Genomic DNA, 115343 nt, shown 5'->3' on the forward strand with positions numbered 1-115343 from the left:
GGGCACCAGGCTCTGACCGGGTCCGACCTCGACCACGACGAGTTCGGGAACCGACCAGAGGGTGCCGATGCCGTCGGCGAACCGCACCGGCTGGCGCATGTGCTCGGCCCAGTACTCCGGACTTGTGGCTTCCTCCGCCGTGATCCACGTGCCGGAGATGTTGGAGACGAAGGGCGTGGCCGGCGGGTTCAGCCGGACGGTGCGCACCAGCTCCGTGTACGGCGCGACGACCGGGTCCATCATGGGCGAGTGGAAGGCGAACCCGGTGGTGAGGCGCCGCGAGGCGATGCCGTCCACCAGGAGGGCCCGGCCCACGGCCTCGATCCCCTCGACCGTGCCCGAGAGCACGCACGTCTGCGGTCCGTTCACGGCCGCGAGGCAGACGTCCTCGTCCGTGTAGCGGTCGGCCGCGGCCTCCGACAGCGGCACCGCGAGCATCGCGCCCTCGCCCTGGCCCTCGATGAGCCGCGCGCGCTCCACCACCAGGCGCAGCGCGTCCGGCAGCGAGAAGACGCCGGCCACGCAGGCCGCCACGTACTCTCCGAGGCTGTGCCCGATCATGGCCTCCGGCTCGATGCCCCAGGAGCGCCAGAGCCTGGCCAGGGAGTACTCCAGGGCGAAGACGGCGGCGTAGCCGAGGCGGGGGCTGTCGAGCGGGTGTTCACTGCGCTTCGGCTGGAGCAGCATGCTGCGCAGGTCCATGCCTCCCGCGCCGTCCCGCCCGCTGGTCGCGGAGTCGGTGTCCGCGGTGAGCACGACGGGGCGGATGTCCTGGCCGAGCAGGGGCAGCAGGAGCTCCGCGCACTCGTCCAGCGCCTCCCGGAACACCTCCTCCTGCTCGTAGAGGCCTGCGCCCATGCCGGGGTACTGGGCGCCGAACCCCGTGAAGACGAAGGCGACGGGCCTGTTCGAGGACTGCGGGCCGGGCGCGGTGAGGAGCCTGCCGTCGTCCGGTGAACCGAGGACGTCCAGTGCGTCGTCGACGCTGCCGCACAGCAGCGCCCGCCGGTACGGGAACTCCCTGCGGCCCTGCTGGAGGGTGAACGCGACGTCCTCCAGCGGCACGCCGGGGTGTGCGCGCAGGTGGTCGAGGAGCTCGCCCGTGGCCGTGTCGAGGGCCTCGGGCGACTTGGCCGAAAGCACCAGCAGCTGTTCCGTGTCCGGGCCGGGCGCGTCGGTCCGGGGAATCTCGGGGGGCTGCTCGACGATCAGATGGGCATTGGTGCCGCCGAGGCCGAACGAGCTGACCGCGGCGCGGCGCGGTCCCGGCTCCTGGGGCCAGGGCAGGAGCCCGGTGTTGACGTAGAACGGGCCGTCTTCCAGACCGAGCCGCGGGTTGGGCTGCTCGAAGTGCAGGGTCGGCGGGATCTCACCGTGTTCCACGACCAGGGCGGTCTTGATCAGCCCGGCCACTCCCGCGGCGGAGTCGAGGTGCCCGATGTTGGTCTTGACGGACCCGAGGGCGGTTCGCGCACGGGGGACGTCACCGTAGGCCGACGTGAGTGCCGACACCTCGATCGGGTCGCCGAGGAGGGTGGCGGTCCCGTGCGCCTCGACGTAGCGGACGCTCTCCGGTTCCACGTCCGCGTTGGCGAGCGCCGTGGCGATGACGTCGGCCTGGGAGGCGGCGCTGGGAGCGCTGAAGCCCGCTCGGGCGGCGCCGTCGTTGTTCACGGCACTGCCCTTGATCACCGCGTGGATGTGGTCGTTGTCGTTGACGGCGTCCTGGAGGCGCTTGAGGACCACCATGCCCACGCCGTCGCCTCCGACGGTCCCCTGGGCCCGGGCGTCGAAGGTGCGGCAGTACCCGTCCGGCGAGTAGATCCCGTCCTCGCGGTAGACGTATCCGTTGCGCCTCATGACGTCGACGGCCACACCTCCGGCGAGGGCGGTGTCGCACTGGTAGGCGAGCAGTGCCTGGCACGCCTGGACGACCGCCACCAGGGAGGTCGAACAGGCCGACTGCACGTTGATGCTGGGGCCCCGCAGGTCGAGTTTGTAGGAGACCCTGCTGCTGAGGAAGTCCGACCGGTTCCCGATGACCAGCTGGTTCCCGCCCATGACCTCGACCGCGTCCGGGTGGGAGGCGATGTTGAAGAGGAGGTAGGTGTTGTTCCCCGCGCCCGCGTAGACGCCGGTCAGCCCCTCGTGGCGGTCGGGGTCGTACCCCGCGCTCTCCAGGGCCGACCAGGCGCACTCGAGGAGGACCCGGTGCTGGGGGTCCATCAGTTCGGCTTCGCGGGGCGAGTAGCCGAAGAACGCCGCGTCGAACTTGTCGCTGTCCTCCAGCAGGTAGCCGGCGGGCACGAAGTCCGGGTCGTCCAGGGCTCCGGCGTCCTCGCCGAGCCCGGCGAGGTGCTGCTCGTCGAACCGGGTGACGGCGCAGTGGCCGGCCTTCAGGTTGCTCCAGAACTCCTCGATCGTCCGGGCCTTGGGAAACCGGCCGGCCATGCCCACGATGGCGATGTCGAGCCCGTCCTCGAACGCGCCGGGCTCATCCGGAAGGTGCTCAGTCATGACGGCCTCGCTTTGCTCGCAACTGCTGCTGACGGCGCTTCATGAGCGCGCTCTGCTGGGCTCCCCTGGCTTTGGGGGGCGTGTCGGGCGGAGGGGACTGCCCTCCTGCGGAGAGGAAGGCCGCCTGCGTCCGGACGGAGGTGTGCTGGAACAGGTCGAGGAGCTCGATGTCGCGTCCCACGAGGGCTTGCAGGCGGTGCTGGAGCTCGACCAGGAGCAGGGAATGCCCGCCGGCGTCGAAGAAGTTCTGGTCGACGCCCACGGAATCGGTCCGCAGCACCTCCCGCCAGGCCTGTGCGACCTGGCGCTCGACCACCCCTTGGGGCGGGAGGTCGGCCGGTCCGGCCCCTCCGGCGGCCGGGGGGACGGGAAGCGCGGAACGGTCGACCTTGCCGTGCGGGGTCAGCGGCAGGGCGTCCAGCAGCACGGTCGTCTGCGGGACCATGTGCGGCGACACCCGCTCCCGTACGTGCCCCTCGAGGTCCGCGGCGGAGACCGCCCGCGGTCCGGACAGCTCCGCGTAAGCGACGACGCGCCGGTCGCCCGGAGTGTCCTCCCGCACGACGACCACGGCTCCGCGGACCGCTTCGTGACAGGTCAGCGCGGCTTCGATCTCCCCGAGGGCCACACGGAAGCCCCGGATCTTGATCTGGTCGTCGCGCCGGCCCAGGAAGGCGAGGGAGCCGTCGGCCAGACGCCGCACGATGTCACCGGTGCGGTAGAGACGCGCTCCCCGCGGACCGCCGAGGGTGTCCGGCACGAAGGCCGCCGAGGTCAGCTCGTCCCTGCGGTGGTAGCCGCGGGCGAGGTTCGTGCCACCGACGACCAGCTCGCCGGCCACCCCGAAGGGCACGGGACCGCCTTCCGCGTCGACCACGTGCGCCTGGGAGTTGGGGAGCGGGACCCCGATCGGTGCGGTGTCCCACGGCGCGTCCAGGTGCTCGGCCACGGCGAGGGTGAGGACGCCCACGGTCGTCTCGGTCGGACCGTAGTGGTTGAACACCCGGCAGTGCGGTACCGAGCGCTGGAGCGCGGTCATCCACTGCCAGTCCGAGGCCTCGCCCCCGATCACGAGCAGGCGGCGGGGCAGCAGCTCCTCGAAGCGGGCCGATGCCTGCAGCGCCCGCAGGTGCGAGGGCGCGATCTTCAGGCAGTCCACTTCGTGGGCCCGCATCCAGTCGGCCATCCTGCCCGCGTCCAGTGCGTGCTCGCGGGACAGCAGATGGACCTCGCCGCCCGTGGACAACGGCGGTGTCAAGGCCGTGACGCTGGAATCCACGGTGAGGGGCTGGACCATCGCCCAGCTCAGCGGCCCGTGGATGCCGAAGCGCTCGATGACCGCCTGCGTGTAGCTGACCAGCTGGCGGTTCTCCACGACCACGCCCTTGGGTCTGCCCGTGGAGCCCGAGGTGTAGAGGAGGTAGGCGGCGTGCCCCGGCGCCGAGGCCGGTGCCGGGCGGTCGTGTGCCGGACGGCCCTTCAGCGCGGTCCAGTCCGAGTCCAGTACGACCGTCTCGTACCCGGCTGCCGTCGTGGGATCCGTGCAGACCACGACGGCGACCTGGGCGTCCGTGAGGATCGTGTTCCTGCGCTCCGCCGGATCCCGGGGGTCCAGGGGTACGTAGGCGCCTCCCGCCTTGAGCACGCCCAGGAGCGCCACGACCATCCGCCGGCCGCGCTCCATGCAGATGCCGACGGTGGTCTCCGGGCCGACGCCCAGCTGTCGCAGCAGGTCGGCCTGCTGGTTCGCCAGGGCGTTCAGTTCCCGGTAGGTGAGAGTCCCGTCCTGCGACCGGACCGCGACCGCGTCGGGCGTCCGGGCCGCCTGCCTCTCGAACAGCTGGTGGAACGTCATGTCCGGGAGGTCGGACCGGACGCCGTTCAGCCCGGCGATCGTGCGCCGCTCCTCCTCGGTGAGGAGGGGCAGCGCGGAGACGGCACCGCGGGGGTCCTCAACAGCCGCGTCCAGCAGCGTCAGGTAGTGCTGTACCGCTCGCCGGGCGGTGGCGGGGTCGAACACGTCCTCCGCGAACAGCAGGCGGCCCGTCACCCCGTCCTCGTCCTCGGCGAGGTCCAGGGCGAGATCGCCGAGCACGTGTGCGACCGGGCCCTGCGGAAACCAGGTCCGCATACCGGGCAGTTCACCGATCCGGGGCGCCGCCCGGTAGGCGAAGCCCGGCCTGGTGAGGAGCTCCGCGGTGGACGGGCGGGTCGAGGGAGCGTTCTCCGCGTCGACCCGTACCCGGGCGATCAGGTCGTCCACGTTCGTGCCCGGCAGGACCTCGGACCGGACGGCGATCGTGGTCTCGGAGGCCTCGCCCGCGGCCCCCGCCACGGGAACGGCCACGGCGAGTTCGGTCTGGCCGCTGTATCGGTACAGGAGGACGAGGTACACGGCGAGCAGCACGTGGTGCAGCTCGGCGCCCTGCCGCGCGCCGAGCGTGCGCAGCGCGGCGGCGGTCTCCTCCGGGACGGCGAACGCCACGCAGCCGGCGTCGAGGGTGCGCCGCGCGGGACGGGGCCGGTCCAGGGGGAGTTCGGGGACCGGCGGCAGTCCGGCCGACCGGTCCCCCGCCCGGCCGGACGGCGCGGCCGGGACCTGGTCCGCCGGGTGGCCGTCGATGCCGGGTGCCCCGCGGTCCGCGGGTGCGGGGGCCTGCGCCCCGGTCCCGTCCCCGGTCAGGGGCGCGTAGGCGGCCGCCGTGTCGCGCAGGACCTGCCCGAGGAGGGCGTGGTCCGCGACCAGCCGGTGCGAAACGAGGACGAGCAGGTGTTCGTCGGCGCCGGTGCGCATGAGCAGGGCGCGGGAGAGCGGGCCGTTCTCCGTGTCGAAGGGCGTGCGGAGCGCCTCGGCCGGCTCCTCCCGCATCCGGCGGCCCCGTTCGTCCTCGGCGAGGCCGCTCACGTCGGAGTACCGGACCGGCAGTTCCACCGGGTCCGCCGAGACGCGCACGGGCGTGCCGTCGGACACGGTGAAGCGCGCGCCGGGTGACAGGCGGGCGGCCGCGGCCCCCCGCAGGGCCTCGAGGAGCGCCGGCACGTCCGTCTCTCCGGCCAGCCCGAGGCCGGCCGTCACGTGGGTCGCGGTGCAGCCCGGTGCGAGCGTGCCGAGCAGCCACGTCTGCTGCTGGGCGGGGGTCAGGGGTGCGGGCGGCGCAGCGGGCCCGGTCGGCTCGCCGGGCGTCCGCGGGCGTTCGTGCCCGGGGCCGGTCGGCCCGGTCGGGCCATGGGGGTTGGACGTCATCAGGACTGCCTCGTGGATCGTGAGGTGGACGCGCTGGCTTCGAAACGTGGCCGTACGCCCCGGGGGCCGGGGGCCGGCGCGCGGCTCAGGAGGTGCGCGCACCGCCGGCGGCCGGGTGCTGGATCTGGGCGCTCCAGCGGCCGAGCATCGACTGGTGGAGCTGGCTCGTCCCTTCGATGATCTCCATGACCTTGGCGTCCCGGAACAGCCGCCCGACGGGCGCGTCCGGCCCGATGCCGTAGGCCCCGAGGATCTGGACGGCGTCGGCCGCGACGCGGTTGGCGGTGGTCGAGGCGAAGTACTTGGCCATGAGGGTCTGGTTCACGGCGTCGAAGGCGCCCTGCTCCTTCGACGCCCCGGCCTCCCAGCACAGCAGCCGGGCCGCCCGGGAGCCGGCCACCATGTCGGCGAGCATGCGCTGCACGAGTTGGTGGTCGATGATCGGGGTGTCGTACTGGATCCGGTCCTGCGCGTAGCGGGTGGCGGCGTCGAGGCAGGCCTGGGCCAGTCCGACACAGCCCCATGCCGTGCTGTACCGGCCGATGTCCAGGGCGGTCGAGGCCACGAACGCGAGCCCGGAACCGGGGTGGCCCACCATCGAACCCGCCGGCAGACGGCAGTCGTCGAAGACGACCTCGGCCAGCGCGGACCCCCGCAGCCCGAGCAGGCCCCGGATCGGCTCGACGGTCAGGCCGGGGGTGTCGCGCTCGACGAGGAACGCGGTGTGCCGTCCCTCGTACTGGGCGAAGACCAGGTAGACGTCGGCGATTTCGCCGAAGCTGATCCACTTCTTCCGGCCCTTGACGACGTAGCCGTCGCCGTCCGCCGTCACCACCGTCTCGACGCCCTTGGCGTCGCTTCCGACGTTCGGTTCGGTCAGCGCGAAGGCGGCGATGGCCTCGCCCGCAGCGATGGGCCCCAGCCACTTCTCGCGCTGTGCGGCGGTGCCCCACTTCCAGAGGGAGTGCGACACCATGTCGGCGCACGCCACGAAGTTGCGCACGTTCTGGCAGGTCCGGCCCATCTCCTCGGCCATCAGGCCGTAGCCGAGCAGGTCCAGCGACGAGCCTCCCCACTCCGCGGGAAGGAGCGAGGATATCCAGCCCTCCCGGGCCAGGCTCTTGACGAGCGTCCGCGGCATGGTCTGCCCGGTGTCCGCGGCCGCGGCCTCGGGCGCGACCACCGCGTCGGCGAATGCGCGGAAGGAGGCCCACTTCTCGCGCTGTTCCTTTGTGAGCTGACTGATCATCAGTGCTTCCTCGTGCTTGTAACCGGAGCCCTCGCGGGCTGTTGCGTCACCTGGGGCGGGCGGAGCGGAGGTGCGGAGCGAGCTTCTCCAGGAGCTCGTCCTCGGAGTCCCGGAGGAAGAAGTGGTCTCCCGTGACTTCCTCGATGTCGACGGCGCCATCGCCGTACGCGGCCCAGTGAGCCATCTCCTCCCTCCCGGCCTCCTGGTCGTCGGCGCCGCAGAACGCCGTGATGGGGCAGCCGAGGGGGGCGGTGCGGGGCGCCCGGTAGGCGTCCAGGATCGTGTAGTCCGCCCGGATCGTCGGAATGTAGAGCTCCATGAGCTCTTCGTTCTCAAGCAGTTCCTCCGGCGTCCCGCGCAGCTTTCGCAGCCGCTCGGTGAACTCCGCGTCCGAGAGGTCGTGCGTGCTCTCGGACGGGGTCGCCGAGTGCGGGGCCGGACATGCCGAGACGAGCAGGCGGACGGGCGGCGGGAAGCCCTGCCCCGTCACGTACCGCACGAGCTCGTAGGCGAGGATCCCGCCGAAGCTGTGGCCGAACACGGCGTAGGGGGTACCGCGCGCTTCGTCCATCGCACCGGCGAGGTCCTCCAGGAGCCCGGACAGCTGGGACTTGGGGCGCTGGGACCACCGGGAGCCCCGGCCGGGGAGCTCCAGCGGTACGACGTTCACCGTGTCGGGCAGCTTGGTCCGCCAGGGCTCGTAGATGCGCGCCGATGCTCCCGCGTAGGGAAGGCAGTAGAGCGTCAGGGCCTGCGGACCGGACTGCGCGGGGGTCCCGGCCTCGGCCGGAGCGCCGAGCCCGACGACACCGACGAGTCCGGCGACGGTGGGGTGTTCGTGCAGCTGCCTGAGCGGCACGCGGTGGCCGAGCTCCGCGGAGAGCCGGCGCTGGAGCTCCACCACCAGGATCGAGTTCCCCCCGGCCTCGAAGAAGTTCTGGTCGTCGGAGGCGGGATCGGCTTCCAGCGTGGCGCGCCAGGCCCTGAGGACCGCAGCGCGGCGCTCGCTCACATCGGTGTTCATATCGTGCGGCTTTCCTGGAAGTCGGGGTCGGCCAGGGCGTTCCGGTCGACCTTCCCGGAGGTGGTCCTGGGGAGCGACCGCACCACGTGGACCTTGCCGGGGCAGTAGGCGGCGGGGAGCCGGGCACGCGTCCACGCGCTCACCTCGGCTGCCGTCAGTTCGCCGGCGGACACCACGTAGGCGGCGATCAGGGCGCGCTCCGCGCGGTCGGGGTCGCGCACGAGGGCCACGGCTTCCGTGATCTCCGCGTGCTCCTCCAGTACGGATTCCACCTCACCGAGTTCGATGCGGTGGCCGCGGAGCTTGATCTGTCCGTCGGCCCGCCCCAGGTACTGGAACGAACCGTCCGGCGCCGGGCGCGCCCGGTCCCCGGTGCGGTAGGTGCGCCGCGGGCCTTCGGGCGTGTCCCGGACGGAGAAGCACTCGGCGGTCAGATCGTCCCGATTGCGGTATCCGGTCGCCAGGTGATCACCGTAAAGGATGATCTCCCCCTGATCCAGGTACCAGCCCACACCCTTCAGGGGCCGTCCCAGGGAGATGGCGTCGGGGCGCTCGATCCGCGCGGCGGTGGACCAGATGGTCCCCTCGGTCGGCCCGTACAGATTCCACAGCTCCGTGCTCCGGCCGAGCAGCGACTCGGCGAGGGGCGTGGTGAGCGCCTCACCGCCGCACCAGATGCGGAAGCGGTGGGCGGCCGGCGTCTCGCCGGCCGCCAGGAGCAGCCGCCAGAAGCTCGGCGTCGCCTGGACCACATCGGGCTTGTGGAGGCTGACGAACTCCTCGAAGAGCTCGGGGTCGGCCCTCACCTCTGCCGGTACGACGACGAACCTGGCCCCGACGATCAGCGGCACCAACATTTCGGCCAGCGAGATGTCGAAGGACAGGGCCGCCATCGCCAGGATGGTCTCGCCCGCCCGCAGGCCCGGCACTTCCGCGAGCGCCTGGAGACGCGAGGCCAACGCGGAATGGGAGACGACGACGCCCTTGGGGCGGCCGGTGGAGCCCGACGTGTACATCACATAGGCCGCATCGCCCGGGCCGCCGTCGTCCGGGTCGTCCGCGCCCTCGTGGTTGAGGTGCTCGACCGTGAACACGCCCTCCTGCGCCGACCGGAGGACCGCGGCGGGACGGGCGTCCTCCTGTACGCGCTCCTGGTGGGCCGCCGGGCTGTCGGGGTTCAGGGGGACGAGCGCGCAGCCGACTCGCGCGCCGGCGAGCAGGGCCACCGCACCGCTCACCGGGCTGGTGGTCTCCACGGCCAGCCGGGACCCCGCCGGCACCGCCTCCCGGATGGCGGCGGCGAGGACGCCGACGCTCCGCACGAGGTCCCGGTAGGTGTGCACGCGCTCGCCGACGGCGGCCTGCGCGTCGGGAGTGCGCCGGGCCTGCTCACTGACCAGATCCCACACCGTGGTCATCGCTCAGCCCTCCTTGACGCGGAGCTGCTCGGCCACGCACGCGACGAAGTCCGAGAAGACCGAACGGGTGAACATCACCTCTAGCGGCAGGGGAATCTCGAACTCCTTGCGGGTCATGGCCAGGACCCGGGCGGCCTTGAGGGAATGGCCGCCGATCAGGAAGAAGTCGTCACCGGCCGCGGGAGTGCGGCCCAGCACCTCGGACCAGATTCCGGCGACCCGCTCCTCCGTGCTCGGGCCGTCTCCGTCCCCTCCTCCGCCCGGCCGGTCCGCGGTCCCGGACGCGGGGCAGGCCGGCGCGGCGGACTCCACCAGCGCCAGGAGACGGGCGCGGTCGATCTTCCCGTTGGCGTTGAGGGGGATCCCGTCCAGTCTCCGCAGTTCGACGGGGACCATGTAGCCGGGCAGGGCCCGGACGACCTCGGCACGAACCGTCTCCGCCTCGGCCGTTCCGCAGTAGCAGCCGACCAGCTCGCTCCCGTCGTCGGCCTCCCTCGCGACGACCGCGGCCATGGCGACACCCGTGACCCCGAGGACCGCCTGCTCGACCTCGGCGATCTCGACACGGTGGCCGCGGATGCTGACCTGGAGGTCACGGCGCCCCACGAACTCCAGTTCGCCGTCCGGCGTCCAGCGGCAGAGGTCGCCGGAGGAGTACCAGCGGCTCCCGTCCGGGCGGTGGGTGAACAGCTTCCCCGTCATCGGCTCGTCGCGCAGGTAGCCGATGGCGAGGACGTCTCCGCCGATGAGTAGCTCGCCGGGGACGGAGGGCTCGTCGACGGTGCTGCCGTCAGCGGAGACCAGCAGCACCTCGGCGCCGCGGATGGGACGCCCGATCACCGGCGATCCGTGCCGCACCGAACGGCGCAGGTCGCCGCTGACCGTCGTCACGACGGTGGCCTCGGTCGGGCCGTAGTGGTTGAAGACCGCCGCCGGGAAGTCTGGTTCCGGGTGGACGCGCAGCTTGTCCCCGCCGGTGGTCAGGACCTTCAGGGAACGGGGCGGCGTCGGCAGCTGGAGGAGCTGCTCCGCCAGCGGAGTGCTGAGGAAGCACTGGTCGACCGCCCAGCGGTCCAGGAACTCGCACACGTCGTGGATGTCCGCGGTCGCCACCCCTTCGGGAAGCAGCAGCGTCGCCCCGCTCGCGAGCGCCGACCACGTCTCCCACACGGTGGCGTCGAAGCCCAGGCCCGCGAAGGCGCCGACGCGGTGCCCCGGTCCCGTCCCGTAGGTCTCCTGGTGCCATGCGGTCAGGTTCGCGAGACTCGCGTGTCCGACCTCGATCCCCTTGGGCGTGCCCGTCGAGCCCGACGTGTAGATCACGTAAGCCGCGGCCGGATCGATCGTCTCCGGCTCCCGCGGGCCGGGGGCCGACGGTTCCACCGCGATGCCCCCGGGCGCGCTCCCTCCGGGTGACAGGACGGCGAAGGGGCGGGCGTCGCCCAGGATCACCCGGCGACGAGCCTCGGGCAGGGCCGGGTCCAGGGGCAGGTAGGCCGCTCCCGCGCGCCAGGCACCGAGCTGTGCCACCAGGCCGCCCGCTCCGCGGGGGAACCGGGTCGCGACCAGGGCTCCGGCACGGAATCCCGGCAGGGCGGACAGCCGTCCGGCCACTTCCCCGGCCGCCTCCCACAGCTGCCGGTACGTCAGCTGCGCCGACACGGCACCCGCGTCGGCGACCATGACGGCCACGTGGTCGGGAGCGAGCTCCGCTCTCTGCTGTAGCCACTGCGGCACGGTGGCCGGGGCGGATGTCGCAATCACAGTTTCTCCTGTTCGGGGGCTTGCGGGGACGTTCGTCCGGGTCCGGGTCCGGTACCGGGTCAGCGGCGCCCGCGCAGCCAGAGGTGCTCCAGCACGGTCACGCCGTAGTGAGGACGCAGTACGGGGGGTTCGGCCAGCTCGGCCTCACCGAACCGCTCGACGAGGCCGGTCAGCGCCGCGGCGGCTTCGAGCTTGGCCAGGGACGAGCCCAGGCAGTAGTGCGCGCCGTAGCCGAAAGCCAGGTGCCGGGCGGTACGCCGCTCCGTGTCCAGGGTGTCCGGCGCCGGGAACACCTCGTCGTGGCGATTGGCCACGCCCAGCATGAGCAGGACCAGCTCGCCGGGCTCGATCCGGTGCCCCGCGCATTCCACGGGTGCGACCGCGACCCGCGCGACCTGCTGAACCGAGGTGTCGAAGCGCAGGAGTTCGTCGATCACCGGGGCGAGGTCCTCCGTGCGCGCGTCGTTCCACCGGCCGGTGTGCACGAGCGTGCGTACGGCCTTGCCGATGAAGGTCGACGTGGTGTCGAAACCGGCGAAGACCAGCAGGCTCGCCGTCGCGGCGATGTCCGGTTCCTCGATCCGGCCTTCCCGGTGCGCGCGCTCCAGGACGTCCAGGGCGCTCCCGGCCGGCACCCGGGCGGAACGGAGGGTCTCCGCCACGACGCCCTCGATCTCCTGGAGGGCCCTCATGCCGCGTTCGACGACCCGGGGCAGGTAGTCGGCCACCAGCAGGGCCGCGATGTCCAGGGCCCAGGCGGCCATCCGGGGGGCCACCTCCTGCGGGATCCCGAGCACCCGGCACACGACCCGGGCGGCCAGCGGCTCCGACAGCCCGCCGATCACGTCGATGGGGTCCGGCGCGCCGTCGAGGAGCTCCCCGACGGTCCGCTCGACGAAGGGCCGGAGTTCGGCCACCCGTCCTGCCGAGAACAGGGGGGCCATCAGGCCCCGCAGGAGCTGGTGGCGCGGCGCGTCGTTGAACATGAACCAGCGCCGGACGATGTCGGCGGTGCGCATGGCGCCTTCCGTCTCCGACTGGTCTGCGTGCAGCAGCGTCCTGCCGCGTTCCGGCCACGCCGAGGACAGCGCCGGGTTGCGCAACAGCTCGGACACCTCGTGGAAGCCCGTCACGATCCAGACGCCCAGATCGTCGTCCCGCCTGATCGTCCCGGTGCCTCGGAGGGCTATGTAGTCCATGCACGGGTCCACCGGCATGGCTCCCTGTTCTCGCCCGTAGGGACAGGTGGGGTCCATGGTTTGCCGCCTCTGCGTGATAGGTGGTGGGGGCTGGGGACTAGGCGCCGGAGCCCGTCGGCGGGAGTCTCCCGTCGAGCACGTCGGCGATCACCGACATGGCCTCCGCGGAGCTGAACAGGTCCACTTCGCCGACGGGGAACCGGTGCGGCCGGGCGCTGCCGGTGTGCTCCCAGCGCGCGGCCTCGCTGAGGAGGACGTGGTCGGGTTCGTCCCGCAGGGCGCCCCCGTGCGCGCCCGCGGCCAGGGTGTAGCTCAGCCAGGCGCGCTGGTGCTCGGTGAGCGAGTCGGCGATGTCGGACGGCAGGTCCGGAGCGCACCGTTCGACGACCGAGCGCAGGAAGCCGCTGATCACGGCCAGCGCCTCGGCCGGGCCGCGGCCCAGGATGTCCGGCACGTCACCGGGCGGGAGGCCCTCGTCCATCCCCGTGGCGAGTTCGACCAGCAGTTCCTGGGCCTCTCCCGCCGTGGGGGCGGCCGGGTCGATCAGGACCAGGGTGGTGTCCGCCCCCATCCTCGCCGCCAGCTCGGACGCGACCCCGGCTCCGGAGCAATAGCCCAGCACCACGGACGGTCCAGGCTCCGGGCCCAGTCGGCGTGCCCAGTACTCGGCCTGCTCCTCGATGGTGGGCACCGTCCGGCGGATGTCCGGGTGGGTGAGCAGGTCGATGCGGTGGTAGCCGTCCCGCCAGGGCGGCGGGAGCAGCGTCGCGAAGGAGCGGGGCGGGGTCTCCTTCCCGAACTCGACCCCTACGACCCGGTACTGGTGTGCAGGCAACGCATTACCTTTCTGGTGCTCCGGCGGACCGGGACGTCGGTGGGTCAGGCCCTCGGTACGACCGGCAGGACCAGCCGGGACGGGTGGCGCGCACCGCGGTGGACCGTGATGACGGGGGCGGGGGTGTGCTGCTCGACGTGCGCGTTGTCCCGGTCGCAGCAGGTGATGCTGACCCGCAGGCGCCGGCCCGCCGAGAAGGCGTAGGACGTCGGGTGGAGGTCGATGACCAGTTCGACGGGCTCACCCGGCGGCAGCGGCATGAGCGCGTCCCGCGTCCCCGCCTGATAGGGCAGCCCCATCCTGTCGAACGGTGCGGGGCCGCTCCCGCGGTGCGAAGCCCGCAGCACGCCCTCGGTCACGTAGTGGGACGCCCCGTGGTCGTCCACCTCGCTGAGGTACACGAAGAAGGCGCCGTCCGGATGGGTCGACGTCACCCACAGGTGCAAGAGGGGGTGGCCCGTCACCTCCAGGTCTTCGGACAGCACCGCCGACGTGTAGGTCAGGGCCTTGCGGTCGTTCGGCGTGAGGTCGTAGTGGAACCCGCCCGCGTACCCGTCCGACCACCGGGTCGTGCGGCCGGAGGTCGTGGAGTAGTCGACCGTGTAGGCGTCACCGTCGCCGTCGGCCCCCACCCCGCCGGCCGGTGTCCCGGCCCGCTCCAGCTCTCCGTCGTTGACGGACCGGATCGTGCCGCTGGATCCGCCGCCGAGGAGCAGCTCCTGGGGGCTCGCCGCGGCCGGCGGCCAGGTGTCGGCCGTCTTCCATCCGGTCGCCGTCCCCGCGCCCATGGTGAAGTACCGGACCGGCGGCTCGACCATGACCCCGTTGTCGATGCCCTTCAGCCAGTGGTCGTACCAGCGGAGGTGTTCGCGTGCCAGGTCCTCGTTCTTCCAGTTGTTGTGGCTCCACGGGCCGATCACCATGCGCTGCGGGTTGTCCAGATTGCGGAACCACAGTGTGGTGTCGCGTGCCCAGATGTCGTGCCAGCCTCCCAGGTGGCACACCGGGATGCCCGACGCGCTCACCGCGTCGCGAGCGGTCGCCGGACTGACGTCCCGGTAGGGAGCCAGGCCGGTGGCCGGCTCGATGCTGTCGCGGAACTCGAGCGCCGCCGCCTGGCCGAAGACGTCCGCGTTCCCCTGGTGCCCCGCCAGGTAGCCGGCCGGATCCTCCGGGCCCTCGCCGGCACCGGCGCCGGCAGCCCCGGCCAGCGTGTCCAGCCCGCGCACCAGTTCGCTCCAGTTGCGCGCGAAGTCGTCGCGGAAGACACCGCCCGGCCGCAGGAACTCGTACAGGTCGAACATCGCCATCTGCGGCAGGATCGCCGTGAGGTGGGGCGGTGCCGTCGCCGCGGTCAACAGCTGGTTGATCCCCGAGTAGGAGAGGCCGTACATGCCGACGCGGCCGCTCGACCAGGGTTGGGCCGCGATCCACTCGGTCACCTCGAAGGCGTCCTGCGCCTCCTCGTCACTGAACTCGATCCGCCGGGTCCCCTCCGAGGCGCCGCTGCCGCGCGAGTCGACGACGACGACCACGTACTCGTTCCGCAGCATCTCCTTCAGCCAGGGCTGGGAGTCGAGTTTGGTGAGCACACCGCCCTCCACCGTCTCGGCCCGCCGGTACCGCTCGTGGCACCAGAGCACGGGGAGGGCCTCCTCGACGACGGCGCCGCGCCGCCGGGGCCGGAACACGTCGGCGGCCAGGCGGGTACCGTCGCGCATCGTGATCCGGACGGTGGATCGCTCCGCGACGTCGGTGTCCTCCAGGAAGGCCACGATCTCGCCCTTGCGGCCGGTCAGTTCGGCGCGGACCGCGTCCGTCATCGCCCCGGCCGGCGCGTCGAAGCGCAGTTTCCCCTCCTCCGCCCACAGGACGATGTTCAGCGAGCGCATCTCCAGCAGGAGATCGACCACGCCCCGGGCCGGCGCCGGCGGCTGTTGCACGGCGGGGTGCTCCGCGGTTCCCGTCACAGCTCGCCCACCTCGCGCTCACCGCTGGTGTCGACGGCCGACACCTGGGAACGGAGCGCCCAGCGCAGGGATTCGAGGTACCCGGCGAGGCCGGCGACCGTCGGGCTGTCGACGACGGCGCGCACCGGGATGTCGAGGCCGAGCTCCTCGCGGAGGGCGTTGACGACGGAGAGCAGGGAGAACGAGTCGCCGCCGATCTCGAAGAAGTCGGCTTCGACGCTGAGGACGTCCTGCCGCAGGACCTCCGTCCACGTCGCGGCGACCAGGTGCTCCATCGGGGTGGACGGCGGCACGACCGCGGGTTCCGCGGGCGCCGGTGCCGCCGTGGGCCGCGGCAGCCGGGACCGGTCGACCTTGCCGGTCGCGGAAGAGGGGATCGACGCCATCCAGACGAAGACCGAGGGCTGCATGACGATGGGCAGCTTCGGAGCCAGGTGGGCTCGTACCGAGCCCTCGTCGGGGTGTGTTCCGGGAGCGGACTCCAGATACGCGACGAGACGCTGGTCGGGCTCCAGCACCACGACCGCGTTCGCGACGTCGGGATGGCCTCGCAGCACGGACTCGATCTCCTCGAGTTCCACGCGCACACCGCGGATCTTCACCTGGCTGTCGACGCGTCCGAGGAACTCCATCTCACCGTTCGGCAGCCACCTCACGAGGTCGCCGGTTCGGTACAGCCGGCGCCCCGGGTTCGAAGGGTCGGCGGTGAAGCGCTCCGCGGTCAGGCCCGGCAGGTTGCGGTACCCCCGCGCCACTCCGTCGCCGCCGATCCACAGCTCACCCGGCACGCCGATCGGCTGGGGGTTCTCCCAGCGGTCCACGACCGCGCAGGTGGCGTTGGCGATCAGCTCACCCAGGGGCATGGAGGTGCGTTCGAGGGGTTCGTCCCCCATCCGGCCGACCAGCGCGGCGCCGGCCGTCTCCGTCGGTCCGTACTCGTTCCAGATCTCGCAGTCCCCGGCCACCACCTTGCGGGTCCGTGCGACCAGCTCGGCGTCCAGGTTCTCGCCACCCATGGACACGTGGCGCAGGGAGGGCATGGACGTGCCCGTGTCCGCCAGCCCGCGCATCTGGGTGGGGGTCAGGTAGAGCATGTTGATCGCGCGCTCGTTGATGAACCGCGCCGTGGCCGCCGGGTCGGCCCGCACCTCGCCGGGCATCATCACGAGGCACGCGCCGCTGGTCAGGGCGTGGAACATCTGCTCGACGGACCAGTCGAAGTGGTAGAAGAGGTTGTGCACCACGCGGACGCCCGGGCCGATCGGCCGGATGTCCTGGGCCCACTGGATCCACGGCGTGATCGCCCGGTGCGGAAGGCCGACGCCCTTGGGCCGACCGGTCGTCCCGGAGGTGTACATGAGGTAGACGAGCTGGGAGGAGTCGACCTCGACGGGGGGCCGCCGACGCGTGTCCGGCACGGCCCCCTGCTGCCCGGGCGCCTTCGCGTCCACGGTGGTCGACTCCACGGCGCCGACGACCTCCGCCGGCAGCCCGTCACGGAGCGCCGGAGTGGTGACGAGGACCTTCATACCGCTGTCGGCCACGACGTACGCCATGCGGTCGGCCGGCGCGATGGGGTCGAGCGGCACGTAGCCGGCACCCGCCTTGATGATGCCGAGGATGCCGACCATCAGTTCCAGGGAGGGCTCCGCGCACAGGCCGACGAGGTCGTCGGTGCCGATGCCACGGCCCGCGAGGTCGGCCGCCTGCCGGTCGGCGAGGGCGTCCAGCTCGCGGTAGGTCAGTACGTCCGTGCCGCTCTCCAGGGCCGGTGCGTCGGGCGTCCGGCGCACCTGTTCCTCGAAGAGGCGGTGCAGGAACAGGTCCGTGGCGTAGGGGCCGTGGGCCGAGGCCGACCACTTCGCGATCCGGCGCCGCTCCTCCTCCGGCAGGACGGTGAGCTGCGAGATCCTCTTCCCGGGGTCGGCCACGGCGTCGGCGACCAGGACGCCCAGGTGGTCCAGGATGCGCCAGGCCGTGTCCTCGACGAAGAGGTCGCTGTTGTACTCCAGGGACACCCGGTAGGTGAACTCGGTCTCCGTCACGGCGAACACCAGGTCGAACTTCACCGCCTCGAGGCCGAGGTCCACGTCGCCGACCGTGAGGCCCGGCAGTTCGGGCACCGGGATCTCGTGCTGGAAGGCCAGCATGACGCGGAACAGTCCCTGGCGGGCGGACCGGTCCACCGTGACGGCGTTGACCACGCGCTCGTACGGCACGTCCTGGTGGGCGTACGCGGCCAGTGCCGTCTCGCGGACCCGGTGGAGGAGCTCCGTCAGGCTCGGGTCCCCGGACAGGTCACTGCGGATCGCGAGCGTGTTCAGGAAGCATCCGAGCATCCCCTCCAGCTCTGGCAGGTCGCGGTTGGCGCTCGGGGTGCCGATCACGATGTCGCTCTGGCCGCTGTACCTGTGCATCAGGACGTTGAGCAGCGCGAGCAGCGTCATGAACGGCGTGCTGTCGTGTTCCTTGGACAGCTCCCGCAGGCGGCGCGAGACCGCCCGGGGCAGCTCGACTGTCACCGAGGCGCCCCGTCCCGAGGAGGTGTCCCGGTAGGGCATGTCGGTGGGCAGGTCGAGGACCGGCAAGGGTGCCCGCAGCTGCTCCTTCCAGTACTCCAGCTGGTCGTCCACCGCGGCGTCGCCGATGGTGCGGCGCTGCCACGCGGCGTAGTCCGCGTACTGCACCGGCGGCCGCTGTGCCCCGGCGGCCGGTGCGCCCTTGCGCGAGTACAGCCCGAGCAGCTCGGACACGACGAGTTCGAAGGAGCGGACGTCCGTGATGATGTGGTGCAGGTTGATCAGGAGGACGTGCCAGTCCTCGTCCAGCCGATAGAGCTCCACCCTCAGCAGTGGACCGCGCTCGATGTCGAAGGGACGGCGGGCGGACGAGGCCAGCCGGTCCATCAGGATCTGCTCGCGCTGGTCCGCCGGCTCCGGGCGCAGGTCGACGGTGCGCAGGGCCACGTCCGAGTCCGGCGCCACGACCTGCTGGGGAACCCCGTCGACGGCGCGGATGGTGGTGCGGAAGACCTCGTGCCGCTCCACCAGCGACCGGACGGCCTCTTCCAGGGCCTCGACGTCGAGCGGTCCCTCGATCTCGATGGCCGAGGGGATGCTGTACCGGGAGCTGGGCCCCTGGATGTGCTCCTCCACCCACATGCGCTGCTGCACGAAGGACGTCGGGGCGTGGAACACCCCGCCGGCCCGCCGCTCCAGGTGCTCGATGGTCGGCGCGGCGGCCGAGGCCGGCGTCCCCAGGGCCTCGATGGCCGCGGCGAGTTCACCCACCGTCTGGTTCTCGAAGAGGACGGTGAGGGGGATCTGGATGCCGAGCTCCTCGCGCAGCCGGCTGATCACCCGGGCTCCCTGGAGCGAGTTCCCGCCCAGGGCGAAGAAGTTGGCGTCCGGCTCCGGGGTTCCGGTCCGCAGGACGGCGGCCCACGTCGTCGAGACGACATCCACCACGGAGGCGACTGGCCGGCCGTCGTTCGGTTCGGCCCCGGTCTGCAGAGTCATGTCGTTCCACCAAGTTCCATCGGTCAAGAAGGCACGGAAGGCCGCATTGCGAGGGCTGGCCAGGGCAATGCGTGTGAGAGAGAGGGGGGGGCGGCCCACGAAGGATCCGCGGGCCCGGGGGGGGTCAGCCGACGCGCGTGGCGGCCGCCCGGCCGAGCCCGGCCGCCACCGCCGCGACCACGGCCTCGCGAGCCGAGTTCACGAAGAAGTGGCCGCCCGGGAACATGCGCAGGTCGAACCGGTTGTCCGTCAGTTCGCCCCAGCGCTCCAGAACCGAGGGGGCGGCGTTGTCCTCGGTACCGCCGAACGCAGTGATCGGGCAGCCGAGCGGCGCACCGCCGGTGAACGTGTGGGTCTCGATGACGGAGAGGTCCGCACGGACCACGGGAAGGAACAACCGCATCAGCTCGCGGTCCGCCAGGACGGCCTCGGGGGTGGCCCGCCAGCTGCGAAGGAGCTCGACGAGATCCTCGTCGGACCGCTGGTGCAGCGGCGGATCCGCCACTTCCATCGCCTGGGGAGGCACCCGGCCCGATACGAAGAGCACCTCCGGCGATCCCGATTCCAGGCGGCCCAGGGTGCGCGCGAGCTCCAGCGCGACGACCGCTCCCATGCTGTGTCCGAAGAAGGCGAACGGCCTGTCGAGCCGGGGGATGACCGCCGGCACCAGCGCGTTGAGGACGTCGCTCATGCTCTGGAACGGCGGCGTGCCGAGCCGGTCCTCACGCCCGGGCAGCTGGATCGCCCACGGCTCAACCTCCTCGGGCAGACCGGCGGCCCACCCGCGGAACACCGAGACGCCCCCGCCGGCATAGGGGAAGCAGAACAGCCTCTGGGTCGCCCGGGGGCGGCTGACGAGCGGCCTGACCAGCTCGCTCACGAGGTCACCCCGTCGGTCATCCGCCGGCGCAGGCTCAGGGGTCGCAAATCGGTCCAGGTCTCGTCCACGTACGCGAGGCATTCGGCCTTCCCGCCCCGTCTGCCGGCCTCCCGCCACCCCTCGGGCAGTTCCCGGCCCGTCCGCCAGATCGAGTACTGCTCCTCGGCGTTCACCAGCACGGTGTACTCGCCGCCTTCGTGCTCGTCCATCTGTCACTTCCTTCTGGACCGACCCGGACGTCACCGGGCACCGGACTCGTGGCTGTCAAACGCGATGTGCCGCACGGGGCCCTCGCGGGGTGGCGCAGGGCGCCGGAGCCGCACCTCTCAGCGGCGCAGCCGCGAGGACCGCAGCCCGCCCGGCCCGCGGCCCCCCGCGGACGTCGTCCGCGTCGCCTTCCGTGCTTCCCGCAGCGGCTCGCCGAGGGACTCCAGACTCAGCTGCGCATCGCCCACGGACTGGCCCAGGACTGCGAGGAAGGTCACCTGGATGTCGACGATCTCGCCCTTCGACAGGCGGTTGGAGTTGTAGTTGAAGCGCAGGCTGAGGGCGTCCCCGTCCGGCTTCCCGTACAGGCAGACGTCGAGCTGCGAGGTCTGGTAGGCGGGCGGCAGGAAGTCGGTGAACTGGAACGCGCTGGAGAACACCGGGTTCTGCCCCGGCCGCGCCGGGATGGCGAGCCGTTCGAAGAGGCGGGTGAAGGGGTACCGGCTGTTGGCGTACGAAGCCACGCTCTTGCGCTGGGCGCGCCGGACCACGTCGCCGAAGGAGTCGGAGGCGGTCAGGCGGATGCGGACGGACAGCGGGTTCACGAACGCGCCGACCATCCCCTCCATCTCCTTGGTGTCCCTGCCCGAGAACGGAACGCACATCACGATGTCCTCGTCGGAACCGATGTCGTGCAGCGCGACCACGAAGGCGCTGAGGAGCACCACGTGGACCGTCGCGTCGAGCCGCCTGGCCAGCTCGGCCACACCGGTCGCCAGGTCCGGCCCGATCGCGAAGTCCAGGGTGTCGTTGACGACCTCCACCGAGGTCGCGTCGTGGTCTCCGATCCTCAACCGCGGCAGGGGCGCCCTGAGCTCGTCCGTCCAGTAGGCCTCCATCGCGGCGCTCTCCGGGCCCGCGAGCCACTCCTGACGGTCCCGGACGAAGCCGCTGAACGACATGGGCAGCGGTTCCAGTTCGGGCGTTCGCCGGTCCGCTCGCGCGCGGTAGGCCACCAGCAGCTCACGGAGCAGGTTCCCCATGCTGGTCCCGTCGGCCACGATGTGGTGCACGTTCAGGTAGGCGCAGTAGTGGTCCTCCGCCAGCCTGTACAGCTTCGCCCGCACGGGCGGCACCGAGAGGTCGTCGAAGGGGACCGCGTTGTCGGCCTGGATGAGGAGGGCGCTCTCGCCCTCCGGGTCGCCCTCTGCGGTCAGGTCCACCAGGGGGACCTCGAGGTCGTGCCGGGGCAGCACGCGCTGGCGCGGACCGTGCTCGGTGTCCTGGAAGGACAGGCGCAGTGCGTCGTGGCGCTCGACGAGGAATCCGACGGCCTCACGGAAGGCGGTGACGTCGATCGCCTCGTGGACGTGGTGCCACACGGGCAGGTTCAGCTCGGCCCGCCCGTCCCCGAGCTGGTGCTGCAGCCACATTCCCCGCTGGCCGTTCCACAGTTCGAGCCAGGTCTCGTCAGCGGTGTCCTGCCCGGTCGGGGCCGCGGCCGCGGGGTTCGCCCGCGGCTCTTCCACGACGCCCGCCTCTTCCGGAGCCAGGTACGCGGCGAGGTCCGCGACGGTCAGGTGGGCGAACAGGTCGGCGATCGTCAGTTTGACGCCGAGGGCCTTCTGGAGGCTGTTGGCCAGCCGCAGGGCGAGCAGCGAGTCCCCGCCCAGGTCGAACAGACTGGCGAACACGTTGATGTCGGAGATGCCGAACTCGGCCGCCCACAGGCCTGCGAGGGTGCGCTCGAGCTCGCTGTACGCGCCGTCCGCGCGTCCCGTGAGGCGTACGGCGTCCGTGCTCGGCGCCGCGGGCAGGGCGGGGCCGGCAGCCGCGGAGCGGGCGGACACCTTCCGCTGGATGGATTCGGCGAGCCGCAGGGGCGCCGTCGCCATCCGGGCCCGGAGGGCCGCAGGATCCAGGGAGCCCAGCATGCCGTAGTTGATCTCGCCGACGATCACCTGCGTGGACGATCCCCTGAGGATCGCCTCGTAGCTGGCGATGCCCTCCTCGATCCCGACGGACCGGAAGAACCCCTGGTCCTGGCGGACGCCGTGGTCCGCAGCCATGCCCGTGCCGATCCAGTCGGTCCAGTTCACCGTGAGGGTCCGCAGGCCCGCCTTGCTCCGCCACGCGGCGAATCCGTCGAGGTACTGGTTGGCCGCGGTGTAGTCGCTCTGTCCGGCGGAACCGAACAGCGCCGTGGTGGAGCTGAACAGCACCATGACGGGTCGATCGGCGAGGGTGGCCTCGTGGAGCGCCATCGCGCCGTCCGCCTTGGGGGCGAGCGTGGCGCGGAAGGTCTCCGCGGGCTTGCGCATGAGGAAGCCGTCGCCGGCGGTCCCCGCGGCGTGGACCACGTGGGTGATGGCGCCGAGCTCGGACCTCACGGCCGAGACGACCCGGGCCACGTCCTGGGCGTCCGCGACGTCGCCCCGGAGGCACACGACGCGGGTGCCCCGCGCTTCCATCTCCAGGATCAGCGCGATCCGGTCGGCGCTCCGGCCCCCCTCGGCCAGGACCTCGTCCCAGTCGGCCCGCGCGGGCATCGCGCTCCTGCCGACCAGTGCGATCCCAGCCCCGGGCTGCCGCAGGCTGATCGACCGGGCGACTTCCAGGCCGAGACCGCCCAGGCCTCCCGTGATCAGGTGAACTTCGCCGTCGGGCGTCCCCTGCGTCGGGGCGGCCTCGGGCAGATCCACCACCGACAGCTCCGCGGCGTACCGGGCCGCTCCCCGCAGGGCGGTCTGGCCGATGGGGTCGGAACAGAGGATCTCCTCGACCCACGCCGCGGGCGCCAGGTCGTCACCCACGTCCACGCACCGGCAGCTGATCTCCTGGTGCTCCTGGCCGATGACCTTGGCGAGTCCGAAGAGCGCGGAATGGGCGGGAACGAGGCGGGTCTCGTCCCCAGTGACGTGGTGCACGTGCTGTGCGACGACCGTGATCCGATGGGGACCGGTGCCCGCCCCGGCCAGGGCACGTGCCAGCTCGAGCAGCCCCATGACGCCCTCGTCGAGCAGCCTGTCCTGGCCCTGCGCACCGTCGCCGTCGGCCCCGCCGCCGGCCACGTAGACGATCTCCGACGGCAGGGGATCCGGCCGGGAGGCCCAGTCCGTGTCCGCGAGCTCCGTCTCGACGGTGACGCCGGCCGCGCGCAGTCCTTCGGCCGTCGCCTCGAGCAGTGCCGACCCGGCACCCACAACCAGGGCCGTGCGGACGTCGCGGCGTCCCTCCTGGCCACGGTCCGCACGCACCCAGTTCAGCGTGTGGTGCATGACCGAACCCCGGGCACTGTCGATGGTCCGTCGCGGACTGTTGACGCGCTTCGCGGTGAACCCCTTGACCTCCAGGACGACGGCACCGGCCGGGTCGTGGACCGTCACGTCGACCTTGCGGACCTCGCCGCTCTGCTGGAAGCGCGGGTCCGGTTCGATCACGCTGGTGCACGAGGCCGGCATCGGGCCGTGCACCACCAGCCGGTCGTAGGCGAGCGGCAGGTAGAAGTCCTCGTTAGCCTCCCGCTGCGCGTCCTCCCCGTCGAACATGGCCCACCGGTGGAATCCGGTGGCGAGGTCCAGCAGCGCGGGATGCAGTACGTAGTCGGCCGTCTCCTCCTGGAAGCGGCCGGGCAGGACCATCGTCCCCAGGGCGCAGCGGACGCCCACGTCCACCGTGCGCAGGCTCTCCTGCCAGCGGCTGCCGAACTCCATCACGCGGTGTCCGGCCTGGAGGGAGCCGCCGTCCATGGTGGCGAGCCCGCAGCGGGCGGAGGACTCCGCGGGATCCGTAGCCGCGGCCGGCGGCTGCGGCTCCGCGGCCACGCGGCCCCGCACGTGGAGGGTCCACTGCCGGCCCGTGGCCGCCGCGTCCGGGTCGTGGCTCACGACCCGGAACTCCGCGCCGCCCTCCTCGTCGGCCCGCACGATCGTGTGCGCCTCGCGCGGCCGGTCCGCCGTCACCAGGAGCGGTACCTGGAACTCGACGTCGCTGATCACGGTCACCGGCGTGCCGAAGAGCGCCGATCCCGCCGCGCGGGCCATCTCCAGGTAGGTCGTACCCGGGACGATCGCCTCCGAGAGCATCCGGTGCTCGCTGAGCACCCAGTGCCGTTCGAGGTCGAAGTCGGTGCGGAACACGACCTCGTCGGCCGTGTGGACCAGCAGTTCGTCCAGCAGGACGTGGGGTGCGGGAGCGGCTGGGGAGGCCGGCGCGGAGGGGGCCGGGTCGAGCCAGTACCGCCGGCGCTCGAAGGGGTAGGTGGGCAGGGCCACGCGCCCGGGGTTCTCCCCGCCGTGGTACGCGGACCAGTCCGGGGCCGCGCCCGCCTGCCACAGCAGTCCGAGGGCCCGCTGGACGGAGGCCAGTTGCCCGCGGACGTCACGGGCGTGCGGCAGGGATCCCACCACCACGCGGTCCGCCCCGCCTTCGGCGAGCTGGCGCGTGACGAGGCTCCGCAGCGTCTGGCCCGGGCCGACCTCGAGGAACACCAGTCGGTCGTCCGCCGCCAGGGTCTCGATCCCCTTGGCGAATTCGACGGTGGACAGTACGTGGGCCCCCCAGTAGGCGGGGTCGGTCGCCTCTTCGGCGGTGATCCACTCCCCGGTGACGTTGGAGACGAAGGGCAGGTGCGGAGCGGTCAGGGTGACCTCGGAGACCGCCTTGACGAACTCGTCGACCATCGGGGCCATCAGCGGGGTGTGGAAGGCGTGCGAGGTCGCCACGGGCCTGGCGCCGATCCCGTCGGCCGCCAGGTCGGCGGCGAATGCCGCCACCGGGACGGCGTCTCCCGCGACCACGCAGTCGGCCGGTCCGTTGTGTGCGGCCAGGGTCAGTCCGCCGGGCATCCGTGCCTCGACGGTGCTCCGCCCGGCCGAGACGCTCAGCATGGCTCCCGGGGCCTGTTCCTGCATCAGCCTGCCCCGCAGGGCCACCAGTCGGAGGGCGTCGCCGAGTTTGAAGACTCCGGCCAGGCAGGCCGCGACGTACTCCCCGAGGCTGTGCCCGGCCATCGCGGCGGGGGTCACGCCCCACGACGCCCACAGCGCGGCCAGCGCGTACTCGACGGTGAAGAGGGCGGGCTGGGCGAACTCGGTCCTGCTCAGGAGCTCGGCTGCGCGCGCGTCGTCCGGCGGGCACAGCAGCAGGTCCCGGACGTCCGTTCCGAGGACGTCGCGCAGTCCTTCCGCGCAGCGGTCCACGGCCTCCCGGAACTCCACTTCCCGCTCGTAGAGTTCACGGGCCATGCCGGGATGCTGGGCACCCTGACCGGTGAACAGCATCGCCACCTCCGCGGAGGTGCCGAGAGCCGTCCCGGTCGCCAGCGCGGCGGGGTCACGGTCCTCCAGTGCCCGGGCCGCCTCCTGCGGCGAGGAGGCGACGACGGTCCGGCGGTGCCTGAACTCCTCGCGCCCCTGCGCCAGGGTGAAGGCCACGTCGACGAGCGCCTGCGGCTCCTGGCGCAGGTGCTCGGCCAGGCGGTCGGTCATCCGTTCCAGCGCCTCGGGTGTGCGGGCCGAGAGCACCAGGAGCTGCGAGGGGCGCGCGGGCTCGGTGACCGGTCGCTCGGGTGCCTCCTCCAGTACGACGTGGGCGTTGGTGCCGCCGAACCCGAACGCGCTCACGCCCGCCCTGCGCGGCCCGTCGAGGGACTCCCAGAAGGTCAGGTCGCGCTGGACGCGAAACGGTGACCGGTCGAAGTCGATCTGCGGGTTGGGCTGGTTGAAGTGCAGGGTGGGGGGCAGCATGCCGTGCCGCAGCGACAGCGTGGTCTTCAAGAGGCCCGCCATGCCCGAGGCCGCGTCCAGGTGCCCGACGTTGGACTTGACGGAGCCGAGGGCGCAGTAGCCCGTGCGGTCCGTGCTCTGGAAGAACGCCCTGGTCAGGGCCTCGACCTCGATGGAGTCGCCGATCTGCGTACCGCTGCCGTGCGCTTCCACGTAGCTGATGGTGTCGGCCTCGACGCCCGCGACGTCCAGTGCCTCCAGAACGACGGAGGACTGCCCCGCGATGGCCGGAGCGGAGAAGCTCGCCTTCGTGGCGCCGTCGTTGTTGACCGCCGTGCCCTTGATCACGGCGTAGACGGTGTCGTTGTCGGCCAGCGCGTCGGCGAGCCGCTTCAGGAGAACCACGCCCACGCCGTTGTTGAAGACCGTACCCCGGCTGTCGGCGTCGAAGGGGCGGCAGTGCCCGTCCGGCGACATGATGCCGCTCTCCTGGAACCGGTACCCCTTCTGCGGGCTGACCTTGAACGCCACTCCTCCCGCGAGCGCCATGCCCGATTCGTGGTTGAGCAGGCTCTGGCATGCGAGGTGGACCGCGACCAGCGAGCTGGAACAAGCGGTGTGCACGGGGATGCTCGGACCCTGGAGGTCGAGCTTGTAGGAGACACGGGTGGTCAGGAAGCCCAGTTCGTTGCCCAGTCCCACGTTGGAGGCGCCGATCGCGGCGCCGTCCTTGAGGTTGGCGAAGACATGGGGCAGGTAGGCGCTGGTGCCGGCCCCGCCAAACACACCGACGGGGGTGTCGATCCGGCTCGGACCGTACCCGGCGTTCTCCAGGGCCTCCCAGGCCGTCTCGAGGAAGACCCGGTGCTGCGGGTCCATGATCGTGGCCTCTCGCGGCGTGTAGCCGAAGAACTCCGCGTCGAAGAGGTCGATCCCATCGGTGCGGGCGCCGGCCTTCACGTAGTCCGGCTGGGAGAACTCCTCCACGGGGACGCCCGCGGAGACCAGTTCGTCATCGTCGAAGAAGCCGATGGACTCCACGCCGTTGCGCAGGTTGTGCCAGAACCGGTCCAGGTCAGGGGCGCCCGGGAAGCGTCCGGCGATGCCGATGATGGCCACTTCGCAGCCGAAGTCCTGCATCGCGCTAGCGTCTTCCACCGGGTTGCCCAATCTGTCGCAGGACCGCACCGGTTCCCGGCGCCGCACCTCACCGGGAGGGCGCGAGCGGGAACTCCTGCTCGGCGGGCGGCCGCTCGAAGCGGTCGGCCGAGTACGGAGTGAAGGCGGTCGGAATCAGGAAATGAGAGAAAAAGGGGGGGTATACGCCGACAGGAGGTCCGGCTCACTGCGGACTTGCGTCGTCCCCGGGCCGAAGCGCACAGCTCAGCCACTATGAGGTACATATTCTTAGTCGATCCCCACCCTGTCAAGAGGGATCCTCGTGCGCTCTCCACGGGCCGGAGGAGCCTGCCGCAGGCCGGGAGGGGGATGGCCTGCGGCAGGTGTCCCAGGTCAGGACCCGGTGACGTCTTCCAGGAGTGCCTGGAAGCGTGCGCCCAACTCGCGGGCGAAGGAGGCGGGGACCTGATGGGGCCGGTAGCTGACGGTCAGCTGCGGTCCACCGCGTTCGTGCGGGCGCACCTCGGCGACGAGTTCCGTCGGCAGCCCGAAGGCCGCCGGACGGAAGAACTCGGTCGTCGCCCCGACGAGCTCCATTTCCGCCGGGGCGTTGTTCTGCAGGGCGAACATGTTCTGGAACAGCGGTGCGCGCGGCCCCCGGGGCGGGTTGACCAACCGGACGACCTCGCTGAAGGGGACGTCCTGCGCGGCGAAAGCACGGCGCACCGTGTCCGCGACGCGTGACACGTCCCGCTGCCCCGCCCCCTTCCCGGAGAACCGCATCCGGATGCACAGCACGTCGACGAGGCAGGACACCGCACGGTCCAGCCGCTCGTCCCCGCGCAGGGCGAACGGGGTGCCGACGGCGATGTCCTCGTCTCCCGAAACCTCCGCCAGCGCTGCGCCGTAGGCCGTCAGGAGTACGACGAAGGGCGTCACTCCCAGTTCCCCCGCGCGTTCTTCCACGCGCTTCAGCGTCTCCTCCGAGAGGGAGAACACCTGGCATTCCGGTGCGCCGCCCGGCTCGGGGGCGGGGGCCTCCGGGATCGTCAGGGCGGGCACACCGGTCAGCTCGCCGCGCCAGTACGCGCGCTGCTGCTCGAGGACCTCGGATGCGGGGCGGGCTCGTTGGGCCGCCGCCACCTCCCGCAGCGTCGGCGCCGGCTCCCCCTGCGGCAGGCGGCCGAGCCGCAACGCGTTGTAGGCGTCGGCGAGCTCCCCCGCCAGAACGGACTCGGACCAGCCGTCGAACGCCACGTGGTGCACGACGACACCGACGAGGTGTGACGCGCCGGGTCCGATCGTCACCACGACCACGCGCCAGACCTCGGCCTCCTCGAGCCGGAAGGGCCGGGCCAGAGCCTGGCGCAGGAGGGCGTGGGCCTCCTCGGGAGCCGGTGCCCACAGCACTGCCGGCCGGGGGGGTACGAGGGCGAGCGGGACCGCGGCGGGACCGGGGTCCGCGTCGAAGCGGTAGGAGGAGCGCAGGGCCTCGTGCCGACGCTGGACGTGTTCGACGGCTCGGCCCAGCACCTCCGGATCCACCTCGCCCTCCACCCGCCATCCCATCGTGCAGTGGTGCACGGGGTCGTCCGGGGCGAAGACGTGGCGCATCAGCATGTCGCCCTGCTGCGGGTTCAGCGGCACGGGGCCGCCGTCGGGCCGGACGCCCCCGGCGGGGAGTTCCCGGCCCGCTCGTTCGAGCCATTGCGCGAGCCCCTTCGGAGTGGGACTCCGGTAGACCTGGGAGAGCGGCAGGGGCTCTCCCCTGCTCTGGAAGGACGCCCGCACCCGGTTCTGGAGGCGTATGGCCAGCAGGGAGTGTCCGCCCAGCTCGAAGAAGTCGTCGTGCGGGCCCACTTCCTCCAGTTCGAGGAGTTCGGCGAAGAGCCCGCAGAGCTCCGCCTCCGCGGCCGAGCGCGGCGCCTGCGCGGGCCGGCCGGAGGTCACGGCCACGTCCGGCAGGGCGGCTCGGTCCAGTTTGCCGTTGCCCGTGAGGGGCATGGCCTCCAGCAGTCCGATCGCGGAAGGGATCATGTAGTGCGGGAGCACCCGGGCGAGGTGCGCGCGGATCTCCGCGAGGTCCGGCGCGGCGCCCGGTACAGGCACAACGTGGCCCACCAGGGTGGGCCCCCCGGCGGCTTCCCGTACGGAGGCCGCCGCGTGGCGCACCGCCGGATGGCGGGCGAGGGCCGCTTCGACCTCGCCCAGTTCGATCCGGAAGCCCCGGATCTTCACCTGGCTGTCGGCGCGGCCCAGGTACACCAGAAGCCCGTCGGGGCGCAGACGGGCGAGATCGCCCGAACGGTAGCCCCTGACCGGCCGGCCCGCGGGGTCCTCGAGGGTGACGAAGCGCGCCTCCGTGAGATCGGGCCGTCCCAGGTATCCCAGGGCCACTCCGGGACCCACGACCACCATCTCGCCGGTCTCGCCCGGCTCGACGCAGCGGAGGTCCTCGTCGACCAGGAGGAGGTCGAGGTCGGGCAGCGGCCGGCCGATGACGCTGTCGCCGTCGTCCAAGTCCGACTGCCGCACCTCGTGGTACGAGGTGTGCACGGTCGTTTCGGTGATCCCGTACATGTTGACGAGAACGGGCCGCCCGACACCGTACTTGGCTGCCCAGGGCTTCAGATCGGAGAAGCGCAGCGCCTCCCCGCCGAAGACGACGAACCTGAGCGGAAGGCGTTCCCGGTGTCGGCCGTCCTCGACCACCAGCTGCTGGAACGCCGAAGGCGTCTGGTTCAGCACCGTCACCCGCTCCTGTTCCAGCAGCCGGCGGAAGGCGGCGGGGTCCTTGGCCACGTCGGCCGGCACGAAGACCGCGCAGCCGCCGTGGAGCAGGGCGCCCCACATCTCCCAGACCGAGAAGTCGAAGGCGAACGAGTGGAAGACCGTCCAGACGTCCTCGGACGTGAAGCCGAAGAGGGGAGCGCTCTCCGAGAACAGACGGAGCACGTTCCGGTGGGTGACCTCGACGCCCTTGGGCCTCCCGGTCGTTCCCGAGGTGAAGATCACGTAGGCCCGCGACTCGGGCGCCGTCCGCTCCGGAAGGAGTACGGAGTCCGGCGGAGCCGCCGCCGGGGCATCGACCAGGCAGCGGTCGATGCCCGCCGGTACGCGATCCGCCAGGCTCCGGGACGTCACCACGGCCACGGGCGCGGCGTCTTCGAGGATGATGCCGTTCCGCGCCGCAGGGGCCTCGGGGTCCAGCGGGAGGTAGAACGAGCCGGCCTTCAACACGGCGAGTGCCGCCACTGCCATCTCGGCCGACCGGTCGAGCAGAATGCCCACGGGACGCGCCGAGGTCCGGGTGAGGGGCAGCAGTTCCCTCGCGAGGTGGGTGGACCGCAGGTCGAGCTCTGCGTAGGTGAGGCCCTGCGTGCCGCACTTGACCGCGATGCGGTCCGGGTACGCGGCCGCGGCACTCTGGAACGCCTCGACGAGGGAGGCCGGAGCAGTCGGTTCTGGTGGTTCGTGCATGTCTCACTCGCTCATCCGGAGGGAGCCCGGCCGTACGGGCCCGGGCCTGCGGTTTCGGTGCATCGCTGCGGTCGCGCTCTCAGCCGACGGACGCCAGCACGTCCGCCTTGGCGTAGTAGACGCGGCGCCCGTTCGTCCGCCGCCGCCAGCTGTTCTCCGAAGCGAGCCGGTAGACGTTGCTCATGGAGATGCGGCACAGCTCCGCCACGTCCTTGGCGGTGAGCCACGGCAGTCCGGCCTGGTGCTGGTGGCTCACGCGCCGGTCCAGCTCTCGCCACTCGTACGCCGACCAGGCGTGCCCGGGGTCGTTGTCGCAGCGGACTTCGCTGGGCAGCTGGCCGTCCGCCTGGATCGCCGCGATCAGCGATCCCCCGCACTCGTGCTCGATGCAGGCCCCCACCCGGAAGCGCCGCACCCGCTCCGGGCTGACGACGCGCCGCGCCATGGTGGCGGTCTCGGCCATCTCGCTGATGGCGTCACCCGCTGCCGGGTGGTGGCACAGCCAGCGTGCGTGCTGGTAGAGGAACTCGGCGAGCACCTCCATGGACTGCCCGGCGGGAACGCACCCGTGTTCCGCGTTCACCAGGTCGCACCATGCCCGGAGTCTCACCCGCAGGGTGTCGCGCGCTTCGACGGCGACGGCGTTCAGCTTGATTCCGAACGACCGGGTACCGGAGACCCGCTGCCCGTCCCAGGGGGTGGTCGCGAGCATGTTCTCGCATTCCGTGTAGAGGTCCGGAATGGATCTCAGGTCCCGCTGGAAGCGTTCGAAACATCCCGTGCAGACACGCATTCCGCCGGGCGCGGCATGGAACCCGTCAGCCGCTCGGTCGCGACTGTAGGGACAATCTCCGTTTTGACAGCCGTTCACTTGGAACAATACCTCGCAGTACATGTCCGGCAGGAGCCGGAGAAGATCAGTGATTTGTTGACGGGCCGGCGTCGGGCCCGTCGAGGCCGTGCGAAACGGGCAGGCACTACGCGCGGTCGTCCCGGAGGAATTCGCCGCCGGTCGCGGGCGAAGTGGCGTACGCGGACCGGTCACCCGTCGCGGGAACGGTGATCGCGGTCACGAGAAGCCCCTGCCGGGCGGCCCAGCGCCCCCGGAGCACCGTCAGCCTGACGTCGTTCACGACGGGGCCGGGTGCCAGCAGACGGGCGGTGAAGGTCCGCGTTCCAGGCTCCAGGACCACCGCGGCGTGCTCGAAGCCCAGCCACCGGCGGGCGAGCGGATACCAGGCCTTGTACACGCATTCCTTGGCGCTGAACAACAGCCGGTCCCAGGCGATGTCCGGCCGGCGCTCGGCCAGCTCGTCCAGCATGGCCAGTTCCCCCGGCCCCGCGATCAGCTCTCGGATACCTCGTTCCGGGCACGCCTCGTTGGGTTCCGCGTCAACGCCGACCATGGCGAATTCCTCGGCTCTGGCCAGGGTCGCCACACGATATCCCGCACAGTGGGACATGCTCCCGACCAGGCCCGCGGGCCACAACGGCTCACCCTGAGGACCGTGCAGGATCGGCGCGGGCGGGAAGCCCAGCCGGCCCATGGCCTCTCGGGCACACGCCCGCACCGTGCGGAACTCCGCGCGGCGTGAGATCAGCGCGCGCTCGACGAGAGCGGCCTCCTGGGTGAACACGGGGGGCGTGGCGTCCGGATCCCCGAAGGACTGGACCGCCGCCACCCCGTCGGGAACCAGCTCCGCTATCACGACGGGGTGCCCGCGGATGGCCGGCCCGAGAGGACCGGAACGAGCCGCCCGGGCCGCGCGGCCCGGGCCCTCCACTCACGCGGATATCCCAGGGATACCTCGTAGTGCGGTATTCCGTCCTTGCGCACGAGTCCGGGTATGTGGAGGTGCCCGTAGACGACGGCGGCGGCTCGGAACCTCCGCGGCCAGTCCTCCGTCTCCGAGGTGCCGCACCACAACGCGAACTGCGGATGGCGCAGCACCCGCGTCGGTTCGCGAACCAGCGGGAAATGATTGACGAGCACGGTCGACATGCCCTCCGGAATGGCGGTGAGGCGTGCTTCGGATACGGCGAGCCGCGCACTGCACCACGCCTCCCGGCTCGGATGGGGATCGGGGTGCAGCATGAATTCGTCCATGCACACCACGCCCGATTCCTCTGCCAGCGCGAGCGCCCGGGCCTTGTCGTGAATGCCGGGGGCCCTGAACGAGTAGTCGTAGAGAACGAAGAGCGGGGCTATGGCGACCGGACCCTCCGGCGTCTCCCAGACGGGGAACGGGTCCTCGGGCGTGAGAACCCCCATGCCCCTGCAGAGCTCCACGAGGTACCGGTACCGCTCCTCGCCGCGCAGTGCGAGTGGATCGTCCGGACGCGTCCACAGCTCGTGGTTCCCCGGCGCCCAGACCACTCGCGCGAAATTCCGGCTCAGGACATCGAGCCCCCATCGCACGTCGTCGCTGTGGTCGCCGATGTCACCGGCCACCACGAGCCAGTCGCCGTCCGACGTCGGCCGCAGCCTTCTGACCAGCTCCTTGTTCTCTTCGTGCTGCACGTGCAGATCGCTGATGGCCAAAAGATCGCCCATTTGTACACACCCAAGAACTCTCAGAACCGGCGGATCGGCTGGGCGAGAGCACCTCGCCGGTCAGCCGGGTGATGGGTGTCCGAGACGACGCCGCGTCGGCCGCGGCGCCGATGGCCGCCTGCCCGCTCCGAGTCCCCCAGGTCTGCCGGAGGCCCTTCGAGCGCCTTCCCGGCTGTAAATCCATACGCCTGTACACACACAGGCACCCCCATGCCAAGATCGATGCGAGTCGCGAAGTATGTGGTCGACGACTCTCTCGGTAGGGATCTTCAAGCAGATCCCGAGCGGGCCGCAATGGATCATATTGTGAGATGAGTCACCGACCCACCTCGCCGCCAACTGGACGATGCTGCGTACCTCACCCGCATTGCACCAGGTAGATGGCAGCGTGACGGTCACCAGCGGCACGCACCCCCGCTCGGCACGATGCACGAATATGGACCCTCTTGCATCGATATTCGGACGCCATGAGAAGCTTGACCGGCCCGACAGCCGCATATCGGGCGTTGCTGTTCGCGAACTGAGGGCTGCCCCACGGTTCGCCTTCGAATCCATCACCACGACGGGAGTTGGTGATGGATCGCAAACCGTCGATGGCCTCGGCCGACTTGACACACGAACGGACGCGCGGGAACCGGGGCAGGGGCGTGGCGATAGGCTCGCGCTGGACAGCCGGTTCCGTGCCCGCCCTCGGCCAACGGTCGGGAAGAGGTGCCGCGCGCAGCCGATGTGACCCCTGGGGAGGGATCGTGACCGACCGCAAGCCGCCCGGTGTGGACTTCGAGTCCTGGGTGGACCGCCAGATCAGGGAGGCCGGTGACCGCGGCGACTTCCAGAACCTACCGGGTCTGGGCAAGCCGCTGGCCTCGCTGGACGCCCCCTATGACGAGATGTGGTGGGTCAGGGCCAAGATGCACCAGGAGGGTTTCGCCGGCCTGCCACCCGCGCTCGCGCTGCGCAAGGAGGCGGAGGACGCGATGGAGGCGGTCCACGCCGCGCGCACCGAGCGCCAGGTGCGCGGCATCCTCACCGAGATCAACGAGAAGATCAGCGCCGCACTGCGGATGCCCCCGCCGGGCCCGGCCCTGCAACTCACCGAATTCGACGTCGAAGACGTGGTCGCGGCCTGGCACGAGGCCCGTCGCGCGTAGGGCCCCGAAGGCCCGGCCGCCGTGCGTCACCGACGGAGCGGAAGTGCTGACGGTCCTTCACCGGGCCTCACCGGAGCAGCCGTAAGGTTGTGGCATCCTGCAGGGACTCCGGCGGGCCGGCCGCCGGCGGCGGAGAGGACCCCGATGACCCGCAGCGCGCTCCTGGTCGGAGCCACCGGACTGGTCGGCGGACAGTTGCTGGCGCGGCTGCTGCGCGACCCGCGCTACGACCGCGTGACCGTGCTGGCTCGCCGCCCGCTCGGTCTCGAACACCCGCGGCTGGACGCCCGGGTGGTGGACTTCGCACCAAGCTCGGGGCCGACGACGTGCCGCCCGGGCCGGGCGAGACGGACGTGTACGGTGCGCTGGGCACCACCATCCGGCAAGCCGGCTCGCAGGAGGCCTTCCGCGAGGTGGACCAGCACCACACCGTGCGGGTGGCAGAGCTGGCCCGGAACTCGGGTGCCGAGCGGATCGCCGTCGTCTCCTCGGTCGGTGCCGGTTCCGGCAGCCGGGCCTTCTACCTGCGGGTCAAGGGGGACATGGAGGCGGAGGTGACTGCCCTGGGCTACCGCCAGGCCGAGTTCTTCCGGCCCTCCTTCATCCTCGGCCGCCGTCTCTCCCGCCGCCGGGGCGAGGGACTCGGCAGCTCCGCCGCAACCGTGCTGGCCCCGCTGCTGGCCGGGCCCGCGCGGCCCTACCGGCCCGTGCCCGCGGGCCGGCTCGCCGCTGCCATGATCGCCGCACTGGCCGAGGACCGGCCCGGGGTCCGGATCCGCACCTACGACGACTTCCTGGCCCTCGCCCCGGAGCCGGCCGCCGTCGGCCGGGCGTGACCGCGCGGCGCTACGGCTGCTCTACGTGTACGGCTCCCCAGCCGGGCCCGGCCGGACCGGGCCTGCGCCTGCGCGCCACGAGGGCGCGATCCCCAGGCCGATGCCCACGGGCAGGAGGCACACCCCGGTGAACATCGCCAGGCCGATGCTGACCGACAACGGGCCCTCCTGGTCCAGTTCGACACCGGGACGGTGCCCTGGTCGCTGTCCAGGTGGAGACCCGGCCACGTGGCACCTCGACGTCGAAGGGCATCCCGCCATCCCCCGGGGTGTGAAATCGCGACGCCGAAGATGATGTCGGCCAGTCGCCTACCTTCCGAGTGATCGAAGGCATGCGGTCGCCAATCAGCGCGAATGACCGATGCTACGCGGCGTTTGGGGGCGCGGTTGGGGTAGTGCTCAGCCATAGATACGGTGGGTGCCTTCCTGCAGGCTGACTTGGACGGACCCCTGGTGCACCGCCCTCCCACGCGCAGCCGTCTGTTTACAGAAGGCCCAGGCGGACAGCGGAGACTTCGAGGACCTCACCGGCCCCGAGTTCACCGCAGAGGGCCGCGGCGAATACGCGCTGGAGGAGATCCCGCTGACCACGGCGGGGCTCGACCGCATCGACCTCAAGCCCGAGGAGATCGCCCACATCCTGCGGGGCGCAATCAGCGCCGGGACTCTCGCCCTGCTCAGTCACTGAACGACCCGGGTGTGCTTCCGGGCGCGCCTGCTTTGCTCCCGGAGGATCATGGCCGCCGCCAGTGATGGCGGCGGCATTCGGGCCGTTCTCCGCTTCGGCAAGCGCTTGCGCCGGGGTCTGACTTCTTCGGCTGCGATCCGCCCTCGGTCGCCGCTTAGTGAACCAGTGCCCCCTGGCTCCGGTCCGCTCCCGCCCCCCAGGGGCGATCGGCTAAGACGTCGATTCTTATGGCGTGATCGTTCGTTGTTCCGTGCATGACGGATCTGGTTGAGCGGTTGGCACCGGAGGAGTTATGGGTGTTGTTTCGGCGGGTGGTGCCACCGACTGAGGTGATACGTCCGCAGGGTGGCGGCCGGCGCCGGGCTGGTGACCGCGAGGTCCTGGCCGCGATCATCTTCGTGGCGACGTCGGGCTGTACCTGGCGGCAGTTGCCGCCGATGTTCGGTCCGGCCTGGCAGACGGTCTACAGGCGGTTCGCCCAGTGGAGCCGGGAGCGGGTCTGGGCCCGGTTGTATCGGGTCGTGCTCGATGAACTCGGTGCCCGGGGTGAGCTGGACTGGTCGAGGTGTGCGATCGACTCGGTCAGTCTGCGGGCAGCAAAAGGGGGCCTTTGACGGGACCGAATCCGACCGGCCGCGGCAAGCTGGGATCGAAGATCCACCTGATCTGCGACCGGAAGACTGCCACTGTCCCTGGGCATCTCCGGGGCGAACATGTACGACAGCCAGGGCCTGGAGCCGCTCGCCCGCGGCATTCCGCCCATCCGCTCCCGCCGCGGGCCCCGGCGCCGAAGCCGGCGAAACTGCATGCCGACAAGGGCTACGACTACGACCACCTGCGCCGATGGCTCCGCGAGCGCGGCATCCGCCACCGCATCGTCCGCAAGGGCATCGAGTCCTCACAGCGGCTAGGCCGACATCGCAGGGTGGTCGAGCGAACTGTGTCCTGGCTGGCCGGCTGCCGACGGCTCCACCGACGCTACGAACGCAAGGCCGAACACTTCCTCGCCTTCGTCGGCATCGGTTCTTATCTCCCACCGCCACCTCCAGACAGTGAGCCCGAGCGGCACGAAGTTGATCAGGCAGGCAGGGCGGTCTTGCGCGATGGTGGACGCCAGATGAAGGCATTGGCGATCTCGTCCGCGAACGAACGGTGCTGCCATGTGTCGGTGACGTCGGTCCAGTTGCGAAGGACAGCCCTGTCCTCCGCCTTCGGCGTCTCTCGGTCGTAGACAAGATCGAACGAGTAGACACGGCCGTCCTCATCTATGCACTGGCCGAACTCATGGTCACCCCCGTCCGGGAAGAGGTTGACCAGCATGGTCGTCGCCGGGTCGAGTCCCTGCTCTTCGAGGAGGCTCCTGAGCCGCCTCCAGAGATCGAACGCGCTCGTGCGCAGGAGGTTCGTGTTCTGAACATATGCTGCCTGGGACATAGAACCCGATCTTGTGTCACCAGCATCGAAACCGCCAGTCCTTGCAGATGGACATCCCAAAAGAATCGACGTCTTAAGGTGGTGGGCCACTCCATCGGGTACTGGATGGGCGCGCCGTCGATGGGGCTATCCACACGTAGGCGAGGGGCACGGGGTCCCGGACAGGTAGACCGTGTCGACCTTGGGGCTATCCCCACGTAGGCGGGAGGCACCCTTCATGACCTGTGGTTTCGCCTTTGCCTGAGGGTGGATTCACCCACTTTCACCAACTTACATGTTTCGACCCGTCGGTGGAAGTGCGGTCAGTTTAACAACGGGATTCATAACCGGGGGATCCGTCAGAGGCGAGGCCTCGTACTTGTGGTGCGCAGGAACGTACCCAGAGCAGGGCCGGGCTGGACTCGACAACGTGAAGGGCTCCAAGAGGCGTCTGCGCTTCCTGGGGCGCCAAGGGATGCGCCTCTCGATTTCGCATGGTTGGTCGGTCAGCTGTCTGTCAGGTTCTCTTCCTCGGACATGGTTCGGGGCCAGCGGACAGCGATTAGTGCGCCGCCTCCTGCGGCGAGTAGGACTCTGGTTCCGGGCCAGCAGCCAGCCCGTCACGCGCCGCGGACGACCAGGGGACCGTCGACAGCGGTGAACCGAACAAGCCTGCCCGGGCTTTCCGCCTCTCAGCAGGCGTACAGGTCAACGGCCTCGCCGAACTCACCACTGCTGGCGCCGAGATCGCTAAGCCGCTGCCGTCGCCACGTCGCCGCCCGGTGCTCGTATCACCCGTTCCCGTCGCACCACCCCAGCAGCGCACTCGGGTTCACTGAACAGAGCGACGCCAACCCCCCCCAACGGGCTGAAGCCATCCCCCCTCCTTTCATGCTGGTTACGGCACCCAACACCTGCTCTCCTGCTAGCGAGGAAAGCAAATCTGAGGCAGCAGACCGTGCCTGGATGGCCATCTCCGTCATCCTGCCCGAACGACGGCACGCTCGCTCGACATTGGCGCACAGCACGAGCCCGGACAGGCGCCCCGACCGGGTGTCGAGAACCTCGGCGAACTCGATGAGTACCTGCTCGGCGAGCGCTGGCACGGCCAGGGACGCAGACCACAGGCAGGCTGCGTCGTAGCCGACCGGTGCCGCCCCCCCAGCTCTCCCAGTCCAGCAGGGTGAATTCCGGGGCTGTGACGTTGGCCCAGCCGAGGTCGCCGTGCGAGCACGCCCAGTCCGTGACCGTGGTGTCCAGATTGTCACCAAACGCCTCCCGGATGCGAACGGTGAGGTGTTCCTGTCGCAGGCACACCCGGTCCGTGGTGTGACCGGCCAGCCCGTCCAGGGCATGGCTGAGCTCCACCCACCACCCTGCTGGGAGGTCGGGCTCTTGGTCGACGCGGCCGGTTGCAGAGATGGCGGAGGCGGAGGAGCGGCTCATCTCGTCGACTCGCCACACCACCCCTCGGTCGGCGTCGTGCCACTGGGAGCCGGCGTACCACTGCGGACGGGGTACTCCCTTGATGGCGACGGACGCCTCGATCCCGGTCCACGTGGCGGAGCTGAGCTGTTCGGGCTGGCACCAGGCGAGGCGGACCCAGGTTCCCGTGGCGGTGGGGAATCCGGCGGTGCCGTTGAAGCGGCTGTAGTGCGCTGCACCCACGAGAGAAGTGGGGGACGACGCCGAGCAGCTTCCGACGGCCGTGCCGGCGGCTGGCACCGTTTGTCGATCACCCACAAACCACGGCCAGCCACCATCCTCGGGCCCGCGGCGGAGGAGCATGCCCTCCGTCAGGGCAAGACCGCGTGGCCAATGGCGCTGCCGCACGGCACACATCAGCCACCGCCCTCAGCCCTACGCATCGAGAGGGCTCCACGACCGCCATAGATGATGACCCATCAGTAGAGTCAGCATCGGGTCAGCATTCGAAGACACACGCCCTCCCACCGATGCGCACAGAGTGGAAAGGCATCGCGCGTCCCAGTCGACAGAATGAGACCCGCACGACAGGCACGCAGCACCACCAATCGGAATCATGATCTCCGGCCGTCCAAAACTTCACACCTGAGGGAACCCGCAGGTCATCGCATCCGACCTCGCGGCTTCAGGTGAGTCGGAGGCAGTTCCGGGGACGGGATCGGGGGGCCGTCGTAGCCCTTTACCTCACCGAAACGGGTCCCGGTCATCCAGTCCTCGCGGGCCTGGACGATCTCCTCGTGGGACCGGCCAATCCAGTTCCAGAACATCACGATCTCCTCCTCGAACGGCTCCCCGCCCAGCAGCATCAGGCCCGCGTCCGAGGCCGCGCGCAGGGGTAGTTCGGTGCGGCCGCAGCCCAGGTAGAGCATCGAGCCGGGCAGGACCGGGACGCCGTCCACGTGGGCCTCGCCGGACATGGAGAGGACCGCGTACTCGAAGTCCGGGTTGAGGGGGAGGCGGGATTCGGTGCCGGCGGTCAGGGCGAGGTCCGCTCCGACGATGGGGGTGTACGCGGTGCCCGGGGAGGTCGCCGTGTCCAGGGTGCCCAGGATGACCGTCGCGTCCAGGCCGGGGGCCGTGACCCGCGGGAGTTCCGCGTGGTGCTGGAAGTGCGGGGCGACGTCGCGGTGGGCGTCCGGGAGGGCCACCCACAGCTGGGCGCCGTGCAGGAAGCGGGCGTGCGGTCGGGGGCTCTCCTCGGAGTGGCTGATGCCCCGGCCGGAGGTCATCAGGCCCAGCTCGCGGGGGCGGATCGTGGCGAGGCTGCCCGTGCTGTCGCGGTGCAGCACCTCGCCGTCGTGCAGCCAGCTCACGGTCTGCAGCCCGGCGTGGGGGTGGGGCGGGACCTGCATACCGGGTTCGTCGGCGATGTCGTCCGGGCCGTAGTGGTCGACGAAGCACCAGGCGCCCACCATGCGGCGGCCCAGGTTCGGCAGGAGTCGGCGGACCTCGGTGGATTCCCCCAGCTTGACCGTACGCGGGCTGAGGAGCTCGCGCACCGGCTCGGCCACGACGAAGCCGCGGCCGCCGCAGGCGGAGAGAGCGGGCTGGCGATCGAGATTGCTCATGCCGCACAACTTAGTGGCGCGGGGTCTGTCCGGCACCGCTCCTTTGCGTGGAATGTCAGGGCGCGGGGTGCGGCCGGACACGGGTCCGGGGCCGTCTCGGCTAGCCTGGGTGCCAATATGAACCGCCTGACCACGCCTTTCGGCTCCTACGAACTCACCCGCTTCCCCGCCGACCCCCGCGACCGGCTCCGCGCCTGGGACGCCGCAGACGAGTACCTGCTGCACCACCTCGACGCCGGTACCGGCGAGCGCGGCCCGGTGGACCTGGCCGGCGCCGGGCAGATCACGGTCGTCGGCGACCGCTGGGGGGCGCTGACCACGGCCCTGGCCGCCTACCGCCCGACACAGATCACCGACTCCGCGCTGGCCCGGGCGGCCACCGAGGGGAACCTGGACCGGGCCGGGATCGGCACCTCCAAGTCCACGGTGACCCTGCTGACCACGCAGGACGCGCCGCCCGCGCGGATCGACGTACTCATCGTCCGGGTCCCCAAGAGCCTGGCGCTGCTGGAGGACCAGCTGTACCGGCTGGCCCCGCACGTGCACGAGGGCACCGTGGTCGTGGGCACCGGCATGGTCAAGGAGATCCACACCTCCACGCTGAACCTCTTCGAGAAGATCCTCGGGCCGACGCGCACCTCGCTGGCCGAGAAGAAGGCCCGCCTGATCTTCTGCACCCCCGACCCCGCGGTGCTGGCCGCCGCCGGCGCCTCCCCGTGGCCGGTGACGTACGCGGTCGACGAGGACGGGGGCTCCGGGGCCGGGCTGACCACGGTCAACCACGCCGGGATCTTCTGCGCGGACCGCCTGGACGTCGGCACGCGCTTCTTCCTCCAGAGCATCCCGACCAACACCGACGGCGCCCGCGTCGTGGACCTGGGCTGCGGCAACGGCGTCGTCGGCACGGCCGTGCAGGTGGCCGACCCGGACGCCGAGGTGGTCTTCACCGACGAGTCGTACCAGGCCGTCGCCTCGGCCCGGGCCACGTACGAGGCCAACGTCCCGCCCGGCCGGCGGACGGCGGAGTTCCTCGTCGGCGACGGGGTGGCCATGCTGGCGCCCTCCTCGGTGGACCTGATCCTCAACAACCCGCCCTTCCACTCCCACCAGGCGACGACGGACGCGACGGCGCTGCGCATGTTCGCGCAGTCGCGCAAGGCGCTGCGCACGGGCGGGGAGCTGTGGGTGGTCGCCAACCGGCACATGGGCTACCACACGCATCTGAAGCGCCTCTTCGGCAACTGTGAAGTCGCCGCGAGCGAGCCGAAGTTCGTGGTGCTGCGGGCGGTCAAGCGCGAGTCGCGGCCCCGCCCCATGTGACCTGCCGGTACACCCGCCGGTAGGTCCTACACTCGGCCGCGTGAGCACCGAGGCGCAGGCGGACGGCAGGGTTGACGGCGAGGCGGAGGAGATCGGCGGGGAGCGGCGCTACCGCCGGGAGGACGTGGCCCGCGCGGCCGGGGTCAAGGTGCGCAACCTGCGCTACTACCAGGAGCGCGGGCTGCTGCCGCCGCCCCGCCGCGAGGGTCGGATCGCCTGGTACTCCGACGACCACCTGACCCGGCTGCGGCTGATCAGCGACCTGCTGGGGCGCGGGTACACCGTCAACGGCATCGGCGAGCTGCTGGCCGCCTGGGAGCACGGCGGCGGGCTGTCCCAACTGCTGGGCCTGGAGCGGGAGATGACCCGGGACTGGGTGCAGGAGGAGCCGGTTACCATGACCCGGGCCGAGCTGCGCGAGCTGTTCGGCCCGGGGGCGACGGCCGAGCACACCCGGCGGGCGGCCGAGCTGGGCTACGTACGCCTGGACGGGGATCGGGTCACGTACCCGAGCCGGCGGCTGCTGGAGGCGACGGTGGCGCTGGTGCGGCAGGGGGTGCCGCTCGGGGAGATCCTGGACGCGGGCGACTTCGTACAGGCCCAGGCGGCGGCGCTGGCGGACCGGTTCGTGGCGCTGTTCCGGCGGCACGTGATCGGCACGGAGGGGCTGGGGCGACTTTCGGCCAGTCAGCTGGATCATGTCCGGGAGGCGGTGGCGGCGCTGCGGCCGGTGGCCGGCGAGGTGGTGGCCACGGAGTTCGCCCGGGCGATGGGGCGACGGGTGGAGGCTGAGGTCGCCGAACTGCTGCGTACGGAGCAGTAGGAGTCGGCCTAAAGGGTGCGCTCGCACAACCTTGCCAACCACCATTGGCACTCTTACATTCAACTCGTCGGTAACAAAGGTGCACAGCCGAGATAGGGACCATCTCATGGCAGACTCACCGAACTTATCCGAATCCGGGCCCGGCTCCCCTCCCGGGGCCGAGCCGCCCGGCGAAGAGCTCGTCAGAGACGGCGGCCGGGTCCGCTGGCGCAGGTTCGTGCTCCTGACCGCCCCCGCCGTCGCGGTCACCGCGGGCCTCGGCATCGCCCTCGCGCAGGGCGCGCTCGCCGCCTCCTTCGCGGTCTCGGGCCAGCAGTTCAAGGTGTCGGCTAAGAGCCTGGAGGGCGAGGGCTTCGCCCAGTACGGCAGCGTCGACGTCAACGCCCGGCAGGAGCTGATCCCGGTGGCGGTCACCGCCATCAAGGAAGCCAAGCTGCACGAACTCTGCCAGTCGGTGGTCACCACCCTCCCGGTCATCGGGGACATCTCGCTCAACCTGACCGCCGGCAAGAAGGCACCCGTCGAGGCCTCCAACCTGTTCGTGGACGCCACCCAGCTCGCCGGCGACGCCGAGTTCACGAACATCGAGATCGGGCGCGACGCCTCCACCCTCGACAAGGGCCCGGCCGAGGCACAGGGCATGCAGGACCTGTTCGCCCAGCAGGCCGACAAGGTCAGCATCAGCAGTCTCCAGCAGACGGCCTGGGCGACCAACGCCGGCACCTTCAAGCTCTCCGGGCTGAGCATGGACATCAGCAAGGGCAAGAAGGAATGCTTCTGAGCCGATGGCGGCGGTGGCGGCGCGGCCGGCCCTTCTGGGGCGGCCTCTTCGCCGTCCTGGCCGGGGTGTGGATCAGCGTGCTGCCGCTCGCCCCGCTGAAGATCATGCTCCAGCAGGGGGTGGCCGGGATCCCGTCCGTCCTGATGGGCGCCGTCATGATCGTCCTCGGTCTCACCGGCTGGTTCTCCCCCGCACAGCGCACCCTCGCCGGGATCCTCACGACGCTCGTCGCCACGGCCGCGCTGGTCATGTCGAACCTCGGCGGGTTCCTGATCGGCACCCTGCTCGGCATCCTCGGCGGCGGGCTGATGTTCGCCTGGCAGCCGTACGCCGCCCCGCGCGCCGGGGGCTCCGCCGCCCCCGCCCGGCCCTCCCCCGCCGGGAACTCCCCCACTCCGCACCCCGATCCCCAAGGAGCACAGCCATGAGCCGTACGCGCACCGCGCTCGCCCTCGGCATGGCCGCCGCGGCCGCACTGACGGCGGCCTCCGCCACCGCCACCGCCGCCCCGTTACCGGCGGCCGGGTCGACCACCGTCACCCCGGCCGGGCACGCCTTCAAGGCCACCCTCAGCGGGAAGGCCACCCTCAAGGCCGGTTCGGTCACGGTGACCTGCACGGTCTCCGTCTCCACCGGCGCGGTGCCGGCCGCCCCCGGCAACCAGAACCCGTCGGGTCCGGTCTCCTCTCCCATCTCGCCGCCGACCTACAGCTCCTGTACGTCCAGCATGCCGGGGGTGACCCCGACGGTGACGACCAGCGGCTCCTGGGCGGTGTCCATGCAGAACGGCTCCCCGGTCACCGCGACCATGACGGTGCCGGCCGGCGGGCTCGTCGTGCAGACCTCGGGCCTGGCCAACTGCACCGTCACCGCCGCGCCGGGCGGGGCCGCGAGCGTCCCGGGCACCTGGGCCAACGGCGCCCCGTCGAGCCTGACCTTCACCAACGCGACCGTCCCGGTGACCGTCACCGGCGGCTTCGGCTGCCCGACGAGCGCGACCACGTCCACCTTCAACGCCGTCTACAAGGTCACCGACACCACCGACCCGGCCCAGCAGATCACCGTCACCCCCTGACGGCTCCGGCTCCGCGTCCCCGCTCCCCCGGGCCTTCCCGGGGGAGCGGGGAAAACGCGTTGCACGGCCCCGCGGGCGCGGGCGAAGCTCAGGGCATGTCACAGATCACGGAACAGCACACCACCGGTCAAGACAACACCGACCAGCGGGAATCCGCGGACCGCCAGAGCCGGCGCGGGGTCGCCGATCTGTTCTCCGGAGGGCGGCTCGTCGCCATCCCGCGCAAGGTCGCCCGGCGCGAACAGCTGCTGGAGCACCTGAGCGAGACCCTGTTCGCCGCGGACCGGGAGTACTCGGAGCCCGAGGTGAACGACGCGCTGCGGACCGTCCACGAGGACTGCTCCGCCCTGCGCCGCTACCTGATCACCTCGGGCCGGCTCACCCGGACCCGCGACGGCAGCAGCTACCGCCGGGCCACGACCACCCGGTAGTGGGTCGTCAGCCGCCCGTCCTCGCCCAGCACGTGGAAGGCGACGGCCGGCGGCTCGTCCAGGTGGACGTGGTGGTCGGGGTCCGTCTGCGCCTCCCACGGGAGCCGCAGGGTGGACACCACCCCGGGCGCCACCAGCAGCGGGCGGCCCGCGAAGGTGGTCGCCGCCGCCGTGTGGGCGTGCCCGCACAGGAAGGCCCGCAGGTGGGGGTGGCGCAGGGCCAGCGCCTCCAGGCGCTCCTCGCCGAACTGCCTGATCCCGTCCACGTACGGGGTGTGCAGCGGCACCGGCGGGTGGTGGAAGGCGACGAGGACCGGCACCTCGTGCGGGGTCCCGGTCAGGACGCCGTCGAGCCACTCCAGGGTGGAGTCCTCCAGGTACCCGTGGTGCTCCCCCGGGACCGAGGAGTCGCACACCGCCAGGACGAAGCCCTCGCCCCGCAGCACCTGGTCGACGGGGGCGGCGGAGGGCTCCTCCTCGCCCAGCAGCCCGCGCCGGAAGGCGAGGCGCTCGTCGTGGTTGCCGGGGCAGATCACCAGCGGGTGCCGCGAGGTGAGCAGCTTGCGGGCCTCCTCGTACTCGCCGGGGGTCCCGTTGTCGGCGATGTCCCCGCTGACCAGGACCGCGGCGAGGTCGTACGGGAGACCGTCCAGGTACTCCAGCACGGCGCGGGTGCGCTCGGCGGCCCGGGGCCCGCCGTCGAGGTGGACATCACTGAGCTGCGCTATCACGATCACGGGCGGTGGCTCCTTCGTCGCGGGTCCGGACCTCGGCGCGACGGGTGACGATCGGTCACCGGGACGCCGGGCGAGGTGCGTTCAACCTATCCGACGTGATCACCGGCGGGTGGGGCCCGCACGCCCCGCCGGTCCCCGGGCCGGCTCCGGTTGCGGAACGCCCCGGGATGGGGTTCGTTCGAAGGGGGCGCCCGGAACGGGGTGAGCCGCTGTGATCTTCACCGACCGCGCGGACGCGGGACGGCGTCTCGCGGAAGCGCTGCTCCACCTGCGGGGCGAGGACCCCGTCGTACTCGGGCTGCCGCGCGGCGGCGTGCCCGTGGCCTTCGAGGTGGCGCGGGCGCTGGACGCCGCCCTCGACGTGATCGTGGTCCGCAAGCTCGGCGTGCCGCACCACCGCGAGCTGGGGTTCGGCGCCATCGGCGAGGGCGGCGTGCGGATCATCAACGAGGACGTCGCCCGGCACAGCCGCGCCTCGGAGCGGGAGCTCGCCGAGGTGGAGCGCGACGAGGAGGAGGAGCTGGAGCGCCGGGCGCACCGGTTCCGCGAGGGACGGGCGCGCGTGCCGCTCGCCGGGCGGACGGCGATCGTGGTCGACGACGGGATCGCCACGGGCGCGACGGCCGCGGCCGCCTGCGAGATCGCCCGCGCGTCGGGCGCGGCGCGGGTGGTGCTGGCCGTCCCGGTGGCGCCGCCGGAGGCGGTCGCCCGGCTGCGCGGGGCGGCGGACGAGGTGGTGTGCCTGTCGTCGCCGCCCGCGTTCCGCGCGGTCGGCGAGTGGTACCGGGACTTCTCGCAGACCCCGGACGAGGAGGTCGTGGCCGTACTCGCCGAGGCGGCGGCCGGGCGGGGGGACGGAGGCGGTCAGCCCCGGTAGTTCTCCAGGAGGCGGAGCCAGACCTCGCTGATGGTGGGGAAGGCGGGGACGGCGTGCCACAGCCGGTCGATCGGGACCTCCCCGGCCACGGCGACGGTCGCCGCGTGCAGCAGCTCGGCGGCGCCCGGGCCGACGAAGGTGGCGCCCAGCAGCACCTGCCGGTCGAGGTCGACGACCATGCGGGCCCGGCCCCGGTAGCCGTCGGCGTACAGGCCCGCTCCGGAGACCTTGCCGAGGTCGTGGTCGACGGCGCGGACCCGGTGGCCGGCCCGCTCCGCCTCGGCGAGGGTGAGGCCGACCGCCGCCGCCTCCGGGTCGGTGAAGACGGCCTGCGGGAGGGCCTCCCTGTCGGCGGTCGCCGCGTGCGCGCCCCAGCGGCCGGTGTCCGGGGCCGGGGCACCCGGTCCGGCCGCGCGGGCGACGATGGCGGCGCCCGCGATACGGGCCTGGTACTTGCCCTGGTGGGTCAGGAGCGCCCGGTGGTTCACGTCCCCGACCGCGTACAGCCAGTCGTGGCCGCCCACGCGGCAGCTCTCGTCGACCGCGATCCAGTCCCCCGGAGTCAGCCCCACCGTGTCCAGCCCGATGTCCTCGGTACGGGGCGCGCGGCCGGTCGCCATCAGCAGCTCGTCGCCCTCCAGCAGCTCCCCGCCCTCCAGCACCACCGTGACCGGGCCGGTCGGGCCGTCCCGTACGACCGCCTCCACCGCCACCCCGGTACGGACCACCGCGCCGGCCTCCGTCAGCGCCTCGGCGACCAGCTCCCCGGCGAAGGGCTCCATCCGGGGCAGCAGCCCGGAGCCTCGTACCAGGACGGTGACCTGCGAGCCGAGGGCCTGCCAGGCGGTGGCCATCTCGGCGGCCACCACCGAACCGCCGACGATCAGCAGCCGCCCGGGCACCTCCCGGGCGGAAGTGGCCTCGCGGCTGGTCCACGCCCCGGCTCCGGCGAGGCCGGGCAGGTCCGGGAGCACGGCCCGGCTGCCGGTGGCGACGACGACGGCGTAGCGGGCCGAGAGCACGTGGTGCACGCCCTCGGGGCTGGTGACGGCGACCTTGCGGATGCCGTAGAGGCGGCCGTGGCCCCGGTAGAGGTGGGCTCCGATGGAGTCGAGCCAGTCGACCTGACCGTCGTCCTTCCAGTTTCCCGTCCAGTAGTCGCGGTGCGCGAAGACCGCCTCGGCGTCGAGCGGCCCCCGGACGGCGTCCGCGAGCCCCGGCACTCGGCGGGCGTCGGCGCGGGCGAGGGCCGGGCGCAGCAGGGCCTTGCTGGGGATGCAGGCCCAGTACGAGCACTCCCCGCCGACGAGCTCGCCCTCCACCAGCGCCGTGCTCAGCCCTGCGGCCCGGATCCGGTCGACGATGTTCTCGCCGGCCGGTCCCCCGCCCAGCACCACGACGTCGTACTCCACGGCTTCGGTCATGCGGTCCAGTGTCACCGCACCGCCCGGGCCGCGTCCGGCAATCTCAGGCCTCCGGCGTGCCGGGGGCGCCCCCCTCGTCCTGGGAGGCGGCGATCTTCGCCCGGACCTCGTCCATGTCGAGGGCGCGGGCCTGCCCGATGAGGTCCGTCAGGGCCGTCTCCGGCAGCGCTCCGGGCTGCGCGAAGATGGCCACCTGGTCCCGGACGATCATCAGGGTCGGGATCGAGGTGATCTGGAAGGCCGCGGCCAGCTCCTGCTGGGCCTCGGTGTCCACCTTGGCGAAGACCAGGTCGGGGTTGGCCTCCGCGGCCTTCTCGTAGACCGGCGCGAACTGGAGGCAGGGGCGGCACCAGCCGGCCCAGAAGTCGATCAGCACGAACGGGTTCTCGCTGACCGTCTCGTCGAAGTTCTCCTTGGTGAGCTCGACAGTAGCCACGGTTTCCAGACCTCCTGTATTGCGGGTGTCCTGAAGGAACGAACGGCCGCCCCGCCGCATTCCGCGCCGGCCGGGGATGCCCTAGAACGGGTGGCCGGGCGCGGTGGTGCGGGCCGTGGTCCAGCGCAGTTCGGTGAAGGCGTCGAGGTTGGCCTCCCCGCCGAAGCGGGCGCCCGTCCCCGAGGCGCCGACCCCGCCGAAGGGGGCCACCGCCTCGTCGTTCACGGTCTGGTCGTTGACGTGCGCGATCCCGGTCGGGATGCGCCGCGCCAGCTCCAGGCCGTGTCCCGCGTCGGCGGTCACGATGCCCAGGGAGAGTCCGTACGGGCCCGCCGAGGCGAGCTCCACCGCCTCGTCCTCGGTCGCGAAGGAGCGTACGGGCGCGACGGGGCCGAAAACCTCCTCGGCGTAGGCGGGGGTGTCGTCGGCCACGCCCGCCAGCACCGTCGGCCGGTAGAAGAGGTCCCGGTGGGTGCCGCCCGCGAGGAGCTTGGCGCCCTGCTCGACGCTGGCCTCGACCAGGCCGTGTACCCGCTCCAGCTGCGTCCGGTCGAGCAGCGGGCCCAGGTGGACGCGCTCGCGGAAGGGGTCGCCGACGGCGAGGGCCTCGGCGCGGGCGGCGAGCCGCTCGACGTACTCGTCGTAGAGGGAGGTGTGCACGAGGTGGCGCCCGGCGGTCATGCAGATCTGGCCCTGGTGGAAGAACGAGCCCCAGGAGGCCTGCGCCACGGCCGCCTCGACATCGGCGTCGGCGAGGACGACGAGGGCCGAGTTCCCGCCCAACTCCAGGTGTGCGCGCTTGAGGTGACGGCCCGCCAGTTCGCCGACGGCCCGGCCGGCAGCGGTGGAGCCGGTGAAGGAGACCACGCGCACGAGCGGGTCCGTGACCACCGCGGCGCCCGTCTCGGCCCCGCCGGGCAGTACGTGCAGCAGCCCGGCCGGGAGTCCGGCCGCGGCGAACACGGCGGCCAGGGAAAGGCCGCCGCTGACGGCGGTCCGGCGGTCCGGCTTGAGGAGGACGGCGTTGCCGAGCGCGAGGGCGGGGGCGACGGAGCGGATGGAGAGGATCAGCGGGGCGTTGAACGGCGCGACCACCCCGACCACCCCGGCCGGGACGCGGCGGGTGAAGGAGAGCCGGGGCGCCTCGCTCTGCAGTACCTGCCCGGCCGGCCGGGAGGCGAGCGCGGCGGCCTCGTAGCACTCCTGGGCGGCGACGTGGAGTTCGAAGTCGGCCTTGCCGGGTATGGAGCCCGACTCCCGGACCAGCCACTCCCGCAGCTCGTCGGCGTGGGCCGCGAACAGGTCACCGGCGCGGCGCAGTACGGCCGCCCGCTCCAGGTGGGTGGCGCGCGCCCAGTCGAGCTGCGCGGCCCGGGCCCGTACGGCCGCCTCCGCGACGTCTGCGGGGGCGGCGAGGTCTACCGTGGCGAGGGTACGGCCGGTCGCGGGTTCGACGACCGGGGCGGAACCGCCGGTGAGCGTGGGTCCGTCCTGCCAGAGTGTCGGATCGAGCAGCGGCATGACGCGGGGCCTCCGGGTGGGGGTGGGCGGGCGGGGCGGGGGGCGGCAGCAGGCGCCATCGTGCCAGACCGGGGACGTCATCTCTGTTCAGTTATTGGGCAGTTGGCGGGACCCCGTGACCGGAAACGATCGACGGGGTCCTGTGGGGTGGGCTGTGGCTGCTACCGCTCCAGGACCAGGGCGATGCCCTGGCCGACGCCGATGCAGAGCGCCGCCATGCCGGTGCCGGAGCCGGCCGCCGCCAGCTGGTGCGCCACCGAGCCGGCCAGCCGGGCGCCCGAGGCGCCGAGCGGGTGGCCGATGGCGATGGCGCCGCCGCGCGGGTTGACCACGGCCGGGTCCAGCTCCGGCCAGGCGGCGAGACAGCCCAGCGCCTGCGCGGCGAAGGCCTCGTTGAGCTCGAAGGCGGTCAGGTCGGAGAGGTCGCGGCCCGCCTTGGCGAGCGCCCGCTGGACGGCGTCGACCGGGCCGAGGCCGAACAGCTGCGGCTCGATGCCGGTGACGGCGGAGGCGCTGATCCGGGCGAGCGGCTCGCGGCCCGTCGCGGCGAGGCCCTCCTCGTCCGTGAGCAGCAGGGCGGCGGCTCCGTCGTTGAGGGGGGAGGCGTTGGCGGCCGTGACGGTGCCCGAACCGTCCGTCCGGAACGCCGGCTTGAGGCGGGCGAGAGCCTCGGGGGTGGAGCCCTCGCGGATGCACTCGTCGCGGGCCAGGTCCGCTCCGGGGTAGGGGACGACCTCGTCGCCGTACAGCCCGGCGGCCCAGGCGGCCGCGGCCTTGCGGTGGCTCTCCAGGGCGAAGGCGTCCTGCGCCTCACGGGTGATGCCGTGCTTCTCGGCGACGAGCTCGGCGCCCTCGCCGAGGGAGGCCGTCCACTCCGCGGGCATCCGGGGGTTGGTCATCCGCCAGCCGAGGGTGGTGGACCACATCTGCTGGTGCCCTGCGGGGAAGGCGCGCTCGGGCTTCTGGACCACCCAGGGGGCGCGGGACATCGACTCGACGCCGCCGGCGATGGCGACGGAGGCGTCCCCGAGCGCGATGGCACGCGCCGCCTGGATCACGGCCTCCAGGCCCGACCCGCAGAGCCGGTTGACGGTCACGCCGGGGACGCTGACCGGGAGGCCGGCGAGCAGCACCGCCATGCGGGCGACGTCGCGGTTGTCCTCGCCGGCGCCGTTGGCGTCGCCGAAGACGACGTCGTCGATGCGGGCGGGGTCGAGGTCGGGCGTACGGTCCACGAGCGCGCGCACGACGTGCGCGGCGAGGTCGTCGGGGCGCACCCCGGCGAGGGCTCCGCCGAACTTGCCGATCGGGGTGCGGACGGCGTCGACGACGTAGACGTCGCGGACGGTGCGGATGCTCATGGGGGCTCTCCTGGGCGGCTCCGTACGGTCGGCGGCGGACCGGGTGCCGGCGTGGGCACCGGGACCCACCCCCGGGCACGCCCGGTGGGGCGCGCCCGCAGTCTCCGCCGAGGTGTCGGGGCGTGTCAACGGTTGCCCTTGCCCTGGCCGGGCGGTTGCCCTGGCCGGGCCCTTGCCCTGGCCGGGCCCTTGCCCTGGCCGGGCGGTTGTCGGCCAGGGGGTCAACCTGCCGGGCGGAGTGCGGGCCGGGTGGCTGCGGGTGAATGCGGTGCCCTGCCGGGTGGGGCCGGGGTGGGGCCGGGGGTGCGTACTGCGGCGGGCGGGGCCGGGGGTGCGTAGTGCGGCGGGCGGGGCCGGGGGTGCGTGCTGCGGGGGCCGGGGGCGGGGCCGGGGGCGGGGCCGGGGTGGGGTGCCGTCCGGGACGGGCTTCGATGTTCGGCGCCCGATCCGGATCCGGATGTACGAGGTACCGCGCGCCGAATTCATCTCGTTTTAGTCCCGGACGACACCCCACCCCGTCCCCACCCCCGACCGGCACCTCCCAGCCCGGCCCGATACCTTCCAGCCTCCCCGGCCCTTCCAGTCCGGATGGGAAAGCCAGCCCCGTCGACCTCTTACAGTCCGGATGGGAAAGCCAGCCCCGTCGACCTCTTACAGTCCGGACGGGAAAGCCAGCCCCGCCGGCGCATCCCGCCCCGCCCAACATCCCGCCCCGCCGGCGCATCCCGCCCCGCCCAACATCCCGCCCCGCCGGCGCATCCCGCCCCGCCCAACATCCCGCCCCGCCCAACATCCAGCCTCGCCGTACCTCCAGCCCCGCCGGCGTTTGAGGCGCGGGTCCGGGCGGCGCCCGGGGAACGGGGGAAGGGCGGGTGGGGGACCCCGGCCCCGCGCAGCGGCACACCACCCGCCCCCGGGTCAGACGGCCGGAGGCCGGCACAGCGGCGCGGAGCCGGTGAGGCCGGCCGCGGCCGGGCGGCGCGTCAGGAAGGGGTGGATTCGCGGGGTACCGCAACGGCCGCCATCAGGTCGTGCCGCTCGGTGATCTCCGAAGGATCCCGCACCGCCGCGTCCACCAGCCCCGCCAACCGCTCCCCCGTCGGCATCTCGATCCGCACCGTGCTCAGCCTCGGCCGCAGCAGCCGCCCGATGAGCAGGTCGTCGGCGCCGATCACGGCCACGTCCCCGGGGATCCGCAGCCCCGCGTCCTGAAGGGCCCGCATCAGCAGCATCGCGTACTCGTCGTTGTACGCGAACACCCCGTCCAGCCCCAGCGCCCCCCACCGCGCGGCCAGCGCCGCCGCCGACTCCTCCGTGTAGGCCATCGGCAGCGCCCGTACCAGTTCGGCGCCCGCCACCGACCGGGCGCCCGCCAGCCTGGGGCCGGAGAACGGTTCCAGGCCGTCCTCCTGCGGCACGACCACCCCGATGCGGCGGCGGCCGCGTTCCACGAGGTGGGCGGCGGCGCGGGCGCCCACCTCCGCCTGGTCCATCACGAGCGCGTGCGCGCCGGGGACCGTGTCGGGGCCCATGGTGATCACCGCGCGCGCACCGGCCCGTTTGAGGGTGGCGACGTTCCCCGGGGACAGGGCGGTCTCCCCGAGGGAGATCACCGCCACGGGCCGCAGTTCGGCCCAGGCGCGGGCGGCCTCGTCGCCGCCGAGGCCGAGGCTGCCGTACTGGACGACGGTGTAGTCCAGGCGGCGCAGGGCCCATTGGAGTTCGTTGAGGAAGTTGCTGTAGAGCGGCCCGGCCGGGACGTGCGAGGTGGGCAGCAGCACGATGCGGGTGTGCCCGGCGCGCAGGCTGCGGGCGGCGGCGTGCGGTACGTAGCCCAGCTCCTCGGCGGCCTCGCGCACCCTGCGCCGCGTCGGCTCGCTGATCCGTACCGCTTCCGCGTTGTTCAGGACGTACGAGACCGTCGCGCGCGAGACCCCCGCCAGACGGGCGACGTCGGCGCTGGTCGGCACGGGTGGGGCGGGCGGCGTGCGCCGGCCCGGCGGGTTCGGTGAGTCTGCCATGGCCCGGGCATCTTTCCAGACCGATTGCGTACGGGGGCTAGCGGTTGGCCGGAAACGGGTGCTACACAGTGCTTACACGTTTCAGTGACACGTGTAACCCCCTCTTCGCCGGCCCCCTCCCCGACGTGCCGCCGCCCCCTCGCACCCCGTCGCACCCCGCCACCCGCGACGGGGCGGCGCGCACCCCTCCACCCCTGCCCAGGAGGGCACCATGGCTCTTTCCTCCCAAGGCGCCGACACCGCCGCCGCCACCTCCGACAGACCCTCCCCCGAGCGCCGGCTGCTGCCGCTGCTGCTCCTCGGCAACACCGCGATGTACGCCCTCTACGTCGGCGTCGCCGGCATCCTGCTCGCGCTCCAGGTGGAGCGCGTGGACCCGGCCGACAAGGTCGCCAACTTCGGCCTGATCGCGGGGGTTTCCGCGGTCTTCGCGACGGTGTTCAACCCCGTCGCGGGTGCGCTGTCCGACCGCAGCGGACGGCGCAACCCGTGGATCCTGGGCGGCGGGCTCGCCGCGGTGCCGGCGATGCTGCTGCTCGGGCTCGCCGACACGATCCTGCTCATCACCATCGCCTGGTGCCTCGGCCAGGCCGTGATGAACGTCTACCAGGCCGCCATCACCTCCGTCGTCCCCGACCGGGTGCCGGTGGGCGCCCGCGGCAAGGCCTCGGCGGCGGTCGGGCTCGGCCTGCCCTTCGGCTCGGTGCTGGGCGCGCTGGCGGGGGCGGCCTTCTCCGACGACTTCCGCACCGGATACCTGGTTTTCGGCGCGATCGTGGCGGGCGCGGCGGTCGTGTTCACCGCCTGCACCCGTGAGCAGCGGCTCCCGGCCCGTGCTCCGCTGCCCGTCCGGGCCCAGCTCGCCGCCTTCGCCGGCGCCCTGCGCGACCACGACTTCCGCTGGGCGTTCGTCGGGCGGGCGCTGCTCGTGCTCGGCTACTTCGCGGTGAGCGGCTACCAGCTGTACATCCTCCAGGACCACACCGTGCTGCCCGGGGGGATGGAGCCGGAGGCGGCGGTGGCGGTGCTGATGCCGCTGACGAGCGTCGCGATGGTCGTCTCCACGGTGGCGGGCGGCTGGCTGTCGGACCGGCTCGACCGGCGCAAGCTGTTCGTGGGGGCCTCGGCGCTGCTGTCGGCGGTCGCGCTCGTCATCCCGGCCGTATCGGCGAGCTGGACCGCGATGCTGGCGTTCTCCGTGGTCAACGGGCTGGCGTTCGGCTGCTACATGGCCGTGGACACGGCGCTGGTGACGATGGTCCTGCCGACGGCGGAGGACGCGGCCCGGGACATGGGCGTGCTCAACGTCGCGAACGCCGGTCCGCAGATCGTCGCCCCCTTCGTCGCCTCCGTCGTCGTCTCGGTGAGCGGCGGCTACACCGCGCTGTTCGTCGTCGCCGCCGTACTGGCGGTGGCGGGCGCGCTGGCGGTCCGTCCGATCCGCGGCGTGCGCTGACCGCCCGGTACGGCCCCCGGCTCCTCGCCGCCGCTCAGAAGGGCGGGCAGTCGCTGTAGCCCCAGGGCGCGGGCGGCGGGACTTCGGGGAGCGGGGTGCGCAGGAGGGTGACGGCCTCCTCGGCACGGCCCAGTTCGACCATGAGCGGGCCCAGGGTCCGGCGGTGTTGCGGGCGGTCGGTCTCCAGGAGGGCCAGGGCTTCCTCCGGGCGGCCGTGGTCGGCCAGGAGGCGGGCCAGTTCCTCCACCGCGTACCAGCTCGCACCCTCGGGGTGCGCGCGGGCCTGCTCGGCCGCCTCGTCCAGCCGTCCGCAGGCCGCCATCAGCGGGCCCCGCATCCGGAACAGCTCCCATTCCTCCTCGCCCCGCCGGGTCTTGAGGGCGTCGAGGTGGGCGAGGCCCTCCTCGGCCCGGCCCTCGGCGGCGAACAGCCCGCACAGGACGTCGAGGGCGCAGTCGTCGTAGGTCGCGCGGGCCCGCATCACCTCGATGGCCTCGCCGCCCCGGCCGTGCCGGGCGAGGAACTGCGCGAGCAGGATCCTGGCGTGCCCGAGGTCCTGCTCCACGTGCTGCCGGTAGACGTCGACCGCGCCCGCCACGTCCCCCCGCTCCTCCAGGTGCTCCGCCAGCCGGCGGACCGCCGACGGGTGCTCGCCGTCGCCCGCGAAGGCGCGGAGTTCATCGATCCGGCCGTGCCTCACGAGGAGTTCGGCGAGCGGGTCCCGGTTGTTGACCGGGGTCGGGCCGTACGCGTACAGCACCTCGACCGCCTCTTGCGTACGGCCCTGCCGTTCGCGGACGGACGCGATGAGGTTCACCGCGTTGAACGGCTCCGGGTACCGGTCGCCGCACTCCGCGCCGCCGCACCGCGCGCACGGGCGGCCCGGCGCGATCCGGGCGGCCAGCAGCTCCGCGACCTCGTCGCCCCGGCCCAGGCCGAGGGCCACGTCGGCCAGCGGTTCGGCCAGGTACCAGTCCGAGACGTGCGGGGCGAGCAGTGCGTACGCCTCCTCGGCCCGGCCGTGCCGGGCCAGCAGCGGCGCCAGCTCCCGCAGCGCGGAGCGTTCCCCGTCCAGGGCGAAGGGGCGCAGCAGTCCGACGGCCTCCTCGCCCCGGCCCGCCGCTTCGAGCAGCCGGGCTGCTTCCTCCGCCGCGGTGAACCAGCCCGTCGCGAGGTAGGGGGCCAGTACGGCGAGGGCCTCTTCCGGCTCGCCCCGCCCGGCCAGCCGGCGCGCCCAGGCCCTCGCGCAGAACCAGTCGCCGTCCTCCGCGAGGGCCTGCGCGCGCACGACGTCGGCGTGCCCGAGTTCGAGCAGCCGCTCGACGAGGTCGGGCGGTACGCAGTCCCGGTGCAGGCGGGTCCGGTGGTCGAGTACGGCGGCGTCCATGGGGTGCACCCTAGGTGGCTTTCAGGACGTCCTTGGCCACCAGGACCCCGTCCGACCAGCAGAGCCGGTAGAGGTCGACCTGGTCCAGCAGGTCCCGGCCGGAGCGGTAGAACTCGCAGGCGGTGCCCGGCGGCCGGGGCGCGGAGCGGAGGTGGTCGGGCGGGTAGGGGAAGGCGCGGGCCGGGAGGAGGGGGGCGAGCTCGGTGCGGGAGGCTCCGGGTTCCAGCCCGGCGAAGCGGGACGGCGGCAGCACTCCGGTCGTCAGCTGCCAGGCCAGGCAGACGGCGGCCGGGACGAAGAAGGCCGCCGCGGCGGTCGGCGCGGCAAAGGCGGCCACGGCGCGGCGGCGTGCGGCGCGGCGTACCTCGGCATGCCGTTCGGCGGACTCCGGGGCGGTGCCGGCCGCCCCGGGGACGTCGGCCCGGCGCGCGGGGCGGGCCGGGGGCTGGTGCGGGAGGACGGCGGTGACGCGGAAGCCGTCCTGGTGGGGCCCGGTCCGCAGGGTGCCGCCGAGGACCTCCACCCGCTCCCGGAGCCCGGTCAGCCCCCGGCCCCCGCCGGCACCGCCCGCGGGGGCTCCGGCGGACCCGGCCCGGCCGTCGGCCCGCGCGGCGGCGTTCACGACGCTGACGCGGGTGCGGTCGGCCCCGTGGTCGATGCCCACCCTGATCCCGCCGCCCGGGGCGTGTTTCACGGCGTTGGTGAGGGCCTCCTGCACCACCCGGTACGTCCCGCGTTCGACCAGCGGCGGCAGCGGCCCGGCGGACGTTCCGCGCCGCTCCCACCGCACCGGCACCCCGGAGGCCGCCGCCCGGGCGAGGAGGTCCTCGACCGTGTCCGTCTCCGGCCCCGGCTCCCGCGGTTCGTGCAGCACGGCCACGGTCTCCCGCAGCCGCTCGACGGCGTCCGCGATCGTCCCGCGCAGCTCGGCGAGGTCGTCCCGGTCGCGGTCGGTGAGGTCCGGGGAGAGTTCCAGGGCGCCCGCGCGCAGGGCGACCAGGCTCAGCACGTGGCCGAGGGAGTCGTGCATGTCGGCCGCGATGTCGGCCCGTTCGGCCAGCCGGGCGCGCTCCGCGACGAGGTGCTGGCGCTCCTCCAGGCTTCCGGCCAGCCGCCATCCCTCCCGTACGAGTTCGCGCCGGCCGCGCCAGTGGCGCCCGGCCAGCCAGGGCACCAGGAGGGCGGTGGGCAGTACGGCCAGGGCGTAGAACCACCACACGGCCGGCACCCCCAGTACGGCGCACGCCGCGAGGTCGGCCGCGAGGGACGCGGCGAGCACCCCCAGCGGGCCCCGGGCGCGAGCCGTCCGGGCGCCGAGCAGGCAGCTCAGCGCGGCCAGCGACAGGACGTGGGCGTTGGCCGGGGTCGCGGGGTCGGCCAGGCCCACCGCGCACAGGCCGTTGGCGAGGAACACGGCGGCCCCCGGCCGGAGGCGGGACAGCGGTACGGCCACCGCCAGCACGGCCAGCGGGAGCAGCAGGTCCAGGACCGGCGAGTCCCCGCCCGCGTCCAGGAACCCGTAGCCGGTGGCGGCCGCGAGGGCGGTCCACAGTGCCGCGTCGGAGAGCACGGGCCTGGGTCGGATGTGCGGGTGCCGCATGGCGCGTGGGTCCTTCCGGTGCGCGTCGTGTCCTCCGGTCGATTCTGCGGGACGTGCCCGGGCGGCCGGCGCGGTGTCAGGCGTCCCTGCGCCGCAGCACGTACAGGCCCGCCGCGTACGCCGCGGCGGTCCACGCGGCCACGATGAGGACGGCCGTCGCCGAGGAGTACGGGGCGGCGGCGCCGGCCCGCATGAAGTGGTCGCCCGCGCCGTACGGCATGCGGTCGTTCACGGCCGCGAGGGTGTCGCCGCCGAGCCCGAGGAACACGCTCGGCAGTGCCCAGAGCAGTGCGGCGAGTATCGACAGCGCGCCGGCCGGGTGCCGCGTCGCGACGGCCACGCCGACGGTGAGCACGGCCACGAGCCCCTGGTAGATCCCGACGGCCAGGACCTGCCCGAGGGTCGTGCCCGCCGCGAAGGAGGCCCGCCCCTCGAACGCCCCCCATGCGACGGCCGTGCCCACCGCGGCGAACGCGGCGCCGGCGAGGAACGCGACCGCGCCCACGACGAGTGCCTTCGCCGCCTGGACCCGGTGCCGGCGCGGCACCCACAGCAGCGTGGCCCGGACGGTGCCCGTCGAGTACTCGGAGGTCACGGCGACCGTGGCCAGGACGACGAAGGCGAACTGGGTGACGACGGCGGAGGCCGCCGCCGCGTTCCCCACGGGCTGGACCGGCTGTTCGTTGATGCGGGCGATCGAGGCGTAGTAGAAGGTGAACACGCCGGTGATCACGAGGCCTGCGAGGAGGGCGAGGTACGGGGCCCGGACGGACCAGAGCTTCGTCCACTCGGAGGCGAGCTCCCCGGCGAAGCCGCGGGCCGGACGGCGGCCCCGGGTACCGTCGGCGTTCCGCGGCGCGTCCGTCCGCCCGTCCCGTGCCGTCGGGGTCGCGGTCACTGCTGCTCTCCTTCTGCGGTGGTGCCCGTCGTGTACTCGACGCTGCGCGCCGTGAGGTCCATGTACGCCTGCTCCAGCGACACCCCCACGTCGGCCAGGGCGTGCAGTCGTACGCCGCGGCGGTGGGCGATGTCGCCGACCTCGGCCGCGGTCCTGCCTGCGACGGTCACTTCGCCGTCCGCCCCCGTCTCGACGCTCACGCCGTCGGCCGCCGCCAGGTGGCGGACCAGTGCGGACCGCTCCCCGGGATCGGGCACCGAGGCGCGCGCCCTCGCGGGAGACGCGGCGGCGAGGAACTCCGTCATGGTGGTGTCGCTCAGCAGCCGCCCGCGCCCGATGACGACTAGGTGGTCGGCCGTGACCTGCATCTCGCTCATGAGGTGGCTGGAGAGGAACACGGTGCGCCCTTCCGCCGCCTGGTCCCGTACGAGCCTGCGGATCCACCGCACCCCGTCCGGGTCGAGGCCGTTGACCGGTTCGTCGAGGATCAGTACGGGCGGATCGCCGAGCAGGGCGCCCGCCACTCCGAGCCGTCCGCCCATGCCCAGCGAGTACGTGCCGGCGGGCCTGCGGGCCGCTTTGGCCAGGCCCACCGTCTCCAGAACCTCGTCCACCCGGCGTGCCGGAATGGCGTTGGCGCGGGCCTGGGCGAGCAGGTGCGCGCGGCCGGAGCGGGCCGGGTGGACGGCGCGGGCGTCGAGCATCGCTCCCACCGCCCGCAGCGGGCGGCGCAGGTCCGCGTAGGGCCGGCCGCCGATGAGGGCCCGTCCTCGGGTGGGGTGGTCGAGCCCCAGGATCATGCGCATCGTGGTGGACTTCCCGGCCCCGTTGGGGCCGAGGAAGCCGGTCACCCGGCCGGCTCGGACGTCGAACGTCAGGTCGTCGACGGCGAGGGTGCCGCCGTAGCGTTTCGTCAGTCCTCGGAGGCTGATCACGAGAGTTCCTTCGCTGTCGGTCGCGGTCTGCGTACGCCGTCGACACTACGAGCGCACGGGGCCGGCGCCCATGCGACGAAGGGAAGGGACGTCCTGCCTTTCGTCGGGGGAACTCCCCTACCCCGGAGGGATCTTGCGGGACGCGCCGTCGGGCCGGCGGCGCGCCGGCCGTAGGCTCGTCCGCGTGGAGGAGACGACAGCGAGCGGTCGGCCGGTGCGGGTCCTGGTGGCCGACGACGAGGCGATGGTCCGGGCCGGCGTACGCGCCATCCTGGCGCGGGACCCGCAGGTCGAGGTGGTCGCGGAGGCGGGCGACGGGCACGAGGCGATCGCACTCGCCGGGCGCCACCGGCCGGACGTGGTCCTGCTGGACATCCAGATGCCCGGCCTCGACGGGCTGACGGCGGTGGGGCGGTTCCGCCGGGAGCTGCCGGCGGTCGGGGTGATCATGCTGACGACCTTCGGCCAGGACGACTACATCGCCCGGGCTCTGGAAGAGGGCGCGGACGGGTTCCTGTTGAAGGCGGACGACCCGAGGGAACTGCTCGGCGGGGTACGGGCGGTCGGCGCCGGCGGGGCGTACCTGTCCCCGCGGGTCGCCGGCCGGGTCATCGCCGGGATGCGCGCCCACCGGTCGGCACACCCGCACCGCTCCCTGGACCGGCTGACGGAGCGGGAGCGCGACGTGCTGGCCGGTCTCGGCGTCGGGCTGTCCAACGCGGAGATCGCGAGCCGGCTCCACCTGGTCGAAGGCACGGTGAAAGCGCACGTCAGCGCCGTACTGACCAAGCTGGGCGCACGCAACCGGGTGGAGGCGGCCATCGCCGCGCACGAGGCCGGGCTGATCCCGCCGCGCGGCGCCTGACGGGCGGCCGGCGGGACGGCCGGGCACGCCTCGCGTGGGCGGCCTCAGACGATGGCGGCCGTCGTCACCACCATGACCGCGGCCATCGCCGCCTGCGTGTCGCGGATCGCGGTGCGGACGCTCTCGGCGGCCCACTGGCCGTCGGCTATCTGCGCCATCCGCGCGGCCACCGGCTTGCGCGGGCCGTCGGGGAAGGCCAGGCCGTGCAGTTTGGCGGAGTGGACGAGCGCGATGAGTCCGGCCGTCCGGGTGTCCGGCTCCTCGCCGTCCAGCACGACGGCGGCGAGGCGGGCGCGCAGCTCGCGCTCGACCGTGCCGTCCGCTTCCGGGTAGCGGCGGACCGGGAACATCCCGAGCACCTTGCGCTTCTCCTCCACGATCACCCCGCGCTCGCAGAGGCGCTGCACGGCCGCGGTGACGGCCTTGGGCTGGTCTTTCGTCAGCCAGTCCGTCGCACGGTGCCGGCCACGCCCCCGCAGCCAGGTCCCGATCAGCTCCGTACGGCCGTCGAGCAGCGGCTCCCCGGTCGGGGCCGGGTCCGTCAGCACGAGGTCCTTGCCGCTGACGGAGACCCGTCCGGCCAGGACCAGTTCGAGCAGGAACCCCCCGGCGACGGCCCAGCCGGCCGCCTGCCGCTGCTGCGCCGAGCCGGACTCGTCGTCCAGCGACAGCAGCACGACCTCCTCCGCCAGTGTGATCGCCATGCCGCTACCCCCGCGTACTCGCTCCGTGAACAGGTCTCGACAGGTGAGACGTCCCACGTCAGCGGGGAGTTCCCGGGCCGTGTCCCGGGAACTCCGGGGGAGTTGGCGGCCGCTCGACCGCCCGCACCCGCACCCACGTCAACAGGAGCGGGACGGCGCGTGCCGCGTGCCGCACACGGACGCGGCGCGGGCCGCTAACCTCGCCCGCATGACGGCACTTTCGCACCACGGCAGCAGCCACGTCGAGCAGCCCGGCAGGGACGGCCTCACCGCCACGACCGAGGCCGATCCGCGCGCCATCGGCCCGGTCCGCACCGAGTACGCCCCGGACCCGGACGGGGATCCCGACCCGGGCGAGATCGTGTGGACCTGGGTCCCCTTCGAGGAGAACGACGGGCGGGGCAAGGACCGCCCGGTGCTGGTGGTGGCGCGCGAGGCGGGCGGGGCGACGCTGCTCGCCGTCCAGCTCTCCAGCAAGCGGCACGACCGCGACCGGGAGTGGGTGCCTATCGGCGCGGGCCCCTGGGACGGCGCGGGGCGGGAGTCCTGGGTGGACGTGGACCGGGTGCTGCGGGTCCACGAGTCGGGCATGCGCCGCGAGGCCTGCGCGCTGGACCTGCCCCGGTTCCGCCTGGTGGCGGACCGCCTGCGCGAGCGCTACGGCTGGCAGTAGCCCCTCAGCGCGTCGCCGCCAGCATCCGGTGCGCCACCGCCCGGAGGTGGGCGAGGACCGCCGGGTCGGCGTCGAGCGCGTAGTCCGCGTCCAGGCCCGCGAGGGTGGCGGCGACGCGGGGCAGGAAGTCGTCGGAGGCGTCGACGCGGCAGGTGGCGGCGGTGACGGGGCGGACGCGGGCGCCCAGGCGGCTCAGGCGCCCGGCCGGGCACTCGACGGTCGCGACGGCCCGGTACCGGGTCGGGGCCGCCGTCAGGCGCTGCGCGGTGAAGGCGGCCGGGTCGCCGCCGGGGACCTCGCGCGCCGGGACGCGCCGGCCGGTGGCGGCGGGGTCGGTGATGCGGTCGAGGCGGAAGAGGCGCCAGTCCTCCTTGCCGGTGTCGTGGGCGAGGAGGTACCAGAGGCCGCCGGAGGCGACCAGGTGGCAGGGCTCGACCCGGCGGTGCGCGGCCGCGCCCTCGCGGGCGGTGTAGGTGAAGGTGAGCACCTCGTGGTCGCGGCAGGCGACGGCGAGCGTGCTCAGCAGGGCGGGGTCGAACCGGGGCCCGCGGTCCTCCCAGGTGATGCCGGCGAGGGTGGACTGGAGGGCGCCGACCCGGCCGCGCAGGCGGCGCGGCAGGACCTGTTCCAGTTTGGCCAGCGCCCGCAGGGCGGTCTCCTCCATGCCGGTGAGGCTGCCCGCGGCGGTGCGCAGGGCGACGGTGACCGCGACGGCCTCCTCGTCGTCCAGGAGCAGCGGCGGCAGGTCGGTGCCGGCTCCCAGGCGGTAGCCGCCGGCGTGGCCACCATGGCCCGCACCGAGCCCGACATGATGGGCAACGCCCCCTACCCGGAGTTCCTCGCCGAGCACCCCGGCGTCACCCTGCTGGCCTTCGGCGGGGCCGCGGCCGCAGCCGACGAGCTGGTCGTCAACGGCATCGACGGGCCCAACGCCGTCGCCGCGCTCACCGCGATCGCGGACGAGCTGGCGGGCAAGGTCCTGGCCGACTACGCCGTGCCGTTCGTGTACCGGCACGATAGCGAGCACCCCTGGCCCACCCCGTGGGGCGTGATGCCGAAGTTCGACCCGTGCGACACCGACAGCCTCGGCGAGCAGATCCAGCGCGCCCTGCCCCGCACCCGGGTCGTCAAGTCCTTCGTCACCCAGGAGCAGGAGACCGTGGCCCGCCCGGGCGGCGTCAACGGCGGGGACCACACGATGTTCGTCGCCGGCGCCGACGCCGGCGCGAAGCGGCTGGTCACCGAGCTGCTGGAGGCCTACGGCTGGAGCGACGTCCTCGACCTCGGCCCGCTCGTGTCCGCCCGCGGCATGGAGATGTACGCCCACCTGCACAGCGCGATCGGCTTCGCCCTGGGCTTCGGCGCCCCCTTCGGGATCAAGGTCGTACGCTGACCCGCGCACCCGGCGCCGCGCCGCTCAGCAGCCGTCGAAGGCCGCGGCGAAGGCCTCTCGGGTACGGGGGTCGCGGTCCAGGACGCCGAACACGACCTGCTCGAAGGTCCCCGCGAAGCGGCCGGTCAGGGCCGCCCGGAAGGCCTCCGCCACCTGGGCCGGGTCGTTCCGGAACACCCCGCACCCCCACGCGCCCAGCACCAGCCGCCGGTACCCGTGCAGTGCGGCCACCTCAAGGACCAGCCCGGCGCGCCGGGCCAGGGCGGCCGGGATCTCGTGGACGCGCTCGGGCTCCTGGCGTCGGATGGTGCCGGCGTTCGGGGCCGGAGAGGTGAGGAAGCCGGCGCGGAACGGGGTGTCCAGCAGTTCGCCCCGGTCGTCGCGGAAGACCGGCACCCCGGGGGAGTGAATCACCCGGTCGGTGTAGAAGGTGCTCTTTCCCGCGCGGTGGACCTCGTAGTACTCCGGGGCCTCCAGCAGGGTCTCGTACAGGGCCGAGGCGCGGCACAGGGCCTCCTCCTGGGCCTTGGCCCCGCGGACGTACCCGCCCCCGGGATTGCGGGCCGAGGCGAAGTTCAGAACCGCCGTGCCGCCCTCCCCCGCGAGGCGGCGCGCCGCGACCGTGCTGCTCTCCCCCGTGACCTCAAGGACCGTCGCCGGGCCTCCCCCGAGGGACTCTCCGTCCGGTATGACTCGGTTTGGCCCATATATTCTTGTTCCGGCCTTGGCTTCCGCCAGGTCGGCGGCGAGGGAGACCCGCCGCCCCGTCCGCGTCCGGTACTCCCCGGACGCCGCGATCAGTGCGTTCTCCCGCGCGATCTCGCGCAATCTGCTGCTCACGCCGGAATCCTCGGCCCTGGGGCCCGGGACGGCAAAGGAATTGACGCTCCGATGAGGGGTAGGGCACGGGTGACATCACGGCCGACGACAGGAGACGAGGTTCCGGTCATGCCCGAGAACTCGCCCGCTCCATTCGCCCTGAACGCCGAACAGAACCCCCTGACCGAGACGGCCGCCGAGGACCTCGTCCACGGCATCTGCTTCAAGACCGGACCGCCCCGCCTCCTCGGCGCCGAGCTCGAATGGCTCGTCCTGGACGCCGAGCGGCCCTGGCTGCCCCTGCCCCCCGAGAGGCTGACCGCCGCCCACGCGGCCGCCCGCGCACTGCGCCTGCGCTCCCGGCTCACCGTCGAGCCCGGCGGCCAGCTGGAGCTCAGCTCGGCCCCCGCCGACTCCCTCACCGCCTGTCTGGACGGCCTGCGGGCCGACCTCACCGCCGTCCGCGGCGCCCTGCACGACCAGGGCCTCGTCCTGCGGGGCCTCGGCCAGGACCCCCGGGCGCCGCTCGACCGGCTGCTGGCCAGCCCGCGCTACGACGCGATGGAGGCCTACTTCGACCGCACCGGCCCCGCCGGGCGCGCCATGATGCGCTCCTCCGCCTCCGTACAGGTCTGCGTGGACGCCGGCCACGAGGAGCCCGGCCCGCTCGGCCACGGCCGGCGCTGGCACCTCGCCCACCTGCTGGGCGCCGTGCTGGTGGCCGCCTTCGCCAACTCCCCCGGCCGCGACGGCCCCTACCGGGGCTGGCGGTGCGCCCGGCAGGGGATCTGGAGCGACATCGACCCGCGGCGCGCGCTCGCCCCGCCGCTGGCGGCCGAGCCCCGGGCCGGCTGGGCCCGGCACGCGCTGGACACCGAGGTGATGTGCGTACGCTCGCCCGGCGACGGCCCCTGGACGGTGCCGAGCGGGCTGACCTTCCGCGACTGGCTGCGCGCGGGCGCGCGTACGGGCGCCGGGCGGCGGCCCACCGCCGAGGACCTGGAGTACCACCTCACCACCCTCTTCCCGCCCGTCCGGCCGCGCGGCCACCTGGAGCTGCGGATGATCGACGCGCAGCCGGGCGAGGACGGCTGGCTGGTCCCGGTCGCGCTCGTGCACGCGCTCTTCGACGACCCCGGGGCCGCCGAGACGGCCTACCGGGCGGTGAAGGCGCTGGCCGACGCGTACGGGCCCCGGAGCGCGCCGTGCAACCCCCTGTGGCGGACCGCCGCCCGGTCGGGGCTCGCCGATCCGGAGCTGCGCGCGGCGGCCGCCCTGTGCTTCCGGGCGGCGGGCGAGGCACTGCCCCGGCTCGGGGCGGGCCGGGAGGTCCAGGACGCGGTCGGGGCCTTCGCCGAGCGCTACGTCCGGCGCGGGCGCTGCCCGGCCGACGACGCCGAATCGGAATCCGGAGCCGGAGCCGTCGAGGCCCAGGTCACCACCACCGCCGGAGCCGGCACGGGGAAACACCGGCGCCGGCCGGCCGCCGCGAAGGGACCGCGCCCGTGACCGCCGAGACCCGCCCCGGGATCCACCCCGAGCTGCTGCGCGAGCGCGCCGCGGCCGCCCTGACCACCGCCCGGGCCCGTACCGCCGCGCTGATCGACGCGGTGAGCGACCGGGACCTGACGGCGCAGCACTCCCCCCTGATGTCCCCGCTGGTCTGGGACCTGGCGCACATCGGGAACCAGGAGGAGCTGTGGCTGCTGGGCCGGGTGGCCGGCCGGGAGTCCATGCACCCGGAGATCAACTCCTTGTACGACGCCTTCGAGCATCCCCGCTCCGAACGGCCGAAGCTGCCGCTGCTGGGCCCGGAGGCCGCCCGCCGGTACGCGGCCGAGGTGCGCGGCCGCGTCTTCGCCCTGCTGGAGCACACTCCGCTGGAGGGCACGGCGCTGCTCGACGAGGGCTTCGTGTTCGGGATGATCGCCCAGCACGAACAGCAGCACGACGAGACGATGCTGATCACCCACCAGCTGCGGTCCGGCGCCCCGGTGCTGGCCGCCCCGGACCCGGATCCGCCGCAGGGTCCGCCGCCGACCGAGGCCGAAGTCCTCGTCCCGGGCGGCCCGTTCACCATGGGCACCTCCACCGAGCCCTGGGCGCTGGACAACGAACGGCCCGCGCACGTGCGGGAGGTGGGGTCCTTCTGGATCGACACGGTCCCGGTGACCAATGCCGCCTACCAGGCCTTCATCGCGGACGGCGGCTACCGCGAGCCCCGCTGGTGGGCCCCCGAGGGCTGGGAGCAGATCCGGGCGCACGGCATCGGGGCCCCGCTGTTCTGGCACCGCGAGGCCGGCCAGTGGCTGCGCCGCCGCTTCGGTGCGACCGAGCCCGTCCCCGCTGAAGAACCGGTTCTGCATGTGAGCTGGTACGAGGCCGACGCGTACGCCCGCTGGGCGGGCCGCCGGCTCCCCACCGAGGCGGAGTGGGAGAAGGCGGCCCGCCACGACCCGGCCTCCGGCCGCTCCCGCCGCTACCCCTGGGGCGACACCGACCCGACGCCCGCGCACGCCAACCTGGGCCAGCGGCACCTGCGCCCCTCCCGGGCGGGCGGCTACCCGGCCGGGGCCTCCCCGCTCGGGGTGCGCCAGCTGATCGGCGACGTGTGGGAGTGGACGGCCTCGGACTTCCTGCCCTACCCGGGCTTCCGCGCCTTCCCCTACCGGGAGTACTCGGAGGTGTTCTTCGGCCCGGCGCACAAGGTGCTGCGCGGCGGCTCCTTCGCCGTGGACCCGGTCGCCTGCCGGGGCACCTTCCGCAACTGGGACCTGCCCGTGCGGCGGCAGATCTTCTCCGGCTTCCGCACCGCGAGGGACGTCTGATGTGCCGCCACCTGGCCTACCTCGGCCCGCCGGTGGCCCTGGAGCGGCTGCTGAGCGAGCCCGAGCACTCCCTGGTCCGCCAGTCCTGGCAGCCGCGCCGCCAGCGGTTCGGCACCGTCAACGCGGACGGCTTCGGCATCGGCTGGTACGCCGAGGGCGATCCGGTCCCGGCCCGCTACCGGCGCGCCGGGCCCGTCTGGGGGGACCTGACCTTCGCGGACCTCACCCGCGTGGTGCGCAGCGGGGCGTTCCTGGCCGCCGTACGCGACGCCACGCTGCCGGGGGCGGACGGGGAGGCCGCGGCGGCGCCCTTCGCCTCGGGGCCGTGGCTGTTCAGCCACAACGGGGCCGTGCGGGACTGGCCCGACGCGGCGGCCCCGCTCGCGGCCGCCCTGCCGCCGCGGGAGCTGCTCCAGCTGGCGGCGCGCACGGATTCGGCGCTGGTCTGGGCACTGGTGCTGCACCGGCTGCGGGAGGGCGACGACATGGGCACCGCCCTCGCCGAACCGGTTCGTGAGCTGTCGTCGGCGGCTCCGGGCTCCCGGCTGAACCTGCTGCTGACCGACGGCGCCACGATCGCGGCGACCGCCTGGGGCGACTCCCTCTGGTACCTGGCCGAGCCGGCGGCGGGGCGCGTGGTCGTGGCGTCCGAACCGCACGACGACGACGCCCGCTGGTGCGAGGTGCCCGACCGGACCCTGCTGACCGCCACCCGCACGCGGGTCGCCCTGACCCCCCTCAAGGAGACCTCCCCGTGAGCGATTTCCAGTTGACCCGGACCCTGGACGAGCACGCCGCCGACAAGGCGCTGCGCGCCGACGTCCTGAACGGACTGACCCGCTTCCCCAAGGAGCTGCCGCCGAAGTGGTTCTACGACGCCCGCGGCAGTGAACTCTTCGAGGAGATCACCCGGCTGCCGGAGTACTACCCGACCCGTGCCGAGCGGGAGATCCTGCTGGAGCGGGCCGGGGAGATCGCGGCGGTGAGCGGGGCGCGCACCCTGGTGGAGCTGGGCTCCGGCTCCTCGGCGAAGACCCGGCACCTGATCGAGGCGATGCCCGCGCTGCGGACGTACGTACCGGTGGACGTGAGCGAGAGCGCCCTGGCCGGCGCCGGCGAGCTGCTGCTCGCGCTGCATCCGGGCCTGCGGGTGCACGCGCTGCTGGCCGACTTCACGAAGCCGCTGGACCTGCCGGACTCCGAGGGGCCCCGGCTGGTGGTGTTCCTGGGCGGCACGATCGGCAATCTGCTGCCGCCGGAGCGGGCGGTGTTCCTGGCGTCCGTACGGGCGATGCTGTCGCCCGGGGACGCGCTGCTGCTGGGCACCGACCTGGTGAAGGACGAGGCCGTGCTGGTGGCGGCGTACGACGACGCGCGGGGGGTGACGGCGGAGTTCAACAAGAACGTGCTGGCGGTGATCGACCGCGAGCTCGGCGCGGACTTCCACACCGCCGACTTCGACCACGTGGCGGTGTGGAACCGGGAGCACGAGTGGATCGAGATGCGGCTGCGGGCCCGGCAGGCGGTGACGGTCAAGGTCCGGGCGCTGGACCTGCTGGTGCCGTTCGAGGCGGGCGAGGACATCCTGACGGAGGTCTCCGCGAAGTTCCGTCAGGACGGGGTGCGCAAGGAACTGGCGGAAGCCGGCCTTGAGCTGACGCACTGGTGGACGGACTCGGCGGGCCGCTTCGCGCTGTCCCTGTCGGTGGCCGGGGGCTGATCCGGCTCCCCGCCGGGCCGCTGCTGCGCGGGTACGCCCGCCAGCGGCGGCAGCTCCCGCCCGGGGGCGCCGAGTACGGCCTGCCGGGCGGCTGCCGCCAGTTCGCGTCGCCCGGCGTGGCGGCCCGGCGGGATGCGCGGCAGCAACCGCACCTCGGCCCGTACCCCGCGCGCCCGGGCGATCCGCCACAGGGAGGCGGTCAGCGGGTCCTCCCCGACGAAGGCGGGCGCCCCGGCGAGGTCCCCGTCCGCCAGCCGGTACGCGATGCGTACGGGCTGTACGGGTACCCGCGCGTCCAGGGCCGACTGGAACGCGGCCCGCCGGAAGGGACCCTGGGCGCGCCCGCACCAGGTGGAGCCCTCGGGGAAGACGGTGACCCGGTCGCCGGCCCGCATCGCGCCGGCGAGGGTGGCGACCGTGCGGGGCAGGGCCCGGATCCGGTCGCGTTCGATGAACAGGGTGCCCGCCCGGGCGGCGAGCGGGCCGAGCACCGGCCAGCGGCCGATCTCGCTCTTGGCCAGCATCCGGCTGGGCAGGACCGCGGCGACGAGCGGGACGTCCAGCCAGGAGATGTGGTTGGCGACGACCAGGCGGCCCCCGTCCGGGCCCGCGGTGCCGTGCACGGTGATCCGTATCCCCATCGACCGTACGAGCGCGGCGGACCAGGCCCGTACCAGGGCGCGCCGGGGCCCGGCGGGGAGCAGCCGGACCGGCGGGGCGGCCGGGACGGCGAGCAGGACGAGGGCGAGGGCGGTGGCGAGGCGGAGCACCGCGCGGGCCGCGCTGGCGCTCTTCCCCGGGTGGCCGGCGCAGGCCTCGGGGGTGCAGGGGGAGGTGGGCAGCCAGCTGCTCATGCGCCCGGGGCGAGCGAGAGGAAGTGGTTCAGGTAGCGCGGGTTGGTCCGGCGCAGCGAGAGCAGTACGTACAGGTCGGCGCAGCCGAACTCGGCGTCGAGGGCGGGCTCCCCGCAGACCCAGGCGCCCAGGCGGATGTAGCCGCGCAGCAGGGGCGGCAGCTCCATGCGGCCGGGGACGGTGATCCCCTCCGGGCTCCAGGGCAGGTGCGGGGTGACGCGGTACTCCTGCGGGGCGAGGTTGCGGGCGAGGACGGCCTCACGGGTGGCGGCGGCCAGCACCCCGCCGTCGGCGAGCGGTATCGAGCAGCACCCGGCGAGCCAGTTGTGGCCGGTGCGCTCCATGTAGCGGGCCAGGCCGGCCCAGATCAGGGCGATGACGGCGCCGTTGCGGTGGTCGGGGTGGACGCAGGAGCGGCCGACCTCGACCAGGTCGGGGCGGATCGGGGCGAGGGCGGAGAGGTCGAACTCACCCTCGGAGTAGAGGCGTCCGGCGACGGCGGCGCGCTCGGGCGGCAGCAGCCGGTAGGTGCCGACGACCTGCCCGGTCTCCTCGTCGAGGACGAGGAGGTGGTCGCAGTAGGCGTCGAAGGCATCGGCGTCCAGGCCGGGCTCGGGGCCGTCGAGGCGGGCTCCGAGCTCTCCGGCGAAGACCTGGTGGCGCAGCCGCTGGGCGGCGCGGACCTCGTTCTCGTCGCGGGCGAGGCGGACGGTGTAGCGGGGGGCGGTGGGCACGGCGGGGGCCGTGGGGGCGGGGGCCGTGGGGGCGGCGGCCGTGGCTTGGTGTGCGAGGGGGGACGGGGACAGGGGGGCGATGGTCATGGCTGCTCCTGGTCCGGGCACGGGGAGCCGGGTCCGCAGGTGGCCGGCCCGGCTCCTCTACTTGTTCCGTGACCGGCTGGATTCGACATGACCGGTCGGCGGCTCCCGGATGTGCGGAGGCTGAACTCGCCGGTTGCCGCCCGGGCGGGTGCCTGGCGCGGGGGTCAGCGGTCCGAGTTGAGGACCCGGCTCATGGTGTCGGAGGCCGTCTTCGCCGCCTGGCGGGGTTCCTGGCCGCCGAGCACGGCCGTCATGTACGGCTTGATCGGGTTGTTGGCCTCGACCTCGGCCCAGCGCGCGGACTTCGGGGTGGCGCGGCCCTGGGCGGCGCCGGGGGCCATGGCGGCGGCGCCGTCGTTGCCCTCGACCACGCGGGCGAGGGTGGTCTTGTTGGGGACGTAGCTCATGGTGCGGGCGAGTTCGGTCTGCCACTTCTCGCTGACCAGGGCGGTGATCACGTCAACGGCGCGGGCCCGGTCGCGGGTCTTCTCCGGGATGATCAGGTCGGATCCGCCGGTGAAGACGGAGCCCGCCTTGTCGGAGGTCTTGCCGGGGATGGGGAAGAAGCCGAGCTTGCCCTTGAGGGCCGGGTTGGCGGCCTCGATCTGGGCGACCTGGCCGGGGGTGGCGATGATCTGGGCGACCTGCCCGCGGGCGAATACCTCGGACTGCGGGGGCGTCTCCTCGTCGCCGCCCTTGGGTCCGTTGCCGAGGGCCTGGAGCTGCTTGTAGAAGTCCATTCCGGCGAGGGCCTTCTCGTCGTCGAGGGCGCCGACCCACTGGCCGCCGGTCTCGACGGCGAGGTCGCCGCCCTCGTCCCAGACGAAGCCGGCGAGGACGTACCAGTTCTGGCCGGGCAGGTAGATGCCCTGCTGGTCGCCCTTGTCGAGCTTCTGGGTGGCGGCGATCCACTCCTGGCGGTTCCTGGGCGGGGTCTTGATCCCGGCGGCCGCGAACAGGTCCTTGTTGTAGATCACCACCCGGTTGGCGGCGTACCACGGGACTCCGTACTGGGCCCCGTTGACGCTTCCCGGGTCGGAGAGGCCCTTCAGCCAGTCCTTGCTGCCCCATTCGCGCAGGCCTTCGAGGGTGACCTCGGAGACGCCGCCGGTCTCGACGTACTGGGCGACCTGGGTGTTGCCGACCTCGATGACGTCGGCGCCGTCCTCGGCCTTGCCGCCGAGGACGGCGTTGACCTTGTCGCCGATGCCCTTCCACTCCTGGATCCGCACTTCCAGGTCGATGCCGGGGTGCTGCTTCTCGAAGTCGGCGGTGAACCTCGCGATGAAGTCCTCGGAGGCGCTGCCCTTCATCAGCCACAGGGTCACCTGGTCGGAGCCTCCGTCGGATCCCGCCGACTGGCCGCAGCCGGTGAGGGCGGTCGCGGCCGCAAGGGCCGTGCACACGGCGAGGAAGCGCATCTTCACGAGGGGTCACCTTCTGGGGATGGATCTCAGATGGCTTGAAATTGGCATAGACCAATGGGCGGGTCAACCCCCTTTCACCCGGGATTGTTCACGCATAGCTCGCGGACCAGGGCGTACTGGGGCACCGTGGAACAAGGCAACAGCGACGACTGGCGGGAGACCCCCATGTCCAACCACACCTACCGGGTGACCGAGATCGTCGGCACCTCCCCCGAGGGCATCGATCAGGCCATCCGGAACGGGATCGCGCGTGCGGGGCAGACCCTGCACAACCTGGACTGGTTCGAGGTCACACAGGTGCGCGGACACATCGAGAACGGCGAGGTCGCGCACTACCAGGTCGGGCTGAAGGTGGGCTTCCGCCTCGACGGCGAGGCCTGAGGGCTGAGGGCTGAGCGCTGAGGGCCGATCGGGCCGTACGGGCGGGGCGGGCATCACGGGCGGCGGGCGGCCCGGACGCCGGCGCCCGCACCGCCCGGGCATCACGGGCGCCGGGCGGGGCGGGGCGGGGCGGGCAACGGCTGGACCGTCAGGTGCGGCCCTCGCCCTCCTGCGCCTGCTTGAGCTCCGGCGCGTCCGCGGCCCAGTCCGCCAGCAGCACCCGGAAGCCCGCCGCACGGGCGGCGTCGCAGACGAGCTCGTCGTCGTCGACCAGCACCCGCACCTCGCGCCCCCGGGCGATGCGCCGCAGCACCTCCAGCTTCGTCACCCGGGCCGGGCGCCGGTCCTGGTTGCCGCGCATCCACACCCGGCCCTCCGGCAGCCCGTGCCGGGCCAGCCAGTCGGCGGTGTCGGCCCGGCAGCGCTCGGGCCGGCCGGTCAGGTACGCCACCTCGCAGTCGGCCGCGCTCTCCACCGCCAGCGCCACGCCCCGGGCGAGCGGCGGATCAGCGGGCGCCGCACCGAAGAACCCCGCCCAGTCGCGGGGCCGGCCCTCCAGGAAGTGCTGGCGGTGACTGGTGTCCGCGAGGGTGTTGTCGATGTCGAAGACGGCCAGCGGACGGCGGGACGGGGTCTCTGTCATGCCCGCAGCCTAGGCGGCCGGTACGACAACCCGACGACACCACAGCCGGGTCGGGGAATGACGGCGACCGCCGCGCGTTGAGTACGGGTGTGATCCGAAAAGTCTCCATACTCGACCGGTCCCGAACCCGCGAGGGGCACACCGCCCCGGAAGCCCTGCGCGACACCGTGGAGCTGGCCCGCGCGGCGGACGAGCTGGGCTACCACCGCTTCTGGGTGTCGGAGCACCACAGCGTGCCCGGCGTCGCCGGCTCCGCGCCCACCGTGCTGGCCGCCGCCGTCGCCGCCGCCACCCGGCGGATCCGGGCCGGGACCGGCGGGGTGATGCTGCCCAACCACCAACCCCTCGTCGTCGCGGAGCAGTTCGGGGTCCTGGAGGCCCTGTTCCCCGGCCGGATCGACATGGGCCTCGGCCGCTCCGTCGGCTTCACCGGCGGCATCCGCCGCGCCCTGGGCCGGGACACCGCCGACGCCGACCGCTTCGAGGAGCAGCTGGCCGAGCTGCTGGGCTGGATCGACGGCACCCAGCGCGCCCACCCCGAAGTACACGCACTCCCCGCCGAGGGGATGCGGATCCCGCCCTTCGTCCTGGCCACCGGCGAGGGCGCGGGGATCGCGGCCCGGGCCGGGCTCCCGGTGGTGGTCGGCGACCTGCGGGGCCGCGCCAAGGTGGCGGAGGCGGTGCGCCGTTACCGCGAGGAGTTCCGGCCGTCGCCGTGGGCGGCGGAGCCGTACGTGGTGGTCTCCGGGACGGTGGCGGTCGCCGCGACCGAGGAGGCCGCCCGGCGGATCCTGCTCCCGGAGGCCTGGGCCCTCGCCCGGTCCCGGACCCGGGGCAGCTTCCCGCCCCTGCGCCCGGCGGAGGAGGTCGCGGCGCTGGAGATGACCCCCAAGGAGCGGGAGCTCTACGAGGGCGGCCTCGCCGGGCACATCGCCGGCACGGAGGCGCAGGTGACCGCCGCCCTGGCCCAGGTCGCGGAGGCCACCGGGGCGGACGAGCTGCTGGTCACCACCTCCACGTACGACCGCACGGCCCTGCTGGACTCCTTCACCCGGCTGGCCCGGATCACCGGGCTGAGCCGGACCACCCCCGGCCTCTAAACTGGGGCGGATGCACCACTCCCCCGACACCCGATCCGAGCCCGGCCGGCCGGACGCCCCCGATCCCTGCGTACGGGTACGCGGTGCCCGGGAGCACAACCTGCGCGGGGTGGACGTGGACATCCCGCGCGACACCCTGACCGTCTTCACCGGGGTCTCCGGCTCCGGGAAGAGCTCCCTGGCCTTCGGCACCCTCTACGCCGAGGCGCAGCGCCGGTACTTCGAGTCCGTGGCCCCCTACGCCCGGCGGCTGATCCACCAGATCGGCGCCCCGAAGGTGGACTCGGTGACCGGGCTGCCGCCCGCCGTCTCCCTGGAGCAGCGGCGTTCCGCCCCGGGTTCGCGGTCCTCGGTGGGGACGGTGACCCTGCTCTCCAATTCCCTGCGGATGCTGTACTCGCGGGCCGGCACCTACCCGCCCGGCGCCGAGCGGCTCGACTCGGACGCCTTCTCCCCCAACACGGCCGCGGGCGCCTGCCCTTCCTGCCACGGGCTGGGCCGGATCCACCGCACCAGCGAGGAACTCCTCGTCCCCGACCCGGACCTGTCGATCCGCCAGGGGGCCGTCGCCGCCTGGCCGGGCGCCTGGCAGGGCAAGAACCTGCGCGACATCCTCGACGTGCTCGGCCACGACGTGGACCGGCCGTGGCGGGAGCTGCCGGCGGAGGACCGCGAGTGGATCCTGTTCACCGACGAGCAGCCGGTGGTCACCGTGCACCCGGTTCGGGAGGCGGACCGGATCCAACGGCCCTACCAGGGCACGTACATGAGCGCCCACCGCTATGTGATGCGGACCTTCTCCGACACCAAGAGCGCCACGCTGCGGGCACGCGCGGAGAAGTTCCTCACCGACGCCCCCTGCCCGGTGTGCGAGGGGCGCCGGCTGCGGCCGGAGGCCCTGGCCGTGACGTTCGCGGGCCGCACGATCGCGGAGCTGGCGGCGCTGGCGCTGGACGACCTGGACGGCGTACTGGCCGCCGCGCCCCTGGAGGACGAGGCGGCGCGGGTCCTGGCCGGGGACCTGCGGGCGCGGATCGCGCCGGTGGCGGAGCTCGGGCTCGGCTACCTGAGCCTGGACCGGACCGCGCCGAGCCTGTCGGCGGGCGAGCTCCAGCGGCTGCGGCTGGCCACCCAGCTGCGGTCGGGGCTGTTCGGGGTGGTGTACGTACTGGACGAGCCGTCGGCGGGGCTGCACCCGGCGGACACCGAGGCGCTGCTCGGCGTACTGGAACGGCTCAAGCGGGCGGGGAACACCGTCTTCGTCGTGGAGCACCACCTGGACGTGGTGCGCCGCGCCGACTGGGTGGTGGACGTGGGGCCGCTGGCCGGGGAGCACGGCGGCCGGGTGCTGTACAGCGGGCCCCCGGCGGAACTGGCGGCCGTCGCGGAGTCGGCGACGGCACGCCACCTGTTCCCGGCGGCAGCGCCCGGCGGGGGACGGGCGCCGCGCGCGGCCACCGGCACGATCCGGCTGACGGGCGTGGACCGGCACAACCTGCGCGGCGTGGACGTGGAGTTCCCGCTCGGTGTGTTCACGGCCGTGACGGGGGTGTCCGGTTCGGGGAAGTCCACGCTGGTGGGGCAGGTGCTGGCGGGCGAAGTCGCCGGGCGGCTCGGCGGGGCGGACTTCCCGGTGCGGCGGCTGGTGGAGGTGGACCAGAAGCCGATCGGGCGGACGCCGCGCTCCAACCTGGCCACCTACACGGGCCTGTTCGACATCGTCCGCAAGCTCTTCACGGCGGCGCCGGAGGCACGGGCGCGCGGCTGGAAGGCGGGCCGGTTCTCCTTCAACGTGCCGGGCGGGCGCTGCGAGACCTGCCAGGGCGAGGGCTTCGTCTCGGTGGAGCTGCTGTTCCTGCCCAGTACGTACGCCCCGTGCCCGGGTTGCGCGGGGGCCCGGTACAACGCCGAGACGCTGGAGGTGCGTTACGCGGGGCTGAACATCGCGGAGGTGCTGGGCCTGACCGTGGAGGCGGCGGCCGGCTTCTTCGCGGAGGTGCCGGCGGCGGCGCGCAGCCTTGGGGCGCTGACGGACATCGGCCTGGGCTACCTGCGGCTGGGGCAGCCCGCGACGGAGCTGTCGGGCGGGGAGGCGCAGCGCATCAAGCTGGCGACGGAGCTCCAGCGGCTGCGCCGCGACCACACCCTGTACCTGCTGGACGAGCCGACGACGGGGCTGCATCCGGCCGATGTGCGGGTGCTGTTGCGGCAGTTGCACGGGCTGGTGGACGCGGGGCACTCGGTGGTGGTCGTGGAGCACGACATGGAGGTGGTGGCGGGCGCGGACTGGGTCGTCGACCTGGGTCCGGGCGGCGGGACGGAGGGCGGGCGGATCACGGCCGCGGGCCCGCCCCCGGTGGTGGCCGCCTCGCCGGATTCCCGTACGGCCCCGTACCTGGCGCGGGCACTGGGGCTCTGACGGCTCAGGCGTCTCCGGGCAGCAGTTCCTGCGGGAGTTCGCGGAAGGCCCACTCGCCGCGCGTGCGGGTGAGGGTCCAGACGAGGTCGTAGCGGTCGGGCCAGGCGGCGGGGACGCCGATGACCTGGTGGGCGCCGAGGGCGCGGACCAGGCGGGGGATCCCGGCGGCCTCCCAGCACACGAGTACGGGCGTCCGGGCCTCCGACACCGCCCGGGCCAGGCCGGTTTCGGCTCCGAGCGCGAACCGCGCACGTACGGGGATCCGCAGGGCGGCGGCCAGGGGCGCCAGGGTCTGCCTGGACCGGGCGGGGGCGGACGCCGGTCCGCCGGTCGCGAACAGCGCGGCGGGCCGGGGCAGCCGGGCACTGTGGGCCGGGCCGAAGAGCCGGGGAAGCTCTTCCGCGCGGCGGCGGCCCCGGCCGGCGAGGGAGCCGGGGTCCTCGTTGCCCTCGTCGTCCTCGCCGGTGGCTCCGGGGAAGGGCTTCTCCGCGTGCCGGATCACCATGACGAGGGCGTCCTTGGCGGCGGGCTGGCCGGGGGCGGGGCCGGGCGGCCTCTTGCGGGTCGCGGTGTCCTCGGCCGTGCAGCCTGCCGCGGCCAGGCAGGCGAGGGCTGCGGCCAGCGCGGTGCGGCGGCGCGGTCCGGACCCGGCGGGGGCTTGGGGCATGGGGTCCACTGAACCCCACGCGCCGGACCGGGCCGGGGCACGGCGCGGCGTACGGCCCGTACGAGCGCCCGGTCGGCGGATCGGGTCAGCCGATCGGCCCAGGCAGCGGGCCGGGGGCGGCTCGTACGGGGGTGCCGGGGCGGCGCCCGGGCGGGGCGCCGCGGCGGTCAGGACTTGCGCAGGGCGCGGAGCCACTCCCGGTTCATGGCGGCGATCGACGGCAGCGGGATCCCCTTGGGGCAGGCGGTCGCGCATTCGCCGGTCAGGGTGCAGCCGCCGAAGCCCTCCTCGTCCATCTGCGCCACCATGTCCAGCACCCGTGTCTCGCGCTCGGGCGAGCCCTGCGGGAGCACGTTCAGGTGGTTGATCTTGGCGGAGGTGAAGAGCATCGCGGAGCCGTTGGGGCAGGCCGCCACGCAGGCTCCGCAGCCGATGCACTCGGCGTGTTCGAAGGCGGAGTCGGCGGCCGGCTTGGGCACGGCCGTGGCGTGCGCCTCGGGGGCGGAGCCGGTCGGGGCGGTGATGTAGCCGCCGGCCTGGATGATGCGGTCGAAGGCACCGCGGTCCACGACGAGGTCCTTGACCACGGGGAAGGCCGAGGCCCGCCACGGTTCGACGTCGATGGTGTCGCCGTCGGCGAAGGAGCGCATGTGGAGCTGGCAGGTGGTGGTGCGTTCGGGGCCGTGGGCGTCGCCGTTGATGACGAGGCTGCACGCGCCGCAGATGCCCTCGCGGCAGTCGTGGTCGAAGGCGACCGGGTCCTCGCCGCGCAGGATGAGGTCCTCGTTGAGGGTGTCGAGCATCTCCAGGAAGGACATGTCCTTCGATATGCCGTCGACCTGGTAGGAGGCCATGGCGCCGGGGGCATCGGGGTTCTGCTGGCGCCAGACGCGCAGGGTGAGCTTCATGCGTAGCTCCGCTGGGTGGGGTGGACGTACTCGAAGACGAGGTCTTCCTTGTGCAGGACGGGGGCGGCACCGGTGCCCTGGTACTCCCAGGCTGCTGCGTAGCCGAACTCCTCGTCCCGGCGGGCGGCTTCGCCGTCCGGGGTCTGGGACTCCTCGCGGAAGTGGCCGCCGCAGGACTCGGCGCGGTGGAGGGCGTCGAGGCACATCAGCTCGGCGAGTTCGAGGTAGTCGACGATGCGGTTGGCCTTCTCCAGCGACTGGTTGAACTCCTCGCCGCTTCCTGGGACCTTGATCCGCCGCCAGAACTCCTCGCGGATCTCGGGGATGCGGGCGAGTGCCTTGCGCAGCCCTTCCTCGGTGCGGGCCATCCCGCAGTACTCCCACATGAGTTCGCCGATCTCCCGGTGGAAGGAGTCGGGGGTGCGGTCGCCGTCGACGGCCAGCAGCTGGGCGAGGCAGTCGCGGGTCTCGCGGACCGCGGCCGCGGCCTCCGGGTGGCTGTCGTCGACCGGTTCCCGGTGCGGGTGGCGGGCGAGGTAGTCGTTGATGGTGGAGGGGAGCACGAAGTAGCCGTCGCCGAGGCCCTGCATCAGGGCGGAGGCGCCGAGGCGGTTGGCCCCGTGGTCGGAGAAGTTGGCCTCGCCGATCGCGAACAGGCCGGGGACGGTGGTCTGGAGGTCGTAGTCGACCCACAGCCCGCCCATCGTGTAGTGGACGGCCGGGTAGATCCGCATCGGGACCTCGTACGGGTTCTCCGCGGTGATCCGCTCGTACATCTCGAAGAGGTTGCCGTACTTCTCGGCGACCTTGTCGCGGCCCATGCGGCGGATGGCGTCGGCGAAGTCGAGGTAGACGCCCTGTCCGCCGGGGCCGACGCCGCGGCCCTCGTCGCAGACGTTCTTCGCGGCGCGGGAGGCGATGTCGCGGGGGACGAGGTTGCCGAAGGAGGGGTAGATCCGCTCCAGGTAGTAGTCCCTCTCGGCTTCGGGGATCTCGGCGGCGGGGCGGGTGTCGCCCTTGGCCTTGGGGACCCAGATGCGGCCGTCGTTGCGCAGGGACTCGCTCATCAGGGTGAGCTTGGACTGGTGGTCGCCGGTGCGCGGGATGCAGGTGGGATGGATCTGGGTGAAGCAGGGGTTGGCGAAGTGGGCGCCGCGCCGGTGCGCACGCCACACGGCGGTCGCGTTCGAGTTCATGGCGTTGGTGGAGAGGTAGAAGACGTTGCCGTAGCCGCCGCTGGCCAGGACCACGGCGTCGGCGTAGTACGTGTCGACGCTGCCGGTGACCAGGTCGCGGGCGACGATGCCGCGGGCCACCCCGTCGACGGTGATCAGGTCGAGCATCTCGGTGCGGGCGTGCATCTCGATGTTGCCGGCGGCGATCTGCCGGGACAGCGCCTGGTAGGCGCCGAGCAGCAGCTGCTGGCCGGTCTGGCCGCGGGCGTAGAAGGTGCGGGAGACCTGGACGCCGCCGAAGGAGCGGGTGTCGAGGAGGCCGCCGTACTCGCGGGCGAAGGGGACGCCCTGGGCCACGCACTGGTCGATGATCTCCACGGAGATCTGCGCGAGGCGGTGGACGTTGGACTCGCGGGCGCGGAAGTCGCCGCCCTTGACGGTGTCGTAGAAGAGGCGGTGTACGGAGTCCCCGTCGTTGCGGTAGTTCTTGGCGGCGTTGATGCCGCCCTGGGCGGCGATGGAGTGGGCGCGGCGCGGGGAGTCGCTGAAGCAGAACTGGACCACGTGGTAGCCCTGCTCGGCGAGGGTCGCGCCGGCGGCACCGCCCGCCAGGCCGGTGCCGACGACGATGATGGTGTGCTTGCGGCGGTTGGCCGGGTTGACCAGCTTGGCCTCGAAGCGGCGGCGGTCCCAGCGTTCGGCGATCGGGCCCCCGGGGGCCTTGGTGTCGCGGATGGGCTCGCCGGTGGTGTAGGCGGCGTACTCGGTGCTCATGGTCAGCTCACCACTCCGGTCATGACGGCGACGGGGACGGACACGAAGCCCGCGAAGAGGACGAGGGCCAGGGTGTTGGCCAGGGACTTCAGGGTCCGGTCGCGGCGGGCGTTGCCCGCGCCGAGGGTCTGGGCCGCGCTCCAGAAGCCGTGGCGGACGTGGAGGCCGAGGGCGGCCGTGGCCGCGATGTAGATCGTGTTGCCGTACCAGGTGGAGAAGGTCGAGAGGACGTTCTCGTAGGGGTGGCCGGCCCAGGCGCGCTCGTTGACGGTGAGGGTGGTCAGGTCGAGGAGGTGCCAGACGATGAAGAGGCCGAGGATGACGCCGCCCCAGCGCATGGTGCGGGTGGCGTAGCTCGCGCGGCGGCGCTTGCGGGCGTACTTGACGGGGCGGGCCTTGATGTCGCGGCGGCTGAGCTGGTAGGCGCAGACGGCGTGGGCGACGACGGCGGCGACCAGGACCACGCGGACGATCCACAGGGCCCACTCGTGGTGCAGGAAGGGTGCGCCGAGGGTGCGCAGCCAGTGGGCGTATCCGTTGAACTCGTCCGCCCCGAAGAAGATCTTGAGGTTGCCGAGCATGTGCACGACGAGGTAGCCGAGCATGACCAGGCCTGATGCGGCCATCACGGACTTCTTGCCGACGGTGGAGTCCCAGAGCGTGCGCGTGGTGGACGGCCGTCGATCCGTCCGCGTTGCCAGAGCCATGCCATTGACCGTAAGGACCAAGGTCCCGAGAGGTCCAAGACATGGTGGAGCTGATCGCGATAGGCACATCCTATGAAGGGCGCTAGCCTGGGGGCATGCAGTTCCAGCAGCTGGTCTATTTCGTGGCCGTCGCCGAGACCCGGCACTTCACGCGCGCCGCCGAGCGGGAGCACGTGGCCCAGCCGTCGCTGTCCCAGCAGATCAAGGCGCTCGAACGGGAGCTGGGCGCCGAGCTGTTCAGCCGGGCGCGGGGCAACATCGCGCTGACGGACGCGGGCGAGGCGCTGCTGCCGCTGGCGCGGCGGATCCTGGCGGACGCGGACACGGCACGGCTGGAGGTGCAGGAACTGGCGCAGCTGCGGCGCGGCCGGGTGCGGCTGGGAGCGACCCCGAGCGTGTGCACGGGCCTGCTGCCGGCCGTACTGCGCGCCTTCCACACGGCGCACCCGGGCATCGAGCTGCTGATCGAGGAGAGCGGCTCGCTGGACCTCGTACGGGAACTCGCGCGCGGGGTGCTGGACCTGGCCCTGATCGCGCTGCCGCTGCCGCCGTCCGCGCCCGCGCTGACCACGGTGGAGCTGCTGACGGAGGACCTGGTGGTGGTCTCGTCCGCGGACCTCCCGCCCCCGGCGGGCGGCGGGGAGCTGGCCATCGCCGACCTGCGCGAGGAGCCGATGGTGATGTTCCGGCACGGCTACGACCTGCGGGACCTGACGGTGGGGGCGTGCCGGGCCGCCGGCTTCGAGCCGGTGTTCACGGTGGAGGGCGGGGAGATGGACGCGGTACTGGGCTTCGTACGGGCCGGGCTGGGCATCGCGGTGGTCCCGGCCATGGTCGTGGACCACGCCGGCCCGGGCCTGCGCGCCACCCGCCTCGCGGGGTCGCCGCTGCGCCGCACCATCGCCCTGGCCCACCGCACGGACGTGGCGCCCCCGCGCGCGGCCCGCGAGCTGAAGCGCATCCTGGTCGGCGACTAGGCCGTCCCTTCCGGATCTTGCCTGACGCGGGGCCCCGTGCCGTCTCCCGGATCCTGCATGATGACCGGCATGAACACCGAAACGGCCGACCCGGCCGAGCTGGCCGCCCTCCGGGAGATCTTCGCCGCCCGCCCGGAGGCCGCGCCGGCGGCGGGCTGGGAGGCGGTGCGGTCATACGAGTCGGAGCACGGCGTCGTGCTGCCGGAGCCCTACCGCACGTTCGTGGCGGAGATCTGCGACGGACTGCGCGCCGGCCCGCCCCACTACGGTCTGCTGCCGCTCGCCCAGACGCCCCCGGACTGGGGCTCGGACCGCCCCGCACGCCTGCTCGCCGAGCCCTTCCCGCTGACGGCGGCATGGCTGTGGGAGGCGGAGGAGGACGGGGCCGAGCTGTCGGAGGAGGAGTTCGAGGCGCTGACGGACCCCGTGTTCGACCACGGCTCGCTGCTGCTGGGCACCGACGGCTGCGGCATGTACTGGCACCTGATCGTCACCGGCCCGCAGCGCGGCCACGTCTGGCAGATCGCCGGCGAGGGCGCGATGCCCTTCGGCCCGGACTCTCCCGACGCCGTGATGCCGGGCACCCCCGGCTTCACGGGCTGGGCGGCCCACTGGGCCGGGGGCCTCTCCTGGTTCCCGGACGCGTAGGCCGCTTCTTCCGGATCAGGCCGGATCGGCCCGCGGCGTGGCCGGCCCGCGTTTCCCTCCGGCCGCGGCGCGCTGCCTCAGGCGCTGCTTGTCGGGCTTGCCGCGACCGGTCAGCGGGACCTCCCGTTCCCAGAACACGGCGGTCGGCCGGTGGGCCGGGGCCAGCTCCCGCTCCACCAGGTCACAGGCTCCGGCGGCCGCCGCGCCGCTCGGCTCACAGCCGGGGGCCGGCACCAGGAAGGCGCACACCTCCTCGCCGGTGAGCGGGCTGGGCCGGCCGACGACCACCGCCTGCGCCACGGCGGGGTGCCGCGCCAGTGCCGCCTCGACCGGCAGGCAGTAGACGTTGACACCGTTGACGATCACGATGTCCTTGACGCGGTCGTCGAGGTAGAGGTACCCGCCCTCGCCGATGTGCCCGATGTCCCCGGTGCGCAGCCATCCCCCGCGCAGCACTTCGGCCGTCAGTTCCGGCTGGTTCCAGTAGCCGGACATGACCGCCTCCGAACGGACCCATACCTCGCCCTCGCGTCCGGCGGGCAGTACGGCGCCGCGGTCGTCCCGTACCTGGAGCTCCACCCCGGCCGCGGGCCGGCCCGCCGATGCCAGCAGCTCGGGGCGGCCGGCCACCGCCGCGTCGTGGTCGGCGGGGGTGAGCCGGCAGATCACCGCCGCCTCGTTCATCCCGTAGCCCTGCCGCCACCGCACGCCCCACCGGGTCACGGCATCGCGCAGACGTGCGGGAAGGACGGGAGAGGCCCCGTACGAGACCGCTTCCAGCCCCGGGATCCCCGCCGCGGTCGCCGGGTCGTCCAGGAGCCGGTAGAGCATCGGGGGCGTCAGGTACGTGGACACCCGCCCCAGGCGCCGGCAGGCGGCGGCGAACTCCCGCGGCTCGAAGGGGTCGAGGATCTCCACTCTGCCGCCGGCCCGCAGCTGCTCCAGGCACCGGCCGCCGGCACGCTGGGCCAGGGTGGTGACCGAGAGGTACACGGACTCCGTCCAGCGGGCGCCGCGCCCGCTGTCCCGCGCCGCCAAGGCCCCGAAGGTCGAGGCCACGCCCTTGGGCCGCCCCGTGGTCCCGCCGGTGTACATCACGCGGGCGATGTCTTCCTCCCGCGCCCGCACGGGCACCTCGGCGGCCTCGCGGGCGGCCGCCGCCGCGAGCAGTTCGTCCAGGCCGAGCCGGGGTGCTCCGGTCTCCGGCACCGGAACGTCGTGCACGACCAGGCCCGGACGGCAGTCCCGCAGGATGAAGTCCACGCCGTGGACCGCCGGACCGGCCACGACCTGGGTCAGCCGCGCGCCCAGCACGTGCGCCGCGAGCCGCACCAGCAGCACTTCCGGCCGGTTGGTGCCCGTCACACAGGCCAGGCCCGTGCCCCGGCCGACGCCGGTGTCGTCCAGGGCCCCGGCCAGCCGGTACACGGCGTCCCGGACCTCACGGAACCGCAGGGCCTCGGCTCCTGCCCCGGCCCCGATCGCCGGCCGTTCCCCGTGGCGCTCCAACGCCCCGACCAGCTCGGTGACATACCTGGCGACCATGCGCCCACCCTCCTCCGCGCCCCGCTTCCCCGTCCCGTCCGCCGATGTCAGGAGGGTATGAGCGGTCCGAGGGTCCGGTCGAGGCCGTCGGCCAGCATCGCGAAGGCGCGGTCGGCCTCCGCGACGGCGGCCGGATAGGCCTCGTCGGCGCTCTGGCCGGCGGAGATCCGGCGCCAGTTCTCCCTGCCCAGCTCGTGGCGGACGGTCACCAGGTGCAGCGCCGCCAGCCGCGCGGTGAACGGGGGGACCGACTCCGCCTCCAGGGCCCCCGCGAGCACCTCCACCTCACCGGCCGTGTAGTGCGCGATCCGCGCCTGCAGGCCGGCGGTCGAGTACAGCAGCCCCTGGAAGGCGAGCACGTTCGGGTGGTCGCAGAGGCCGGTGATCGGGTCCCGCTCGGCGAGGGCCGCCAGGAAGTGCTCGTGGACCGCCCGCACCGGGGTCAGGCCCGCCGGACGCTCGCGCACGATCCGGGCCGCCTCGTCCTGGTGGTCGGCGAACCGGTCCAGCACGAGGTCCTCCTTGCTCGGGAAGTACCGGAACAGGGTGGGCTTGGAGACCTCGGCCGCGGCGGCGACGTCGGCCACCGACACGGCGTCGAAGCCGCGCTCGAGGAACAGTTCGAGCGCGGTGGCGGCCAGCTGCTGCCGCGTACGCATCTTCTTGCTCTCGCGCAGTCCCGTGCGCGGCTCCGTGGTGTTCTCCATGCCTCCACCGTAGCACAGAACAATGACCAAGTTAATTTCGTGACCGGGTTGCATTTTTCCCCGAGTCGCGCTTTCCTGGAGCCACCGAGCGATTCGGCCCCGACGAGAGGACACACCGATGAGCACTCCGAGGAGCGACGTACTGATCGTGGGCTCCGGCCCCACCGGACTCACGCTGGCCTGCGACCTCGCCCGCCGCGGCATCCCGGTCCGCGTGCTCGACCAGCGGCCCGGTCCGCACCGCGAATCCCGGGGCAAGGGCCTCAACCCGGACAGCCTGGAGGTCTTCGCGGGTCTCGGCCTCGCCGAGCGCTTCGCCGCCGTGGGCATCGCCGGACTGGTGCTGCGCAAGTACTTCGACGGCGCGCACATCAACGACACGCCCTCCGGGGGCGGCCTCTTCATGGGCCAGTGGCAGATCGAGGAGATCCTCCGCGACCACCTCGCCGCCCTCGGCGTCCGGGTGGAGCACGGCACCCGGGTCACCGGAATCGCCCAGGACCCGGAGGGGGTCACCGCGCGGCTGGCGGACGGCGGCGCGGTCCGCGCCGGATACCTCGCCGGCTGCGACGGCGGCCACAGCACGACCCGCAAGCTCCTCGGCATCCCCTTCGAGGGGGCCACGGACGAGTCCCAGGTGATGGTGCTCGGGGACGTCGCGGCGCCGGCCCTCAGCCGCGACCGGTGGCACCAGTGGTTCACCTCGGACGGCGGGGCCGTGATGCTCTGTCCGATACCGGGGACGCCGGTGTTCCAGCTCCAGGCCTCGCCGGAGCTGGACGCCGACGGCGAGCCGGTGCCGCCCTCGCTGGAGGGCTTCCAGCGCCTCTTCGACCGGCACGCCCGGATGGCGGGGATACGGCTGACCGAGGCGACCTGGCTCTCCACCTGGCGGGTCAACGTCCGCATGGCCTCCCGGATGCGCGACGGCCGGGTCTTCCTCGCCGGAGACGCGGCGCATGTCCACTCGGTGGCCGGCGGGCTCGGGATGAACACCGGGATCCAGGACGCGATGTCCCTCGGCCGGACACTGGCCGAGGCCCTCACCGGAGGGGCCGGGGCGCAGGTGCTCGACGTGTACGAGGCCGAGCGGCTGCCGGAGGCCGCGCGGGTGCTGGCCGACACCTCCGAGCGGCACCGGCGGGTCATGGCCGCGGTGCGCGAGCCCGGCCGGGGAACAGAGGCCGGCCTGGGCTGACCCGCCCGGACCCCGGCCTGCCCCCGCCCCGGACCGGACCGGGCCGGGGCCGGGGGCCGGCTCAGGGGGTGGGGACGGCGTCCGAGAGGGAGAGGGCGTGGATCCGGTCCGGGGCGCCGGGGCGGGCGTAGTACCAGCCCTGGGCGGTGTCACAGCCCAGGGCGCGGAGCTGGGCCGCCTGGGCGCCGGTCTCCACCCCCTCCACGGTCACCGCCAGTTCGAGGCTGTGGGCCAGGGCGACGATGCCCTCCACGATCTTGACGTCGACGGGATCGGCCGGCTGCTGCTGCATCCCCTGGGTGAAGGAGCGGTCCAGCTTCAGGACGCTGACCGGGAGGCGGCGCAGGTTGGCCAGGTTCGAGTAGCCGGTGCCGAAGTCGTCGAGGGCGATGTCCACGCCGAGCGCGGCGAGTCGGCGCAGCGGTTCGAGGAGTTCGTCGTCCGCCCCGATCAGCGCCGACTCGGTGACCTCCAGGCACAGTGCGCCCGGGGCCAGCCCGGAGGCCTCCAGCACCCGGACGGTGTCGGCGACCAGGCCGGGGTGGTGGAGCTGGGTCGGCGAAAGGTTGACGTTGACGCGCAGGGCGGCCCCGCCGTGCTGGCGCTGCCAGTTGCGGGCCTGGCGGACCGACTCCTCCAGCACCCAGCGCCCGAGCGGCACGATCAGTCCGGTCCGCTCGGCGAGCGGGATGAAGCGGTCCGGGCCGAGCACCCCGTACTGCGGGTGCGACCAGCGCACCAGCGCCTCCGCGCCGTGCACGCTGCCGTCGTGCATGTGCACCAGGGGCTGGTACTCGATGAAGAACTCGCCGCGCTCCAGGGCCGCCGGCAGGGCGTTGGTCAGGCCGTGCCGGGTGATGGCGCGGGCGTCGGCCTCCGCGTCGGCGAACTCGAAGCGGTTGCCGCCGGCCGCTTTGGCCCGGTACATGGTGATGTCGGCGCTGCGCAGCACCTCCGCCGGGGTGCGCTCCCCCGCGCGGCCCTCGACGATGCCGATGCTGCCGCGCACCGAAAGCTCCCGGCCCTCCAGCCGGATGGGGGTGGAGAGCGCGGACAGGATGCGCACCGCGAGGTCGGCCACCTTCTCGCCGGGGTCCTCGCCGGTGCCGGCGGCGGGCCCTGTGGCGAGGGCCACGAACTCGTCGCCGCCGAGACGGGCCACGACCTCGCCGGGTCCGGTGGCGCAGCTCTGGAGCCGGTCGGCGACCTCGACGAGGAGCCGGTCCCCCGCCGAGTGGCCGAGGCTGTCGTTGACCGTCTTGAAGCCGTCCAGGTCGAGGTAGCACAGGCCGAAGCGGCTGCCGGGGGCGCCGCCCAGGGCCTTCTCCAGCCGCTCGAAGAACAGCGTCCGGTTGGGCAGCCCGGTCAGCGCGTCGTGGGTGGCCTCGTAGCGCAGCCGGAGGTTCAGCAGCCGGCGTTCGGTGGTGTCCTCCATCAGGGCCAGCTGGTACTGGGGCACTCCGTCGGCGTCGCGCAGCAGGGAGACCGTCAGGTTGGTCCACAGCACGGTGCCGTCGTGCCGGTAGTAGGGCTTCTCGACGCGGTAGTGCTCGCGCTCCCCGCGCACGAGCTCTCCGTACATCCGCCAGACGTGCGGGGTGTCGTCGGGGTGGCCCCATTCGCTGACGTTGCGGCTGCGGACGTGGCCCTCCAGGCCGCCGAACATCTTCAGCAGGGTGTCGTTGACCTCGAGGACGTTGCCCTCCAGGTCGGCGATGCCGATGCCGACGGCCGCGCCCTCGAAGACCGCCCGGAAGCGCTCCTCGCTGGCGTGCAGGGCCTGCTGGGCGTCGGTGCGGGCGGTCAGCGCGGAGCGGGCGATGGCCTCCTGCTCCCGCAGGGTGCGCTCGCGCAGCGCGCGGGCGAAGCCGGCGGCTATGCCGTGCTGGAGCCGGGCGCAGCGGGAGCGGTACTCCTCCGTCCCCTCGGCTCCGGCGCCGTCGGGCCCGCAGTAGAGCACGAGGTAGGACTCGACCACTCCGAGGGTGCCGGCGAGCGCCTCGGGGTCGGTGCAGTGCACGGCCACGAGTTCCTCGCCGACGCGCTGGGCGACGCCCGCGTCGAAGGGGCGGGCGTGCAGGGCCTCGGTCAGGGTCCGGGTGAGGGGGAGGAGGTGCTGTTCGAACTCGGGCCGGGTCAGGGAGGTCGCCGTGACGGGGAAGATGGCCCGGCCCCAGATGGTGGCGAAGCGGGCGATGCGGTCCTCCAGCCCGCTGCGCAGTTCGCGCACGGGCGCCGGGCCCGGGTGCGGGCCGGGCGGCTGGGCGGGGTCCGCCGTGCCCTGCCGGGGTGCCTGCCGTGCGGCGGTGCCCGGCTCGGCGGTGCCGGAGCCCCCGCCGGGGACGACAGGGGCGGGGGTGACGGAGGCGGGGCCTGCCGGGCGCGGGCCGGCGGGCGGGGGCGTCGGAGCGGGGAGTCTCACGTCTTGAGTCCCACGCCGCCGTAGCCCGAGAAGGCGTACGGATCCTCGGGCTCCTCGCCGTCCGCGAGGGGCCCGGTGCTTTCGGGGCGCCAGTCGGGCATGGACACCAGGCCCGGCTCCACCAGCTCGAACCCGTCGAAGAAGCCGGTGATCTGCTCGTGGCTGCGCATGACGAGCGGGTTGCGGATGTCCCGGTAGACGCCGACTGCCCCGCCCGCGACCTCCTCGGTGAGCGGGATGCCCTCGTAGGAGGCGTGGGTGAGGACCAGCACGCTGCCCGGGGCCAGCGCCTCCCGCAGTTCGGCGACGGCCTCGTACGGCCGGTCGGTGTCCTCCAGGAAGTGCAGTACGGCGACGAGCAGCAGTGCGACGGGCCGTTCGAGGTCCAGCAGCCGGCCGACCTCGGCGGAGCCGAGGATGTCCTTCGGCTTGCGCAGGTCGGCCGGGACGACTCCGGTGCGGTCGTCCCCGGCCAGGACGGCGCGGCTGTGGGCGACGGCCACCGGGTCGTGGTCCACGTAGACGACGCGGGCCTCGGGGCTGGCGGCACGGGCGATCTCGTGGACGTTGCCGAAGGTCGGAATGCCGGAGCCGATGTCGAGGAACTGGGTGACGCCCTCGGCCACGGCATGGCGGACGGCGCGGCGCATGAACGCCCGGTTGGCCTGCATGATCTTCGGCAGGCCCGGCATGAACTCCATGGCACGGCGGGCGGCCTGGCGGTCGACCTCGAAATTGTGGGAGCCGCCCAGGTAGTAATCGTAGATGCGGGACACGCTGGGCACCGATATGTCGATGCCTGGCGGGGCCCAGGCGGGGCGTTCCATCGGGGTCTCCAAGCCTCGTCGTGCCGTGGTCGGGCGGGTTCCGTCCGGGGGTGGGACGGTGGTCGGACTACTGTCCGAGCCGAATGTACTGATCATTTCCCAACAGGGCGAGCAAAAGCGGAAATTGGCGGTCCGTTCTTGGTCACACACCAAAGGCGCCTGCGGACCCCGCCACCTGCGAAGAAGAAACCGACAAATACCATTTGAGATTTCGACCGCGAACGCTCAGAAGCGGTCCGGAACTGGCTCAAACATCTACGCTCCACACTCCACCCGTTCAGGGGAACCGACGCCGGGCCTCGCGTGCGCGGGCGCGCGCGGGCCCATGCTCCCCGGGTGAACAGAGCCTGTGCCAGACGCCTGCTGGCGGTCCCGGTCCTGCTGTGGGCATCGCTTTCCGCCACGCCGGCCGTGGCCGATAGCTGTGCCTACGCGACGATCGGCACCGCGGACGGCGGAGCCGCCGTCGAGCTGTACGCGTTCGCGGGCAGTGGTGGCAGCGGGGCCGGCCGGGGTGGCGGACATCACGGCGGCCACGGCCACGGACACGCCTGCGGCCACCGCGGAAAGGGCCACGCGCACGACTGCCCGCCGCCTCCCCCGCCGTGCCCGCCCAAGCCGACGCCGAAGCCGCCGCCCCCGCCCCCTCCGCCGCCGAAGCCGCCACCGCCGAAGCCCACCCCGCCGCCACCGCCGCCGCCCGCACCCGAGCCGCCCCGGCCGGCCCCGGCCCCGCCTCCACCGCCCGAACCAGCCCCCAAGCCACCGCCGCCGCCCCCGCCGCCCCGGGTGTACAAGGCACCCGCCCCGCCACCGCCCGCGCCCGAGCCGCCGCCCGCACCGGCGCCGGCCCCGGCTCCCAAGCCCAAGCCCGTGGCGCGTCCCAGCTACCACACCCCCACCCGCAAACCGGTGGAGCACCACATCTCACCGGTCACCTTCACCCTCATGACCGCCGCCCCGGCCGTGCTCGCGATCGTCGCGCTGCGCCCCCGCTAGGCCGCACCCACCGCTCATCGATTGGGAGTCATCTTGTCGGAATGGCTCGTCCTGTCCCTCGCGATGGCCGCGGCCTGTGCCGTGGTGCTGTCCATCGCCTTCTTCAACCACCGCAGGATCGGCGAGGACGACGATCCGAACGAGACCCCGGACGTCATCGAGTACATGACGATGATGATCGGGGTGATCTACGCGATCGTCCTGGGCCTGGCGATCGCGGGCGTCTGGGAGGGCCGCGGGGCCGCCCAGGAGTACGTGCGCCAGGAGGCGCAGGCCCTGCACGAGATCAGCGTCCGCTCCGAGGTGTACCCGGCCGGGGTGCGGAACAAGATCCGCTCCGACGTCGACGCGTACGTGACCCACGTGGTCGACACGGAGTGGCAGAGGATGGCCGACGGCGGCGACCTCACCGAACGCAGCGGGGAGCTGCTGGAGAAGATCCGCCGCGACGTCACCGACTACGAGCCGCAGACCGACCACGAGGGGCAGGCCTACCAGCCGCTGGTCGACCAGGTCGCGATCGTGGACGACGCCCGGAACTCGCGCGGCCAGAGCGCCGGGGCCACCATGCCCGGCGTGGTGTGGTTCGGGCTGATCGCCGGGGCCCTGGTCACGGTGGGCCTGATCTTCACCCTGCAGATCCGCCGCTCGTTCCGGGAAATGCTGCTGGCCGGCCTGTTCAGCGCGCTGATCGCCTTCCTGCTCTTCCTCATCTGGGACTTCGACTCGCCCTTCGGGCGCGGCATCTCCGCCACCGCGGAGCCCTTCCTCGCCCAGTTCCCGCACCTGGACCTGAAGAGCTGAACGCCCGCCCGCTCCCGGGAAACCGGGAGCGGGCCTCCCGTCGCCGGTTCGGCCTACGGCCGTGCCCCATTCGCCCGCTCCTGATCGCGGGTCACCGGACCGGCGCCTAGCGTGGCGGACAACGAGGTGCACGACCCCCACCTGCGCAAACGCTGCGCGACTGCTCCTCGGGGATCCGGAGGACCCACCATGGGTGCGATACGCGGCTCCGCCACCGCCCTGCTCAGCGCCGGCGCCTTCCTCGCGCTCGGCGCCTTCGGCGCGCCCTCCGCCACGGCGGCCGAGGCCGCGCCCGTCACCTCCTTCGGCTTCGCGGTCACCCCCTCCACGGTCGCCCCCGGCGGCCAGGTGGTGCTCTCCGTCACCGGCTGCGACGCGGCGTACGCCACAGCCTCCTCCGGGGTCTTCGACACCGTGAGCATCACGCGCGGGCAGACCGCCCGGGTCACGATCGACCGCGACGCCCGGCGCGGAGCCCTGTACTCCGTCACCTTCACCTGCAACGGGGAGAACGGCTCCGCCGACCTCACCATCGCCGGCGGTACGTCGACGCCCAGCACCAGCTCCACCACCGGCGTCCGCCGCACCCCCTCCGCGGAGACCACGGCCGGCGCCCGGCCGCGAGCCACCGCCCCGACCGCAGCCCCCACCGTCGTGCGCACCGCCCCGGCCGCCCGGATCACGCCCACCGCGCGCGGCTCGGCCACGGCCTCGCGCAGCCCCGCGGCCGCCCTCGGCGTGCGCGGCGGCCTCGGCGGCAGCGTGGCGGGGATGGACCCCGTGGAACTCGGGGTGGGCGCGGCGCTGTTCGTCACCGCCGCGGGCGGTACCGCGTACGCCCTGCGCCGGCGCCGCCGCCCGGTACGCGGCCACTGACCCCGCACCGCCGGCCCGCCCCTGCCCCGGATGCCGACGGCCTCCACCGGCCGGTCGCCCCGGGTCCAGGACCCGGGGCGGACCGTGGGCGCGGCTCGCGGGCGCGTCAGCCCCGGGAGCCGACCGGACGGCGGCGGCGGATCACGTGCGCGCCCGCGCCGAGCGCCGCGGCCCCGACGAGACCCGCGCCGATGGCCGTCTCGGCGGTGGACGGGCCGAAGGAGCCGCCGATGCCGCCCTGTGCCCCGTTGCCCGGCAGGATCGTGAACCGGTGCGTGGCGACGAGGCTGTTGTCGTGGCACTTGACGGACAGCGTGTGGTTGCCCGGTGAGGCGTGGTTGAAGATCCGGACGGTCGCGAAGCCGATGGAACCCGCCGACAGGTTGGTCTGCGGAAAGTTGCCGTTCGACCAGACCGTGCCGCCGTGGCCGCAGCCCGAGGCGCTGACCTGCATCGAGGCGCCCTGGTGCACGGAGTACGGGTTGACGGTGACGTTGCTGGGCCCGTTGCCGCCGCCCTGCGGCGAGTTCGCGGCGGCGAACGAGGCACTGAGACCGATCGCGGCGCAGGCGGCCGCGGTCACGGTGAGAGCGCGCAGAACACGCATGGTGGAACCTCCAGCGGGAAGCGCCCCGGAGCGGTGGCCCGGGCAGATCGACGAGAACGCCTCCCATCACGAACCCTCGGGGCGCCGCGCAACCAGCGCATTTCCGCCTTTGGGCCGCCCGGTTGAGCGACACGCCGAAGCGCGCACTGATCATCTGACGGATCCGCAGGTCATGAGCCGTCAGGCATTTATGTGACGAATACCTGGATGGGCGCACCCCAACCGGACGCGACCACCCGTTCGCCCTTCCCCGATCGCCGTCCCGAGCGTGCACCCTTAGCGTGCGTGAAGAAGGGCGTACCGGGGAGGGACTGGAACGCGGGTCGGGACCCCCGCGTCGGGAAGGGAGAGCCATGACCGAGGACGAGTGCGAGCAGCGGCCGAGGAGACGCTCCCCCTGGGGAGTGCTCGCTCTGGTCATGCTCAGCGGCCTCGCCATGATGAGGAACGGGGCGAACGCCGAGGAAGGGCCGCCGCAGCCCACCGCCGCGGCGGCGGTCGCGCGCGCGGAACACCTGCCGGCCCAGGCGCCCAGGCCGCCGGCGGACCTGGAGGTGCTGGAGCACTCGTCGGTGCAGCGCATCCGGATTCCGACGATCAACGTGGACGCGCCGGTGATGACGGTCGGGCTGGACGCTCAGGGCTGGATCGACGCCCCGCCGCCGCAGGACCGCAACCTCGCGGGCTGGTACCTCAACGGCATCTCGCCGGGCCAGCAGGGCTCCGCGGTGATCGTGGGCCACGTGGACAACGCGCAGGGCCCTGCGGTCTTCTACGGCCTCGGCTCGCTCAAGCCGGGGAGCCGCATCGAGGTGGAGCGCTACGACGGGCGGACGGCGGTGTTCGAGGTGTACGGCGTGGAGGTGTTCTCGAAGGAGGCCTTCCCGGGCTCACGGGTGTACGGGGACACGGGCCACGCGGAGCTGCGCGTGATCACCTGCGGCGGCAGCTACTCCAAGGCCAAGGGCTACGACGGGAACGTGGTCGTCTTCGCCCGGATGGTGTCGGCCCGCTGACGGAACGTTTCACCTCATCGGCCGCGGGCCCGCCCGCCCCCGTGACCCCCGGGCTCTCCGGGGGCTGCGGGAGCCACGGGGGCTGCGGGGCCGGCCTCAGCGGGTCGGCAGCGCCATCCGGTAGCCGCGCCCGAGCAGCTGCGGCAGGTACGCCTCCAGCGCCTGGACGGTCTGCGAACGGTTGCCGCCCGCGTCGTGGTTCAGCACGACCACGCCGGGCCCGGCGCCCGCCAGCACCCGGGAGATGATCGTGGCGCTCCCGGGCTCCTTCCAGTCGAGGGTGTCCACGGTCCAGGCGAAGGGCTCCATGCCGAGGTCGGCGCCGATCTCGAAGGCGGCCCGGTTCCACGCCCCGTAGGGCGCCCGGAACCACAGCGGGGCCTGCCCGACCGCCTGGTGGACGACCTCGCTGGTGCGCCCGATCTCGGACTCCAGGGCGGACCGGGAGAGGGTGGGGATGAGCGGGTGCGTCCAGGTGTGGTTGCCGATGACGTGGCCCTCGGCGGTCATCCGGCGCAGCAGGTCCCGGTTCTCGGTGGCCATCTCCCCGCAGACGAAGAACATCGCCCGGACCCCGTACCGGGCGAGGGTGTCGAGGATTGCGGGGGTGTAGCGGGGGTCGGGGCCGTCGTCGAAGGTGAGCACCATGGCGTTGGCGGTGTCCGGCCCGGCGGGCAGTTCCAGGATGGGCCGGGTGCGGACGGCGGGCTTGGCGGCGGGCGGACGGGCGGGGGCCTCGGCCGTCATGGGCCGCAGCCGGTAGGACTTGTCCGGGGGCCCTTCGGGGCGCAGTCCGGGCGCTCCGGGGGCGGGAGCGGGGGTGCCGGGCGCGGGGGCGTCGGCCGTCGTCCCGCCCCGGGGGCCGCCCTCGCCGGCGCTGAGGAGTCCGGAGGCGGCGGCGATTCCGAGGAAGACGGCGGTACGCAGGAGCACGCGTCGTCCCACTGTCGGCTCGTCATTTTTCATTATTACTACGTATCAACGACATCGCCGGAGATGTCGAGAGGCGCGGACGCGCCCCGGCCCCGTCACCCCCTCGGACCAGCCACCCCGTTGATCAGCCCTGTCGCACCAGCGGGAACGGCAGCGTCTCGCGGATCGTCAGGCCCGTGAGGAACATGACCAGCCGGTCGACCCCGATGCCGAGTCCGCCGGTGGGCGGCATCGCGTACTCCAGGGCGTCGAGGAAGTCGTTGTCGAGCTCCATCGCCTCGGCGTCGCCGCCCGCCGCCAGCAGCGACTGGGCGGTCAGCCGGCGGCGCTGCTCGACGGGGTCGGTCAGCTCGGAGTAGGCGGTGCCCAGTTCGGTGCCGAAGGCCACCAGGTCCCAGCGTTCGGCCAGCCGGGGGTCCTTTCGGTGCTGCCGGGTGAGCGGGGAGACGTCGGTCGGGAAGTCCTTGTAGAAGGTGGGGAGCTTCGTCCGCTCCTCCACGAGCCGTTCGTACATCTCCAGCACCACGTCCCCGCGGGTGTCGTCGGGGCCGTGCGGGACGCCCGCCCGGTCGCACAGCACGCGCAGCACGTGCTCGTCGGTGTCGGCGTCGACCTCCTCGCCGAGGGCCTCGCCGATGGCCCCGTACATCGTCTTGACCGGCCAGGGCCCGGAGATGTCGTGGACGACGAGCTTGCCGTCGGCTCCCGCCTTGTGCGCGACCGGCGAGCCGAAGGCGGCCGTGGCGGCGCCCTGGATCAGCTCCCGGGTGAGGTCGAGCATCACGTCGTAGTCGGCGAAGGCCTGGTAGGCCTCCAGCATCGTGAACTCGGGGTTGTGCTTGTAGGAGACGCCCTCGTTGCGGAAGGTGCGGCCCATCTCGAAGACCTTCTCCATGCCGCCGACGCACAGCCGCTTGAGGTAGAGCTCGGGGGCGATGCGCAGGTACAGGTCGAGGTCGTAGGCGTTGATGTGGGTGCGGAAGGGCCGGGCGTTGGCCCCGCCGTGGATCTGCTGGAGCATCGGGGTCTCGACCTCCAGGTAGCCGCGGTCCAGCAGCCCCTGGCGCAGTGCCTGCACCGCGCTGGAGCGGGCGCGTACGACGTCCCGCGCGTCGGGGCTGGCCACGAGGTCGAGGTAGCGGCGCCGGACCCGGGCCTCGGGGTCGGCCAGGCCCTTGCGCTTGTCGGGGAGGGGGCGCAGGCACTTGCCGGTGAGCTGCCAGGAGGAGACCACGACGGACGGCTCCCCGCTGCGGCTGGCGCCGGCCTCGCCGGTGGCCACGACGTGGTCGCCGAAGTCGACCTGGGAGGTGAAGGCGTCCAGCACGTCGGGGCCGGACTCGTCGCGGGTGAACATCAGCTGGGCGTCGCCGGTCCAGTCGCGCAGGACGGCGAAGACCACGCCCCCGAGGTCCCGTACGACCATGACCCGCCCGGCGAGCGTGACCTGCTCGCCGGTGCGGGCGCCGGGGGTCCGGCCGGGGTGGGCGGCCCGGAGGGCTGCGACGGTGTGGGTGCGCTGGGGGATCCCGACCGGGTAGGGGTCCGTCCCCGCGGCCCGGATCCGTTCCAGCTTGGCGTGGCGCACCCGGACCTGTTCGGGCAGCCGCTCGGCCTGGGCGCGCTCGCCGTCCTCCCCGACGAGGTCCAGGCCCAGGGAGTCGATGGAGGGGAGCCCGGCGGTGTTGGCGGGGGCGGTGAGGCCCTTGGCGTGGCCGTTGCCCCAGAGCTTGCGCATGCTGGGTACGGAGACGAAGCCCTCGGCGATGCCGGAGGCGAGGCTGACCCGGGCGAGCGAGCCGGCGTCCTGGTAGCAGAGGAAGCGCGGGTACCACTCGGGGCCGTACTTGACGTTGGAGCGGTACAGGGCCTCCAGCTGCCACCAGCGGGAGAAGAACAGCAGCAGCCGGCGCCACAGCTTGAGCACCGGGCCCGCGCCGATCCGGCCGCCCTCCTCGAAGGCCGAGCGGAACACGGCGAAGTTCAGGGAGATCCGGCGCACGCCGAGGCCGGGGGCGGCCGCGCACAGCTGGGCCACCATGAACTCCATGACCCCGTTGGGGGCGCCGCGGTCGCGGCGCATCAGGTCGAGGGAGATGCCGTCCCTGCCCCAGGGGACGAAGGACAGCAGGGCGATCAGCCCGCCGTCCGCGTCGAAGGCCTCGACCAGCAGGCAGTCCCCGTCCGAGGGGTCGCCGAGCCGGTCCAGGGCCATGGAGAAGCCGCGTTCGGTCTCGGTGTCGCGCCAGTGGTCGGCCCGGTCGACGATGGTCCGCATCTCCTCCTCGGTGAGGGCCGAGTGGCGGCGGATCACGGTGGTGGCGCCGGTCCTCCTGACCCGGTTGACGGCCTGCCGGGTGACCCTCATGTCGCGGCCGTCGAGGTCGAAGTGGGCGACGTGCAGGATGGCCTCGTCGCCGAGCTGGAGGGCGCTGAGGCCCGAGCGGGCGTACGCGGTCGCCCCGTCCTCGGAGGCGCCCATCACGGCCGGCTGCCAGCCGTGGCGGCGGGCGACGGCGAGCCAGGCGTCGATGGCGGGGGTCCAGGCACCGGGGTCGCCCACCGGGTCGCCGCTGGCCAGGCAGACCCCGGCCTCGACGCGGTAGGTGACGGCGGCCTTGCCGTTCGGGGCGAAGACGACGGCCTTGTCGCGGCGGGTGGCGAAGTAGCCGAGGGAGTCGGCCCGCCCGTAGGCGCCCAGCAGCGCCCGGATCCGGGGTTCCTCGTCGCCGTGCAGGGCGGCGGTCAGCCGCTGCGAGCGGAACAGGGTGGCGGCCGCGTTCAGCAGGGCGAGGGCGCCGAACAGGCCGAGCAGGAAGTACAGCGGGCGGGGCGGGCGGCCGTCGAACTGGCGGGCGGAGAAGAGCCCGCCGAAGACCTGCTTGGCGGCCCAGTCCAGCCACTGCCCCTTGGGCAGGGTCCCGGGGAAGAGCGCGACGAGCGCCCAGCCGAGGAACACCGCGCCGAGCAGCCCGAGGCCGAGCACGAGCATGGCCCGCCAGACGGCGCCCGGGCGGGAGGCCGCGTAGAACTCCTTGCGGGCGGCGACCAGGACGCCGAGGGCGGCCACCGCGAGGACCATCGAGGGGCCCCCGACCCAGAAGTCCCCGTCGGCGATGATCAGCAGGTCGACCAGGATCAGCAGGGCCAGATAGGTGACGACGATCCACCAGGCGATCTTCTTGCGGGTGCCGAGGGCGGCCGCGAGGAGGAAGAGGAAGACGGCGTACGCGAGGTTCTCGCTGACCGGCACCACGAAGTCGTCCAGGAAGCGCACCACGGGCCGTAGGAGCCTGCGCAGCGTCGGGGAGAGCGCCAGCAGCGCGCACACCAGGCCCAGGGTCCCGAAGAACGCCCCGAAGGCGTCCGGGACCCGGTGCAGGAAGCGGTTGCGGGTCCCCCGGGTCTCCTCCAGCGTGGCGCTCATGCTTGGCACTGTAGGGAGGGCCGCGTCGGTCCGCGCGCCGAACGGGATAGCCTCGGGAGGGTGACGGAGCACGTGGACACGGGATTCGAGCGCGGCACCGACGGGCCGAAGGTGATCCTCGCCGGGGTTGACGGCTCGGAGTCCTCGCTCCGGGCGGCGGCCTACGCGGCGGGGCTGGCCCGGCGGCAGAACGCGCTGCTGGCCCTGGTGTACGTCCAGCCGGTGCTGGCCGCCGGGGCCTCCCTGGGCGCGCCGGCGGCGGACACGACCGGGGAGATCGCCGAGGGGCTGGTGGCCGAGATCCGCGCCTCGGCGGAGCGGCTGAAGGGCGTCTTCGACGTGCGCTGGCAGTTCCACACCTTCCGCGGTGACCCTTATGCGGGGCTGGTGAGCGCGGCGGAGGAGCTGCGGGCGGACGCGGTGGTGGTCGGCGCCTCCGAGCAGGCCGGGCACCGGATCGTGGGCTCGGTCGCGGTCCGCCTGGTCAAGGCGGGCCGCTGGCCGGTGACGGTCGTCCCGTAGCCGGGGTCACCGGGCGCGTTTGAGGCCGTCCTTGGCGGCGCCGCGGCTGAGGACGGCCTCGGTGACGGCCTCGTCGGCGCTCTCGTACGCCTCGTCGCCGGGGTCCTCGGCGAGGGCGGCGGGCAGGTTGACGACCCGGCCGGCGGACAGGTCCATCATCTGCGGGACGAACTCGGCCCCGGTCACCTGCCAGCGCTGCCCGGGGGCGGCGGGCGGGGCGAAGGTGAAGCGGGCGATGGAGCCGTAGTTGCCGCGCATGTCGCGGGCGCCGGAGTGGTTGAACATCTCCCCCGCGACCTGGTCGCCCATCCCGTAGACGATCCAGGTCCCGTTGACCTTCTCGTAGGCCTGCGGGATGTGGGCGTGGGTTCCGAGGATCAGGTCGACGTCGGGGCGTCCGCCGGTCTGCGAGGCGGTGAGCGCCTTCCCCAGCGAGAGCTGGGTCTCGTCCGGTTCGGTCTGCCACTCCGTGCCCCAGTGGAGGCTGACCAGCACCACGTCCGCCCCGGCCTTCCGGGCCGCGCGGGCGTCCGCGAGGATCTTGTCCTGGCGCATCAGGTTGACCGCCCAGGGCTGTCCGTCGGGCATGGGGTAACCGTTGGTGTCGTAGGTGTACGCGAGGTGCGCGACCTTGGCGGAGCCCGCCGTGTAGAGGGTGGTCCTCGCCGCCTCGGCGGCGGTGCGCGCGGAGCCCGCGTGGCCGAGGCCGACCTTGTCGAAGCGGTCGAGGGTGCGCTTCAGCCCCTCGGCCCCGTCGTCCAGGGTGTGGTTGGAGGCGGTGGAGCAGCCGTCGTACCCGGTGTCCTTGAGGGCGTCGGCGACGGTGGGCGGGGAGACGAAGGCGGGGTAGCCGCTGAAGGGGCCGTCGTCCTCGCCGTAGATGGTCTCCATGTGGCAGAGGGCGAGGTCGGCGGCCGAGACCACCGGTTCGACTCCGGAGAACATCGGCCGGAAGTCGTACCCGTCGCCGCCCGCGTCGGCCGCCGCCCGCCTGATGACCGAGGTGTGCGGGAGTACGTCCCCGCTCGCGACCAGGGTGAATCCCCGGGCGGCGGGCGGGCTGGCGGGGGCCGTGCCGGCCGGGGCCCCGGCGGCGCTGGAGCCGAGGCGGGCCGGGGCCCGGTCACCGGCGGTGGAGCAGCCGGCGGCGGCCGCCGGGAGCAGCAGGGCGGTGAGCAGGGCGAGGGCCCTCCGGGTGCGCTTGGTCATCTGTCCCAGCTCCCGTTCATAGGACTGTCAGATCAACCGAAATCCATAGGAGAAGGGCTTCCAAGTCAAGGAGCGGCGCCGTCCTCCGGCCAGGTCCCACCCCTGCGGCCCATGGCCGTTCGCCGCGCCGTTCGACCGTTCGTCGCCCGGCGCGGCCGCCCACCGGACGACCCGGGGCCTTGGGCGCAACGCCCCCGCCGGGCGGTTCCCGGGCGGCTCCGCGCAGGTGAGGGTGAGTGGGACGCCCACAGCCCGGCCGACGGCCCGGCACGCGGCCCGGCTGCCCAGCGGACCCCCGGACCCGGAAGGAGCCACTCGTGTCGCCCTCCCCCACCCTCCAGCGCACGGAACCCGAGGCGCTCGCCGAACTCCAGCGCGACCACGGGCGGGCCCTGTTCGGATTCCTGCTCGGCCTCACCGCCGGGGACGCCCAGCGGGCCGAGGACCTCGTCCAGGAGACCCTCGTACGCGTCTGGCAGCACCCGGAGGTGCTGGCGACCGGACACGAGTCCATGCGGCCGTGGCTGTTCACGGTGGCGCGGCGGCTCGCGATCGACGCCCGCCGGGCGCGGCTGTCGCGGCCGCAGGAGGTCGACCCCGACGGGCTGGAGCAGGCGCCCGCCCCCGAGGACGCGGTGGCGGGCTCGGTCACCGCGATCGACGTCAGGCGGGCGGTGGGGAGCCTGGGGCCGGAGCACCGGGCCGTGCTGATGCAGGTCTACTTCCAGGACCGCTCGGTGGCCGAGGCGGCGGCGGAGCTCGGCATACCCGCCGGAACGGTCAAGTCCCGGACGTACTACGCCCTGCGCGCCCTGCGGAAGGGGCTCCAGGGGTACGGGCTCGGCGCCTGAACGGCGCCCTCGCCGCACCCCGGGCCCGGTGGAGAAGCACTCAAGGAACGCCCTCGATGCGCACGATCCGGACACGGAGTGCACCGATATCGGCACCAGTCCGTGCAAGTTGAGTAAACATCCCCCGTTCCGCGAGCCGTGAGGTGAAGGCTCGGGGATGACGGCGGCAGGCTCGACACGCGGGAGAGGGTGGCACGGTGCAGCCCGAGGGTATGAACGGCACCAGTGACGGCGGACTGGCGGTTCCGATGGCGTGGCTCTACGCGGAGTACATCGCCGACGAACTGCTGCGCACGGGCCGGCTGATCCCGGTGAGCACGCTGGAGTTCCGTGCCGGGCGCGACACGCTCGCGCTGACGATCTACCTCTCGGACGCGGCCGGCGAACTGTCCGGGATCCGGGTGGTCTCGCAGCTCGACGAGTGGCTCTCCCTGACGGCGTACGGGCACCCCTGGCGGGACTGGGTCCACACCCGGTTCCTCGCGCTGGGCGAGGAAGCCCGCGAGCACGGCCGCGGCGAGGACCCGGACCTCGAACTGGCCCGGGCGGCGTGGCGCTGGCTGGACCGCACGGAGCTCTTCGCCACCAACCTCGACCCGGGCCGGCACGGCCAGGGCGAGAACCCGCCGGCCCTGGACGAGAACGCCCGCGTCTGGACCCCGGCCTGGCAGCTCGGCCTGCCGCTGGGACACCTGGCGATGCACCTGTTCTAGGCCGTTCTGGAGGGCCCGCCGCCGGACCGGGCCTACCCCGACTCGGCCGGGTCCGTCACCAGGCCCGTGAAGTCGGCCTCGTTCCGCTCGGCCCGGCCCACGTACCAGCGGGCGATCAGCCACATCACCGGGTACGCCACCAGCCCGAGGGCGACCCACACCAGCGGGACCGCGGCCGCCCGGGGCAGCAGGAAGCCCAGCGGCAGCAGCCCGAGCAGGAGGGCCAGCACGGCCAGCGCACCCAGCCCGGCGCGCAGCTGGCTGCGCATCAGGGCCCGTACGTAGGTGGCGCCGAGGCTGGTCTGCTCGGAGATCTCCGAGCGCGCGGGGGTGTGCGCGGGCGCACGGCGGCGGACGCCGCGCGGGACGCCGGTGACGATCTCCCGCCGGGGCGGCTGCTGCTGCTGCTCGGCCATGGTGCCGGAGTCTAGGGGGTGCCGGGCGGACCACCCGGGCCCGACCCCCTGCGCGGGCCCCGGCTACTTGAGGAGGCGGGAGAGCCTGCGGTCCGCGAGCGGCTTGCCCCCGGTCTGGCAGGTGGGGCAGTACTGGAGCGAGGAGTCCGCGAAGGACACCGAGCGGACGGTGTCCCCGCACACCGGGCACGGCTCGCCGTCCCGGCCGTGGACCCGCAGCCCGCTCTTCTTCTCGGCCTTCAGGTCCTGGGCCGCCAGCCCGTGCGCCCGCTCGACGGCGGCCCGCAGGGTGTCCCGCACGGCCCCGTACAGATGGGTGACCTGCTCCTCGTCGAAGGAGGCGGCCAGTTTGAAGGGCGAGACCTTCGCGGCGTGCAGGATCTCGTCGCTGTACGCGTTCCCGATCCCGGCGATCACGCCCTGGTCGCGCAGCACCCCCTTGATCTGGCGCCGCTCCCCGGCCAGCAGCGCGGCGAATGCGTCCCGGTCGAAGCCGTCGGCGAGGGGGTCGGGGCCGAGGCGGGCGATGCCCGGAACCTCCTGGGGGTCGCGCACCACGTACACGGCGAGGCGTTTCTGCGTGCCCGCCTCGGTGAGGTCGAAGCCCCCGCCGCCCTCCAGTACGAGGCGCAGCGCGAGCGGGCCCTTGCCGGGACGGGGCGGGTGCGCGGGGAAGTCCTCGCGCCAGCGGAGCCAGCCGGCCCGGGCCAGGTGGGTGACGAGGTGGAGCCCGCCGACGCGCAGGGCGAGGAACTTGCCGTACCGGGCCACGGGTCCGGCGGGCTGCCCTTCGAGGGCGGTGGGGGGCGGGTCGTAGGTCTTGAGCACGCTGACCGCGAGCGGGAGGACGCGTTCGACCACCCGCCCGGCGAGGTGCTCGTCGAGGAACTCCCTCAGGGCCTCGACCTCCGGCAGCTCGGGCACCCTCCCAGCCTGGCGCCCCGGCCCCCGGCCCGCGACCGCAAGGGCAGCCCCGGACGGCCCCGGACGGCCCCGGACGGCCCGGCCCGGGGGCACAGCCGGGGACGGCTCGACGCGGGGCGGCCTGGAGGGGCGGGGGGCTCAGCCCATCACGAACTCGCACCACACGCACTTGCCGCTGCCCCGGGACTCCACGCCCCAGACGTCCGCCAGCCGGTCCACCAGCATCAGGCCCCGCCCCGACACCCCCGCCTCCCCCGCCTCGCGGCGGCGCGGGAGGGCGCTGGAGCGGTCCTCCACCTCCACCCGTAGGCGCCGCTCCGGGCCGGCCAGGACGCGCAGGGTCACGATCGCGGGGCCGTCGGTGTGCATCAGGGCGTTCACGATCAGCTCGTCCGCGACCAGTTCGATCTCGTCGGCCCGCTCCCGCGCGCCCCACGACCGGACCGCCGCGCCGATCATGTGCCGGGCGGCGACGAGCGCCTCGGGGTCCCCGGGGGCCACGTGCTGCTGGAGCCGGCCGCCGCCGGGCCGCGTGTCCTCGCCCTGGCGGCGCAGCAGGAGCAGGGCCATGTCGTCGTCGCCGCCCCGGTCGTCGACGACCTCGCACAGCCGGTCGGCGAGCCGCTGGAGGTCGGCGGGGCCGCCGCCGACCAGGGAGGTCAGCAGGCTGACGCCGTCGTCGAGGTCGGCGCCGGGCTGTTCCACCAGCCCGTCGGTACACAGCAGGAGCGTTTCGCCCGGGTTCAGTTCCACGGTGGTCACCGGATACTCCAGGCGTCCGAACTCCGCCGACAGGCCGAGCGGCATCCCTCCCTCCACCGGCAGCCTGCGGCACTCCCCGTCGGTGGTGCGCAGCAGTGGGTCGATGTGGCCGGCGCGCACCAGCTGGAGCACCCCGGTGGAGAGGTCGGCCTCCACGTAGGTGCAGGTCGCGAAGCGGTCGGTGTCCAGTTCGTACAGGAACACCGAGGCCCGGGCCATCACCGTGCCCGGGGAGTGCCCTTCGGCGGCGTACGCGCGCAGGACGATGCGCAGCTGGCCCATCACGGCCGCGGCGTGGGTGTCGTGGCCCTGGACGTCGCCGATGACCGCGCCGACCCGGCCGCCGGGCAGCGGGATGACGTCGTACCAGTCCCCGCCGATGTCCTGGCCCATCCGGGCCGACCGGTAGCGCACGGCGATCTGGGCGCCGGGGACGGCGGGGATCCGGCGGGGCAGCATGGCCTGCTGGAGGCCTTCGGCGAGGTCGTGCTCCTGTTCCAGGAGCATGGCGCGCTGGAGGCTCTGGGCGATGCTGCTGCCCAGGGCGACGAGCAGGTTCCGCTCGTCCTGGGTGAAGCCGTCCTTGTCCTGGTAGAGCAGTCCGATCGCGCCGATCGGCCGGGCCTGGGCGATCAGCGGCAGGTACGCGGCCGCCGATATCCTCATGTCCGAGATCTTCGACCAGAGGTCCGGGTAGCCCTCGGCGAACTCCTCGGCGGAGTCGAGGAAGCGGGGCTGGAGCGAGCGGACGACCTCGCTCATCGGGTACTGCTCGTCGATGCGGGTGTAGCGGGTGCCGGGGACGAAGCTGTCGGCGGGGCCTTCGGCCACCAGGTGGATCCGGCCGGCCTCGACGAGGCCCATCACCATGCCCATGGAGCCGAGCCGCTCCAGGCCGTGGGCGTCGCCGATGACGTCGATGACGTCGCGTACGGTCCGGGCGTGCGCGAGGGCGGCGGTGGTGCTCTCGACCACGGACGTCTGGCGGCGGCGCTCCTCGTCGAGGCCGAGGCGTTCGGCGGAGTGGCTCAGCTCCTCGGTCGCGTCGCGGACGATGCCGATGATCCGGTACGGGCGCCCGTCCGCGCCGCGCATGACGCGGCCCTGGGTGTGGGTCCAGCGCAGGCTGCCGTCGCGGCAGCAGATGCGGAAGTAGGCGCCGTAGGTGTCGACGCCGCTCTTGAGGGCGCTGGAGACGAGGGCGTCCAGCCGGGTGGACTCGGCGGGCGGGACGCGCGGGGAGAGCGATCCCGGACGTCCGTCGTACTCGTCCGGGGTCGTGTCGAAGACCTCGAGGGCCGCCGCGTCCATGTGCATGAGCCCGGTGACCAGGTCCCAGTCGAAACTGCCCATCCGGTTCAGTGACAGGGAACGGTCCGCGTGTGCGGGCCAGTCCTCCGGCAGCGATACGGTGCTCGGCACCGGTCCACCATGACACAGCGCCGCGTCAGGCGCTCTCCAGGTACGGGGGCTCGCCGGTGTCCTGCTGCCCGTCGGGGAAGCCCTCCGGGGCGGCGGGATCGACGGCGTCCGGGGGCAGGGCGGGGTCGCCGCCGGTGCCGGGGCCGTCGTCCGGGGTGTGGGTCAGGCCCTGGTCGGGCGGGACGGCGCCGGGCAGGTCGCGCGGGAGGTCCCCGTTGGCGTCGGGCGGGGTGGAGGCGGGGCCGTCGGACGGGGGCAGGCCGCCGCCGGGGACGTCCCGCGGGGAGGCGGGCGCGCGCGGCACGGTGCCGGCGTCGGCGCCGGCGCCGGACGGGCAGGGGCTGGGCGAGGGGGTGACGGCGGCGCCCGGACCGGCGGGGTCCGCGGCCGGCGGGCCGGGGGCGGCGGGGCTGGAGGGGGCGGCGGGGGGCGCCTCCGCGTCCAGGCCGGGCGGCGGGATCAGGTCCGAGGCGGGGGGCTCTCCCGCCTCCGGGGCGTCGGGCACGAAGGCGTCGGGGCCGGGGAGCGGCAGGGCGTCCGGGGCGGTGAGCTCCGGGGAGCCGGGGAGCGCGGTCTCGGCGGGGTTCTGGGCGGGGTTCTGGGCGGGCGGCCCGTCCGGGCCCGCCGCCGGGGGTCCGGCCGGGGGGGTCGGGGGGCCGGCGGGCGGGGTCGGGGGGCCGGCGGGTGGCGGGGAGGAGGGCGGGGTGGTCCGGGCCCGGCCGTCCGCTTCCGTGCCGGCGCAGGGGTCGTCGGTCGGGGTCGCGGGGGCGTTCGGGATGCCGTCGGCCGGGTCGTAGGGGGGAACGCTCCTGGGGGGTTTGTCCTGGGCGCCGTCGTCGCCCGCCTTGCGCTCGATCCAGGTGTTGTCGGCGACGTTGACGATGACCAGCCTCTTGATGACCTGCACGGTCGGCTCGATCACGATGACCTGATTGGGCTGGTAGCCGTTCCACTGGTCGCCCTTGAGCACCGGGTTCCCCTTGGCGGAGCGCGGCGCGGCGAGGGGGTTGCCGCAGCCGCAGCGCACCCGGGGCATGCCGTGGTCGTCGACGAGTACGGCCGTCCCCGCCTGGAGCACCGACTGGTAGCCGTCGGCCCGGCCGTCCCGGAACCCGTGGTTGGTGACCCGGGTGTCGGCCCGCAGCACCACGGGCGTGAGGGCGCGCAGGAAGTCGGGGATCTTCTCCTGTTCGATCCCGGTGGCCTGGGCGAAGGAGCGGGCCTTGGCCGCGTCGGAGGTGAGCAAGGCGACCTGGCGTTCCACGTCGCAGCTGCCGAGCCGGCTGGTACCGCCGTACAGGCCGGGGGTGGCGGCGCCGACCGTACGGATGCCGCGGCCGCTCGCGTTGGGCAGCGGGGGCTGGAGGGGGGCCGACTCGGCGGTGGCGGAGGAGGGGGTGAACGGGTCCGGTCCGGCCGCTCCGACGGGCTGGAGGGTGAGCTCCAGGTTCTCGGGGACCGGGCCCTTGGTCTGTTCGGGGCCGGCCCCGGCGCAGCCGGCGGCGATCAGGGAGAGGAGCGCCAAGAGGGCCGTGCGGACGGGTACGTGACGGCGTGGTGTCTGACGGGGCGGCGCCTGACGGGATGTCGGTGCGGGCACGTCGTTCAGGTCGTTCACGCTGCTCTCCCTTTTCGCCCCGGTTGCTCCCTCTTGTCTGCCGCATCTCCCGGGGTGCCGCAACCGGAGCGCCGGACCGGATCTCCTTGAACGGGTTCAAGGAGATCCGCCGGGCCGCCCCCGCCCCTGAACGCGTTCGAGGGCCCGCTTCCCCGTCCGGGCCGCACCCTCCGGACCGGGCCGCTGCCCACCGGGCACCGCCGGGCACCTCCACCTGCGCGCGCCGGCCGGCTCCGGCCGATACTGGAGGGGATGGACTGGTTCACCGCGCCCGGCTACTGGCTGGGCCGGCTGGTCTTCCAGCGGGCCCTGGCCGGTGTCTACGTCTTCGCCTTCGTCGGGGCCGCCCTGCAGTTCCGGGCACTGATCGGGGCGCACGGCATGCTGCCCGTCCCGCGCTACGTGCGGTACGTGCCCTTCCGGCACGCCCCGAGCCTGTTCCAACTGCGCTACTCCGACCGTCTCTTCGCCTGCTGCGCCTGGACCGGGGCGGCGGTGGCCGCGGCGCTGGCCGCCGGGGTCGGGGACCTGGTGCCGCTGGGCGCCGCCATGGGGATGTGGGCGGTGCTCTGGCTGCTGTACCTCTCCATCGTCAACGTGGGCCAGACCTGGTACTCCTTCGGCTGGGAGTCCCTGCTGCTGGAGGTCGGCTTCCTCGCCGTCTTCCTCGGCAACGCCCGGGCCGGGCCGCCCGTGCTGGTGCTGTGGCTGCTGCGATGGGTGCTGTTCCGGGTGGAGTTCGGCGCCGGGCTGATCAAGATGCGGGGCGACGCCTGCTGGCGCCGCCTGACCTGCCTCTACTACCACCACGAGACGCAGCCGATGCCGAACCCGCTGAGCTGGTTCTTCCACCACCTGCCGAAGCCGGTGCACCGGGTGGAGTGCGCGGCGAACCACGTCACCCAACTGGTGCTTCCGGTGCTCCTGTTCACCCCGCAGCCGGTGGCCTCGTACGCGGCCGGGATCATCGTGGCCACCCAGCTCTGGCTGGTGCTGTCCGGGAACTTCGCCTGGCTCAACTGGCTGACGATCACGCTCGCCCTCTCGGCGGTGGACTTCACGGGGATCGCCGGACCGCCGCCCGCCGCCGCCTCGCGCGGGGCACCCGTCTGGTACGCGGTCCTGGTGTGCGCGGTGACCGTGCTGGTGCTGGCGTTGAGCCGGCACCCGGTGGCCAACCTGGTCTCGCGCCGCCAGGTGATGAACCGCTCCTTCGACTCCCTGCACCTGGTCAACACCTACGGGGCCTTCGGCACCGTCGGCCGGATCCGCGACGAGGTGGTGGTCGAGGGCACCTGCGACCTCGTCCCCCGCGAGGACGGGGACTGGCGCGAGTACGGCTTCAAGGGCAAGCCGACCGAACTGCGGCGGATCCCGCGCCAGTTCGCCCCCTACCATCTGCGGCTCGACTGGCTGATGTGGTTCGCGGCCCTCTCCCCCGGCTACGCGCGCGACTGGTTCGGCCCGTTCGTGGAGCGGCTGCTGGCGGGCGACCGGGACACGCTGCGGCTGGTCCGCCACAACCCGTTCCCGGACGCCCCGCCGCGTTTCGTGCGGGCCAGGCTGTACCGCTACCGGTTCACCACCTGGCGGGAGCTGCGCGAGACGGGCGCCTGGTGGCACCGCCGGCTGCTGCGCGAGTACCTGCCGCCGACCCGCCTCGCGGAGGCCGCCTTGTCAGAGCCCGAGTAGGGCGGCTTCCCGTTCCGCGGAGATCCCCTTGGCCGAACGGTCGGGGCGCAGGGGCGCCACCCCGCCGATCGACCGGAGCCAGGCCCAGCTGTCGGCGACGGTCTCCTCCACCGGCCGGCAGGTGAGGCCGGTCTCCAGGGCCTTGGTGACGTCCGCGCCGAACATGTGGTCGTGCAGATCGCCCTCCGTGAGCCAGAAGGGCAGTTCGGTCCAGGGCTCGATCCCGGCCTCCAGGATCACGGCCGGGGCGGTCCAGCGCAGCTCGGCGGCGTCACCGGTGACGGCGGCGCAGGCCTCCAGGAGGCTGCCCATGGTGGCATGGCCGGTCGGGGAGATCAGGTTGTAGGCCCCTCCGAGCCCTGCTTCGGCGGCGTCCAGGGTCCAGTGCGCGAGGTCGCGTACGTCGATGTACTGGAGCGGCAGGTCGCGAGGACCGGGGGCGAGCACCGGGCCGCCCCGGGCGGTGCGCTCCAGCCACCAGGGGAGCCGGCCGACGTTCTCGTACGGGCCGGTGATCAGCCCGGCGCGCACCAGCAGGGCGCGGTCGCCGAAGGCGTCGACGGCGGCGAGCTCACCGCCCCGCTTGTCCTCGGCGTAGGCGGTCCGACCGGCGTCGGGCGACCCCTCGACCACCGGGCCGTCCTCGGCGTGGCCGGCGGGCGCGGGGTAGGTGTACACCGAGCAGCTGGAGATGTACGTGTAGTGCCGGGCCCGGCCCGCCAGCAGGCGGGCGCTGTCGCGGACGGCCGTGGGGGCTCCGCTCCAGGTGTCGACGACCAGGTCCCACTCCCCCTCGGCGAGTGCGGCCAGTCCGCCGGCGGCGTTGCGGTCGCCGTGCAGTGCCGTGGTTCCGGGCGGGGGCGCGTGGTGCCCCCGGTGGAAGACGGTCACCTCCCAGCCACGGTCCAGGGCGTCTTCCGTAATCGTGCGCCCGACGAATTCGGTCCCACCCAGCATCAGGAGTCTCATGTGCCCGACCCTGCCGGGCGCGGCCGGGCAGCGGAAGGCTTGATCGCCCACGGCGATGACGCTGAGGGCGTAGGGCCCGCGGGAACCGGCGACGGCGGGGTGCGCACGTGCCGCGCCCCCGTCGCCGTGGGGCGCGGGGGCGCGTATCCGCTCTGCGGGGCGGCGGCCCGGGGGCCGGTGCCGTCAGTCGATGCCGGGCAGGATGTGCGGCTCCGCCAGGTCGTCCTCGTAGCCGGCCAGCCGGATGGGTGCGGAGCGGGCCCAGACCTCAAGGCTGCCGAGTTCGTCGGACCGCGTGCTCGCCCCCCGTCCCGGGAGCTCCAGAGTCGGGTCGGTCTTCTTGGTCTCAGTCACCGCGCACTCCCTTGTGTCGCGTAACCCGGCGGGCGGGACCGCGCGCCGGATAGGGGGATTCAGAGGTTCGTCCGGACGCGGTGGCGCCTTGGTGGAGCGGGTGCCCGGGTGGGGGCTCCTTGCGCCTTAGGGTACACATATGAGCGGGGGTCCGCTCGATGGAACGGTAAAATCCGCGCTGGACCGCTTGTTTTCGCCCCGAGTTCAGGAAGTCGTACGTCGGCGCGTCCGCCGGGGCTGATCTGCTCGTCGGCGGTGGCGCGTGCGCGCGGACGACGGAGGGAGCCGTTGTGGCTATGTCGGGGTTGCCCACGATCGACAGTGTCGACGAGCTGATGGAACTCCTGCACGCGCACCAGGGCGGCCGGGGGCTCCAGACGGCGGCCCTGCTCCGCCGCTCGCACCCCTTCGACAAGGAGCTCCAAGTGGCCGGGCTGGTCCACTTCCTGGGCCCGCTGCTGTCCGCCCAGGGGGGCGACGCGGCCGAGGCGGTCCGCCCCCTGCTGGGCGACCGGGTGGCCCGTCTGACGAGGCCTGACGCCCCGGACGCGGCCGGGGACGCGGCGGCCGAGGCGCTGCGCCAGGCGGTGCGGTCGGGCGGCACCTCGGGGCTGGACGCCGGGGTCGTGGAGGACTGGCGTCCGCTGCTGGAACTGGTCGCGGCCGGGGCCTACGGAATCCACGGCACGGTTCGCCCGTACGAGTGAGGGGCCGGCCGTCCCGGCGGGGACGGCCGGCCCCTCGTGGGGCGCTCTACCAGTTGGCGGGGGCGTAGTCCTTCAGGAAGACCCCGTAGAGGTCCTCGCCCGCCTCGCCCCGGACGACCGGGTCGTAGACGCGGGCGGCGCCGTCGACCAGGTCGAGGGGCGCGTGGAAGCCCTCCTCGGCCAGGCGCAGCTTGTCGAAGTGCGGCCGCTCGTCGGTGATCCAGCCGGTGTCGACCGAGGTCATCAGGATGCGGTCGGTCTGGAACATCTCCTGGCCGCTGGTCCGCGTCACCATGTTCATCGCGGCCTTGGCGGCGTTGGTGTTCGGGTGCCCGGCGCCCTTGTAGCCGCGGCTGAAGACGCCTTCCATCGCCGAGACGTTGACGACGTACGCGCGCCCGCTGGACGCCTTCCGGGCGGCCTCGGCCATGGCCGGCCGGAGCGCGCTGATCAGGATGAACGGCGACGTGTAGTTGCACAGCTGGGTTTCCAGCAGCTCGACCGGGGAGATCTGGTCGATGGTCTGCACCCAGGTGTTGCTGTCGACGACGTCGGGCAGCAGGCCGCCCGCGTCGATGGCGGTGCCGGCGAGGTGCCGCTCCAGGCTGGCGTTGCCCGCGACCAGGGCGAGGTCGGCGACCTTCTGGGCCTCCAGCCCGCTGACGCCGACGGGCAGCGCCGCGAGACCGTCGACCGCACCCGAGTTGAAGGCGCCGATGACGTGGTGGGCGGGGAGCTCGCCGGCCGGCAGCGGGGCGCTCTCGCCCTCGACCAGCGCGGCGTACGCGGTGGGCAGGCGGCGCACGGTCTGCGTCGCGTTGTTGATCAGGATGTCGAGCGGGCCCGCCGCGGCCACCTGGTCGGCGAGCGCCACGGACTGGGCCGGGTCGCGCAGGTCGATGCCGACGACCTCCAGGCGGTGCATCCAGTCCGCCGAGTCCTCCATCGCCTTGAAGCGGCGGATGGCGTCCTTGGGGAAGCGGGTGGTGATCGTGGTGTGCGCGCCGTCGCGCAGCAGGCGCAGCGCGATGTACATGCCGATCTTGGCCCGGCCGCCGGTGAGCAGCGCGCGCTTGCCGGCGAGGTCCGCGCGGGCCTCCCGCTTGGTGCGGTTCTCTATGGCGCAGTCCGGGCAGAGCTGGTGGTAGAAGTAGTCGACCTCGACGTACCGCGTCTTGCAGACGTAGCAGGAGCGCGGGCGCTGGAGTATCCCGGCGATCCGGCCGGCCTCGGTGACGGAGGAGGGCAGGATGCCCTCGGTCTCGTCGTCGATGCGCTCGGCGGAGCCGGTCGCGGTCGCCTCGGTGACGGCCTTGTCGTTGGCGGTCTTGGCGGCGCGGCGCTCCTGGCGGCGGCGCTGCTTCACCGTGCGGTAGATGCCGGCGGTGGCGCGGCGTACGGTGATGGCGTCGGGGTGGTCGACGTCGATCTTGTCGAGCTCGTCGAGCACGCTGAGGCAGACGGCGAGGCGCTCGGGGTCGATGCCCGGCCCGTATGCGTGGTTGTCTTCGGTCACCGTCATGGCCGCTGCCGTTCCTTGCTCGCTCGTCCGCGTCCGCCTGCTGCGGAAGTCCCCAAAACGGAAACTGTACGGATCCGACACGCCCGGGTCCAAACCCGTTCCCGTCCGCCTCACGGACGGCGAGGGGCCTGTCACGGTATGGAGGGGATCAAGGCCCTTCGTCCCCCTCGGGCGGCTTGCGCGTACTCCCCCTGGTGTATGCCAGGAGGATGACTCGGCCGGTGATCAAGGGGCCTGCGGGCGGATGAACGGCGCGGCCCTTTGGGGCATGGTGGATCTCATGAGTGCCCTGGCCCTGTCGGTTCTGCTCTGCCTGGTCTCCGCCGTCGCGTACGCGGGCGGCGCGATCGTCCAGGAACACGTGGCGGCGAGTTCGCCGGACCGCCCCTACGCGCCGCTGCGCCGCGCCGGCTGGTGGGCCGCGGTCGCGCTGAACGGCCTCGGCGCGCTGCTGCACGTGGTGGCGCTGGCGTACGGCCCGCTGAGCCTGGTGCAGCCGCTGGGTGCGCTGACCATCGTCTTCGCGCTGCCGATGGCGGCCGTGTTCGTGGGGCGCCGGGCGGGCGCGGCCGCCTGGCGCGGGGCGCTGCTGGCGACGGCCGGCCTGGCCGGGCTGCTCGCCCTGACGGGCGGTGAGGGGGCGGGGCGGCAGGCCCTGGCGGGCGGTGAGCGGAGCCTGCTGCTGGTGGTGACGGCGGCCGGCGTGGCGGTGCTGGTGCTGGCGGCGGGGCGGATGCGCCGGGCGGTGCTGCGCAGCGTGCTGCTGGCCGCGGCGGCCGGTACGGCCTTCGGGATGGGCTCGGTGTTCACGAAGTCGGTCGCCGAGGGGTTCTCGCCGGGCGCGCTCGGCTCTCTGTGGCCGGACCTGGCGGCGATCGCCGTACTGGCGGCCGGCGGGCTACTGCTGTCGCAGGCCGCCTACCGGGGTGCGGGCCTGACCGCGCCGCTGGCCACGGTGACGGTCGTCAACCCGGTGGTCGCGGCCGCGGTGGGGATCTCGCTGTTCGACGAGGGCTTCCGGTACGGGACCGCCGGGGCGGTGGCCGCGCTGGTGAGCGGCACGCTCGCGGCGGCCGGCCTGGTCCTGCTCACGGCCGTGCCGCCGCACGTGCGGGGGTCAGATGCCGACGCCCTTGTTCCGGAGGTACCTCAGCGGGTCGATGTCGGAGCCGTAGCCGGGGGCGGAGCGCATCTCGAAGTGCAGGTGCGGGCCGCTGGAGTTGCCGGTCGAGCCGGAGCGGCCGATCCGCTGGCCGCCGGAGACCTGCTGGCCGGCCTTGACGCCGAGCGCGGACAGGTGGGCGTACTGGGAGTAGCGGCCGTCGGCGTGCTTGATGACGACCTGGTAGCCGTACGCCCCGGCCCAGCCGGCCGACTCGACCGTGCCGGGTCCGACGGACTTGACGCTGGTGCCGGTCGGCACCGGGAAGTCGACGCCCGTGTGGTAGCCGCTGGACCAGGAGGATCCCGCGACGCGGTAGGCGGTGCCGATGCCGGCGTCGACGGGGGCGGTGAAGGCGCCGCCGCCCGAGGCGGGCTTCTGCTCCGCTGAGACGGGCTTGCCGGCGGGCTTGGCGGCCGGCTCGGGCTTGGGCTTCTCGGCGGGCTTGGACTGCTCCGGCTGGGGCTTGGGCTTCTCCGCCGGCTTGGGCTGCTCGGGCTTGGGCTGCTCCGGCTTCGCCTGTTCGGGCTTCTGCTGCTCGGGCTTGGGAGCGGCCGGTTCCACGGGCTTGACCGGCTCGGCGGTGCGCGGCGGCTTCTCGGGGTTCTGCGCGGGCGGGGCGGTGGTGATCCTGAGGGTGAGCCGCTGCCCCGGGAAGATCAGGTTGGGGTTGCCGCCGACCGTGGACCGGTTCGTCTCGTAGAGGGCCTGCCAGCCGCCCTCCACGTGCTGCTCGGAGGCGATCGTCGAGAGGGAGTCCCCGGGGGCGACCACGTACGGGTTCGGCAGGACCGACGTCCCGGTCGGGCGCGGCATGGTCACGGGGGTCGGGGTGGTGGCCTTGGTCGGCTGGATCAGGTCCTTGTGGGCCTGTCCCGAGGGCTTCACGGCCGGTTCGCCCGACGGCTTGGCCGCGGACTCGGCGACCGGCTCCGCAACGGGCTTGGCCGCGGGTTTGGCCGCAGGTTTGGCCGCTGGCTTCGCGTCCGGTTTGGCGGGCGCCTTGGTGTCGAGGACCGGGGCGGGCCCGCTGCGGCTGAGCCCGGCCTGGGGGCCGCACGCGGGCCAGGCCCGGGGGCCCTGGCCCTTGAGGACCTTCTCGGCGACCGCGATCTGCTGGGCCTTGGTGGCGAGGTCGGCGCGCGGGGCGTAGGCGGTGCCGCCGAATTCGCGCCAGGTGCTCTGGCTGAACTGGAGGCCGCCGTAGTAGCCGTTGCCGGTGTTGATCTGCCAGTTGTTGGTGGATTCGCAGGCGGCGACCTTGTTCCAGGTGTCCACGGAGGCGGCCTGCGCGTCCGCGGCGCCGAGGAGGGGGAGCGCGATCCCGGCGCCACCGGCGGTGACGACGAGCGAGGCCCGGTTGATACTGCTCGGCTGGTACCGGCGGTGCCGGCCCCGTACACCCATGGGAGCCCCCCTAAAAGACATCAGGACCGCACAACCTAACGGCGCCCCGATGAACCGACAAGGGCGACAACCAGCCGTAGGGCGGCGTGAGTTGACGATCGCACACCCACGCGTCCGGGGTCCGGCGAATCCGTGGATCCATGACGGCACCCCCGTCCGCCATGTCCCCGGTTTAGGGGATATTGAGGGGGATTGACCCTTCCGGAACGCGCTGCGGATCATCGTTCCGTTCCCCGTTCCGGCCGGAAGGATTCAGGAGCCGACCATGAGCATCCGCGAAGATCTGATCCTTGAGGACCCCACCACCGCGGCGCGTACGTGTCCATCAGCGCCGAGGACATCGCCCGCACGGAGATCTCGTTCCTCCAGGAGTACGCGGGCGTGGTCCACGAGGCGGGTGCCGACCGGCTGCGCCTGTCGGACACCGTCGGCCTGCTGGGGCCGGAGGCCTACGGCGAGCGGGTGGCGGTGGTGGGGGCGGCGGCTCCCGTGGCGGGGGTCGCCTTCGGCCGGGAGGCGCTCGTGACGGATGGCGGTGACGGCCCTGGCGACGCCCCTCGCGACGCCGGCAGGGCGGAGGCGCTGGCGGCGCTGGGCCTGGACGGCGCCGGGCTGGGCGCGTTCGCACGGGCGCCGCGCGTCCTGGTGAGTCTGCCGCACGCGAGCCCGAACGTGTTCTTCCCCCGGGCGGGCGTCTCCTGGTACGTGCGCCACCTCCGGCGCGCCGATCCTCCGGCGCGCCGATCCGTCGGCCTTCCACCTGCGGGTCGCCCTCACGCACGTGAACTTCTCCGACCTCGGGCGGCGGCCGTACGCGTGGTGGTTCCCGGACCGGACGGCGCGCCGACCCGGGAGACCCTGTTCACCCCCAACAAGAAGGCCAAGCACGTGGCCGTCGCCGGGCAGCCGCCGATGCGCGGGGTGCCGGGGCGGGCGGTCGGCGCGGACCGGGAGGCGGCCGGGCCGGCCCTGCGCGGGGCCGACCGCGCCTGCGCCCTTCCCGGACCCGCCTCCGGCTCCCGCTGCACCTGGGCCTGCTGGGACAGGCCCAGCACCACGCGGGCCTGTCGGAGGAGGTGCGGAGCACGCTCCGCGAGATGCTCGCCGTGGTCGATCACCGCGGCGAGCACGCCTATCTGAGCCCGCCGTGCCGTTGAAGCGGCTGCGGCGGGACCTGCTGGGCTGAAGGGCTGAGGCGCCGCCGTCAGCTCAGCGGGCCCGGCTGCGGGATCGGCGCGGGCCCGGGCGGCGGGGGCACCGGGTCGGGCTCGGGGTAGGGCCCTGGCACCGGGGGCACCGGGCGCGGCACGGGGCCGGGGTCCGGCAGTGGCGGGACCGGCCCGGGGACGGGGGCCGGGCCGGGCACGGGCGGCTGCGTCTGCTCAAGGTTTCGCACCATAAGGACCACCTTCCCCCGATCTCAGCCGGTACGCCCCCCGGCAAGCGCGGCGGCCAGCCCCAGTGCCGGGCTGGCCAGCACGGGCACCCTGGTCGACACGAGCTCCGCGGCCCCGGCCATGGAGGCCTGCGCCAGCACGATGACGTCGGCCTCCGTCACCCCGTCGGCGGCCCGCGCCACGACTCGGAGGTACCCACCCTCGTCCCCGGCCTCGAACAGCTCCCAGGCCCCGGGAACGACCCGCCCCCGCACCTCCCGGGCCCCCTCCTCGGCGAGAAGCGCCCCGGTCGGCTCCAGGGTCGGCTCCAGCGCGGCCAGAACGACGATCCGCGGGCCCGTCGCCACGGCCCGGGCGGCCATCGCCCGGTCCACCCTCTGCACGGGGAACCCCAGCTCGGGGGAGAGCGACTCGGCGACGCCCCCGATGGTCGAACAGGTCACCAGCACGGGCCCCCCGACCCCGGCCAGCACCTCCCGCACCTCGCCCCGCACACCCTCCGGCCCCACTTCCCGGGCCCGCTCCAGCAGCCCGGGCCGGACCAGATGCCGCAACACGGCTCCCGGATGATCCCGCTCCCCCAGGGCATCGAAAACGGGCACGTGCACCCGGGACGTGTGCAGCAGCGTCAGCCGCCTCACCACAGATCGGCGTCCTGCTCCAACCGGGCCCGCGCGGCAGCCGCCACGTCGGCCGGCGCCTCGGGCGCCAGCTCGGGATGCCGCCCGGCCCAGGCGGCGGCATATGGACAGAGCGGCACCACGGCCACCCCTTCATCCCCGGCCATCGCATAGAACCCCCGGACGAGCTCCCCGCCGATCCCGCGCCCCTCGTGCCCGGGCTCGACTACGGTGTGCACCGCGACCAGGGCGTGGGGCTCCGCGGCGAGCACGAAGTACGCGAT

At 73.3% G+C, this 115343-nt stretch carries 92 protein-coding genes and 3 pseudogenes (2 of these 95 cut by a window edge); 37 read left to right on the forward strand and 58 right to left on the reverse strand.

All coding sequences use genetic code 11. From position 1 onward, the window contains the following. The 17 genes from ACZ597_RS28430 to ACZ597_RS28510 form a co-directional block, all read right to left on the reverse strand. On the reverse strand, positions 1 to 2517 hold the 5' portion of the coding sequence (locus tag ACZ597_RS28430) for a type I polyketide synthase (protein ID WP_471335736.1). Its footprint begins 2067 nt before the window's first position; only the first 2517 of its 4584 coding nucleotides appear in the window; the start codon lies at positions 2515 to 2517; its stop codon lies beyond the left edge, outside the window. Further along, a complete protein-coding gene (locus tag ACZ597_RS28435) occupies positions 2510 to 5761 on the reverse strand; it encodes a non-ribosomal peptide synthetase (protein WP_471335739.1) in 3252 nt (1083 codons plus the stop codon). Before ACZ597_RS28435 ends, ACZ597_RS28430 begins: the two co-directional genes overlap by 8 nt. An 85-nt stretch (positions 5762 to 5846) precedes the next feature. Beyond that, positions 5847 to 7010, reverse strand: coding sequence for an acyl-CoA dehydrogenase family protein (locus tag ACZ597_RS28440; protein WP_471335742.1), 1164 nt, complete (start codon positions 7008 to 7010; stop codon positions 5847 to 5849). Between the two features lie 46 nt (positions 7011 to 7056). Then, entirely contained in the window at positions 7057 to 8034 is a 978-nt protein-coding gene (locus ACZ597_RS28445; protein WP_471335745.1) for a thioesterase II family protein, read from the reverse strand. Then, complete coding sequence (locus ACZ597_RS28450; RefSeq protein WP_471335748.1) at positions 8031 to 9452, reverse strand: amino acid adenylation domain-containing protein; 1422 nt, start codon at positions 9450 to 9452, stop codon at positions 8031 to 8033. The genes ACZ597_RS28445 and ACZ597_RS28450 overlap by 4 nt, the downstream gene beginning before the upstream one ends. A gap of 3 nt (positions 9453 to 9455) precedes the next feature. Beyond that, the gene (locus tag ACZ597_RS28455) at positions 9456 to 11216 is read right to left on the reverse strand and encodes a non-ribosomal peptide synthetase (protein ID WP_471335752.1); all 1761 of its coding nucleotides are present in this window, start codon (positions 11214 to 11216) and stop codon (positions 9456 to 9458) included. Between the two features lie 59 nt (positions 11217 to 11275). Beyond that, on the reverse strand, positions 11276 to 12415 hold the full coding sequence (locus ACZ597_RS28460) for a cytochrome P450 (protein WP_471335755.1): 1140 nt from the start codon (positions 12413 to 12415) through the stop codon (positions 11276 to 11278). 97 nt (positions 12416 to 12512) lie between these two features. Beyond that, positions 12513 to 13250 carry an alpha/beta hydrolase family protein gene (locus tag ACZ597_RS28465; RefSeq protein WP_471335758.1) on the reverse strand — a complete coding sequence of 246 codons (738 nt, stop codon included), beginning with the start codon at positions 13248 to 13250 and terminating at the stop codon, positions 12513 to 12515. A 44-nt stretch (positions 13251 to 13294) separates the two neighbouring features. Continuing rightward, complete coding sequence (locus ACZ597_RS28470; RefSeq protein WP_471335761.1) at positions 13295 to 15220, reverse strand: CocE/NonD family hydrolase; 1926 nt, start codon at positions 15218 to 15220, stop codon at positions 13295 to 13297. Then, positions 15217 to 18738: a non-ribosomal peptide synthetase gene (locus ACZ597_RS28475; protein ID WP_471335764.1), complete on the reverse strand. Its 3522-nt coding sequence runs from the start codon at positions 18736 to 18738 to the stop codon at positions 15217 to 15219. Before ACZ597_RS28475 ends, ACZ597_RS28470 begins: the two co-directional genes overlap by 4 nt. A gap of 124 nt (positions 18739 to 18862) precedes the next feature. Further along, on the reverse strand, positions 18863 to 19618 hold the full coding sequence (locus ACZ597_RS28480; RefSeq protein ID WP_471335767.1) for a thioesterase II family protein: 756 nt from the start codon (positions 19616 to 19618) through the stop codon (positions 18863 to 18865). Further along, the gene (locus ACZ597_RS28485) at positions 19615 to 19827 is read right to left on the reverse strand and encodes an MbtH family protein (RefSeq protein WP_471335770.1); all 213 of its coding nucleotides are present in this window, start codon (positions 19825 to 19827) and stop codon (positions 19615 to 19617) included. The genes ACZ597_RS28480 and ACZ597_RS28485 overlap by 4 nt, the downstream gene beginning before the upstream one ends. Positions 19828 to 19944: 117 nt before the next feature. Next, on the reverse strand, positions 19945 to 26691 hold the full coding sequence (locus ACZ597_RS28490; protein WP_471335773.1) for an SDR family NAD(P)-dependent oxidoreductase: 6747 nt from the start codon (positions 26689 to 26691) through the stop codon (positions 19945 to 19947). Positions 26692 to 27063: 372 nt separating this feature from the next. Next, positions 27064 to 30150 (reverse strand): amino acid adenylation domain-containing protein, encoded by a 3087-nt coding sequence (locus ACZ597_RS28495; protein WP_471335776.1) that lies wholly within the window; start codon positions 30148 to 30150, stop codon positions 27064 to 27066. Between the two features lie 79 nt (positions 30151 to 30229). Further along, positions 30230 to 30862, reverse strand: a complete 633-nt coding sequence (locus ACZ597_RS28500; RefSeq protein ID WP_471335779.1) for a helix-turn-helix domain-containing protein — start codon at positions 30860 to 30862, stop codon at positions 30230 to 30232. Positions 30863 to 31127: 265 nt separating this feature from the next. After that, a complete protein-coding gene (locus tag ACZ597_RS28505) occupies positions 31128 to 31859 on the reverse strand; it encodes a 4'-phosphopantetheinyl transferase family protein (protein WP_471335782.1) in 732 nt (243 codons plus the stop codon). Then, positions 31856 to 32704, reverse strand: a complete 849-nt coding sequence (locus tag ACZ597_RS28510) for a metallophosphoesterase family protein (RefSeq protein ID WP_471335785.1) — start codon at positions 32702 to 32704, stop codon at positions 31856 to 31858. Before ACZ597_RS28510 ends, ACZ597_RS28505 begins: the two co-directional genes overlap by 4 nt. 749 nt (positions 32705 to 33453) lie before the next feature. Here ACZ597_RS28510 and ACZ597_RS28515 point away from each other — a divergent pair. The 5 genes and pseudogenes from ACZ597_RS28515 to ACZ597_RS28535 form a co-directional block, all read left to right on the forward strand. Beyond that, entirely contained in the window at positions 33454 to 33855 is a 402-nt protein-coding gene (locus tag ACZ597_RS28515) for a DnaJ family domain-containing protein (protein WP_471335788.1), read from the forward strand. A gap of 326 nt (positions 33856 to 34181) precedes the next feature. Next, positions 34182 to 34691: a Rossmann-fold NAD(P)-binding domain-containing protein gene (locus tag ACZ597_RS28520; protein ID WP_471335791.1), complete on the forward strand. Its 510-nt coding sequence runs from the start codon at positions 34182 to 34184 to the stop codon at positions 34689 to 34691. A gap of 418 nt (positions 34692 to 35109) precedes the next feature. Next, positions 35110 to 35379, forward strand: coding sequence for an NUDIX hydrolase (locus ACZ597_RS28525; protein WP_471335794.1), 270 nt, complete (start codon positions 35110 to 35112; stop codon positions 35377 to 35379). 254 nt (positions 35380 to 35633) lie between these two features. Further along, positions 35634 to 35993 (forward strand): transposase, encoded by a 360-nt coding sequence (locus tag ACZ597_RS28530; RefSeq protein ID WP_471335796.1) that lies wholly within the window; start codon positions 35634 to 35636, stop codon positions 35991 to 35993. After that, positions 35945 to 36331 (forward strand): annotated as a pseudogene (locus ACZ597_RS28535) (transposase); the annotation flags it as partial. The gene ACZ597_RS28530 and the pseudogene ACZ597_RS28535, both read left to right, overlap by 49 nt. Positions 36332 to 36456: 125 nt before the next feature. Here the strand turns inward: ACZ597_RS28535 and ACZ597_RS28540 are convergent. Together ACZ597_RS28540 and ACZ597_RS28545 are read right to left on the reverse strand one after the other, a co-directional pair. Next, complete coding sequence (locus tag ACZ597_RS28540; RefSeq protein ID WP_471336029.1) at positions 36457 to 36813, reverse strand: hypothetical protein; 357 nt, start codon at positions 36811 to 36813, stop codon at positions 36457 to 36459. 2066 nt (positions 36814 to 38879) lie between these two features. Then, positions 38880 to 39845, reverse strand: a complete 966-nt coding sequence (locus ACZ597_RS28545) for a pirin family protein (RefSeq protein ID WP_471335799.1) — start codon at positions 39843 to 39845, stop codon at positions 38880 to 38882. A 126-nt stretch (positions 39846 to 39971) separates the two neighbouring features. Between ACZ597_RS28545 and ACZ597_RS28550 the strand changes: the two genes are divergently transcribed. The 6 genes from ACZ597_RS28550 (at position 39972) to ACZ597_RS28575 (ending at position 44275) form a co-directional block, all read left to right on the forward strand. Continuing rightward, positions 39972 to 41165 (forward strand): methyltransferase, encoded by a 1194-nt coding sequence (locus tag ACZ597_RS28550; RefSeq protein WP_471336011.1) that lies wholly within the window; start codon positions 39972 to 39974, stop codon positions 41163 to 41165. Positions 41166 to 41205: 40 nt separating this feature from the next. Continuing rightward, entirely contained in the window at positions 41206 to 41988 is a 783-nt protein-coding gene (locus ACZ597_RS28555) for a MerR family transcriptional regulator (protein WP_471335802.1), read from the forward strand. Between the two features lie 223 nt (positions 41989 to 42211). Further along, positions 42212 to 42769: a DUF6230 family protein gene (locus tag ACZ597_RS28560; RefSeq protein WP_471336014.1), complete on the forward strand. Its 558-nt coding sequence runs from the start codon at positions 42212 to 42214 to the stop codon at positions 42767 to 42769. After that, complete coding sequence (locus tag ACZ597_RS28565) at positions 42760 to 43197, forward strand: DUF6114 domain-containing protein (protein ID WP_471335805.1); 438 nt, start codon at positions 42760 to 42762, stop codon at positions 43195 to 43197. Before ACZ597_RS28560 ends, ACZ597_RS28565 begins: the two co-directional genes overlap by 10 nt. Then, positions 43194 to 43844 carry a hypothetical protein gene (locus ACZ597_RS28570; protein WP_471335808.1) on the forward strand — a complete coding sequence of 217 codons (651 nt, stop codon included), beginning with the start codon at positions 43194 to 43196 and terminating at the stop codon, positions 43842 to 43844. The genes ACZ597_RS28565 and ACZ597_RS28570 overlap by 4 nt, the downstream gene beginning before the upstream one ends. 95 nt (positions 43845 to 43939) lie before the next feature. After that, positions 43940 to 44275: a DUF2087 domain-containing protein gene (locus ACZ597_RS28575; RefSeq protein ID WP_471335810.1), complete on the forward strand. Its 336-nt coding sequence runs from the start codon at positions 43940 to 43942 to the stop codon at positions 44273 to 44275. On the opposite strand, the gene ACZ597_RS28580 is transcribed toward ACZ597_RS28575, so the two are convergent. Then, positions 44248 to 45012 (reverse strand): metallophosphoesterase, encoded by a 765-nt coding sequence (locus tag ACZ597_RS28580; protein WP_471335813.1) that lies wholly within the window; start codon positions 45010 to 45012, stop codon positions 44248 to 44250. The two genes, ACZ597_RS28575 and ACZ597_RS28580, sit on opposite strands and share 28 nt — an antisense overlap. Before the next feature lie 211 nt (positions 45013 to 45223). On the opposite strand from ACZ597_RS28580, the pseudogene ACZ597_RS28585 reads away from it, so the two are divergent. Next, positions 45224 to 45874: pseudogene (locus ACZ597_RS28585) on the forward strand (phosphoribosyltransferase); the annotation flags it as partial. 2 nt (positions 45875 to 45876) lie between these two features. Here ACZ597_RS28585 and ACZ597_RS28590 read toward each other — a convergent pair. The 5 genes from ACZ597_RS28590 to ACZ597_RS28610 all read right to left on the reverse strand — a co-directional run bounded on the left by ACZ597_RS28590 (position 45877) and on the right by ACZ597_RS28610 (position 52652). Continuing rightward, positions 45877 to 47313: a dihydrolipoyl dehydrogenase family protein gene (locus ACZ597_RS28590; protein WP_471335816.1), complete on the reverse strand. Its 1437-nt coding sequence runs from the start codon at positions 47311 to 47313 to the stop codon at positions 45877 to 45879. A 43-nt stretch (positions 47314 to 47356) separates the two neighbouring features. Then, a complete protein-coding gene (locus tag ACZ597_RS28595) occupies positions 47357 to 47749 on the reverse strand; it encodes a thioredoxin family protein (protein WP_471335819.1) in 393 nt (130 codons plus the stop codon). 81 nt (positions 47750 to 47830) lie between these two features. Continuing rightward, positions 47831 to 49270, reverse strand: coding sequence for an aldehyde dehydrogenase family protein (locus ACZ597_RS28600; protein ID WP_471335822.1), 1440 nt, complete (start codon positions 49268 to 49270; stop codon positions 47831 to 47833). A 161-nt stretch (positions 49271 to 49431) separates the two neighbouring features. Further along, on the reverse strand, positions 49432 to 50631 hold the full coding sequence (locus tag ACZ597_RS28605) for a thiolase family protein (protein ID WP_471335825.1): 1200 nt from the start codon (positions 50629 to 50631) through the stop codon (positions 49432 to 49434). 983 nt (positions 50632 to 51614) lie between these two features. Continuing rightward, positions 51615 to 52652, reverse strand: a complete 1038-nt coding sequence (locus ACZ597_RS28610; RefSeq protein ID WP_471335828.1) for a LacI family DNA-binding transcriptional regulator — start codon at positions 52650 to 52652, stop codon at positions 51615 to 51617. Between the two features lie 211 nt (positions 52653 to 52863). Between ACZ597_RS28610 and ACZ597_RS28615 the strand changes: the two genes are divergently transcribed. Next, on the forward strand, positions 52864 to 54108 hold the full coding sequence (locus tag ACZ597_RS28615; protein WP_471335831.1) for an MFS transporter: 1245 nt from the start codon (positions 52864 to 52866) through the stop codon (positions 54106 to 54108). Between the two features lie 34 nt (positions 54109 to 54142). Here the strand turns inward: ACZ597_RS28615 and ACZ597_RS28620 are convergent, their stop codons facing one another. From ACZ597_RS28620 to ACZ597_RS28635, 4 genes are all read right to left on the reverse strand, one after another. Then, positions 54143 to 55495, reverse strand: coding sequence for a tetratricopeptide repeat protein (locus ACZ597_RS28620; protein ID WP_471335834.1), 1353 nt, complete (start codon positions 55493 to 55495; stop codon positions 54143 to 54145). Between the two features lie 10 nt (positions 55496 to 55505). Continuing rightward, positions 55506 to 57095 carry a sensor histidine kinase gene (locus tag ACZ597_RS28625; protein WP_471335837.1) on the reverse strand — a complete coding sequence of 530 codons (1590 nt, stop codon included), beginning with the start codon at positions 57093 to 57095 and terminating at the stop codon, positions 55506 to 55508. A gap of 76 nt (positions 57096 to 57171) precedes the next feature. Next, positions 57172 to 57993, reverse strand: coding sequence for an ABC transporter permease (locus ACZ597_RS28630; protein ID WP_471335840.1), 822 nt, complete (start codon positions 57991 to 57993; stop codon positions 57172 to 57174). Continuing rightward, positions 57990 to 58928: an ATP-binding cassette domain-containing protein gene (locus ACZ597_RS28635; RefSeq protein WP_471335843.1), complete on the reverse strand. Its 939-nt coding sequence runs from the start codon at positions 58926 to 58928 to the stop codon at positions 57990 to 57992. The genes ACZ597_RS28630 and ACZ597_RS28635 overlap by 4 nt, the downstream gene beginning before the upstream one ends. 184 nt (positions 58929 to 59112) lie before the next feature. Here ACZ597_RS28635 and ACZ597_RS28640 point away from each other — a divergent pair, with 184 nt between their 5' ends. Next, complete coding sequence (locus tag ACZ597_RS28640) at positions 59113 to 59793, forward strand: response regulator (RefSeq protein ID WP_471335845.1); 681 nt, start codon at positions 59113 to 59115, stop codon at positions 59791 to 59793. Between the two features lie 44 nt (positions 59794 to 59837). Here the strand turns inward: ACZ597_RS28640 and ACZ597_RS28645 are convergent, their stop codons facing one another. Then, positions 59838 to 60497 (reverse strand): GOLPH3/VPS74 family protein, encoded by a 660-nt coding sequence (locus tag ACZ597_RS28645; RefSeq protein WP_471335848.1) that lies wholly within the window; start codon positions 60495 to 60497, stop codon positions 59838 to 59840. Between the two features lie 208 nt (positions 60498 to 60705). Here ACZ597_RS28645 and ACZ597_RS28650 point away from each other — a divergent pair, with 208 nt between their 5' ends. Continuing rightward, positions 60706 to 61170, forward strand: a complete 465-nt coding sequence (locus ACZ597_RS28650) for a type II toxin-antitoxin system PemK/MazF family toxin (protein ID WP_471335851.1) — start codon at positions 60706 to 60708, stop codon at positions 61168 to 61170. Positions 61171 to 61174: 4 nt separating this feature from the next. Here ACZ597_RS28650 and ACZ597_RS28655 read toward each other — a convergent pair whose 3' ends face one another. Continuing rightward, positions 61175 to 62020 carry a helix-turn-helix transcriptional regulator gene (locus ACZ597_RS28655; RefSeq protein ID WP_471335855.1) on the reverse strand — a complete coding sequence of 282 codons (846 nt, stop codon included), beginning with the start codon at positions 62018 to 62020 and terminating at the stop codon, positions 61175 to 61177. Between ACZ597_RS28655 and ACZ597_RS28660 the strand changes: the two genes are divergently transcribed. Then, positions 61979 to 62563, forward strand: coding sequence for an NADPH-dependent F420 reductase (locus ACZ597_RS28660; RefSeq protein ID WP_471335858.1), 585 nt, complete (start codon positions 61979 to 61981; stop codon positions 62561 to 62563). The genes ACZ597_RS28655 and ACZ597_RS28660 overlap by 42 nt on opposite strands. Before the next feature lie 24 nt (positions 62564 to 62587). Here ACZ597_RS28660 and ACZ597_RS28665 read toward each other — a convergent pair whose 3' ends face one another. Further along, positions 62588 to 63403, reverse strand: coding sequence for a TIGR02452 family protein (locus ACZ597_RS28665; protein WP_471335862.1), 816 nt, complete (start codon positions 63401 to 63403; stop codon positions 62588 to 62590). Between the two features lie 108 nt (positions 63404 to 63511). Here ACZ597_RS28665 and egtA point away from each other — a divergent pair, with 108 nt between their 5' ends. Genes egtA through egtD form a run of 4 tightly spaced genes read left to right on the forward strand, consistent with a single transcriptional unit; the run spans position 63512 to position 67930 of the window. After that, positions 63512 to 64891 (forward strand): ergothioneine biosynthesis glutamate--cysteine ligase EgtA, encoded by a 1380-nt coding sequence (egtA, locus tag ACZ597_RS28670; protein ID WP_471335865.1) that lies wholly within the window; start codon positions 63512 to 63514, stop codon positions 64889 to 64891. Then, a complete protein-coding gene (gene egtB, locus ACZ597_RS28675) occupies positions 64888 to 66210 on the forward strand; it encodes an ergothioneine biosynthesis protein EgtB (protein WP_471335870.1) in 1323 nt (440 codons plus the stop codon). The genes egtA and egtB overlap by 4 nt, the downstream gene beginning before the upstream one ends. Next, positions 66210 to 66968, forward strand: a complete 759-nt coding sequence (egtC, locus tag ACZ597_RS28680) for an ergothioneine biosynthesis protein EgtC (protein WP_471335875.1) — start codon at positions 66210 to 66212, stop codon at positions 66966 to 66968. The genes egtB and egtC overlap by 1 nt, the downstream gene beginning before the upstream one ends. Beyond that, positions 66965 to 67930 carry an L-histidine N(alpha)-methyltransferase gene (gene egtD / locus ACZ597_RS28685; protein ID WP_471335878.1) on the forward strand — a complete coding sequence of 322 codons (966 nt, stop codon included), beginning with the start codon at positions 66965 to 66967 and terminating at the stop codon, positions 67928 to 67930. The genes egtC and egtD overlap by 4 nt, the downstream gene beginning before the upstream one ends. Here egtD and ACZ597_RS28690 read toward each other — a convergent pair. The 3 genes from ACZ597_RS28690 to ACZ597_RS28700 form a co-directional block, all read right to left on the reverse strand. Next, complete coding sequence (locus ACZ597_RS28690) at positions 67822 to 68784, reverse strand: lysophospholipid acyltransferase family protein (protein ID WP_471335881.1); 963 nt, start codon at positions 68782 to 68784, stop codon at positions 67822 to 67824. The two genes, egtD and ACZ597_RS28690, sit on opposite strands and share 109 nt — an antisense overlap. Continuing rightward, the gene (locus tag ACZ597_RS28695; RefSeq protein ID WP_471335884.1) at positions 68781 to 69605 is read right to left on the reverse strand and encodes a GNAT family N-acetyltransferase; all 825 of its coding nucleotides are present in this window, start codon (positions 69603 to 69605) and stop codon (positions 68781 to 68783) included. Before ACZ597_RS28695 ends, ACZ597_RS28690 begins: the two co-directional genes overlap by 4 nt. A gap of 164 nt (positions 69606 to 69769) precedes the next feature. Next, positions 69770 to 71032 carry an extracellular solute-binding protein gene (locus ACZ597_RS28700; protein ID WP_471335887.1) on the reverse strand — a complete coding sequence of 421 codons (1263 nt, stop codon included), beginning with the start codon at positions 71030 to 71032 and terminating at the stop codon, positions 69770 to 69772. A 165-nt stretch (positions 71033 to 71197) separates the two neighbouring features. On the opposite strand from ACZ597_RS28700, the gene ACZ597_RS28705 reads away from it, so the two are divergent. Then, on the forward strand, positions 71198 to 71413 hold the full coding sequence (locus ACZ597_RS28705) for a dodecin (protein WP_471336017.1): 216 nt from the start codon (positions 71198 to 71200) through the stop codon (positions 71411 to 71413). 148 nt (positions 71414 to 71561) lie between these two features. Here ACZ597_RS28705 and ACZ597_RS28710 read toward each other — a convergent pair whose 3' ends face one another. Then, positions 71562 to 72056 (reverse strand): phosphatase domain-containing protein, encoded by a 495-nt coding sequence (locus ACZ597_RS28710; RefSeq protein ID WP_471335890.1) that lies wholly within the window; start codon positions 72054 to 72056, stop codon positions 71562 to 71564. 89 nt (positions 72057 to 72145) lie between these two features. On the opposite strand from ACZ597_RS28710, the gene ACZ597_RS28715 reads away from it, so the two are divergent. Beyond that, entirely contained in the window at positions 72146 to 73156 is a 1011-nt protein-coding gene (locus ACZ597_RS28715) for an MsnO8 family LLM class oxidoreductase (protein ID WP_471335893.1), read from the forward strand. Between the two features lie 10 nt (positions 73157 to 73166). Continuing rightward, positions 73167 to 75575 carry an excinuclease ABC subunit UvrA gene (locus ACZ597_RS28720; protein ID WP_471335896.1) on the forward strand — a complete coding sequence of 803 codons (2409 nt, stop codon included), beginning with the start codon at positions 73167 to 73169 and terminating at the stop codon, positions 75573 to 75575. Between the two features lie 4 nt (positions 75576 to 75579). Here ACZ597_RS28720 and ACZ597_RS28725 read toward each other — a convergent pair whose 3' ends face one another. The 4 genes from ACZ597_RS28725 to ACZ597_RS28740 all read right to left on the reverse strand — a co-directional run bounded on the left by ACZ597_RS28725 (position 75580) and on the right by ACZ597_RS28740 (position 79806). After that, positions 75580 to 76242, reverse strand: coding sequence for a hypothetical protein (locus tag ACZ597_RS28725; protein ID WP_471335899.1), 663 nt, complete (start codon positions 76240 to 76242; stop codon positions 75580 to 75582). Between the two features lie 167 nt (positions 76243 to 76409). Beyond that, positions 76410 to 77150, reverse strand: a complete 741-nt coding sequence (locus tag ACZ597_RS28730) for a succinate dehydrogenase/fumarate reductase iron-sulfur subunit (RefSeq protein ID WP_471335902.1) — start codon at positions 77148 to 77150, stop codon at positions 76410 to 76412. Continuing rightward, complete coding sequence (locus ACZ597_RS28735; protein WP_471335905.1) at positions 77147 to 79099, reverse strand: fumarate reductase/succinate dehydrogenase flavoprotein subunit; 1953 nt, start codon at positions 79097 to 79099, stop codon at positions 77147 to 77149. Before ACZ597_RS28735 ends, ACZ597_RS28730 begins: the two co-directional genes overlap by 4 nt. Positions 79100 to 79101: 2 nt before the next feature. Continuing rightward, on the reverse strand, positions 79102 to 79806 hold the full coding sequence (locus tag ACZ597_RS28740; RefSeq protein WP_471335907.1) for a succinate dehydrogenase: 705 nt from the start codon (positions 79804 to 79806) through the stop codon (positions 79102 to 79104). A 95-nt stretch (positions 79807 to 79901) separates the two neighbouring features. Here ACZ597_RS28740 and ACZ597_RS28745 point away from each other — a divergent pair, with 95 nt between their 5' ends. Together ACZ597_RS28745 and ACZ597_RS28750 are read left to right on the forward strand one after the other, a co-directional pair. Next, positions 79902 to 80783, forward strand: a complete 882-nt coding sequence (locus tag ACZ597_RS28745) for a LysR family transcriptional regulator (RefSeq protein WP_405977476.1) — start codon at positions 79902 to 79904, stop codon at positions 80781 to 80783. A gap of 57 nt (positions 80784 to 80840) precedes the next feature. Beyond that, entirely contained in the window at positions 80841 to 81431 is a 591-nt protein-coding gene (locus tag ACZ597_RS28750; RefSeq protein ID WP_471335910.1) for an SMI1/KNR4 family protein, read from the forward strand. A gap of 15 nt (positions 81432 to 81446) precedes the next feature. Here ACZ597_RS28750 and ACZ597_RS28755 read toward each other — a convergent pair whose 3' ends face one another. Both ACZ597_RS28755 and ACZ597_RS28760 read right to left on the reverse strand, forming a co-directional pair. After that, a complete protein-coding gene (locus ACZ597_RS28755; RefSeq protein ID WP_471335913.1) occupies positions 81447 to 82976 on the reverse strand; it encodes a class I adenylate-forming enzyme family protein in 1530 nt (509 codons plus the stop codon). Positions 82977 to 83023: 47 nt separating this feature from the next. After that, entirely contained in the window at positions 83024 to 83683 is a 660-nt protein-coding gene (locus ACZ597_RS28760; RefSeq protein ID WP_471335916.1) for a TetR/AcrR family transcriptional regulator, read from the reverse strand. 118 nt (positions 83684 to 83801) lie between these two features. On the opposite strand from ACZ597_RS28760, the gene ACZ597_RS28765 reads away from it, so the two are divergent. Continuing rightward, positions 83802 to 84881 (forward strand): FAD-dependent monooxygenase, encoded by a 1080-nt coding sequence (locus ACZ597_RS28765; protein ID WP_471335919.1) that lies wholly within the window; start codon positions 83802 to 83804, stop codon positions 84879 to 84881. A 61-nt stretch (positions 84882 to 84942) separates the two neighbouring features. On the opposite strand, the gene ACZ597_RS28770 is transcribed toward ACZ597_RS28765, so the two are convergent. Together ACZ597_RS28770 and ACZ597_RS28775 are read right to left on the reverse strand one after the other, a co-directional pair. Beyond that, positions 84943 to 87111, reverse strand: coding sequence for a putative bifunctional diguanylate cyclase/phosphodiesterase (locus ACZ597_RS28770; protein WP_471336020.1), 2169 nt, complete (start codon positions 87109 to 87111; stop codon positions 84943 to 84945). Between the two features lie 188 nt (positions 87112 to 87299). Beyond that, positions 87300 to 88130 (reverse strand): SAM-dependent methyltransferase, encoded by an 831-nt coding sequence (locus ACZ597_RS28775; RefSeq protein ID WP_471335922.1) that lies wholly within the window; start codon positions 88128 to 88130, stop codon positions 87300 to 87302. A gap of 873 nt (positions 88131 to 89003) precedes the next feature. Here ACZ597_RS28775 and ACZ597_RS28780 point away from each other — a divergent pair. The 3 genes from ACZ597_RS28780 (at position 89004) to ACZ597_RS28790 (ending at position 90809) form a co-directional block, all read left to right on the forward strand. Next, positions 89004 to 89129, forward strand: a complete 126-nt coding sequence (locus tag ACZ597_RS28780; protein ID WP_471335925.1) for a hypothetical protein — start codon at positions 89004 to 89006, stop codon at positions 89127 to 89129. A gap of 33 nt (positions 89130 to 89162) precedes the next feature. After that, on the forward strand, positions 89163 to 89933 hold the full coding sequence (locus tag ACZ597_RS28785; RefSeq protein WP_471335927.1) for a bestrophin-like domain: 771 nt from the start codon (positions 89163 to 89165) through the stop codon (positions 89931 to 89933). 189 nt (positions 89934 to 90122) lie between these two features. Next, positions 90123 to 90809, forward strand: a complete 687-nt coding sequence (locus ACZ597_RS28790; RefSeq protein ID WP_471335929.1) for a hypothetical protein — start codon at positions 90123 to 90125, stop codon at positions 90807 to 90809. Positions 90810 to 90915: 106 nt separating this feature from the next. Here the strand turns inward: ACZ597_RS28790 and ACZ597_RS28795 are convergent, their stop codons facing one another. Further along, positions 90916 to 91416, reverse strand: a complete 501-nt coding sequence (locus tag ACZ597_RS28795) for a hypothetical protein (protein ID WP_471335932.1) — start codon at positions 91414 to 91416, stop codon at positions 90916 to 90918. Between the two features lie 353 nt (positions 91417 to 91769). On the opposite strand from ACZ597_RS28795, the gene ACZ597_RS28800 reads away from it, so the two are divergent. Next, the gene (locus ACZ597_RS28800) at positions 91770 to 92432 is read left to right on the forward strand and encodes a class F sortase (RefSeq protein WP_471335935.1); all 663 of its coding nucleotides are present in this window, start codon (positions 91770 to 91772) and stop codon (positions 92430 to 92432) included. Between the two features lie 96 nt (positions 92433 to 92528). On the opposite strand, the gene ACZ597_RS28805 is transcribed toward ACZ597_RS28800, so the two are convergent. Together ACZ597_RS28805 and lysX are read right to left on the reverse strand one after the other, a co-directional pair. Then, positions 92529 to 93398, reverse strand: a complete 870-nt coding sequence (locus tag ACZ597_RS28805; protein ID WP_471335938.1) for a polysaccharide deacetylase family protein — start codon at positions 93396 to 93398, stop codon at positions 92529 to 92531. 91 nt (positions 93399 to 93489) lie between these two features. Next, positions 93490 to 96792, reverse strand: a complete 3303-nt coding sequence (gene lysX / locus ACZ597_RS28810) for a bifunctional lysylphosphatidylglycerol synthetase/lysine--tRNA ligase LysX (RefSeq protein WP_471335941.1) — start codon at positions 96790 to 96792, stop codon at positions 93490 to 93492. Positions 96793 to 96852: 60 nt separating this feature from the next. Between lysX and ACZ597_RS28815 the strand changes: the two genes are divergently transcribed. Next, complete coding sequence (locus ACZ597_RS28815; RefSeq protein WP_471335944.1) at positions 96853 to 97314, forward strand: universal stress protein; 462 nt, start codon at positions 96853 to 96855, stop codon at positions 97312 to 97314. A 6-nt stretch (positions 97315 to 97320) separates the two neighbouring features. On the opposite strand, the gene ACZ597_RS28820 is transcribed toward ACZ597_RS28815, so the two are convergent. Further along, positions 97321 to 98523, reverse strand: a complete 1203-nt coding sequence (locus ACZ597_RS28820; protein ID WP_471335947.1) for a CapA family protein — start codon at positions 98521 to 98523, stop codon at positions 97321 to 97323. A 317-nt stretch (positions 98524 to 98840) separates the two neighbouring features. Between ACZ597_RS28820 and ACZ597_RS28825 the strand changes: the two genes are divergently transcribed. Both ACZ597_RS28825 and ACZ597_RS28830 read left to right on the forward strand, forming a co-directional pair. Beyond that, positions 98841 to 99374: a sigma-70 family RNA polymerase sigma factor gene (locus tag ACZ597_RS28825; protein WP_470961732.1), complete on the forward strand. Its 534-nt coding sequence runs from the start codon at positions 98841 to 98843 to the stop codon at positions 99372 to 99374. A 212-nt stretch (positions 99375 to 99586) separates the two neighbouring features. Next, entirely contained in the window at positions 99587 to 100087 is a 501-nt protein-coding gene (locus tag ACZ597_RS28830; RefSeq protein ID WP_471335951.1) for a hypothetical protein, read from the forward strand. A gap of 32 nt (positions 100088 to 100119) precedes the next feature. Here ACZ597_RS28830 and ACZ597_RS28835 read toward each other — a convergent pair whose 3' ends face one another. The 4 genes from ACZ597_RS28835 to ACZ597_RS28850 form a co-directional block, all read right to left on the reverse strand. After that, the gene (locus ACZ597_RS28835; RefSeq protein WP_471335954.1) at positions 100120 to 100503 is read right to left on the reverse strand and encodes a hypothetical protein; all 384 of its coding nucleotides are present in this window, start codon (positions 100501 to 100503) and stop codon (positions 100120 to 100122) included. A gap of 63 nt (positions 100504 to 100566) precedes the next feature. Beyond that, positions 100567 to 101427 carry an Fpg/Nei family DNA glycosylase gene (locus ACZ597_RS28840; RefSeq protein ID WP_471335957.1) on the reverse strand — a complete coding sequence of 287 codons (861 nt, stop codon included), beginning with the start codon at positions 101425 to 101427 and terminating at the stop codon, positions 100567 to 100569. 138 nt (positions 101428 to 101565) lie between these two features. Then, positions 101566 to 103629 (reverse strand): SpoIIE family protein phosphatase, encoded by a 2064-nt coding sequence (locus ACZ597_RS28845; RefSeq protein WP_471336023.1) that lies wholly within the window; start codon positions 103627 to 103629, stop codon positions 101566 to 101568. Positions 103630 to 103636: 7 nt separating this feature from the next. Beyond that, positions 103637 to 105229, reverse strand: a complete 1593-nt coding sequence (locus ACZ597_RS28850; protein WP_471335960.1) for a DUF6777 domain-containing protein — start codon at positions 105227 to 105229, stop codon at positions 103637 to 103639. A 252-nt stretch (positions 105230 to 105481) separates the two neighbouring features. On the opposite strand from ACZ597_RS28850, the gene ACZ597_RS28855 reads away from it, so the two are divergent. Beyond that, positions 105482 to 106921 (forward strand): lipase maturation factor family protein, encoded by a 1440-nt coding sequence (locus ACZ597_RS28855; protein WP_471335963.1) that lies wholly within the window; start codon positions 105482 to 105484, stop codon positions 106919 to 106921. Here ACZ597_RS28855 and ACZ597_RS28860 read toward each other — a convergent pair. Together ACZ597_RS28860 and ACZ597_RS28865 are read right to left on the reverse strand one after the other, a co-directional pair. Then, positions 106907 to 107890 (reverse strand): NAD-dependent epimerase/dehydratase family protein, encoded by a 984-nt coding sequence (locus ACZ597_RS28860; RefSeq protein WP_471335966.1) that lies wholly within the window; start codon positions 107888 to 107890, stop codon positions 106907 to 106909. The two genes, ACZ597_RS28855 and ACZ597_RS28860, sit on opposite strands and share 15 nt — an antisense overlap. 183 nt (positions 107891 to 108073) lie before the next feature. Further along, the gene (locus tag ACZ597_RS28865) at positions 108074 to 108244 is read right to left on the reverse strand and encodes a hypothetical protein (protein WP_362465032.1); all 171 of its coding nucleotides are present in this window, start codon (positions 108242 to 108244) and stop codon (positions 108074 to 108076) included. A 296-nt stretch (positions 108245 to 108540) separates the two neighbouring features. Here ACZ597_RS28865 and ACZ597_RS28870 point away from each other — a divergent pair, with 296 nt between their 5' ends. Further along, positions 108541 to 108951, forward strand: a complete 411-nt coding sequence (locus ACZ597_RS28870) for a hypothetical protein (protein ID WP_471335969.1) — start codon at positions 108541 to 108543, stop codon at positions 108949 to 108951. A 46-nt stretch (positions 108952 to 108997) separates the two neighbouring features. Here ACZ597_RS28870 and ACZ597_RS28875 read toward each other — a convergent pair whose 3' ends face one another. Beyond that, the gene (locus tag ACZ597_RS28875) at positions 108998 to 110473 is read right to left on the reverse strand and encodes an SDR family NAD(P)-dependent oxidoreductase (protein WP_471335972.1); all 1476 of its coding nucleotides are present in this window, start codon (positions 110471 to 110473) and stop codon (positions 108998 to 109000) included. 280 nt (positions 110474 to 110753) lie between these two features. Here ACZ597_RS28875 and ACZ597_RS28880 point away from each other — a divergent pair. Beyond that, positions 110754 to 111566 (forward strand): annotated as a pseudogene (locus tag ACZ597_RS28880) (DMT family transporter); the annotation flags it as partial. 24 nt (positions 111567 to 111590) lie between these two features. On the opposite strand, the gene ACZ597_RS28885 reads toward ACZ597_RS28880, so the two are convergent. Continuing rightward, positions 111591 to 113042: a transglycosylase family protein gene (locus ACZ597_RS28885; RefSeq protein WP_471335974.1), complete on the reverse strand. Its 1452-nt coding sequence runs from the start codon at positions 113040 to 113042 to the stop codon at positions 111591 to 111593. Between the two features lie 318 nt (positions 113043 to 113360). Between ACZ597_RS28885 and ACZ597_RS28890 the strand changes: the two genes are divergently transcribed. Then, positions 113361 to 114182 (forward strand): hypothetical protein, encoded by an 822-nt coding sequence (locus ACZ597_RS28890; protein WP_471335977.1) that lies wholly within the window; start codon positions 113361 to 113363, stop codon positions 114180 to 114182. A 280-nt stretch (positions 114183 to 114462) separates the two neighbouring features. Here the strand turns inward: ACZ597_RS28890 and ACZ597_RS28895 are convergent, their stop codons facing one another. Both ACZ597_RS28895 and ACZ597_RS28900 read right to left on the reverse strand, forming a co-directional pair. Next, complete coding sequence (locus tag ACZ597_RS28895) at positions 114463 to 115083, reverse strand: arylsulfatase (protein ID WP_471335980.1); 621 nt, start codon at positions 115081 to 115083, stop codon at positions 114463 to 114465. Beyond that, a protein-coding gene (locus tag ACZ597_RS28900) for a GNAT family N-acetyltransferase (RefSeq protein WP_471335983.1) crosses the window boundary here: on the reverse strand, positions 115077 to 115343 show its 3' portion. Its footprint extends 75 nt past the window's final position; the window shows 267 of its 342 coding nt (coding positions 76-342); its start codon lies beyond the right edge, outside the window; its stop codon occupies positions 115077 to 115079. Before ACZ597_RS28900 ends, ACZ597_RS28895 begins: the two co-directional genes overlap by 7 nt.

Source organism: Streptomyces sp. NPDC040718 (genome assembly GCF_055593565.1).

Bases quoted from the DNA above. Each gene is read 5' to 3' on its own strand.
- ACZ597_RS28435 (WP_471335739.1), bottom strand. From the start codon at position 5,761: ATGACGTCCAACCCCCATGGCCCGACCGGGCCGACCGGCCCCGGGCAC.
- ACZ597_RS28440 (WP_471335742.1), bottom strand. From the start codon at position 7,010: ATGATCAGTCAGCTCACAAAGGAACAGCGCGAGAAGTGGGCCTCCTTC.
- ACZ597_RS28445 (WP_471335745.1), bottom strand. From the start codon at position 8,034: ATGAACACCGATGTGAGCGAGCGCCGCGCTGCGGTCCTCAGGGCCTGG.
- ACZ597_RS28450 (WP_471335748.1), bottom strand. From the start codon at position 9,452: ATGACCACGGTGTGGGATCTGGTCAGTGAGCAGGCCCGGCGCACTCCC.
- ACZ597_RS28460 (WP_471335755.1), bottom strand. From the start codon at position 12,415: ATGGACTACATAGCCCTCCGAGGCACCGGGACGATCAGGCGGGACGAC.
- ACZ597_RS28475 (WP_471335764.1), bottom strand. From the start codon at position 18,738: ATGACTCTGCAGACCGGGGCCGAACCGAACGACGGCCGGCCAGTCGCC.
- ACZ597_RS28485 (WP_471335770.1), bottom strand. From the start codon at position 19,827: ATGGACGAGCACGAAGGCGGCGAGTACACCGTGCTGGTGAACGCCGAG.
- ACZ597_RS28490 (WP_471335773.1), bottom strand. From the start codon at position 26,691: ATGCAGGACTTCGGCTGCGAAGTGGCCATCATCGGCATCGCCGGACGC.
- ACZ597_RS28495 (WP_471335776.1), bottom strand. From the start codon at position 30,150: ATGCACGAACCACCAGAACCGACTGCTCCGGCCTCCCTCGTCGAGGCG.
- ACZ597_RS28500 (WP_471335779.1), bottom strand. From the start codon at position 30,862: ATGCTCGCGACCACCCCCTGGGACGGGCAGCGGGTCTCCGGTACCCGG.
- ACZ597_RS28510 (WP_471335785.1), bottom strand. From the start codon at position 32,704: ATGGGCGATCTTTTGGCCATCAGCGATCTGCACGTGCAGCACGAAGAG.
- ACZ597_RS28530 (WP_471335796.1), top strand. From the start codon at position 35,634: ATGACGGATCTGGTTGAGCGGTTGGCACCGGAGGAGTTATGGGTGTTG.
- ACZ597_RS28540 (WP_471336029.1), bottom strand. From the start codon at position 36,813: ATGTCCCAGGCAGCATATGTTCAGAACACGAACCTCCTGCGCACGAGC.
- ACZ597_RS28545 (WP_471335799.1), bottom strand. From the start codon at position 39,845: ATGAGCAATCTCGATCGCCAGCCCGCTCTCTCCGCCTGCGGCGGCCGC.
- ACZ597_RS28565 (WP_471335805.1), top strand. From the start codon at position 42,760: ATGCTTCTGAGCCGATGGCGGCGGTGGCGGCGCGGCCGGCCCTTCTGG.
- ACZ597_RS28570 (WP_471335808.1), top strand. From the start codon at position 43,194: ATGAGCCGTACGCGCACCGCGCTCGCCCTCGGCATGGCCGCCGCGGCC.
- ACZ597_RS28575 (WP_471335810.1), top strand. From the start codon at position 43,940: ATGTCACAGATCACGGAACAGCACACCACCGGTCAAGACAACACCGAC.
- ACZ597_RS28590 (WP_471335816.1), bottom strand. From the start codon at position 47,313: ATGACCGAAGCCGTGGAGTACGACGTCGTGGTGCTGGGCGGGGGACCG.
- ACZ597_RS28600 (WP_471335822.1), bottom strand. From the start codon at position 49,270: ATGCCGCTGCTCGATCCGACACTCTGGCAGGACGGACCCACGCTCACC.
- ACZ597_RS28605 (WP_471335825.1), bottom strand. From the start codon at position 50,631: ATGAGCATCCGCACCGTCCGCGACGTCTACGTCGTCGACGCCGTCCGC.
- ACZ597_RS28610 (WP_471335828.1), bottom strand. From the start codon at position 52,652: ATGGCAGACTCACCGAACCCGCCGGGCCGGCGCACGCCGCCCGCCCCA.
- ACZ597_RS28615 (WP_471335831.1), top strand. From the start codon at position 52,864: ATGGCTCTTTCCTCCCAAGGCGCCGACACCGCCGCCGCCACCTCCGAC.
- ACZ597_RS28620 (WP_471335834.1), bottom strand. From the start codon at position 55,495: ATGGACGCCGCCGTACTCGACCACCGGACCCGCCTGCACCGGGACTGC.
- ACZ597_RS28625 (WP_471335837.1), bottom strand. From the start codon at position 57,095: ATGCGGCACCCGCACATCCGACCCAGGCCCGTGCTCTCCGACGCGGCA.
- ACZ597_RS28645 (WP_471335848.1), bottom strand. From the start codon at position 60,497: ATGGCGATCACACTGGCGGAGGAGGTCGTGCTGCTGTCGCTGGACGAC.
- ACZ597_RS28650 (WP_471335851.1), top strand. From the start codon at position 60,706: ATGACGGCACTTTCGCACCACGGCAGCAGCCACGTCGAGCAGCCCGGC.
- ACZ597_RS28660 (WP_471335858.1), top strand. From the start codon at position 61,979: ATGATGGGCAACGCCCCCTACCCGGAGTTCCTCGCCGAGCACCCCGGC.
- egtA (WP_471335865.1), top strand. From the start codon at position 63,512: ATGCCCGAGAACTCGCCCGCTCCATTCGCCCTGAACGCCGAACAGAAC.
- egtC (WP_471335875.1), top strand. From the start codon at position 66,210: ATGTGCCGCCACCTGGCCTACCTCGGCCCGCCGGTGGCCCTGGAGCGG.
- ACZ597_RS28690 (WP_471335881.1), bottom strand. From the start codon at position 68,784: ATGAGCAGCTGGCTGCCCACCTCCCCCTGCACCCCCGAGGCCTGCGCC.
- ACZ597_RS28695 (WP_471335884.1), bottom strand. From the start codon at position 69,605: ATGACCATCGCCCCCCTGTCCCCGTCCCCCCTCGCACACCAAGCCACG.
- ACZ597_RS28705 (WP_471336017.1), top strand. From the start codon at position 71,198: ATGTCCAACCACACCTACCGGGTGACCGAGATCGTCGGCACCTCCCCC.
- ACZ597_RS28710 (WP_471335890.1), bottom strand. From the start codon at position 72,056: ATGACAGAGACCCCGTCCCGCCGTCCGCTGGCCGTCTTCGACATCGAC.
- ACZ597_RS28720 (WP_471335896.1), top strand. From the start codon at position 73,167: ATGCACCACTCCCCCGACACCCGATCCGAGCCCGGCCGGCCGGACGCC.
- ACZ597_RS28725 (WP_471335899.1), bottom strand. From the start codon at position 76,242: ATGCCCCAAGCCCCCGCCGGGTCCGGACCGCGCCGCCGCACCGCGCTG.
- ACZ597_RS28730 (WP_471335902.1), bottom strand. From the start codon at position 77,150: ATGAAGCTCACCCTGCGCGTCTGGCGCCAGCAGAACCCCGATGCCCCC.
- ACZ597_RS28735 (WP_471335905.1), bottom strand. From the start codon at position 79,099: ATGAGCACCGAGTACGCCGCCTACACCACCGGCGAGCCCATCCGCGAC.
- ACZ597_RS28740 (WP_471335907.1), bottom strand. From the start codon at position 79,806: ATGGCTCTGGCAACGCGGACGGATCGACGGCCGTCCACCACGCGCACG.
- ACZ597_RS28745 (WP_405977476.1), top strand. From the start codon at position 79,902: ATGCAGTTCCAGCAGCTGGTCTATTTCGTGGCCGTCGCCGAGACCCGG.
- ACZ597_RS28750 (WP_471335910.1), top strand. From the start codon at position 80,841: ATGATGACCGGCATGAACACCGAAACGGCCGACCCGGCCGAGCTGGCC.
- ACZ597_RS28755 (WP_471335913.1), bottom strand. From the start codon at position 82,976: ATGGTCGCCAGGTATGTCACCGAGCTGGTCGGGGCGTTGGAGCGCCAC.
- ACZ597_RS28760 (WP_471335916.1), bottom strand. From the start codon at position 83,683: ATGGAGAACACCACGGAGCCGCGCACGGGACTGCGCGAGAGCAAGAAG.
- ACZ597_RS28765 (WP_471335919.1), top strand. From the start codon at position 83,802: ATGAGCACTCCGAGGAGCGACGTACTGATCGTGGGCTCCGGCCCCACC.
- ACZ597_RS28775 (WP_471335922.1), bottom strand. From the start codon at position 88,130: ATGGAACGCCCCGCCTGGGCCCCGCCAGGCATCGACATATCGGTGCCC.
- ACZ597_RS28790 (WP_471335929.1), top strand. From the start codon at position 90,123: ATGGGTGCGATACGCGGCTCCGCCACCGCCCTGCTCAGCGCCGGCGCC.
- ACZ597_RS28795 (WP_471335932.1), bottom strand. From the start codon at position 91,416: ATGCGTGTTCTGCGCGCTCTCACCGTGACCGCGGCCGCCTGCGCCGCG.
- ACZ597_RS28800 (WP_471335935.1), top strand. From the start codon at position 91,770: ATGACCGAGGACGAGTGCGAGCAGCGGCCGAGGAGACGCTCCCCCTGG.
- ACZ597_RS28805 (WP_471335938.1), bottom strand. From the start codon at position 93,398: ATGAAAAATGACGAGCCGACAGTGGGACGACGCGTGCTCCTGCGTACC.
- lysX (WP_471335941.1), bottom strand. From the start codon at position 96,792: ATGAGCGCCACGCTGGAGGAGACCCGGGGGACCCGCAACCGCTTCCTG.
- ACZ597_RS28820 (WP_471335947.1), bottom strand. From the start codon at position 98,523: ATGACCAAGCGCACCCGGAGGGCCCTCGCCCTGCTCACCGCCCTGCTG.
- ACZ597_RS28830 (WP_471335951.1), top strand. From the start codon at position 99,587: ATGAACGGCACCAGTGACGGCGGACTGGCGGTTCCGATGGCGTGGCTC.
- ACZ597_RS28835 (WP_471335954.1), bottom strand. From the start codon at position 100,503: ATGGCCGAGCAGCAGCAGCAGCCGCCCCGGCGGGAGATCGTCACCGGC.
- ACZ597_RS28855 (WP_471335963.1), top strand. From the start codon at position 105,482: ATGGACTGGTTCACCGCGCCCGGCTACTGGCTGGGCCGGCTGGTCTTC.
- ACZ597_RS28860 (WP_471335966.1), bottom strand. From the start codon at position 107,890: ATGAGACTCCTGATGCTGGGTGGGACCGAATTCGTCGGGCGCACGATT.
- ACZ597_RS28870 (WP_471335969.1), top strand. From the start codon at position 108,541: ATGTCGGGGTTGCCCACGATCGACAGTGTCGACGAGCTGATGGAACTC.
- ACZ597_RS28875 (WP_471335972.1), bottom strand. From the start codon at position 110,473: ATGACGGTGACCGAAGACAACCACGCATACGGGCCGGGCATCGACCCC.
- ACZ597_RS28885 (WP_471335974.1), bottom strand. From the start codon at position 113,042: ATGGGTGTACGGGGCCGGCACCGCCGGTACCAGCCGAGCAGTATCAAC.